Genomic DNA, 111223 nt, shown 5'->3' on the forward strand with positions numbered 1-111223 from the left:
AGCAATGCAAACTACGCCTGATTCGACAGCCACGAAGCGGATCGCAATTGTCACCGTGGGTAGCCGCGGGCTCGGCTGCAGCACGGTGCTCAATCTCGCCACGTCCGGAGGGTGACTCGATTTTCACCGACCACACGCGCGCGCGGATGAAGCCGCTTAGGTTGTCGATCTAATCAGGTAGGCCGGGGAGCGAGGCACTGGCCTTCAGGACTCCCGCCGCGCCACCGTTATCGCGCCAGCGGCAGCCCGGCACGGCCATCGCCCGTGGTCCAGCGGTCCCCGAAAACGAAAAAGTCCGCCCGCAGGCGCCCAACTGTTCACGTACTCGATACACGTTCGCCAGCACACATCGCTGTCCGGATTCGAGGAACAAAATGTTGTGCCAGGACCTGTGCGTCTTTGCCGGAGACCCTTTTGCACACAACAACAAACCGAAGCCTGGAAGGTTTGCGAGGCACTGCGGCGCTCGTCGTGATGTTCTATCACCTGGCTCTTTTGTCCCAGTCCTCGGGAATCGTACGAAACGGGTACCTGGCCGTTGACCTCTTCTTCGTCCTCAGCGGCTATGTGATCTGCACAGCGTACGGCGACAGGCTTTCCGGTGTATCCAATGTCACCCGGTTCGTCCTGCGGCGTATCGGACGCCTCTGGCCGCCCTACATCGCATCGACGGTCCTCTTTCTCGCGTACACCAACGTCTACGCACTATTTCAGATCGCTCCGGAGGTAGCGGCGCCCGGAACGCCTAGCAGCACGTCCGTATCGCCATTCGACGTATTCGCAGTCGCCACGATGGCAAATGGCTTTAGCAATTCCGGTGCGGCACTGCGCAACCCAGTTAGCTGGAGCGCAGGGGACGAGTTCTACGTATACCTGCTGTTCGCGGTGATTTGCGCAACGATTCCATCTCCACGACGTATCTTCGCGTTCGGGATTATCGCCACCGTTAGCTACGCGAGCGCAATCTACTTGAGCATCGACGAGTTTCGCTGCCTGACACAAGGTCCGTGCCTCGACCTCTCGTTTGGATCCGGCTGGACCCGCTGCGGCGCAGGCTTCTTTGCAGGATGTCTAATTGCGGAATGCAGCAATACGCGGATCATAAGCGCGCTCCGGAGCAGAACGCTGCAGCTACCGGTTTGCGTCGTGGCCCTTGTCTTCTGCGATATTTCCGACTGGAAAAATGGCATCGCATTGGCGGCGCCAGTTATCTTTTCCCTTCTGGTTGCATCGCTGCTAAATGACGACGGCCCGGTCGCGAAAGTGCTTTCTTCAAAACCAGCTCAGTTTCTCGGCCGCATTTCGTATTCGCTTTATCTTGGCCATGGAGCGCTATTGCCTGTGTATCTAAAACTCATCGCCACCACCGCAAACGCGTATTTGCGCGCCGCGTATTTCGTCTTTTTTCTGCTGGGCTTTTTTGAAGTGGCACTGCTGTTGCATCGCCACATCGAGGTACCGTTCAGGAATCGCTTCTACGCGTGGGCCGACACGTTACCGACACTACGTCATTGGGAAAAAACGCGTCCGGCCGCCAACGATTGAGCCGCGGGTACTTGCGATCGAGCGACCGCCCCCAAGGATTCCGCCTGGGGACACAACCACGCGGACACTAATCAATCTCAGGCCGGACGTGCATCGATCCACGCCCGCGCCGCTTCGAAACCCGCCTCTGCGGCAGCGTGCTCAGTCGTCCACAGCCGGTCTATATGGACGAGTTGCCAGTCCAGCAGGACCGCATCGCCCTTCAGCACGCGAAAATGTGCCTTCACGCCAGTCAGCACCTGCTCGACCGCAACCTCGATGTCGCAGTCCTTGTAGTGCTCCTCGTAGTCGCCCATGTCGAGGCCCTTCGGCTCCATGATCCCGTCTCCGTCATAAGCAGACAATCCATCCTAGCACTCCCCCGCGCGCGACCGCCCCGCCGTGAACACGTGCACCGACTTCACCAGCGTCGTCATTTTTGGGCGCCCTTTCACTTTCATAACGAGTACGACGTCCGAACGCACACAGCTAAAGTCGCAGCCGCAATGCGCCGATATAATGGCGCACACCCTGAACGGCCCAACAGGCCGCATCGGGCGCCACTTCGCACTGTTTTACGCGCCACGTGCCGATGCTTCGCACTTTCGCTTGTTTCATATGCAAAAACTGATTCTGCCGTTCGTATCGGGCTTTCTGGCGTCGCTGTTCTTTCGCGAAGCGACGCTCGCGCTGCTGCATGCGGCACAGTTCATCGACGCATCGGGCTTTTCGACACAACCGTTCTTGCCCCTCGGCTTGCCTGAGTTTCTCGTGAACGCCATCTGGAGCGCCATCTGGGCCGTGCCGATGGCGTGGCTGCTGCGCGTGTCGCCTTCGCGGCCCGCGCCGTGGGTGCCGGCATTCGTATTCGGCGGCCTCGTGCTCACGGCCGGGATGGTATTCGTCGTCGATCCGCTGCGCGGCATCTGGCCGAGCGGCAACATGCTGCCGCGCCTCGCGATGGGGTTTGCTTCGAACGCCATGTGGGGATGGGGCGCACTCGTGTTCATGCGCGCACTGATGAGCGAAACCGTCGAGGACTGAACGAGGCGCGCCTTGCAGACAAGCGCGGCGCGGCTCACTCCATCAAATCGCGCAGCGGATGGTCCTCGACCGTCCATGGGCTCCTGAACATCTTCTCGACGTCGCTCGCCGTCACATCCTCTACGCGAGCGAAACGCCACGTCGGAAGATTGTCCTTGTCGATGATGCGCGCGCGTATCCCTTCCATCACATCGCCCTGCGTGAAACTCGATCGCGTGAGATCGAGATCGCGGCGCAACACGTCCGCCATCGAATCCTCGGCGCGCGACACGACCTCCAGCGACACCGCCATCGACAGCGGCGACCGCTCGCGCAGCACACCGACGATTTGTCCGGCCCACTCGGCCTCTGATGCGTCGGGGTTTTCGGCGTCACGCGTTGCGGCTTCGAGCGACGCCACGATAGCCGGTACGTCCGTATGCGAAAAATGTCTGTCGATCCACGCTCGTGCACTGGCAAGCGCACAGGCGTCCACGGTCTGCTGCGTGACCTCGGGAGTCGCGACCTCGCGCCGGATACGCGCGACGAGTTCCGTGCCCGACGCGAACGGCTCCGTTTCCAGCGCATCGATGAGCGCGGGCCAGGCGGAATCGTCGAGATAAACGTCCGCGAGACCCGCGTAAAGTGCGCCGGCGGCGTCGATCGTCTCGCCGCTCACTGCGAGATAGCGGCCGAGCGCGCCTGGCGTGCGCGCGAGAAACCAGCCCATGCCCACGTCCGGAAAGAGGCCAATGCGCGTCTCGGGCATCGCCACACGCGTTGACGCCCCCACCACGCGCAGACCGCCCGTGCGATACGCGCCCTGCGAAATGCCCATGCCGCCGCCCATCACCACACCGTTCATCAACGCGACATAGGGCTTCGGATAGGCAAATATCGCGTGATTGAGGCGGTATTCGGTGGAGAAAAACGTGTCGAGTGCAGCCTGATCGCCGGCGCGGAACGACTCGTAGAGAAAACGGATGTCGCCGCCAGCACAAAACGATCGCGCGTGACGCGAAAGCACGACCACCGCGAGCACGTCCGGATCGTCGCGCCAGCGCACGAGCGCGGCGAGCATCGCGCTGACCATGCCCGTGGTCAGCGCATTGAGCGCCTGCGGACGTTCAAGCTCGATAAAGCCGATGCGGTTCGCTACGCGGGCGACGACGTACTGCTCATCGTCGCTGGCAGATGGGGGGACGTGTGACATGGCGACACGAGAAATCGAAAGTGCGATGAAAACACTCCTCGTTAGCGAGGCCAGGCTTGTGAGGCTATCACGTCGTCGATGCCTTTGTTCGCTTCGCGACAGGCGTTCCAGCGTCCGTTGGCGCGCTGGATTGCGAACCCGTCCAGGCATCCAGTGCCGCATCCACGACCTGCCCAAGCGGAGAGCGCGGAAACCCGGGACAAGTGAGCGAAAGCGCCACAATGCCGTGCAGCGTCGCCCAGAACGCCTCGGCGCGCGCCACACCATCGGCGCCATACAACGCATCGAGGGCATCGGCAAATAACGCCACAACCTGCCCGCCCGGATCCGCGGCGCCGGGCACGTCGATAAACACCGCCCGATAAGTCTGCGGATGCGCCCTCCCGAATGCCACATACGTCTGGGCGAGTGCGCGAATACGTTCGCGCGGATCCGTGATCAGCACGAGCGGTTCGAGCTGCGCAAGCAGTTGCGCATGCCCCTCGTGACCGAGTGCGCGCGCGATCTCGTCGCGGTTTTCGAAGTACAGGTAGAGCGACGCCGGTGAGTAGCCAATCGCGTCTGCGATCTTGCGCATCGATAGCGCCGTAAAGCCATCGCGCGTCACGATGCGCTGTGCGGCATCGAGAATGCGAGCTCGCAGCGCCTGTCGCAATTCCGGTTGCTGGACGGCGTTTGAGGGGTCTTTTCGGTCAGGTATTCCCATTGGGGGCGATTGTCGTTGTCGCGGGCGCGTGGGTCGAAGCGTCCCGGGCGGCTTTACGAGCCGAGACGTCCCGGGGGAAAGTGCCCGCTCTTGAGCAGGACGGGTGTGCCGTTGCTGAGTTCGAGGTGCGCGCGGGCCACCTGCTCGATGTGCAGGCGCCCGGCATCGAAGGCCTTCATCGACGCATCGCGGCTCGCCGCGGGCGCGCCGAAATGATCTTCGAGCGCCTCGACCGAAATCGCGCATGGAACGCGCGCGCCATCGACGAGTGCGGCGAACACCACAGTCAGATTCGAATCGCGATAGAGCGGCGCGTCGGAAGAAAAGCGGATGTCCATCTCGAGCCTCATCGGCCATTCATCGGAAGAAAATCCGCGCCGGCGGCCGGCGGGAATGACCGACAATGTTACGCCTTGCCCAACTGCACCGTCGCGAACGTGCGTGCGGGTGCGCACACGGAAGTAGCCGAGTGCCGCGGGCCACCGCGACATCTTTATCTGGCCGCGCGCCGCTCGCGAACGACGACGCCTCAGTGCGCTTCCATCTTCGAGAATAGATTGAGCACGACGACACCCGCCACGATCAACCCGAGGCCCAGCACAGCGGGAAGATCCGGCACCTGACGATAGAGCGCCATCGCGACCAGTGTGATGAGCACGATGCCCACGCCGGACCAAACTGCATAGACGATGCCCACTGGAATGGTCGTCAGCGTGAGCGCGAGCCCATAGAACGCGAGCGCGTAGCCCGCGACGACAATCACAGAGGGCACGAGGCGCGTGAAACCGTTCGATGCCCGCAGTGCGGACGTCGCGATGACTTCGGCGATGATCGCAATGACGAGCCAGGTCCACGCGTTCAGCCGCATTGCGTCACGCCTTTCCGAGCGCAAGCTGCGCGTAGTCGACGCCGAGGTGTGCGCACAGCGCTTCGACGACGAGTTCGTGATCGGCGCGCTGAGGCAATCCCGACACCGTCACCGAGCCGATCACCCCTGCCCCCTCGACGGTAAGCGGAAACGATCCGCCGTGTGGCGCATAGTCGGCAACGGGCAGGCCGTGCTTGTCGGCGAGCGTGGTGCCCGCCTGCTGCATGCGCAGGCCGATCGAATACGAGCTGCGCCGGAAGTGCTCGACGACGCGCGACTTGCGACGCACCCAGTCGACGTTGTCGGGCGTCGTGCCTTCAAGCGCGCTGAAGAAGAGCGGTTGCCCGAACGTACGCACATCAATGGCGAGCACCAGCGAACGCGCGAGAGCGAGTTCGTGCAGATGAGAGCCGAGCGCCCACGCGCGGGCTGCGTCGAACCGGGGAAAGACGAGCACCTGTTCTTGCGCGGCGATCGTCTGAAGATCGTGAGCGATGTCCATGGAGACGAACCGTAGTGGTGACGGCACTGCTGCAACGCCGGGACGTAGCTGCCGGGATGTAAGCTGGCGCCGACTGGATTCACGATTCTAGCCTGGCCCCAGATCGTTTCGCTGCGGCAAGCGTCTCTCAATCGGCGTGCAATCGCGGTGTTCAATCGCGGCTTGCAATCGATTTGCAGCCGATCTGCAATCGGCTGGAAGGCGAAACGTGGATACATGTTGCAATGACGTTTCAATTGCCTTATAATCTTTTTTCTTCGACGGACGCGGGGTGGAGCAGTCTGGCAGCTCGTCGGGCTCATAACCCGAAGGTCGTAGGTTCAAATCCTACCCCCGCAACCAAGCCCAATAAGGCTTCCAGCCGTTTTGTGTCTTCATGGACGTCCCCGGCATTCTACCGTTAGGGCAAACTGAGGGCAAATCCGGCGAAAAATTGGCAAAATTTTTCGTCACTAAAGAACCCGCCTTGAGCGGGTTTTTTGTTGCCCTGCGACACGCCGCACCCCCACACTTTCCCCCTGCCTGTTTCCTTTTTACCGGCTCGCTTACGCGGCTGTATGGTCTGTTACCGGGCTTGTTTTCGTCCACAGAATCACTACGCTTACGGAGTGTTCGCGCGCAGCTTGCGGACCCCGTACTGTGCGCATTGCCCGGTAAACGATGGAAACGAAAACGACTTCGGACGCGCGGAATTCCCGCTCGCACAGATTCGTTTTATTGACCATCAGGAGGCATGGCAATGTCGTATGGTCTGGATTTTTCACTGGTCCGTTATATAACCGACGAGCGCGGCAAACCCACCGAAGCCATTCTGTCCATCCCGGTATTTTCGGCCCTGCGCGGATGGTGGGAGACGGGGCACCGTGCGCAGACTGCCCGCATTGAAGCCGGCACACGGCCCGGCGTGTATCGCAGTGCGCTGGCACAGATTGTTCCAGATAGCACAGCCGACGCAGCGCCCGACCCTGGGAGCCGGTATGACCGGAAATGGGAAGCGCTGATAGCCCGCATGCCGGACGAAAGCGAACCCGTCATCGACGCGCCGCCCGCGTCACCCCCCGCCATCATCCCCCCTGCTACGCAAGACACGCACCCCGCCGCCGAACCGGCCGCCCCTGTGGCGAAGGTCGAGGCGCGCGACTACTTTCCCCACGAGTTCATCGAAGCGCCGCCGTCCGCAGTCGCGGCATTGATCGGGCGCGGCGTTCCCGTGCTGCGCGCCTGGCGCAAGTATCGCGGCTGGACGTTGCGCGAGCTTGCCGAACTGAACGGCACAAGCGTATCGAACATCAAGAAGCATGAGCAAGGCACGCGCAAGCCGCTGAAAGAGACGCTCGCCATGTTCGCGCGCCTGTTCGATTGCACGGTCGAGCAACTCACGCCGAAGCCTGGCAACAACACGACGCCACCGGTTGCGATGAATGGGAATGCACCGCACAAGGTAATTGCGGCCATGCCCGCGCGTGTCATGCGACGCGAGCCGCGCGCGCCGGACGATACCGATTACCCGGACGCGGTAATGGCGCACATGCTGGCGGGTAAATCACCGCTTACGGCATGGCGGCTTTATCGTCGCCTTTCGGTTGCCGAACTGGCCGGGCAATACGGATGCGGGCGCGAAAACATGCGCACACTGGCGGGCGCGCGCGTCTTGCACCAGGGCACGATTACGAAACTGTGTGCGGTGCTGCGCTGCAAGCCGGAACAAATGCTAAGACCCGAAGGGCTAGACGTTGAGCTGGTCGCCCGTGCCCGTCCATCGCGCGCAAGTCAGGGATTTAAACCTGGAAATCGCGACGGCCGCGAGGCTCGCACGGCCTGATTCCGCGAACGGCAAACACGACGCGCACATGGCGCTTTTTTTGTATTGTGGGAGTTCCGTAAAGAAGCGTATTTGCATTTTACGTACCTGGATGGAAACCTTATAGCGGCTCGCAAACTGCATTGCTATAGTGCGCACGATGAAGCCGGGAGAAGGCACGATGGCACAGACAGGCGCTAGAAAGAAAGGCGGCACGACCGCGCAGACCCACGGCGCGGGCGCGGGAGTGCGACGTGATCGGCTCGCATCGCCGACGAAAAAAGTCAATCTCACATTCGATACGGACCTGATGCAACGTGTCGAAGCCCACGCGAAGCGTCTGGGAATTTCAAAGGCTGCGCTCTTATCAATCGCCGCGAGCATGTTCATGGATAACCTACTGGATAGGCGACGCGAATGAGCAAACGGTCTGATGTGTTCATTGACGCAAGACTGTATGAGCGTGTAAGAAAGTACGCGCAGCGGGAAGGCTTGACGCCCGAAGAAGTTTTTTGCGAGAGTGTCACGGCCTGTATGCGGCATATCGAGCGTGGCAAGGCACTTTCGCGGGATACAACGGCCGTGCGTGCTGTCTGCGAGGCGAACGGATGGACGGATTACCGCGTCTTTCCAAGCGGGCGCGACGCATGCGTGGCGCGTTGCGCTTTTGTGTCCGCGATAATTGCCGATCTGACGATCGACGGCTACGGGGAATTGTGGTGCTATCCGACCGTCGAGCATTCACGAGACGCACTCGCGGCATGGGACGGGGCCAGGGATAGCGAGCCGCCAGGCTGGCACACTCACCCGACAAGCGGGCGAAAACGGCCGAACGGAGACGCGACGCGCGAATACAAGGGACGATGAGCGCGTGCCGTGAATGCGGGGGCGAGCGACGAAAGACGCGCGCCCGCAAAACACCGGCAAGCGTCCCGCGACGCGCGGGGCGCAAGCGGTCGGCGCGGGCGTCCGGCCGGGCGAATCCCGATTGAGGCGGGTTCGCTCGCGGGCGTTCTTTGGCGTCTGAAACTCCACGGCGTCGCGTTGTGTATTGATACGCCCGGCGAGCGCCGCGCCTGTCACCGGGCCATCGCGCGGATTGCGGAAGTCGATCCGCTTCGACATTACGATGTTGTGACGGGCGATGGAAACGCGCACACATGCCCGCCTGAAGTTGTGTATTTCCTGCACGTCAGACGTACCGCGTGATTTTTGTTCATGCGTGCGGCCCTTCGTCCATGCCGGCGGCGATATCGCCATGCCGCGCCCATACGGCGAACGCAAAGGCGAAATTGAGCAGGACTTCAAACGGCAACGCGTAGCGATGGACAAGGATCGACACGCATACGGCCGAAGCCATGCTCGCAACAAGCGTGCGCGCAATCGCCATGCGCAAGGAAATATGCCGCCCTGCCTGCGCGTGTGGAAAGCCGACGAAATACGCAATCGACGCACAGGCCAATGCGTTTGCGACTTCCCACCATTCGCTAACGGGGTTCATGATCCTGGCCCGGCGTATCGTTGCCCGTAATCCGCTTGCGGGCTTCGTTGCCAATGCGGCTTGCGAGTGACGGAAAGAGCTTTTCAGCCTGGCGGAATGCCGCAATCAGTGCGCCCACGACAAGCGCGCTCGCGAGCGCACCGGCAAGCATGTTTGGCATGATCGGCACGCGTTCATGGACCCAGGGCGCGATGCCGTAACCCAGGACCGCGGAAATGACGGCATAGGCGTATTTATGCCAACGTCGCGATTCGGTCGTTTCGAGCAGATAGACGAACGCGCCGCACACGTTGCCGACCGCAATAGCGGCGTGTACTTCGTCGCCATTCCACAGGCCGACAAGCGCTTCCCACATGGCACGCCACCCTTGCACACGGCGCGGATCAGGCAAGACCAAGCGCGGTCTTTGCGGCAGCGTAGTATGTTTCGCGCTTCGCCTGTTGATCCATTGCCGGGCCGTTGATAATGCGCGTGGTTCTAGCGAAGTCACGCGCGTCGGCCGCTTCGTTGCAACCGTTCGCGCGCCAGAACCACCCGGCCGAGCGCGCGGCGAGCGTATCGTCGGACGCGAGCAAATCGGGATGCGCGACAAGATCAACGCCGAGCGCACGACCGCATGCACGGTAGTTGTCGAAAAACGTTATCTGTTTCAATCCACGGCCGCGATAGCGCCATCCGTCACCGCTTGAAGCGTCGCCGTTACCGTAACGCCCACCGTAGGCGAGATTCGCTATCTGTTGTTGCCGTGCGGGCGGCACGGTCTTTTCGTCCGGATGGCGGCCGAGCGTCGCGCGCATCGACGCGGGCACGCGCGAGAAAATCGCGAGCGCCGCGGGCGCGTAATTGAACGATTCGACAAGCTGCGTAAAGCCCCCTGATTCGTGGCGAACCTGCGCGATAAATGCGGCCTGTCTCGCGGGCGTATTGATGGTGAATTCGGACATTGCGGCCGACACGGGCGCGAACCATCGCGCGGCGAGCGTATCGGAAAGCGCGGCGGCGCGCTGGAAGGTTTCGCGGTCCATGATGGCTCCAGACGAAAAAAAGCCGCCCGATATTGGGCGGCCTGTTCAAGCGGAAAGCGGCACGGCTACGGCGTGCCCCAGTAGTGTTTCTGGCTCGCGTATAGCGCGGTTTGATCGGCCGCCGCGAGCAACGCGCCGAACTGGATGACTTCGCAGAATGTCGCCGCCGCCCCCGCCACTTCGGAGAGCACGCCCGCGAGCATTAATTGCGTACCGTCGCCGCCCGATCCGATCGAGCCGCTAGTCGTGGTCCCGTTTACAACAATGCTGCTGGAAGTCGCGTTGTAGTTTTCCGTGACGCTGTTGATTGCCCCCGCTGTAACGGTATTGCTTGACGTGAACCCCACGTTGTAGTCGTACATCTGATATTTGAGGTTCACCGCGTTAAGCGCAATCGCCGAATAATTCGTGCTACCCGTCATTACCGTAAAGGTGCTGGAAGTCGCCCCGGCCGGAATGCCCGTTACGCTTGCGCGGCTGAATGGTTGTTGACTGATGGTGAGCTTGCTTGCGTTCGCCAGGAGGTTCTGGAATGAGCTTGCGGTCGCACCTGAAAGCATGGCGGGCCGTGCCGATCCGCTCGCCGCGGTATTGAGCGCGCCATTCGTGACGATTTGCGGTTGCTCTGTGGCGACACTCCGCACGAGGTTCGATGCGCTTGACGCGTTCGCGGTCTGGTCGTACAGCGTCGTTACAAACCCGTTCGCCGTGCCGACGAATGCGAGCAATGATGCGATATCTAGGTCGCCCGTTGCCGTAAAGCCGATATCGGCTGTCGCGTTGTCACTGTCGCGCCTTACATTCACGCATGGCCCTGTGTATCCGCCGCGAAGGCATCGCAGACTCCACGCCGCCACTACCGGCGTAGTGAGACCGTCGAGCAGGCCGACACGCGAGACGATACCCGCGGCATAGTGCGCCGCGATCTGTTGCGCCGACAATGCATAGGCATACACCGCGACTTCGCCAATTACGCCATTCATTGCGCCAAGCGTCCAGCAAGTGGTTCCAATGAACAGGCCTGTGGTTGGCGTGGCATTCGCTGCAGCCGTCCATGTGCTTGCAAGCGCGGCACCATTTACATACATGCAGATGGTGCCCGCGTTGTACGTCAGCACAATGTGCGCGGCTGTACCGGGGATGGGCGCACTACCGGATGACGGGATTTTTTCGTTATAGTTTTGCGGCCAGAACTGCAACGCGTTGGTGAGGCCATCTACGGCGGGCGAACTGAAGGCCCCCCACTGGAAACCAGGTGAAGAGCTGGTCGCGTTAGGCGCGTTGTCCAGAAACGAAACGCCGTTGGTGTGGCCGGAGCCGGAAGGCTGTTTATACGATGCTACATTCACCCAGCATTCAACAGACCATGCCGAACCCGCACAAAACTGCGCCGCGGCGCTTACGTCAACATACGAATTCGACGCGCCGGTAAGCCCTGCATATGCGCCGGGCATGCCCGGCAGTAGCAGACCGGATGCGAGTTGCGCCCCGGCCTGGTATGTGCCGTTGCGGCCATTCCCCGAGATATCCGCCGCGACCGTACCGCTCGTCTCGTTGAGCGGCCAGTACGCATAGGGACCGTTCGCGAGCACAACGCTGCGGTAAGGGGATGGCGTCTGCCAGTAGCTGCACTGATCGGTCAACAGTGCGCCCTGATCGCTGGCGGAGAGCGCCTGGGCGAATACCATGGCTTCGCCATACAGCGCCTCGAAATTCCGGTAGCCGCCCCATCCGTAACCACCCACGGCCATCGCGCTTGAACCGAGCGCGCCTGATCCGACTGAGCCTTTTGTGGTCGCGGAGTTGAACGCGCAGGAACTGGCGGCTGCGTTGAACAGTTCGAGAATCGTCCCTGACGAGCCAGCCGTAATTCCGTTGATTGCCGCAAAGCCCGCATTGGCGTACATCGTCAACTGGCCAGCACCTGTGTCGTACAGCTCGACCGAAGTGGAATTGCTGTTCAGCAGGACTGGATTCGGATACGCGCCGATCGGTGCGATCGGGAATGACACGACCGACGACCGGGTAAGCGGTTGCGCAAAGGTAAGCGAGGCCACCGAGGCAGCCGTCGAAAGCACCTGCCCGTTGGTCGGCGATGCTCCCACGGTGCCACCATTGGTTGACACGGCAGGCCGCGCGGCCTGCGTCAGCAGGTTAACGACTGTACCTGCATTCACGATCTGCGGCTGAAAGGCAGTGGTCGTTTGCGTCAACGACGCTTTGTTGCCGGTCTGGTCATACCATGCCGTAACGTATCCGTTCGCGCTTCCCACGAACGCGCGCAGCGCGGCCACATTCAGATCGCCTGCGGCGGTAAAGCCGATATCCTGCGTCGTGTTGTCGGAGTCGCGCCGCACATTGATGCACGGTCCCGCATAGCCGCCACGAAGACGGCGCATGCTCCACGCACCCGCCGCAACGGTCGTGAGCTTGTCGAGGATGCCGACCCACGGCGGCGTCGTGACCATGAGCAGACGGCGGGCCAGGTAACTCATTGATTTTGTCCCGCCACGAAGCCGTAATACGTCGAGCCGCCGTCCTGCGTATAAATCACGAAAGTATCCAGCTTGCCCGCTGCGCCGCTCAGTGACGGCGCGATGCCTTGCGGCCAGTGGATACTGGACGGCCATATAACCGCCGAGCTTGCGGCGTTATGCACGACGAGCACGAATTCCGCGAGCGTGCCCGATGCGGGCGCGTTGGCGATCGTGAGCGCGCAATTCGTGCTTGCCGCAATCGGTAGATTAAAGAGGATTTCGGGCGCACCCTGTGAAAGCGGCGTGAGGTCGAGCGTGACGCTTGCGGCGGCCGTGAGGTTGAGAATGGTTGTCCCGGTTGCTCCCGCGTTGAGTGTGCCGTCCGCTTCGACCGTGAGGCCCGTCCCTGGCTTTACGCCGCCAATACTTTCTGTCGTGGCGGGCGCGTTGGCAACAATGATCGAGCCATAGGCATCCGTGAGCGCGATGCCGATATCGGCCTGCAACAGCTTGAGCAGGATTGCGCCGGACGTTGCGCCGCTCTGGTTGATGATGGAAACCTGTGCGCTTGTCGGCCCCTGCGCGTTTTGCGCCTGGACGGTCACGTTACCCGTCGAGTCCGGTTGCTGCGTACAGACCGTGCGCAGCGCAGCGGCAAGCGTGCCATTGGGCGCTATGGTCGTGCCCGCGCCCGCAATCACGCCGCCTGGTGTGCTGGTTGTCGCGGGCGGCAATGCATATTCGGCGGGAATGGCCGGCTTGTCGATCAGGTCGTTATAGTCGCCGCTTGTCGCGACGGTCGCGAGATTCGGCAAGCCCGCCAGGTCGTGATACTGGCCCGAAGTTGCGACAACGGCGAGTGCGGGCCGTCCGAGCAGATCGCCGTATTGGCCGGTCGTGGCAACCTTCGCGAGTTGCCCCATGATGTTTTGCGTAGTCTGCGCAAACTCGTTCGCGAGTACCGCCGCAAGCTGGTTGACCTGGGTGTAATCGGGCGTGCCCCCTAACGAAACAATGACGTTACGCAGTTCTTCGGAAATGGCGTAATACCACCATTCGCCCGGCACGGTGCCGTTGATGCCCGCCGCCGGATTGCCGTTAGCCGGATAGCCGCCCGCATTGCTCGCGGGCACGGCGGGGGCATCCGGCACCGCGCCTGATTGCCAGTAACGATCCATCATGCCACCCGCACGCAGAGCGAAAACGTGTCACTGCCGCTTGAGAATTCGCCACAGCCCATCCATGTTCCCGCCAGGGTCGGCCCGCCAGGACGCACAGAGGGATTCGTAATCATCTGTCCCGCGCCCAACGCGCTACCGATAATGATGAAGTTACCGATGCCGCCCAGCGTCAACGGCTGAAGGTTATTCGGCGTCCATGCATTGCTTACCGCGCTGTTGATTTCGTTTTGCAGGTTGGCAACGTTGGCCTGCAGTTCGGCCTCGAAAACAAAATGTCCTTCGTCGCTGCTATCAATCGTTGCCCGCAGCCCGCCGCCGTCCCAGCCGATATAAACCTTGTTGGTGACCTGGCCGATGCCGCCGCCCTGTTGTACGGGAGTAAAGCCGAGCGGAGCCTGCACGGCGGGCTTGTTGAGAATGGCCGCGACGCCCGATGATGCGTTCCAGTCTGAATTGACCTGTGCGGCGGGAATCGTTGGCTTGTTCGTCAGGTCGTTATAACTGCCCGTTGTCGCGACCTTCGCAAGCTGGCCCGTTGCATTGCTGATGGACTCGGAAACCGAAGCAAGAATCGCATTCGCAAGCTGGTCTACCTTCGTGAAATCCGGCACGCCGCCGAGCTTCACGATTGCATTGCGTATCTCTTCGGTTATCTGGTGATACCACCATTGCCCCGGCGTGGTCGGCGGCGTAACCGTGGCGGGGTTCCCGTCCGTGGGATACGTGCCTGATGTCCCTGAAGGCACGGGCGGCGCGGTTGCAAGCGCGTTGGTTTCCCAATAGCGGTCCATGAATGCCTCACATCACGAATACTGGAAAATGAGCACGGTATGCGCGGGGGCGTAGCGCCGTAACAGGCATTCGAGAACCTGTTCCGTTGGCGTCGTGCCGAGAAAAGAAAGTGCTTCCTGCACAGGGCCGTCTACCCTGTGCCATAGCACGCCAGGCGTACCGATGATTTCGACTTTCCATGCAAAGGGCCAGTCAAGCCCCGCAATCGGCGCGGTCACGGGACTGAGTACCGTATGGACCGCGTATTCTGTTATCTGGATGTCGTAGCCGAGCAGAAGCGCGAACGATTCGAAATAAGGAATGCTCTGGCCGCCCGTGCTGATGAGTTTTGCAACGACCTGTTGCCGGTTTTCCGTGTCATTGGCGAACGGCCCGAAACACGCATCGGGTAGCCCCAGGGTTTCGTCCCATTCCGGCAAAAGCTGGTCGGCCGTTGCGGGAAAGCCCGCCGCGATCAGCGTAAGCGCTTCGCTGTCGATACCTTCGGCCGTGACGGCGAGCGCATCGAGCACGGCCGCTTGCGTGCCTTCGTCTTCGCGCGTCCATACGCGCCCGCGCGGTAGCAGTTTGCGCAATACGTCCGCATAGTCGGTCGCGCTGTTGCGTGCGGGCACGATTACCGGCGCATCGGGATTCGTACCCATGCGCCTAGCTCCACGTCACCACGCCAAGCGCCGGTAATGCGCCCGAAGGCAGGGAAATATCCTGGGTCGGCGAGAGAACCAGAAAATCGTTGACGCCCGGCACCGACGAAACGGCGCTCCACAGGTGCGCGACGATCACTTCGCCGCCCGGCTCGCCGTCCGTGACGAGCTGCGCCGCGAGCGCCGCCGATACCGCGTCCTGGTATTGAACGGCGATACCCTGCACGCTGATATCGACGTGATACGGTACGGGCGAAACGACATAGACAAGCGCCGTGACCGGGCGCACGGGATAGATGGCATTCGCGACGGTCAACTGGTCGCCGCTTGCGGTCGGCCCGCGTGTTTCGTCCGTCGCGCATCCGTTCGTGCCTTGCGGAAACCCTTCATACGCCGAATTCGCGGCGTCCATCATGATCCAGACAACCACGGAGCCGACACCGTAGCCGTTGCCGACACACCATGCACGCGTGACACCGGGAACGGCGAGCGCCCACTCTACATAGTCGTTCTGGTCGCCGCCCTGTGGCGGGTTCTGGTAGACGTACAAAACCCGGCTGCGGTAATCGTCGTTACTTTCGATATCGGCCCCGCCGAGAAACGCCGTTGAGGCGTAGCCCGTCGAATCAATTCCGGCTATGGCATTCGATAGCGTAAATGTCGTGCCTTGCGCACAATCGCCATTTGCACCGGTCAGCCCTTGCGGATCAGGTACGGCCGAAGCCGGCACCGTGACGGAGCCGCCCGCGACCTTGCCCGCATCGGTCGTTATGTAGGCTACGCCGTCGCTACGCTGCACGGCCGCGCCGATGGCTATTAAGTTGCCGTTTGTGCCCGTGAAAACAATCGAGCCGGACGCCTGCGCACAAGGCTTGCGAGTCACGCCTTTAAGCGCGCCCCAGGCTTCGAGGTATTCATCCGTTGCGGTAAAAGGCGTGCATTGCAGCGCGATCCAGTCGAGATAGCCGTAAAGCATGCACGCGAGCGCGGCGTCGATATCCGCGATTACGCGCAGATTCGAAAAGCGTAGTAATGCGTCCGCGCCGGGAAGTTCCGCATTAAGCTGTTGCGCGCTCGCGTTGCGTAGCTGCGTGAGCGTTGGACGCGAGAAAGGCATGATGCGAAGGCGCGGAACTCAGGGAGGTCATGCGCCGCGAAGCGGCGTAACGGGTCAGCCGGTCCACACCTGGGGGAAATTCATCGCGACGCGCGAGCCGTCCGCGCGGTTTGCAGTCACGGTAAGGTCGAGGCGGTCAGGGTTGATCCATTGCGCCGTGATATCGAATGACGCGACTACGCCATCGTCAATCATCCATTGCAGCGCTTCGGCGGCGTAGTCCTGCGCGCGTTGCGGCACGTCGAGCGGGCCTTTTACGCGGCCAAGCAACCACAGGCGCGAACCGATCGGATAGCGCGCATCGTCCCCCCACCATCCGCGCCGGTCGCCATCCGGCGTGATATCGGACGGCAGCGCGACACGATCGGTAAAAAGCGATATCAGGACCGCGGTCTGGAGGTCGTTTCCCGCAAGCAATGCCGGGCCGTCCAGTTGCCAGTCGCCGAGCATGAGGCCGATATCCCATACGGTCGTGATATCGGGCATGGTGCGCGCTTACTGTTGCTGGTTTGGCGGGTTGGTCGTGAACGAATCGCCGTGACTGTCCGTGCCGTTATGTTCGTGTCCGTTGTACGTCGCGCGCATGGATTGCATGGACTTCGCGCCGCCCTGGTCGGATACGTTCTGCGCCGCTGTAATGCTCTGTCCGCTGGTTATGTTGCCGTCCACGTTCAGCGCGCCCGTGCAATGGACAACGGGCGAATCGACCGTGATTTCCGGCGTATTGGTGAGCTTTATCGGGAGGCCGCCGCCGCTTATCACGATGCCCGAAGCCGTCAGATAGACGGATTGCCCCTTGTTGTCGCTTATCGCCACTTCGCCGCTTGCCAGTCCGCGCATACGGTATTGCTGGTTGCCGCACGCAATTACCACGCCGTTAGTCCGGTTGCCCGCGAGAAACAGCGCTACGGCGTCCGATCCTTCGGGCGGGTTGGACTGGAAACCATATTCGGCCAGGCGCGGCGTGTTGTTGCGCGTTTCGGTCTGCGATAGCTGCATCTGCACGCTCTGCGATGCGCCGTTATCGTCAATGCGCGTGAGCCGCCCGCGCCCGAGCGTGCGCACGATGCCCCAGTAGAGCGATTGCATGTCAGACCTGGCCGAGCGCGGCGGCGGCGTCCTGTGGCAACGGCATGTAGAGAATCGGTTCAGGCTGGAAGGCTTGCGGCGGCATGAGCGTAAGTTCGCATGCCGAGCCGTTCATGTCGCGCCGGTAGGTCACTTCGCCGATGGTGAATTTTTGCCCGTCGATCAGTTTCAGTTGCGGCATGGAAAGCGCCGCGAGCGTGTTAGGCGCGTAGAGCGCGCCCGCTGAGTCGCGCCAGCTTGAAGCCGTCACCGCTACGACATTGCCGCGGCCAATGCGCCGGTTGCATTCCCACAGGGCATGGGCTTTCGATACCGTGTCCCCGGCGTCGCCCGTTTCAGCAATAAAGGCTTTCGGGCGGAAGCGCGGCACGGTCGTATCGTTGACGATATATTCGGTTAGCGACTGCATGCCGATATCGTTAAGAATGCCGGTTCCCACGGGATAGACGCGGTATTCGCTGAAACGCTGCGCCATATCGCGCACATAGGCCGCGCGTTCGCAGTTCACGCCGAGCGCAAAACCGCCCGCCGCTTCGAGCGTCGAGAGCGGCCCGATTACCAGGTCGCCGTCCGCGTCTTCATAGCACAGCAATTGTGCGACCTTGCACAGTTCGTCAATCTTGTTGTATGGCGTATCGCCCACATTCAGATTGACCTGTGGATGAATCATTCCCGGCGAAAACGCCTTGACGGAAACACCAAAAGGCTTGCACAGTTGCGCCGCAATAGCGGCCGTGCTGATGTTCACGAATTCGAACGAATCGAACCATGCGGAACAGTCCACGATATCCGCGCACTTGCCGCGGCCCGAAACAGAGAGTGCGTGATTGTGTGCGTCGATCTGTTCGCTAACGCGGTCCACATAGCCCGTTATTACGGCATCGCCACCGATCGCGAGCACGCACGCGTCGCCTTCCATGATGAGCACGTCAGACGTATGCGGATAACGTTCCGTCAGGCCGATTTCGAAGTCGGCCGGTATGCGCTCCATGCCGCGCGTCACGCGAATCGAGGTCCAGCCCGCGGTGGTCTGTCCGCCCACCGTGAGGGATACATCGTTGGACATATGAAAGGCTGGCCCGAGAGCAAATTCTAGTCCTGGCCCTTGGGTTATTTCGTTCGTTTACCTATCCTGATTGGCAGTAACCAACAGGGAGCCATCATGGCAACGAAGACGAGCAAGCCAGTTAAACACGCAGCAGGCGAAGCACTGCGTAATCCATCATCGGTCACAAAAAAGCAGGTACAGAAAATAGCCGCGTCGGTTGAAGCACACATCCAGCCGCGAGGCAAAAAGGCGAAAGGTAAATGACAGATAATCCATGCTCGCCGATAAAGGCGGGAGACTATCTAATCAAACCAAAGGCGCAACTTATGGCCGATGGCATATACGGCGCTGGAGTGACGATCCAGCGCGACAAGGCAAACGAGACGCTGGAACAGCGCTTCGACGCGCAACACTGTTTCCCTACGGAAGCCGAAGCATGCCAGGAAGCACGGCGATTTGGCTGGGCGTTGGTCAATGGTGATGTTGCGGGCCTGGAAATCTAGGACCGGCCCAAAGTCCATCAAATGACAGGCGCGCGGAACGCTGCGGGCGCGAAACAGGGATTCACCGGGTCGATCTGCTGGAGTAGCGCACCGTAACGCGTTACGTCCTGATAGAGCTTCTGTGCAATTACGATCACGGGAAGCGATGCGCCCATCGTGACTGTCTGCATGATCGCGAGCGATTCGCCGCGCGTGGTTAAATCCTGTATCACGGCGGTTTCGAGTGCGCCGAGCGCTTCGAAGGTCGCATCGTCGCCCGTGTCGGCCGCGATCACGATTTCCGCGTCGAGCGCGTCGCATACGGTTTGCCGCAAGGTCTGCGCATCGTTATAGGAGGTCAGCGCATAGCCTGGCGTACTGTCGGCAAGCGCGATCACGGCCGAGCGGCGAAGCATCGCCGTTACGCCCGCATTTGCGACGGTAAGCGTAGGCGTTGCGCGTGTCTGCGCGGTCGTTTCGGCCTGGAGTGTCGCGAGGGATTGCACGGCTTCATGCGGGTCCGGGTTCGCGGTCTGCACCGCCGATACAAGCGACTGTGCGGCGCTCGCCATGCCGTTGTAATCGGCAATCGACGCGGCCGACACAAGCGCGTTTCCGCTTTCTGTCACGGCTTCGCGCGCCTGAGCGCCCGCGCCGCTGAGTTGATCTATCGTGGTTGCCGGATTCTTTACGCCCGCCGTGAACTGGCCGACGAAGCGCCCGTAATCGCCTTGCAGCGTCGCGACCATCGACACAAGCGACGTTGCGCGCTGCGTAATGGTCTGCGCGTCCACGACAAACGCTTCGACTGTGCGTTCGATTTCGCCCACCAGCGGCGGTGTCGTCAGTAACGCCGTCATGCTGTTGACGAAATCCTGTGCGGCGGCAGCATACGCGGCGATAACCGATAAGCCCGTCTGCGCCTGGGTCGCAATGGTGAGCGTCGGAAACTGTTCCGTGCCCGCCTGGATAAACGAAAAGCGCAGTTCAAACGAACGGCCGTGCTCGCTGGATTCTTCGCACTCGAATTCGAGCAGGGACGCGGTAACGCGGCCGAGCGATGGGTGTACGAGTTCGCCGTCGCCCTTGTCTTCGGTTTCGCACGCGGCAATCATCGCCGCGCGCTGCGCGATCACGTCACCGCCCCCATAGGCGGCATCCTGCAACAGAAAGCCCGTCAGCGTAATGCGCCGACCCGCGCGCCCCAGGTCTTCGACCCACACATCGTCCCGATACGGGTACTCATGCATCGCGACGCGGCGGCCCGCCCTGAGCGTCGCGCCACGCACCGCGAACGGCACACCGCGCCAGCTTGCCGTCTGGAGTGCCGAGAAAAACGGCCGGTTAATCGCACCCATATTGCGCCCATGCTGCACTACAGTTACGCCGCCGCGGGCGGCGCAAGCGGCCGTGCAATATTCACGCCCGTAGGCGTTTCTGTGCGAACACTGGTGCGCCCGTCGCGTTCGACGTGAATCTGGTTACTCACGTTGACAACGGGCGGCGCGACGTTCGCCATAGGGGGCGGCGGTGCGTTCAATGGCGGCATGGGTTCGCCCGAATCCATCGCGCCCGCGGCGTCGCCGCCGTAGGCGCGCAAGGCCGCCATTACCTTTGGCCCGTATTGCTGCGTTTCGAGCGGCGCATTCGCCATGCCCTTGCGTTCGAGGTTGCCTTCGCCCCAGTTATAGGCCGCAAGCGCTGCGGACAGATTGCCGTGATAGCGCTGCATGAGGCCACTGAGTTTCTTTGCCGCCGCGCCTGCTTCCTGGCCGGGGTCCAGTGGATTGATGCCGTACTGTTTCGCCGTGGCGGGCATGAACTGGAACAGGCCCTTTGCGCCCGCGGGAGACACGGCCGAAGCGTTGCCTTTCGACTCCACCTGAGCGACGGCCGAAAGCAGACCGGGCGGCAAGCCGTACTGTTTTTCGAGGCCCGCGAAATCCAGGCTCTTCGCCCATTGCGTCACCGTCGCATTTTTTGCGGCGTCGCTGGGCTGGAAGTTTGCGCCGGTCCATTGCCCGCCCGAAGCGGCTTCGGCGGCGCGGATGCGCTTGAGGTTGTCCGCTTCACTCTGGCCGCCGAGTTCTTCGCTATGCAAGCCAAGGTACGCACCGACCGTAACCGGATTGATAAAGCGCAGCGCGCCGCCCACGACGCGCGCGAGCAGACCGCGCCCGATCGTTGCACCGGCCGCGCCCGCACCCGCCGTAGCAGTTGCCGCGGCGGCCGTTTCAGCGGCCCCCGCGCCCGCGGCGGCGGCGGTTCCTTCGGCCGCGCCCGCGGCCCCCGCGGCGGCCCCTTCGGTTGCTGTCGCGGTTGCCGTTGCCGCTTCGCCTGCCGCGGCGGTCATGGCTTCGGCCGCTGCGCCCGCCGCTGCACCCGCGCCGCGCCACATTCCAATCAAGCCCCAGATACGCCAGCCGAGCGCTACGATGCTTCCTGTGCTGGAAAGAATCGAAGTGATAAAGCCGCCCGCCATGTAGAGCGCGAATACTTCGACGACGGTCTGGAGTCCGCCGATATGGTCGATAACCTTGACGACCCATGAGGCAAGGTCAATCAGTTTGTCTATCGCATGGAAAAGCCCGTCCGCGAATTTGTCGAGATCCACCTTGCCTAATGCATTCGCGATGCGCTCAAACAGCGCGCCGACTTTCTGCGCGATGAGTTCGCGATTCTTCGCAATCCAGTTCGTTATCTTGTCGATAAACGGTTCGAGGATTGGCGCGAGCTTGTCGGCAATCGAGGCTTTCAGACCTTCAACCGCTTCGCCCATCTTCGAGAACGAAAGCGCGAAGCCTTGCGCGCGTTCCGCCATTTGAGGCGTGAATTCGCCGCGCAACTGCCGCGCTTCGGCTTCGTATTCCTGCATGCCCTGGCGGCCCCGGATCAGCATGGGCATAAGCTGTTCGACGCCAAGCGAGCGTGCGAGATTGCGCGCCGCAGCCGGGTCGCGCTTCTGTATGCGCTGCATCCGGTCGGCCAGGTCGTACATGGCGGCCTGGGTATCAATCGCGCCGCTCTTCGTGGCCTTTAGCCGGATGCCGAGCGCCTGGAGCGTCGCAAAAGCAGCCTGATTCCGGCCCCATCGCGCGTCCTGTAACGTGTCCTGGAGTGACTGAAAACCGGCCGTCATACTCTGCGCCGACACGCCCGCGAGATTCGCCGCGCCGCGCATCTGCGTTAGCTGGTTGGCCGTAATGCCGAGCATGCGGGACGTGCGCTCAGTTTCCGCGCCCATCCGTTCCCACTGCGTCACCATCTCCGTTAGCCCCGCGATCGTCCCGCCGCCCACGATCGCGAGTAGCGGTGCGCCCATCTTCAGGACGCTGCGCGCGGCCTTGTCCGCTTCCTTCGCCACGTTGCCGAGGTTCTTTGATACCTTCGTGAATCCCGTTGCGTCCGAGAGTCCCTTTGCACTCTTCGCAAGCGCCTTGTATGGCGCGGTCATTTTTTCTATTTTCCTGTTGATACGGTCCATCGTGGCCGTGGCCTTGTCCACGGCCGATATCGTGTAGGTAATGGTTTTCGCGGCCATGATTCACCCGTCGCGGTGCATGTTTCGCGCGATACGTCGCGCCTGTTCGTGCCACTGCGCTAACTCTGTCCAGGTCAGCGCGCCCGCGTCGCGCGGTCCCCAATGAAAAAACCACGTTACGTCCGCGATTACGTCGCGCAGATTCGGCGGGACTACTCGAAAAAAGCGGAAAGGTACTTGTTGCACGCGTTGAAGTCGCGCGCGCCCATCTTTCCCACGGTCGCGACTTCGATATGGCCGATGGTGGAAATAAGGTTTTTCATGGCACGCACTGCGCCGAATTTCTGCGCCTCTTCGGTGACTTTCGCGATTTCATCGACGGTCGGCTCGCGAAGAATGACTTCGCTGATACCGTCAACGGGCGCAAGCAGCTTGATGGTTTCGCCCATGATGTGTTCTCCGTTTATTGCTCGGTCACGGAGCCGCTGAACCCTTCGAATTTGACTTCGAAGGTTGCATCGGGCGTCTTGACTTCCTGCGCTTCGACGGTCCACATATTCCGGCCGATAACCGTTTTCGAATTCGCCAGTTCAAGCGTTACGGTTACGTTCGTCATGGCGTTAAAGTCAGCAACGGTCAGCGTCCCGGCATCGCGGAATGAACCGGATATGAACGGCGCGCGCGGCTTCTCGCCGTACCCGTGTACGCGGTCCTGGCCGATGAGCGATTCGCGCTCCACGTCGCCGGGCGAATAGGTCAGTTCGCCCGCAAGCATGTAGCTTTGTCCGTCAACGGAGATATACGCGATGCCCGCTAACCGGTTAGTGGTATCTGGCATGATTGCCCCCTTATGCGGTTAGCCGGAACTGCGCGAGCAACGCAAAGATTCGGAGCTGGTCGATCAGCACGCCCGGCCATAGCACGTCAACGCGGTTTGGATTCGTCGCGTTGCGCTCCACGACGAGCGCTTTTGCAAATACGTCGCTGTCCTGTACAAGCCCGTTGGATTCGTCTTCCTGATAGGCGGCGATGAGGTCGGCGCGGATCACATTGGGCGTCACGACATTGGCGCCGGCAGAAAAGCGCGTGCCATCGTCCGCGAGCTTGACGCGCCCGTATTTGCTGGTTACGACGATTGCCAGATGGCGCAAGACGGCCGCGAGCGTGAACAGCGTTTCGACTTCCAGATAGGAGTCGTCCGGTTGCCCGTAGGCGTTTTCCTGATAGGTCGTAATGAGGTTTTCAATGGCGACCGTGCCATCGTCACCGACCGTGAACGTTGCAATGCCGTCAAACAGCAACGAATTACGGTCAGAGAGCGGGAAGCGCGATTGCACGGGCGGCGCAAGCACACCCGGAAGCGGCAGCGTTTGCAATGGCGTTGCCGGGTCGGCGCGCAGACTGACGGCAGACGCGCCCGCGAGGCTCGCGGCCCATATCCACGCGGGCGTCGGCGAGTCATAGAAACCCATGATCGAGGCATGTTGATCGTTGCGCGCCGTGCCGAGCGAAACAAGCGCGCCGAGCGTGCCGCGCGCCGCTGCGAACGCGTGGCCGTACAGCATTTGTTGCCACGACCAACGACCGTTGATATCGTCCAGGAACGTCTTGATTGCATCGAGCGAGGTCGGGTCCGTGTACGGGCACACGATGAAGTCGAAGGCCATGTCGCCCAGGCCATCGAGCGCCGTTGCAAGGTCAGGCGCGACCGCGCCGCCCGCCATCGGCGTAATGGTGTACGTCATGCCTTGCGGCGTGACTTCGCCGCCCGGCGTTCCCAGGTAATTCACCCTCAGGTCAATTTCATTGCCGCCCGGTCCGGCGTTGATTGCGGTGAGCGTCACTTCGCCGCCGCTTGCTGTCGCCGTCACCGGCAGGCCCTGCGTCTGTCCGATGCTCGCGACAAGCGCCGCTGCGATATCGCTTTCGGCCTGCGTGGGCTGCACCGGCTGTGCGATGCGCACGCCCGCGATGTAGAGATAGAACGTTCCCGCGGCCGTGGGCGCTGCGGTAATGTCGAGCGTGCCCGTTGCCGCGGTCGAGCCGGTCGCATCATTCAGCGGCAAATACCAGACTTCCCCGAAGGCATCGGCCGCACGATAGGCCGCGAGCATGAGCGCAAGCATGGAACCCTGGCCGCCCGCGTTGATCGCATCGCCGTTGCCCTGGCTGATGGCCGGTATGCCGGGCGGCGCGCTTCCTTCGGCGGTTATCTGCGCGAGAATCAACGCGCGCTGTGTGGTTTGCGCCGTGTTCGCCTGGCTGTTATCGAGTTCGGCGTAAAAGAGCGGAACGCGGATATTGGCCGGGATCTGATGAAACGGGATCATGATTTATCCCCCGTGGTGCGTGCCGGATCGGCGGCGCGTTTGGTCGGCGTTGCCGCCGTCGCGGGCGGCGTTGTGCGCGCGGGCGTGTCCGGCATGGGCTGTGTGGACGCATACGCGGCCCGTGGCGCGGTCGTCGGCGTGGGGTCGAGGGTCACGTCGCCATCGCGCACGCGACGCCGCCAGAAAGGCGAATCAGGGACCGTGCGTGGGGCTTCGATGAGGTCGTGCAAAACCGGATCGCGCACGACTCGCCCCGTAACCGGGCGGATACGTAGCGTTTGCATGGCGGGAAGACGCGGACGGTTATTCGCTGTCCGGGTTCAGTGAGGGAAAGTCGAGCGTTCCTTCGTCGCGTCCGTCCGGGCCTTGCGTGCGTGGCGCGGGCGTGACGGGTGCCGGGAAAGGTGGATTGGCATAAGTGCCGGTTTTGTCGGCGGGCGCGATCGTGTCGGCGTGAATGCCGAGCGCGACGAGCGGCACGGCGACGGGCTGCAATGCGGGCGGCGTGTCCGTGAGCGGGTTAAACGCGATGAAATATTCGAGTTCCAGACTCATGCGCAGGTCGGCGATATGCACGCGCCCGGTTGCGTCGAGGTCCATGTCGGTTTCAATGCTGCGCACCTGCTGGATACCATCCAGCAACGCCTGGCACGTCAGCAAGGCGCATTCGATTTCGTCGCATAGCTGTTCGCATGCGGAGCGTGCCGCGGCGGCGCTCTGCGCTTCGACGCGTGCATTCACGGTTAGCGTGGCGGTCGCCGTGAATGCCGGCGGTTCCTGTCCTATGGATTCCTTGCGGTCGCTTGTGCAGTCAACGAGGATGCACGGATAGCACTGGACGGTCGGCCAGTCGCGCGGCGTGTAGACACGATCGCCCGCGATGGTCTGCGCGCGCGTGAGCACATCGGCGGCGATATCGCGCAGTTGTGCCCGGTACAGCATGGCGTGTCACGGCGTGGGCGCACCGATCCAGTTGAGCATGAGCTTCGCCGCGCCGTGCCCGTCGAGGCGCACTTCCTGGACCGCGTAGAGGTTGCCCGTGCGGTCCACCGTGAGCGTGTCGCCCTGTTGCGGCGGAGCGCTGGCAAACTGTGCGAGCCGCACGCTACAGACGGGGCGCTCGGTCGTGTACGCGAGCACGCCGCCTTGCGGGATCAGTTCGCGGTACGCTTCATCGAAGACGCCATCGACGGCAAGCGTGGAGCCGTCCGCAAAACCATAGGTCACGCTTTCGGCAAACTGTGCGAAGAGCGGCGCGAGGATATAGCCGTCGAAATCATCGGGGACGGCAAGGGACACGGTTAGCGCCGTTGCTTCACAGCCGGGCCGCTGCGTGTTTCAAAGGTCGGCCCCTGCGTGCGGGCCTTTTCCTCTTCGCTCGCGGTCTGTGCGTCACGGTCGCGCGCGATGAAACCCAGCGCACGAAGCCGCGCTACATCGGCCGAGGGTACGGCCGCGGATTCGCCCGCCCTGTAGGTGCGCGAACCAATGCGGATCGAGCGCCCGCGTGCAACGGTTACGGTCTGCGTGTTTCCCGGCGTGTTGCCGCTATCGGCCGTCGCTTGCGACGTGGGCGTGTCTTTCGTGGGAGTGTTCATGGCTTAACTCTCCTGCGGCGCGCAAACCGTCGCGCACAGTGCCGCATTCACGCGCGAGGGAATCACGATAGGCGCGGATTGCATCATGAGAAAACGCTGTGGCGGGTCTTCGGCAATCCACATCTTGGGCGCGTAAGGCAGCGCGGCATAGTTGAAGCGCGGATCGAGAATCATCCCGAATGCACGCGTACCCATCAAGTCCGACCCGGCCATGATGACGACACCATCGGGGATCATGGGCTGTTCCACATCGTTGTCGTCCACGTACCAGTCGTTATAGACCCACAGGGAATATTGCCCCCAGCGTCCCTTGTAGACTGCGCCTTTGGCAATCTGCGCGCCGGGGTCAATGGCGTTGCCAAAATCCGAGAGCTTCGGATAGTAGACGGCAGCTTTTACGCGTTCGTCCGCGATGAAGTATTCAAACGGCGTCGTGGTAAAGATGAGGTCCGTTACTTGTGCGCCGCTTTTCTTGAGGATCAGGCGTTGCCATACTTCAATGTCGTGCGTGGGCGTGCCGTTCGGGTTATCCCATGCAGACGAACCGGAAAGCGCGAGCGTCAATTCCGGGTCGCGGCCAAAATCGACAAGCGCGGCGGGGAACCCGTCGCCTTCGATGAGTACCGTTCCCGTCATGAGCGCCTGGGCCGCCATCCATTCCAGGCGGCGGTCGAGCAAGTCGATTTGATCGGTCATTTCGGCCGCAATGTTGGCCGCCGCGCGCTCTTCGCCGCGCAGTTCGCCGCCGATGCGTTCGCCGATCATGCGGCGAATCGGCTTGCGAAGGTCCGGCGCGCGCTTGTCCTTGAGATACGCGGGCCGGAATTTGTTGGTCTGGTAGCGGCGCTGTTCAACGAGCCGACCTTCGAGCAGCGGCGAGACAAACGGACTCATACGGCGTTTGCCTACGTCCACGTCGATACTCACTTCTTCCGTATCGCTTGTGACGATGTTTGGGAAAAAGCGGTCGAGCAAAAACTTTTGCGGGCGCAACAGATTGGGGACAACAAGAATCAGTGCGTTCGTGTCGTAGATGTTCATGATGCATACTCCCCGGCGCACGCAAAAGAAAAGCCCGCACCGGCTTTCACCGGGCGGGCTTCAATGCCGCACAAGGCGGCAGCGGCGGCGCAATGTCTACATAGGCTCAGGTTGGATCAGCAGCGGATACGCTGGGCTTGACGAAAATTGCCCACGAACGAAGCGCGAGCGTTGCAGCGGCAAGCGTCAACGTTGGATCGAGGATCAGCGCGCGCGCGTTGAATTCGCCGCTCAGATAGACGCCGCCCGTTACCGGCCCGGCCGTGCTGTCGATATCGTCGGCAAGAATGGCATTGGGCGAACCGTCGCCCGAATTCGCCATGTTGTATGTGCCATCCGTCTGCATGGCAAGTACGGTTCCGCGCTTGAGCGTCAGGCCCGCCGCAAACTGCGCTTGCCCTTCGGTAACGAGCTTGAAGTCGCCCGCGATGAGTTGATCGGGTAGATAGCATTCCGAAGACATGCCGGGCTGGAACGGGTTGTCTCCATAGGGGGTAACAGGCGTAGACATGGCAATGCCTCCTGGCAATCTGTGCGGCGGGTTGTGCGTGGCTTATGCCTGGCCGCGGGCGTGACGCGCGGCGGCGAGGATCAGGTCGGCGGCGGCCTGTGGCCCGTCGCGGTCCTGGACGCCGCCATCCGTGCCGATATCGGGCAAGGCCACGCCCGCCATGCGCGCGCGCAGCGTGGCAGCGTCTGCGCCCGCGCGTGCATCGCCCGATGCAATGGCGGTTAGCAGTGCGACCGCATCGGCGCTTGCCATGCCGGTATCAAAGGCCAGGTGCGCGGCCACATCGGGACGGCGGGCCGCGGCAGCACAGCGGAAAATCCGCGCGCAACGGGCACGCTCGGCAACGCGTGCGGCCTTACGGCTGTCGCTGTCTTCGTCCTTGTCGTCGTCACCTTCGGCGCGCGCTTCGTCGCCTTCGTCGTCATCCTGCGCGCGGGCCTTGCGGCCACGCTTGCCGCGGCGCGAGCGCTCGCTGTCCTTGTCTTCGTCTTCCTTGTCGTCGTCGTCGGCGCGGCCCTTCGGACAGTTCGCCTTGCCCGCCTTGCGGCCCTTGCGGCTGTCCTTATCGTCGCCCTTGTCGTCCTTGCGGTCTTCGTCGTCTTCGGCGCGTGCGCTGTCGTCGTCGTCATCGGATTGCGCGGCGGGTGCATGCGCGAGCGGTCCAAGCAAATGCGCGAAACGCGCGGCGGTAGTGTGAAAAGCGCCCATGATCGAATCTCCCTGGGTTACGTCAGGATGCGAGCGTGCGCAATAGCGCGGCGAAGGCTTCGTCGGGAGCCGCGACGGCATCGGCCAGGCCCGCGGCCACACCGCGCGCGCCCTGGTATGAGGCGGCCTGCATGGCGCGCACGGCAGCGGGCGATATGTCCCGGTTGCGCGCCACGGTCGCGATGAACAGATCCGCGGTCGTGTCGATATCGGCTTGCATGCGTTCGCGCGCTTCGTCCGAGAGTGGCAATTGCGGGTAGCCGTCCAGCTTGCGGTCGCCCGAAGTCACGAACGTCACCTTTAGCCCGGCATCGGTTAGCGCTTGCGACCAATCGACATGCATCCACACAACGCCGATAGAACCCGTGCCGCCCGTGCGCGGAACCGTGATACGGTCGGCCGCGCTCGCGATGGCATAGGCGGCGCTGTAGGCGTTTTCGCCGAGAATCGCCCACACGGGTTTCTCGCCGCGCGTGGCGTGGATCACGTCCGCGAGGTCGAATGCGCCCGCGACTTCGCCGCCCGGCGAATCAATGTCAAGTGCCACGGCACGCACGCGCGAATCGGCAAGCGCGGAAAGGTAGTTTTGCCGGATACCGTCATAGCCCGTCATGCCCGATTCCGGTTGCAGCGTGCCGAGCCGATGCACCAAGGTTCCCTGTACGGGAATCACCGCGACGCCCGCGAGTACGTCGTAACCGGATACCGGCGCGGCTACGTTGCGCGGCGCTTCGTCTTCGTCAGCAAAGGCACGCGCGGGCATGCGTTCGCCCGTGTCTATCTGCACAATCCCCAGGCGTTCCGCAAGCGCCGCGACGATGATTTCGGCCTTGGCGGGATGAATGGCGAGCGGCACATTAAAGAGGCGCTGCGCAAGATGCCCGAAGCGCGGGGGCGTCGCGTTCATGGTCCGTTGCTGCATGATTACTGCGGCTCAGGGCGTTGCGGCGTGCGCGCGGCAATGTTCGCGGGCGTCAGTCCCGCCCATTCGGGCAATGCCAGGCCGCGCGCGTTGAATGCATCGACTTCGCGTTTTCGCTGGTCGAGCATGTCTTCCCAGTCTTCGCCCGTGTTTTCAGCGCATTCGATTTCGAGTGTCGAGAGGCCCGCATCCATGCCAAGCACCGCCCCCTGTTTCTCTGCAACGGGATCAATCCAGCCACGGCCGGGACCGATCCACGTACAGCGCGCATACGCGCCGCGCGCGTCAATGAATGCCGGCGCGTTATCTGGCAGCGGTAAATCATCGACTTCGAGCGCTTCTTCGACAAACGCGGCGCGGATCGGATACGCAAAGCCGTTTGCGAAGTCGGCGCGGCGACGCGTGAGGGTCTTCCACGCTTCGAGCAGACCGGCGCGCGCCGATGAATAGTTCACGTCGCTCCAGTCCTGCGAAAGCTGTTGCGCACTGACGCCTAGGCACGCGGCGACATTGCGTAATGCGGCCCCTTCGAAGTCGCGAAAATTGGAGGTCGGCCGCACCGCGCTAACCGTGTTGATTTTCTCGCCGGTAAAGAGCGCCGGAATGCGCACGCCGCCAAGCATCAAGCGGCGTTCGTTGTGAAAGTCGCTGCGCAATTTCTGGTAGCCCTTGAGTTCCGCGCAATCGCCGAGGGCGTCTTCGACAAACTGCGGATCGAACGGGCTTTCGACATACGCCGAAAAAATCGCGTTGACGATGGCGCTTTCAAGTTCCGTCGCGTCGTACTTGATAAGCATCTTGAGGCGGTCGAGTACCGGCGTAAAAACGCCCGCGCCGCCGCGGTGCTGGTCTGCGCGGTCGTGTTCGAAGTCGTGGACGATCACGGGACGCCCCCATGTGGTTTCGCGCGGTACGCGCTTCCACTCCATCATTTTTGGCCCGGAAAACCAGTCCGATTGGTGCGCCTGTCGAATCCAGTACGCAATGGCCGCGCCGCGCGTGTCGAGTTCGACGCCGCCGCGCGTGAACTGTTGATCGAACATGAGGTAAGGATTCGAGAGCCGGTCAGGGTCGATCAGTTGCAAGGCGGTTGCGTACTGCGCACGGCCCGGCGCGACACGATCAGGGAGCCAGTGCAGCATGGCGAGCGCGTCGCCGTCGATCAGCTTGTGCCGGAACGCGAGGCGGAATATCTGCGATATCGTGAGGTTGCGCTGTATGTCGCAATAGCGGTTTACGTCATTGGCCCAGGCACGCCAACGCGCGTCCAGTGCGCGGCCGAATTCATCGGCCCAGCTCGAATCAAACGCGGGATTGCCGCTCAGGTACGCGAGCGCGCGAAAATCAGGCTTCGATATCGGGCGGAAATTGGCACCAATGGCATTGTCGAGAATGCGCGTTACGCCGCCGCTCGCCCATCCGTCATTGCGTACCAGGTCGCGCACGCGCGACACGATGCGGTCGCGGTACGGGTTTAGCTCGATATCGGGCGAACCTAACCACGGCATCCACGCGGCTAACTCCGGGTTAAGCGCGTCCGCTGCGTCATAAGGCGTCGTGCCCGCGAGCATCGCCAGTACGCGCGAACGTTCGGGGAATGGCCGCCCGTTGGCATCGAGTATCTGGACGGCGGACACGAGAAATTGCTATCGCAGCGCACTTAAATGCGTATGTTAGACTTTATTTCGGGTCAACCAATGTGTAAGGAAAGCGCTGTGGAAACACTAAAAGAAGACGACATTAATCGCCTGAAAGATTTGATGTGGGTGCTCACGGATATCAGGATTGACATTACGGCCGCCGTATATTTTTTCAATAGAATTGTTATAAATGGTGGACTTGATAAAAGAGACTTGGTGGGGCCAAATAGAGTCTGCTTTCATACAATCGTATTGCAAATGTGCCGGTTCCGTGAAGCGTGGGACCACTATGGAAAATCTACTCGAAAGTTTCTACCGAAAGAATTGTGCAAGGCGGCTAATTTAATCAAAATATGTGTTGAAGACAGAGGCTACTACCGCTATCGAAGCAGTTATCTTGCTCATGCCATCTCGGATAAAACGAAACGCCCCGTTTTGTACAAAGATGCGGTTCCAGCGCTAAAGAAAATCGTCGGCTACGTAGACGGCGATGATTTGCGCGAAAAAATGATTGCGTATTGCAATTGGATTTGTAGTGACGATGACGATTGTGTTAGTCAAACGATTGGTGCTTGCATATCTGAAATCTTAAAGCTAACAGGCCCTGTAGAGCATCGCAGCAAGCACGTCTAGCGATACCAGAAACGCACGGGCGCGCGGCCCCGGCAAATGATGCCTAGCTGTTGCTGTAATTGCCGGATGAACGCCGCGAGCATGGCGGGATTCGCCGCGGTATAGGTCACGCTGCGCGTCCCGTCGCCCTGGGTATAGCTGAATGAAACACCTTGCCCGCCCGTCATAAGCCGCACATAGGCCGCCTGGGCTGCGTCAAGCGCGGCCTGTAGCTGCGCTGTCGTCATGCCCGCGAACAGGCTTTTCGACGGGTCGAAACAGCACGGCCGGAACATGGGCGTATAGGGCGTGTACATGATTCAGGCCAGTTGCGATATCAGCGAATGCGCGCCGCCCGATGAACGCGGGCCATCCGACCCGGCGTCGCCATACGCCGCGGCGGCACGATCGGTAAAGACATTCAGACGCAAGCCAAAATGCAGCAGACCGCACAGCGCGGCATACGCATAGACACGACAATCGAGCGCTTCATTCGCGCGGCCTGCTGGCAGTTCCCACACATAGAACTTGTGGCCCGCCACTTCTTTCACGATGATTCGCTCTGCGGTCAATTGCGCGTAATAGTTGCGGTCGCGGTCGGCGGGAAAGTGCATGAAGCCGGGGCCGGGTTGATCTAGCGCGAGCCGGTCGCGTATCGAATCCTTGGCGGCATTGACGCCGAGAATCACGGGGCGGTAACTCGCCTTGGTGCGACGTGTCGGCTTCTTCGTCGGCCATACCGGCGAGCGTTGCCCCGTGCGCGCGCTTTCGCCCTTGATCGCCCACACACGGCGGCCGATACGCTCTTTGGCAAAGGCATAGACGCTTTGCGTGGCGTGCCCGCCCGAATCAATGCACGCAGCCATGATCGAGAACGGGCGGCCATCATCGCGCCGCCAGGTCTGCATGAGCGCGGCATCGACTTCGTGCCACAGATCCGGCGCGGATGGATCGCCTTCGATCACGTCATAGGCGATAGACCATGATTCCTCGTCCTTTCCCCATCCGACAACTTCCATTTCCACGCGGTCACTCTGTACGTCAATTCCGGCCGTCAGCACGCCGACACCGGCCGGCACTTCGCCGGGCCAATGTTCCGCACGCGCCGCGAGCACTTCGAGCTTGACTTCCTTCCCCGCGCGCACGCGGTAGGGTTGCCCGGCCTGTGTGTTCCACCAGACCTGTTTAAGCGTTTCGTCCGTGTGCGCCGCGAGCCACTTCACTGCGATTTCGGCGGGCCGGTCTTTCGCCCACGGCGAATAGAGCTTCGAGGCCGTGAATCCAGCGTGCCGGTTATCGACCGGCCACGCGCCGCATTTCGGGCACTTCACGCGATAGACCGCGTACAGGTCCGACGCCCACCAGGTCCAGACAGCATCGAGGGCGGCTTCATGCCCGGCGCACGGATCGAGCGCGCGCCATGCGTTCGCATACTCTTCGAGCGGTTCGTGATGCACGCCGCAACACGTATAAGGCGCGGTCTGATGCCATCGCGCGGTCGCGAGCGCGCGCAAGCGTTGCGCTTCGCTCCACTGTGCGCCGCACGCTTCGCAATAGATGCGCGCGGTCTTCGGTAAATGCCGCGTTTCGTCTTCGGCATCGCGCGCCCATTTCACATGGCTGAAAAACTCCAGGAACTGGCGATGCCCGCAATGTGGACACGCGACGGACGCGCGGCGTTGATCGGATTCCGCGTAGGCGCTCGCGATGCGGCTTTGCCCTTCGATGGTCGGCGAGCACGCACGGATGGAAAGCCAGTTGGCAAAAGTTGCCGTGCGCTCTTCGGCGAGCGCGATCGGTTCGCCTTCGCGCGTCAACGGGTATTTGTCGATTTCATCCGAAAGCACGACGCGCACCGGCCGCCGCGCCAGGTTGTCCGGCGAACCCGCGCCCGCGAGCGCGAGAAAGCCCCCAGGAAACGACTTGAACAGCAACGTCTCTTCGGCATTGCGCATGCGCCGCGTGCCGATCAGGTCACGCAATACGGGCGTGACGCGCACCATCGTTGCGATACGCTCTTTCGAGAACTGGAGTGCGGCGTCTTCCTTCGGCTGCAACAGCAGGATCGGGCACGGGTCCAGGTGCGCGAAGTAGCCCGTTACGTTTTCGAGCAACGCCGTTTTCAAAAGCTGCGTGCAAAACATGGCCGATATCACATGCACGCCCGGTTCCGTCACGGCAAGCATGGCCCCGCGCGCAACTTCGACCGTGGACGTATGCCACTTTCCGGCCGTACTCCCGGCTTCACGCGCGAGATAGCGGAACCGGTCGGCCCATGCGGCAACGGACAGGCGCAGCGGCGGCGTGAGTCCACGACGCGCGGCCCGGCGTAGCGCCTCAGCCTTCGGGGCTTGTCCGGGTTCCATATGTCCGTCTGTAGCGGCGTGCTATAGTCTCGCGCCGCCTGGATATCCCGGCGCGCGCAGCGCAAACTGGCAGCCGGAAAGACGGCCGGAAAAGCCGATCTTGTGATCGGCTTTTTTGTTTTCACTTGCGAGAGACCATGAAAGAACAAGCCCCGCGTCAACTCAACCCGATCGACCGCGCCGAGGCAATGGAACAGCTCATCGCGCTAACCGAATTCATTCTTGGTGACGGACGCAAGGCGTTCGCCACACTGAGCGCGCACACGCGCAACGAGCTGGAAGACCTGTATTCGAGACTGGCGGCAGACGTTAAGGCGACGATCTAGCGCGTCAGGCGTCTGAGCGCCTGAAATCGGTTTGCGGTTCACCAAGGCCATCCAGGTGCGATTGCACATGGGCGGCAAGCACGACGCCCAGGCGCTCCACGTCTTCGAAGTCGAGGTCGGCCGCAATCAGCGGCGCGACGCGTGCGGGCCAGTTGAGCCACGCATCGCGCACGCCCCGGAACAGTTCGAAGACGGTTTCTTCGGCGGCGGCGAGGTCGATGACAGCGCCCGCCTTGATGGAGTATTCAAGCTGGCGCAACAGCGCCAGATAGTTTTCCTTGATCCGCAAGGCGTCCGAATATGAAGCGCCGTTTAGCACGCGCTCAGTAACGGCCGCCGCCTGTTGCTCAAACAGGCGTAACGCATCGTCTACGCTCGCCGCGGTGCTCGCCGTGCTTGTCGCATCGTTGTCCTGGGACACTTGCGGGGCGCGTTGCCGTGTGCGCCGGTTCGCGCGTCGCCATGTCGATGTGAGTTGCGCAGCGTCGAGCTTGCCGCCGTTGTCCCGCGTGAGCGTGCCGCGTTCGATCGCGCGGCGTACCTGCTTCACGTCGCAACCGGCGCGGCGCGCAAATTCCATTGCGCTGATTCGCTCGCCCATGCCGTGTCCCAGGACAATTTTTTGAGGTCGTAGCTACCCGAAATCCGGGGTTCTTCGCGTTCCGCGCAACAATTCCCGCACGGAAGTACCTTTTGCGCCAGGGGCGTGTTGACCCTTGCAAAAATCAGGGAGTTCCTTTACCGCGAGGGGCATTTCCTGCGCGTCTCAGTCATTTGCGCTTCGATTCCGCCCACTTGATTTCGTGGTCGAGAATCGCCGGAAATTTGCTATCGACCAGGTGCGCCAATTGCTTTTTTACGGCTTCGTTGCCGACCGCATCGGGAATTGCAGGGCCGAACAGTTCGCGAATCGGTAAGCCGCTCCAATAGGTTTTGCCGTTCTTCGTGACGCGTTTGTGTGCTTTGCCAACGCGCATGAAAACGCCTGTATGCCCGCTTTCCATTGTCGCGACGAATGCATGCTTGATCGTCTTGCGGCCGTTCTTCACGCGCACCGATGCGCCCGCCCTGGTCTGTTTCGCGCTGTACTCAGCTAACGGGATCGGCCGCCCGGTTGCCTTGAGCGTCGCAACCGGCTGTTTGGGATTCGCGCGTCGCAGCGCAAGCGCCTTGCGGATGGTCGAAGCCTTGAGGTTGTAGCCCACGGCGCGCACTTCGCGCACGGCAGCAGTACGGGCCTGTAGGGCGGTCTTGTTCACGGCCCGCGCCATCGCGCGCGCCACGTCGCGCGAAGACGGCAGAAGCGGAGCGCCGCCGCCTTGCCCGCCGACGCGGATTAACAGGCCGCCCATGATCGATTCAATGCGTTTTGGGTAAAGTGACTGGAGCTTGACACTAGTTAACGTTACGATATTGCCCGCCGGAATTTGCTTGCTGTAGATTCGGGAACGCCGCCAGATGCAACGGTGGTACAGGCTGTGGTGGCCTGTGTAGCAAAACTTCGCAAACCCGCGTACCGGCTTAGGTCGGTACGCGTCATGCCTTTGCGCGTCTGTCTTTCAATGGGCGGGCCGTGGCAGGGAGACTCACGTCTCGGTCGTTGGTTTGCGAAGCCGCTACGTGGGACACCACCTTCCTGTCACTGTGCCCGTCCACCCTCACGCGTGGGCCGGGCCGTTTCCATACCCGAAACGGACGGATTCATGGCAGACACTTCTACCCGCACGCCCGGCATTACTTGCCCGCACGATCGCATCGCCATACTTGAAGACCTTGTAGAGTTTCATTCGCAACGGAGCATCGAAAGCGCACACCTGTTGCTTCGCATCGCCGCCGACCTGGATAACGAAGGTCTTGAAACGCTTTCCATCAAAGAGCTACGCGCAATCATCGGCCTTGCAGGTAGAAATCTGAAACAGGCCGCGCACGAACTGGCACGCGGCAATCTGAATACTGAAAGCACCCTGGAGGCGCTAAAGCGCTGGCCGTTCATGGTCCAGCAATCCCGGATGCTCTCATGAGCGCAGCTTTCCTCACTTCGCTTGCGGTCGGGTTCGTTGTGGGCGTGTTTGCCGTGCTGTTCGTGCGCGGCGCAAGCCATTAGGCCGCCATGAGCCGCACCATGCGCCGCAAGCCCCGCACGGCCGCGCAACTTGTACCGTTGCGAGAATCTTTCATCAGACAACTCTCCGTTCAGCAGCATTGCGCCGTAGCGGCGTTCCGCGACGGCAACGGCTCAATCAAGCAAATACCTATCCTTACCCGCCTTGTCTATCTGCCTTTTTTGATGGCCCGCGCCGAGCATGGACGCAAGGCCGACGCTACACCGTACCGCGCCGCCGAAACCATGCTCCAGCGTTGCTACCTGCGCGGCCAGGCCGGCCAGGGATGGCGGCTTGAAGCCGACGAGGCGACGCATTTTGCGGGCTTGCTGGTGCGTTTCGATGCACAGCTAGCCGCGTGCCGGTCGCACGTCTACGACGAAGCCGTAGCAGCCATGATGCGCGCCGAACACGACAGGCGCTCACCGCTTGCAGACAGTGACGCGCCGCCCGCCGATTCCGCATTCTTCGTGTCGCTTGTAGCACGCGCGCAAAGCGCCTCAGGCATGAATCAGGCAGCTTGAGCGCGGGGTTCGTCGGCGACGATGCCCGCTTCGCGTAACAGCGCGTCAATGCGCGTGGTTGCATGGTCGAAGCGGCCCGGCGTTTGTCGCGTGCCGGTCAAGTCGGCTTCGATGATGGAAACATGCGTCGCGACCGTGTGACGGTCCACGCCGCAACGCTGCGCAAGGCTAACCGTTGTCTCTTTCGTGCGCGTGAGTGCGTTCGCCACGACGGCGCGGTGCAACCGTTCATTGACGGCATGGCCCGATAGCAGCGTGGAGACATGCGCGAGCGCAACGCGCATTGCGTCGGCCCATTCGGGATTGGGATAACTGCCGGAACAGCAGCGCGCGCCGCACGAACATTTGAGCGCTTGGGGCGCGTAGGCCACGACGAGCAGCGCGCGCGGCAGTGGCGCGAGCCGGTCAAGCTGGCGGCGGATGCGTGCGGCCTGTGCGGTCGCATCCGTGCCGGTCAGCGTGGCGGGCGATGGCACGCCCTGATGGAGCACGCCGAGCGAAGACATGCCGCTCCGTTCGACGGCATGGCGCAACGCATCGCGCAGCGCGGCAGCAGGACTCGAATAGACGGTTCGCACGGGGAGCGGAGAAAACGGGGGGCAGAAATGCAAAAACCCGCTGGCGCGGGTTTCGGGGAGCCGGGACAGATTTTGAGCATCCCGATTGAGGCCCATATTAGCCAGTTTCTGGTGAAAGTCAAAGATTGATAAATCGAGCCAATACGCATTGTTCTGTGACTATTTTTCAGACTTATGCGATTGCCTTTTTTAAGCAGTTAGAGAACGATCAAAAGATTTGGGGCGCGCTTTGTTGGCCCTTTCGCTGTAGTCATGCAAACCCGTGCCGATGGCGCGTTCATTCTAAGGAGCATTGCAAATGTCGGAACAGCAACAACGTAAGGGCGAGATGTACGCATTCGCAACCATTGGTGCGCGTACTGAGCGCGGCGGCTATGTGACCCGTGCAAGTTCTGATCTGGCCATCTGCGGGCTTGGAGTCGCACTTGTGGGAGATATCGTCACCTACCGGGATGGAAGCGAGGCGGCCATTATCGATGGCGCAGGGATACTGTTTGTCGATGATGGGAAATGTGGGGCGCTGGTCGGCAGTCATCTGAGCAACGGCGACAAAATTGTATTTTCCCCATGGGATGATGGGAAAGACGGCGTTTTTGTTGAAGACGGCCAGCGCCCCGCAGGGTTATTCGATCCGTCCTATGTTCCGCCGCTCGTCGAGCCTGGCTACCGGTTCGCAGTGTACGGCTCCACAACGGCACGCGGTGGCGTCCTGTGCGAACCAAACGGCGAATGGAGTGTTGACGGCAAGGCTACAAAAATTGGGCTGATTGGCGACCTCGTGCAGTATTCGGATGGCTCGACTGCACGAATCGCGAGCGGCCTTGTTCTTACCAATAATCCCGCTTACACCTCGTTCGCGTTCGTAGGTAGCGAACTGGACAATGGTGACACGATTACGGATAGTCCGCGTCGTCGAGCCGACGTGTCGCCCGAAACCTTTAGCATTGTCCGCCGTCAGACGAAAGCACTTGAAGGGGGTGCAGCATGATGCGCCGTGTCGCCGTTGTCGGCGACGAATTGACTAGCAAAGGTCACATTCTTCCTTATGAGCAGGCGCACGGTTGCTCGTTTCACGGGCATAAGGCGGCGCTTATTGGCGGCGAGGCTTACTGCGAAAAATGCAAGAGCATCGGCTGGATCGCCAAGGCGGGCGGTCCCTATCGTCCCAAATACGGAACAACGCGTGAAATCGCACTGGATGGCGATATCGTCCTTTGTCGGTGCCCGGTTCCGCCCCACATCATCGCAACGCTTTCCGGCGAGTCACGGAGTACGGATGAGAACCATGGGCTTTCAGCTCGTTCCTATCAGTCGGCTGATAACAATAGTGGTGAATTTCACGATGAAAAATTCCAATTATTGGATGGGAAGTCCGGTCAACCGCTTGGGCACGTAGAGTATGCAATTGTTCGCCAAACGGGAGCAATTGAACAGGGTGTTACTGATGCGGGCGGCTACACGCATCTTCTCTCCAGTACCCTGGAATCTGAAATGATCGACATCTATATGTAATTAATATGACAAAAACAATAACCTCCAGAACTGGAAAAGTGCTGAAACATGCGAAAACGCATGCAACCACACCTAAAAGCAATAGCAAACCTAAACACGTCTATTCTGCGGATTATCAAAAGACGCGATTACAGGAAGACGAAGCTTATCTGTCAAATTCCAACGTAAAAGCCTTTATTGATGCAATTGGAGACGCTGAAGGTGGAGATTATAATTTAAAATATGGAGGGATAAAGGGAAAGGCTCATGACAAATGGGCATTTACCGATTTTTCAACCCACCCGGGTGTGGGGTATGATGGCAAGACGACGGCGGCTGGAAGATATCAAATAAATAAAGAAACGTGGAGCGAAATAGGGGCAAAAGTTGGTCTGATTGATTTTAGTCCACACACTCAGGATATCCTTGCGGTGGAAATTCTTCGTACCATTGGAGTAATTGACACGATTCAATCGGGTGATATTAGCTCTGCGCTGTCTACCGCGTCCGGAAGGTGGGCTGCTCTCCCGCAGGGAAAAGGATTGGCTGGGCGATACAAGCAACCCTATGTAACTTATGAAAAATTCTCTTCGTCGTATCAAGGCTACGGTGGCAAAGTTAACTAGAATTTCAGGTGTCGCCATTCTCTTGCTAACGGCTACAATTGCAGTGCATGCAGAAAATTTGAAAATTGGAATGAATTTTCTGCAAGCGAGGAAATTGCTAATTCGCAATGGGTGGCATCCTGAAAAATCTCATCCTCCATATGGTGAGCGCTTGGGGGTGGAGAATCTTTTGATTAAAGAAGGGGTCACGGAAGTTGAAAATTGTGCAATGGATAGCGCTTTGTGCATTTTTCACTACAAGAAAAAAAATCGCTGCCTCGAAATTATCACTAAGGGGGAGATAGTGAAGTCAATGGAGATAAGCAGTTTTTCTCATTCGTGCCAACCCTAAATCTCACCGATATTCACTTACTTTACAAATGCTCTGTGAGTCGTTCCGCTTCGGCGGGGTTTTTCATTCGAACGTAGAGCGCCTAGCTATGGCGGGCGTTGAGTAGCATATCGTTTTGGGAAGCCAAGTGACTAGACGGATCAGCTTATCCTTTTGCTTCTTCCTGCTAGGCTTTGCAAGCCTTTGGATTGTGGCGGCTATCGACGCACAAATGTGCAACCATTTTCCTGCGTTGTGCCGTTCTAAACCGGGCGTTTGCACAGAGATAGACCATTGTGGCCTGTCCACGGTTAAGACTATTGGCCTGTTCGCGGTCATACTAGGTCCATCTGTTGTGTTTGCTGCTAGTGCGGCGTTCGCAAGCAAGCAAAAGAGAGGGCTAACGTTCTGGATTGTCTTGGCTGTTGCACTTGCGCTCGTACATTTGATCATTATGGAAGCTATGCGGTTTTTCTAAACGCGCGCTATTATGCAACGATCTATGCCCCGCTTCGGCGGGGCTTTTCATTCGAGCGTCAAGCGCGCCTGTTCCGGCGCATCGTTGGCGGGCGCGAACAGTACGCCCTAGCGGTGCGCTTGGGTATGTTGGTGAATCGTACATTTTGGATAGAACCTTGGGGCCGTAAGGAATCGAAAACTATGCTAAAACGCTTGCACGAATTATTCGGCGCTAAATCGGGGAAACCTTCCTCGTCGGCGGTTAAAGCACTGGAAGAATTTTTTGGTGAATCTTTTGAGGCGTTGCAAGCGACGTTTAGCAAGCCGATTGACCCTGATGTGTTGAAGAATTTACCAACGTATCCGAAGACGGTGTCGCAGGTAGAGAGCGGCCTGAATGCGGTTGTAATTCAATACCACACTTCGATTAACGCTTATGCGCGCTGTCTTGGTACCATTTCAGAAGGGTATGAGAAAGTAGCAGTTTTGCACTATCAGAAAAACAACCTCCACTCATTCGTCACATACAAAGATGAGTTAGGCGGCCGGAACATCTACATTCTCACTAACTCCTTGGAAGTTGCTTATAGATTGGCCGCGTTTAATTATGGACCATTGCCGCCATGGGAATTGTGGGCACACCTTGGTCCATTTCATTCATACCGACAAGGCCCGGAGGAATTCTGGTTTATCTATATGTGGGAGCCGTTTTGGTCGCGATTCACCGTAGAAGAGCAGGACCAATATTTCGCCGCGCATCGCGAAAAGAATAAGGAATATATATCTGATTCCGATTGGGAGGATTGGAAGTTGCGAATCACTTTCGGCGATAAGCGACGCGGCTATTAACCCAGCTCGCGCTTAGTTGCTTCGGCCTGTCGGAAGTGATTAGCCCCGCTTCGGCGGGGCTTTTCATTCGAGCGTCAAGCGCACCTGTTCCGGCGCATCGTTGGCGGGCGCGAACAGTACGCCCTGGCGGTGCGCATCATTGATACGCTCGCAAGCGTTATCGAAATGCACGGGGTCCAGTTCGATGCCGACGAAGCGCCGCCCGGTTTGCAGGCACGCTACGCCCGCTGTACCACTTCCCATGAACGGATCAACCACGACGCCACCGACCGGCACGACGCGCAGTAATGCGTGCAGCAGTTCGACCGGCTTCTGCGTGACGTGGACACGATCACGCGGCGCGGGGCACTCGTAGAAGCCCGGCAGAGCCATACCTGCAGGGTTCGCTGGCATCGCGCCCGCCGTACCCCATATCACGTACTCACACTGCGCCGTAAAGCGGCCTAGTTGCGGGCGTGCATCGGGCTTGCACCATGGCACGATGCCGCGCCATACCCATCCGCCCGCCTGCATGTAATCGGTGGACGCGGGCAGTTGCCGCCAGTCGGTGAAAAACATGCCAACCGCGCCGGGTCTGCACGCATGCAGCGCTGCCGCTGACCAGAGCGCGGCCCAATAACAGAATGCGCGCTGGTCGCGGTTATCGCCGCTGAAATCGGGCAGATTGCGGCCTGCTGAACTGCTGCTAACGTACTTGCTGCGCGTGTCGAGTACGCGGTCGGAGCGGAACTGTCCGCCCGATGAGTAAGGCGTATCGGTAAGAACTGAGTCGAAGCCGGAGCCCTCCAGATGCGGGAGTATGGCGAGCGCATCTCCACGATATAGGGTAGCCGGGCCGATGGTGACGGGCGTGTTCATGATTGCGCGCTAGAACGCCAGTGTTAGCTGTTTGTCTTCGAGATGTTCTCTCGTCTGGGAAATCTCATGCAACGCCGCGTCAAACGATAACTCTGCAAATGTCTTAGTCGTTTTCCCGTTGCGCGCGCGCCGCTCGCCAAGTTCATTCCAGCGTATGTGAATCGTCTGCCGCGAACGACTTGGCGGCAAGTAAGCGATCTTTTTAACGTCAAGCGCAACGAGTGCCAGCATGTCAAATTCATTTTCCCCATACGTGCGCCGTCCGTGCTTTCCGGCCCGGCGCACATTCCATTGATATGCAAACGGGCGGTGTGCATTCTGCGCGATTACTTTGGGTGCGCGCGTTGCCTTGACCTGAATTCTCACAAGCTGTCCGTGGATTTCCGCCGCCACGTCATAGGCGCAAATCTGGTCAGTAAGAAACGCCTTGTAACCGCTGAGCAACAAATCAGCACAAACGAGGTGTTCGGCAGCGTGGCCTGCAGCGAGGTCGGTAACAGGGCCGCTCACCGCTGCAATGCATGGTGTTTCAGGTAGATCGAGGCCGGATAGCTGCGGCAGCACCGCGAGCGCGTCCGCGTTATAGAGCGTCGCCGGGCCGATGACAACGGGCGCGCTTCCCATCGCGTCAGTCTCCACAGAAGCAGTCAACGAGTCGCGTTTCGTCGCCGTCTTCGAACGAAAGCGGAATCTGGCGGGCGTAGAAAAGCGCTTCGCGTTTCAGGTCGCGATATGGTGGCCGGTCGTTACGGAACGTCGCGCCATGTTCCGCGCTTTCCTGTTCGATCCACCAATCGGCCCGCCACGGTTCCGCCACAAGCGCGCGCACGATTTTGTGACGCGCTTTCAGAAAGCAGCAATCGCAATTGCCGAAGTCGCCTTGCGGGTCGAGCTGGAGATCGAAAGGCTGTGCGCGCCAGAATGAAAGCACGCCCGCTTTCGTGACGTTCGCACGCGCGAGCGGCAGCACGGGCACGCCGTTAGAGTTGTCCCGCGCCGGGTCCATCATGCGCGCCACGCGTCGCGGTTCGTCGGCGCGTATTCCCATTACGCTGTCCCACTCTTCAAAGCCCTTGTCGTGCATATAGGCGCTACTGGCACGCATCTTCAGATTGATCGTGCAAAGGCGCGCTGCCGGATTAGGGAGCATGTTTGTTGCGCGCGTGAGTGCCGCGAACGGCTCGCCATGCCGTGCGGCCGTTTCGAACGTGACAAGCTGGTAAGTGCAAAAGCGTTGCGCGCGGCCTTCGACAAAGCCCGTCCATTCGATCCACGCTACGGGCACGCGCCAGCGTTGCGCGCATTCATCCACGAACGCGAGCGTTTCTTCGCGTTCCTTGCCCGTGTTCTGGAACACGACGAAGCAATCGGCGGGCAAGCCGTCATTTGCGCACAGGATTTCATGGAGCATGTATGCGCTGGTACGGCCGCCACTGAAACAGACCTGTGCCGGGCCGTGAATAACGTAAGGCGCGAGTGCGGCAGGCATGGCGCGTTACTCTGTGCCGAATACCTGTGCGAAGACGAGCGCGAGGTCTTCGCCCCTGACCGGCCGCCGCCCGTACCACGTTTCCGCCCGTCGCGCGCAATCATCCGCACGCGAGCGCCACGCGCCGCCGCGGCGGATCGCTTCGGCGTGAACGAGTTCGCCGAGCGTGACACCGCGCGGCACGACGCCCGCATGGGCTTTCGTTCGATCGTTCATGGTGTTTCCCGTTCATGGTCCGCGCCGGGCACGAAGCCCGGATCGGGGCGCAGCGCATCGAGCAGCGCGCCACGCGCGGTAATCGCGATGATTCGCAGCGCTTCGGCGCGGTCGTGCGAATGCGCGTGCGTTTCGGCGGTCGCGCGTATCGTGTCGAGCGCCTGATGTGCCCGTGCCAGGTTGTACAGTGCGGCGGCGCGTGCGTCCTCAGCTTCGCGGATGCGCTGTTCGCGATGGCGCGCGTTCATTGCGTGCCCCCGGCCGCGAGCTGGAGCGCGCGCATGTCGCGCGCGTCTTCGTTCGCGGCTTCGCCGTCTTCGTCACGATTTCGCAGTACGGCCCATGCCTGCGCCACGACGCGCGGCACCTGGCCGTTACCAAGGGCGCGGATGCGGCTTACGCGGTGCGGTATCTTCATTTGCGTCAGGCGCGGCACGAATCCGGGCGCGTGGGCGTCCCGCGTGGCCGGGTCGATGCCGAACCACGGATCAGGCACGCGGGCGGCGCGTGGCGCATTCTGACGCGTCCACGCGTCGAAATGCGCGGCATCGAGCGGCGCAAGGTCCGACCATCCCACGGGCCAGCCCATCAGCCATTCGACCCAGGCCGGATTGAGCGGGCCATCGACAACGGCGTTAAGCGGCTTCGTGTTGCGCACATGCTGCGAAGGGCCGCCGTTGTTTTCGGCGTCCTGGCATGTCGGCGTCGGCCACGTCCGCACGGCCGCGGGCAATCCGTTTCGCGGATTTGTCACGTCGAAATCGCCGCGCTTCTCTGCGTCATTCGCGCGGGGCGTCGGAAAGCGCACCGCAAGATTGAGCGGCATGTAGCCCCACGCATAGGGGCCGCTTCGGCTTCTGCTGTCGTCACAGGTTGGCGTCGGCCACAGATGCAATGCGAGCGCTTCAATCAGGTTGCCGCCGTCGCGCGCTTTCGCGGGCGTCACGACGCCGCCTTTGTTGCCGAGCGTTGCGGTCGGCGTCGGCCAGTGCTTCACGCGCGCGGAGAGCTTATCCGCACTTCGCTTGTTGCAGCCCTCGAAGGTTCGCGCAAACGCATCGTCGGAAACCGGCGTCGGCCATAGCGCCGCATGTCTCACCTGGTCGGCCAGATTGATTTGATGCCCGGCGTCCGCGCGTGTCAAGGCCCGGTCGGCGTCCGCATAGTCGCCACCACCCTTAGTCCTCGAACATGGCGTGCGCCAGTATCCATATTCGCTCGCGTAGGTGCGGCGCACCGCAACCGGCAGCGGATAGCACGCCCCAGCGTGCATCCATCCCCATCGCGGCCAGGTCGGCAAGCACGCGTCCGAGTCCCCGAACAGTGAGCATTGGGCTGTTCTCCACGAGCACGAAACGCGGTCGAATCTCGCGAACGATGCGCGCCATTTCCCGCCACAGGCCCGATTGCTCGCCGTCGATTCCGGCACCGCCCCCGGCGATGCTAACGTCCTGGCACGGAAAGCCGCCTGATACCACGTCAACAAGGCCGCGCCATGCGCATCCGTCAAACTGGCGCACGTCATCAAATATCGGGAACGGTTCGAGCGTCCCGTCGTTCTGTCGTGCGAGTAAAACAGATCGGGCGTAGGCGTCGAGTTCAACGGCACAGACGATTCGATGCCCGGCGAGGATTGCGCCGAGCACGCCGCCGCCGGCACCGGCAAACAGGACAAGTTCGCGCATGGTTCGCCCCCCTGGCGCGCGAAGGCTTCGAGCATGGCGCGCGAAAAATACCACGTCATACGGCCCCCGGCGTCGTTTCAAAGGCAAGCGCCGCCTGTTCCGGCGTCAGCGGCTCCACCACGATTTCGGCGCGCGGATACAGACGGTCAAACGCTTTCGTGATGTGCTTTTCGTACACCTGGCGATCGTTGGCATAGATGCCACGGCGCACGCATTCCCGCACATCGCGCCCGTTGCGATGCACCGTGACATAGCGCGATTGCAGTACGTCGAGAATCACGCTTTCATCGAGGTCCGGGCGTTCGCTCGCGTAGAAAATCCGCATCGTCACGCGCACCGGGCCGAGCAGTTCGACGCGCGCGACGGCCGGAATCTGCAAAAGCGCGGTGCGTTCGTATTGCCGCGCCTTGTCCGACTTGATGAACATCGGACGCGAGCGCGGCCGGTCCTCTTCGTCGCGCCAACGCTTCGTGACGAGTTCTCGCGAATTGCTCTTGCTCGCCGGTTCCCCGCGGATCACGAAGCGGATTTCGCCGCCTTCGTATTCGCGCGCGTGCAACAGTGCGGGCGTCGGCGCGTTCACTTCCAGCCCCGCAACGCGTCGGCGCGCGCTTCGGCTTCCCATTGGTCCGTGAGCGCATCCAGGAACGCGGAAAGCGCTTGCGGTCGGCCACTGTCGAAACAGGGATCGTCACCGGCCAGCCAGTTCAGATACTTTGCGACGCCTTGCACGCGCCCGCGCCGTTCGCGGTGCATCGAGCAGATCACGGCGGCCGGATCATGCTGCAAACGCTGTTGCGCAAGGCGTTCTGCATGCCGGTATATCTGGCCGTGCAGGTCGTGCGCGAAGTCCTGCGCACGCAATGCGTGCCAGTCGCACCACATGAGACCTTCGCCGCGCAGAATCGCGCGTAGCACGAACTGTTCACCGCGCGAGCGCGCGCCTTCGTTAAACTGGATCATGGATTGCCTCTCTTTCGATAACAGGTTCGTCGTCTTCGCCCGGCTCGCGGGACGGTAGCTTTTCGCCACGCGTGCGCAACGCCGCTTCAAAGACGGCGCGATACTTCGCGCGCAGTTCCGCCGTGCCTTGCGCGTAGAACGCGCGACCCGCAGGCGAAACCATCGCATCGATCGAAACGCGCCGCGTTTCATACGTCAGCGGTGCGCCGTTGCGTCCACAGCCGCGTAGCATCATGTCGAAAGCCCATTGCGGCGACGGCTTGCGATGCCGGATCGCGTCGATCGCTTCGTGAATACGCTGCAGGTTCGCTTCCACGACTTCGGGCGAGGCGCGCGTCAGCGCGTCGAGCTTCGGCGCGGCAGTCGCTACGCGCTGCGCGCGCGACTCGCGGCACAGTTCAAGGAATTCCGGCAGCATCGGCGGATGCGTCACGCCGTCGAGCGCTTCGAGGCCCGCGCGCAGCGCTTCGGGCGAAAGACCGCGCAGGCGCTGCGACCATGCGCGCTTGAGGTCGTCGCTGTCCACATCGCGCCACATCGCCAGAAAACGCGAACCGTAGAGCGTCAGCATGTGGCGGAACAGCCATTCGCCGCGCGTTTCAGTGCCGTCTGTCGGGCACATGGTGCACATCCTCCGGGGCCAGGTCGATCACATCGGGCGGCGGCTCCCACGGGTCGCGCCCGGTCAGCGTTGTCACCATCGCGCGGTTACGCGCTTCGCGCACGTCGCGTGGCGAAAGGGCAAACGGCGGAGGCCCGTGTGTATCGCGGCTCAAGTTTTCGAGCCAATGCGCCTCAAAGCCGCCCCAGCCTTTTTCGCAACAGATGCGCAGTACGTCCGGCAGTGGCAAGCCGGTTTTTTCGACTTCGCGCAGTACCCCCGCCATGGCGGTGCGCGTCGCCGTAAGATGCTTCCCTTTGCGCACTGCGAGCCAATCGGCCGCGAGGTCATCGGCTACCCCAAGCGAACGCAGATACGTGCCCGCGTCGAAGCGCGGCGCGCTTACTGCGCGCGGAACGCGAGCAGTGCTTTTGTTTTTGACTTTGGTTTTAATGTTTCTGGTTTTATCCTTTTCCTCTTCCATCAGGGAGCGCTCCATGACTACTCCATGAGTACTCTGTGAGTTTTCACCGTTCTCGGCGGCAGGCGAATTTCCGTCATTGCCTGTGCTCGCGGGCTTTTCGGCCGTATCTGGCGGTTTTGGATACGCCGCGCGTGACGGGCGGCTTATGACCTGATGGGCGCGAAATCCGACGATATGCAGATACCGTCTGCAACTCACTGAGTACTCAATGAGCAATCCGTGAGTAATGAGCGCGCACACAAGCGGCTCCACGTCGATGTCGTCGGCAGGAAAAATCTGCAACTTCAGCCTTTCTGCGTCGCGTGGCAGGTTGCCGTTGTCATCGGCGAAATTCCATGTGCCGATGAACAGCAAACGCGCGGGAATCGGGACATGCACGATTTGCGGGCTTGTCCAGAATGCCGGTTTGATGCTGCGAATGCGAGGCATGTTCACACCCTTCCTCATTTCACATATAAGCGAAGAACGTTCTTTGTGAAGCACGCGCGCGCTTGCGGTTCTTCAACATCAACGGAGGTCAATTCTTTGATCGCACGCGTGAACGCATCCAGCGCTTGGTCCCATTCTTCCGCTGCCAACTTCGCCGCTTCCGTGCAGAGACATTGGCGAAATGCTCGTTCCAGCTTGTCGAAATGATCTTTGGTCATACCGACGCATCGTGCTTCGAAGTAAAGAAGTTCGCCAATTGTCGGCCCCCCGTCGTGGATCGCTTCGTGGCACGACTCGCAGAGCGTGACGAGCAACCACGGCGGATAGGCCCAGGGCGGCACGCCGCGGAGATAGCGCACATGGTGGACATTCAGCGTCGATTCGTTATCGCCGCATTCGACGCATGCGAAGCCGTCGCGCTCCATGATTTCCAGGCGCTTGCGTTGCCAGCGCGGGTCTTTGTACTGCCGGGCGTAGTCATCATTCATCGTCGCTCCTTATGTAGCGCGTGAACGCGTCAACCGTTGCGGCTCGCCCTGGCGGCAAGCCGACAAACAGGTGTGTTCAGACTTACAGCGGCGTAAGCGCTTTTCACGTTTTTTCGCCCCTTATGCAGAGCGTGAAAACGCGCGCAAAACCGGCCGCACGACCGGCAGAGATCGCGGTGCGCAAGTCACCGTGACGCGCAGCGTGAGGCACGCGAGCGTCGAGCCGCGCGCCCGCAATGGCGGATAGCCGCGCCATGCTGTGCGCCCGTCGCCGGGCCTTGAACCTTCGCGCGTGCTTTTCATGATCGCCACCGCAAGCCGCTTTAATTGCCGGCTTTAAACCTTATACCGTCGCGTGACTAATGCAAGTCACCGGATCGCGCTAAAAGTCCAGTGCAGTCCAGTGCGGTCCAGTGCAGTCCAATTCAAAAAATATTTTTTCAGGTCCAATACAAGCCAGGGATTTACCCTTGATTTCGGGTTTGCGTTTGCGGAAAGTGCGCGGAATTGTTTGTCACGAAATCCAGGACAAAAAATTCGCGCACGCTCGCTGCCTGAATCGCGCTTCTGTCATGCCATAGCGCGATTTTTGCGTGCTCAAAACACCGAATTGTTTGTCCTGGAATCGGTGACAAACAATTCGATGTTGCAGTGCGTTTTGTCATGGAGCTAATTATTTTTGGCCGTTGAAAATTGCGCAACGCAGCTTATTCTTCGTCTTCGTTGAGGCCGGAAATTCGCTAAAAAATCCCGATCCGCCTTTACCGATGATCTAGCCGTCTATTTAAAGTCGGCATTGCGCGGCAATCCTGAAACCGGATGCCGCGAGGGGTTTAAAGATGCATATAAGCCGCCGCTATCCACACCGCACGCCCGGCGCGACTTCCTATGAAGAGGAAACAGCCGCGACCGCCTTGTATGAGGCATTGCGCCACCTGGCCGAATTCTGCGCAACGCACGATCCGGCGCGCGTCGCGGCGGCCTTCGATCCGCAAGAGCGCGTGGCGCTGCACCGGTTTATCAGCACGTCCGGCGCGTGGTTGCGCGACTTTGCCGCGCGTCTGCCGGCATAACAGGGAGGCGATATGCGGATCACGATCGAGGCAACCGACGATGTTGAGGAACTGACACGCGCGCGCGTGCTGATTGAGGCGATGATCGCCGGGCGTGGCGCGAGCGTCGAGGCAAGCGCGCCGATCCAGACGCTTGCGCTTTCGCTGCGTGCGCATAACTCGCTTGCGGCCGGGAACGTTTTCACGATTGGCGAGCTTTGCCGATGCACGCGTAACGAACTGTTGCGCATGCCGAATCTTGGGCGCAAGTCCCTGAGCGAGATTACCGAAGCGCTTTCGGCGCGCGGTCTGAGGCTCGCCGACGAAGCCGGGGGCGATGATGAATGACGCGCGCGAAGCATGGCTCGCCGAGCGGCGCACGGGCGTAGGTGGTAGCGATGCGCCAATTGCGTGCGGTCTGCATCCGTATGTGTCGGCGCGCGAACTGTATTACGACAAGACGGGCGAAGCCGTCTTCGAGCGCGAAGACACGGAACGCATGTTGATGGGCCGCGCGCTGGAAGACACTATCGCCGACGTGTTCGCGGAACGCTACGGCGTGCGCCTGCGTCGGCATGCGATGCGACGGCATCCCCGTTACCCGTGGATGATCGGCAATCCAGACCGCCTCATAGAAGGCGCGCGCATTGGTCTGGAAATCAAGAACGTGGATGCGCTCGCGTATCGCTTCGGCGATTGGGGCGAACCGGATACGGACGAAATACCGGAGCCGTACCTGTTGCAATGCCTGCATTACGCCATCCTGTTCGATTACCCGCAATGGCATCTCGCGGCCCTGGTCGGCGGCAACACGTTAAAGCGCTACATCGTGCGGCGTGAGCCTGAACTGGAAGCGCTGTTGATCGATGGCGAACATGAATTCTGGCAATGCGTCGAGCGTCGCGAGCCGCCCGACATTGACTTCGAGCGGCCCGGCGCACTGGCGCTTGTCAAGCGCCTTTATCCGGGCACGAACGGCGAAACGGTCACGTTACCGGACGATATCGACCACTGGCAGTTCGTCTACCGGCAATCGGACGAACTGGCGAAGCGCTACGCCGCGAGCGCTGAAAAGGCCAAGGCACACATTCTTGACGTGATGGGCGAAGCGTCCATCGCCCGCGTACCAGGCGGCGGCGAATGGCGGCGCAAACGCGTCAATAACCCCGGCTCAGTCACGCAGCCATACAGCTATATCGACTTCCGCTTTTCGGAGAAAGGGGGCAGGCAATGAACGATGTACAGGTCGCAAACCCGTTTGGCAGCAACGATGCGCCACATACCGGCGCGGTTGTCGCGGTCGAGCAATCCAAGGCCATTGCCGAAGTCCAGGCCGCGTTGCTGATTGCGCGTTCGCATCCACGCGACCCGCGCCGCGCGATGGACCGGATTATCAAAGACTGCATGCGCGCATCGCTGGCCGAAGAGGCGACTTACAAATACCCACGCGGCGAAAAGGAAATCATCGGCGCGTCGATCCGGCTTGCGGAAACGATCGCGAAGCGATGGGGAAACATGGAGGCAGGAATAAAGGAACTGAGCCGCGCCAATGGTGTATCGGAGTGCATGGCGTATGCGTGGGACTACGAGACGAACTATCGCGACGTGCGCACGTTCACCGTGCGTCACTGGCGCGATACGCGCGAAGGCGGCTATGCCCTGAAAGACGAACGGGATATTTACGAAATGGTCGCCAACGTGGGCGCGCGGCGCAAGCGTGCATGCATTCTCGCCCTGATTGACGGCGATGTGGTAGACGCGGCGATGGAACAGTGCCGCGTCACAAAGGAAGCGAACGTCGAAATCAACGACGAGCGCATCGAAAAATTGCTGTCGAGCTTCGAAGAGTACGGCGTGACCAAGGAAATGATAGAGCGGCGCATCGAACGGCATATCGACCAGGTTACGCCCGCCATGTGGTTATCGCTGCGCGAGATTTACAACGCGCTCAAAGATGGCATGAGCGCGCCCGCCGAATGGTTCGATATGCCCGCGGACGATCCGGCCGCCAACGTCGCCGCCCGCGCGGGCAAATCGCGGACAGCGGCCGTCAAGTCGCGCATGCAGGCGAAGCGGCGGCGCGGCCAGGACAAGCCCGCGGGCGATGCGCCCACGGATCAGGATACGCCGCCCGATGGCGGCCCCGATCGGGGAGAAAGCGCCGAAGGCGGCGAAGCTGCGCCGACCTATGCAGATATCGCGGATGCAATGCATAAGGCCGCGACGCTGGACGCGCTGAATGTTGCGGCGGATCTCGCCCGCCGTCTTGGCGATGAAACGCAGCGCAACGAGCTTGAAGCGCTCTTCAAGTCGCGCGCTGCGGAACTGGACAAAGGAGGTTCCAGCAATGGGTTATCTGAATGAGTCTTTCGGGCGCGTCGAGCGCGTCATGTCGATCATGCAAATGTGCGACGAACAGCAGGACTGGTTGCGCACGGGCTTTTACCTGGGCGCGAAAATATTTTTCGAGGCGGCGTGCAAGTCGTCCGAAATGGACGACGCGCCGGGGCGTGCATTGCTTGATGGTTGCCGCGCTGATATTGACGCCTACGACGCCAGGATCATGCAAAAGGCGCTGTCGATTCTGGAGAAGACGCAATGATCGAATTTGCACGGCAACCGGTTAAGGTCGCGCATATCAATGTGCGCCCCGAGCACCACGGCGACGAAGAGGTTATCGCCGTCGATCTAAAACTCGCCTTCGAACTGCCGAGTGTGTCACTGGACGGCCTTAGCCCGTCCCTGCGCACTTCGCTGTTCAAGACGCCCGACAATCCGACCGCCTGGGATGATATGGGCCTGGCGCTTCCTACGTCTGTGCGTAATCCGCGCCTTGGCGTGCTGAAGTGGTCGCAGACCTGGCGCGAAATGCACCTGGCCTTGCACGCGGGCGAAACGCCAGGCGACGATATCCGCTTCGATGGCGTCACCTTCTGCAAGGTCACAATGCGCCCGCGCGAAGGCGGCACCGTGGCCTATACCGCGTGCGCCCAGGTGCATCCGCGCACGGACGGCGAGACGGCAAAGCTGGTCACGCTTTTGAAGCTGAAACACGAAATACCCGGCACGCTGGACGCGAGCAAGGAAACAGACGAAAGCGCAGCGGGAAAGTAACCCACGATTGCGGCACGACACCGGGCCGCGCGTGGCGTGCGTGCGTCCGGTTGCGCCTCTGGAGAAAGCATGAGTCCTGGTTTCCGCGCCGACCTGTTCCCGCCCGCTATCACGCCGCCCGCCAAAACGACCGCGAGAGGCGAGCCGCCAATGACGGTTGACGAATTCTGCGCACGCTACGCCCTGAGCCGGTCGCACTATTACGACCTGAAAAAACGGGGACTCACGCCCGACGAATTGCGCGTGGGCCGCAAGGCACTGATAACGGCCGCCAGTGCGCGCGCATGGGAGCGGCGGATCGCCCAAGAGCAAAAAGCCGCACGGACACGGATGAACGCGCAAGACGAATAGAGTCCGGGCGGGGTTAAAATTGGACCTCCAAACGAGGAGATCCTTTCATGACGGACCAGAGCCGGTCGCAACACGTTCTGGAGCTTGCACGCGAGCTTCTTGACGATATCGAGTTAGGACGTGCAGAAGGTGAGCGCCTGATTTTGAAGGCGTCTCGCCTAGCGCGCTGGGTTGGGAGCGACGAAGTTCGCGCTTGGTTAAAGCTGGAGATGGGAGGTTATTACAATAATGATCCAGTTTCGCTCAAGTATATGGGTCTCACCGGACGCTGGATAGACCGCGAGAAGAAAACTGGATATTGGGGGCCGCTTGCGCAGCAGGAAGCATTGATTGCTGCACAAAGAGCAAAGCTTGCAACGCTACGGACACCAGATATCAGCGGCGATTACGCCAATCTCGCCATCATGAACGTAATGAAGGAGATGACCGCCTGTACTGCATTAATACAGACGATTAGCGGCATAAAAAGCCGAGTATTGGGCTTGCTCCACAACTTTGTCAGCGAAATCTACTACGCGAAGGAATTCGATAACCTGACGGAGACAATTTTCGAAAGATATCAACGCGACGTTGATACGCTCCTCGTTCAGCACTGCGGCGATGTCCTCGAAAAAATCCCTTCCGTTATGGATCGACTTTCTGCCGGTGATAACGAGGCCGTTTCGCAAGCGCTTTCGACTTGTCGGCGAATTATCGAATCGTTTGCTGATTCGATCCTCCCACCGAGTGACGAGACAGCAGAAGTTAACGGAAACACTCTAAAACTTGACGCGTCAAAGCACCAGAATCGAATCAATGTGTATGTCAATATGAGAACCGATAGCCAATCCCGGAAGCAGAAAATTAGGCAGAATTTATCAAATCTTTTTGATCGCGTTTCATCCGGTGTCCACAAGGATGTCAGCGCAGAAGAAGCGCGTTCTCTTTTCCTTAATACATATCTCTTCTTAGGTGAAATTCTGCATTTGGGAAAGACAACCGGTTGAATATAAGGGTTGTGGCGTGGACAACTATATGAAGCCCGCCAGATGGCGGGCTTTCTCTTAGATGCACAGGTGTTATGCTGCCAGGAGCGGCGCGGGCGCAATCTGTAGAATGTTCGGCCCCGAGAGTTGCAGCGCGGCCACTGCGCGCAATTTGCTTTCCGGCGCAAGGTGCGCGTAACGCTGCGTCATTTCCAGCGTGGCATGGCCCAGGAGTTCACGCACCACGTTAAGGTCAACGCCCGATTGCACGAGCCACGACGCGAACGTATGGCGCATGTCGTGCCACCGGAAGTCTTCGATACGCGCCGCTTTCAGGACGGATGCGAACGACTTTTTCATGTCCTGGATTGGCTCGCCCGTTTCGCCCGCGAAGACGTACTCGCTATCAGGGTGCGCCAGGGGCTTCCACGTTACCAGTACGTCATGGAGCGCGGCATTGATCGGAATATGCCTTTGCTTGCCGGACTTCGCGTGTTCGTCGCGCACCGTAATGAAGTGGTGCGCGAAGTCCACGTCCGACCATCGAAGGTTGAATAGTTCGCCCTTGCGTAACCCGGTCATGATGGAAACGAGCACGGCCGGGCGCAAGGCGTCCACGAATTCCGCGTTGCGTAGACACGGCAATTGCGGCATGCGACGGCGGCGGCGGTGGTCGTTGGTGCGGTCGCGCGCGTCGCGCATTTCGTTTTCCCGCGCGACCAGGGCGGCATAGAACCGGCGCGCTTCGTCCGGTAATGCCCCCGCAAATCCATCGTCGGGAGAAGTAGAATTTTCTCGTTAAGAGGGAGTTCTGCAGATGAAGAAGTCGAGATTCACGGACAGCCAGATACTGGAGGCGCTCAAGCGCGCGGAGGCCGGACTGGCGGTGCCGGAGCTGTGCCGGGAGCTGGGCATCAGTTCGGCGACGTTTTATAAATGGCGCTCGAAGTACGGCGGCATGGACGCGTCGATGATGTCGCGCATGAAGGAACTGGAGGCGGAGAATGCCCGGCTTCGCAAGATGTACATCGAGGAGAAGCTCAAGGCTGAGATTGCCTCGGAGGCACTGCAAAAAAAGTTCTGAAGCCATCTCGTCGGCGCGAGATGGCAAAGCGGGTTGTGCAACAGCGGCGCGTGTCAATTCGTGTGGCGTGCGCGGCGTTTGGCATCAGCGAGTCGTGCTACCGGTACGAGGCGAAGTTGAACACGGAGAACGAAGAGATTGCCAACTGGCTGCTGCGTATCACGGGTTGCCATCGCAACTGGGGTTTTCTGCTGTGCTACTTCTACCTGCGTAACGTGAAGGGATTCGGCTGGAACCATAAGCGCATTTACCGGATTTACCGCGAGCTGGAGCTGAACCTGCGCATCAAGCCGAAAAAGCGGCTGGTGCGGGAAACGCCGCAGCCGCTATCGGTACCGGAGGCCATCAATGAAGTGTGGTCGATGGACTTCATGCATGACCAGCTGGTTGACGGGCGCAGTATCCGGACGCTGAACGTGATTGATGATTTCAACCGCGAGGCGCTGGGCATCGAGGTGGATTTCTCGTTGCCATCCGAGCGGGTGATTCGCACGCTGAAGCAGCATATGGAATGGCGAGGCAAGCCGAAGGTCATCCGGTGCGACAACGGCCCGGAATATCTGAGCGCGGCCATCGTGACGTGGACGCAGAAGCAAGGCATCCGGTTGGAATACATCGAGCCGGGCAAGCCGCAGCAGAATGCGTATATCGAACGGTTCAACCGGACTGCTCGGTACGAATGGTTGTCGCAGTATCTGTGGGAAGACCTGGAGCAGGTTCGCGAAGCGGCGGCCGACTGGATGTGGATTTACAATCACGAGCGCCCGAATATGGCATTGGGCGGTTTTACCCCGAAGCAGCGGCTGGCCATGGCCGCTTAGTTTCTACTTCTGCCCACCGTGGAAAACGGGGGCATTACCGTCCGGCGTCAGGTATCGGACGATGCCCGAGGGTTCCGGCAGCATGCGGATTTTCTTCATCGGATGCGCCGCGAGGATTTCGCAGTCTACGGCATAGGTGAGCAGACCTTGCAGGGCGGTAAGTTTCTTGTTCGTGGTTGCGCGCGCCAGTCCCTTGTTCAGTTGCGCCGAGCGCCACGCTTCGAGCAGGGCGGCCGTGATATGGTCGAGCGGCAAGTCGAGCATATCGGGGAACGATTGTTCGATCAGGCGCGCGTTAGCGTCGCCGTGCGCCGCCGTCTTGCAGTAGGTGCGCAATTGGGCCTTGTAGCGGTCCCTGAGAAAGTCCCCCAGGGTCGGAACCGTGCCCGCCGCCTTCGTCAGTTCTGTGCGCTTCGCCTTGCGCACCGCGGCGGCCGTGAGGGAGTCGCCCTTGCGGTCGAGGATTTCGGCTTCGCGGCGGGCGGCGTCGCGCGCTTCGCCGGGATTCATGGCGGGCCACCGGCCGACCGTAAGCCGTCCCATTGTGCCGTCCGGCTTTGTCCACCGGTAGGTGTAGGAGGCAAGCCCCGCGGGCGTCACCTTGACGCGAAAGCCCCGCATTTCCGTATCGGCAAATTCCTGGTATGCGCCGGTTGCGCGAATGTCACGCATGAAGGCGCGGTCGATCGTGAAACGCTGATGTTTTGTACCCATTTAGCTGTCCGGTAGAGGTTGGCAGCAGCACGGCCGTTAGGGCAAATCTAGGGCAATTCTTGCCCTGGACTGCACTGGACCGCACTGGACTCCACTGGACACAAAAAAGTCGCAAACCCTTGAAAAATATAGGTGTTTGGACTGCACTGGACCGCACTGGACTGACAGAATCGGACTCATAACCCGAAGGTCGTAGGTTCAAATCCTACCCCCGCAACCAGGCAAATCAAGGGCTTACAGCGCATTGGCGTGTAAGCCCCTTTGCTTTTCCGGCTCCGTGTAACCTGGGTGTAACCGGTGTACCGGCACGCCGGTTACAGGTCAATCCAACGCGGGTCAGACGTTCTCCCCATCGAACAAGCCGAATTGGCCGTTGGCTCGTTTCTTTTCAAAGCGCTTCTTTCGTCCCTGAGGCGTCTCTCGAATCTCGCCACTTCCTTCAATTTTGTCGAGCACGGTGGTAACGCGGTAGCCCGTTACCTTGGCATTGCCAAACTCGTCGAGCTTGCGCTCACTTTCCAGCACACACCGGATTGAGTCTCCATGCTGAAAACTGACCTGACTATGCAAGACCTCGTCCTTGTATGTCTTGTCATCCATGATGAACGAAATCACCTGGTCGTTCCATCGGCCTTTCCACTGTATGTTCCCGTGAGTTATGACGGGCGCCACGATTTCTATGACGGCGTCTGTGACGTCAGGCGCCAGCTTGTCGCTCTGCAGCACGAAACTCGAAAAATCCGCCCGGTGAACTATTTGCTCATCTAACGCCGGCCCGTCCTCTGGGAACCACCGGAAGCCAGCCGCCGTTACCGCGCTGTAGGAGATAAGTTGCCTGTAAAAATTTGAACGTCGCCGGTTGACTTTCGGGTCCGTTTGCAGGCTCAAGTGTTTAAAATTGTCACCTCCGTATGGATTCGGCGACAGCAATTGTTCGGGTTGAACCAGTGGAGGCACGTAGACTAACGACGCAGGGGATTTTTTGGCCGTTGCGTCGGGCAGCGAGGGACGGCTGGTCTTTGGAGTGTTCGCACTCAATTCGCGCTGAAGTTTTTTGACCTCCAGTTCAGATCGAAGGTTTTCTATTTTTGAGTGTTCAATGGCGAGTCGGTTGATCTCCAACTGCTGCCTCTCTAACTCCGGGTTGGGTTTGGGCGCGGCCGACCAGATGTGTACTGATATGTCCAGAATCGCACAAAAAATGGCTGTAAATGCTGGTACTGACAGAGCCCGGTTGTCCTTGTGAACCAGGACTCTCCAGATGTCACGGAATCCACCGTCTGCTGAAACGCTGGCCTCAAATTGAAGCTCCGCCCCCAAACGTTGCGCGACATACGAGACCGTGGCCAAAAATTCCGCTTCGCATCGGTTTCTGATGAACGCATCCATGGAGTGTGCGCCATCCTTCAAGTAGTAATGCGCCTCAAGGCGCGCGGCATTCTCCACTTCGACTTCTCCTTATCCGAAGCGCGACGGTGCCAAACCGTTCGCGCCGATAGCCGCGCCCGGATCAGCCCCCGGCCAGCTTGCCCGTCGCCTCGTACCGCCCGCGTTTCCAGCCATTCCTGGCCCTGGTCTGGTTGAGAATCGCGCACTGCGGACACCAGCTCCCCTTTATCACGCTGGCAGGAACGGCCTCCCACTCGTGACCCTTTGCGCAGCGCCAGCGCAGTTTCGTCTCGTTGTTGACATAGCGTTCGGACAGGCACTCGCCCGTGCGCAATGGCCTGCATGTCCCCAATCTTCAGCCGCATCTTTTCGAAGGCGCACTGCGGGCACCACGGGCCGCTGGTTCGAAGGCCCGCAGGCGCGGCCTCCCATACGTGACCTTCGGCGCACTGCCAGCGCAGCTTTGTCGCTGTGTTGCGATATTCCGTAGACAGGCACTGTCCACCACGCGCCTGCGCCATCGCGTGCATGTCCGCGATGGACAGACGCACGCCCTGCCTGCCTTTCTGAATCGTCACGCCCAGGCCATCCCCCATCAGGCCGAACAACCCGCGCCGGGACTCGCCTTGACGTGATTCCTGCCACACGGGCACAGCACCTGGTCATCGTCGAGCACGCTCGCGCGACCGTCCTCGCTCATGTTCGTTCCTGTACCCTCTATCGGATACTCGCCAAGACAGTTGCCGCACGTCGCCATTTCCCGGTCGAGCGCAATGCGCCGCTCGCCGTCGAACAACGTGGATGCCTTCGCGATCACGTGTCCGCCCGTCGTCGTTGGATCACCGTTACACACTGCTGCCTTGCTCATGCGATGTCCCTCGTCAGTTGGTTTTCACCGGGACAATCAAAGGCGTGCGGGGAAGCGGGGGCGCGTCCCGATAATCAAAACGGGCTTCCCATTGCCGCGTTCCGTCGCTGTCGGCATGAGGCGCACCCGGCACATTGGTCTGCAAGTCCTGGGGATCAGGATTACGCAAAACACGAAGTACACTGTTGACGACCAGGTACGGCTCAGACCAGTCCTCTTCCGGCGCACCCAGCCAAGGGAAATCTCCTGCCCGGATGAGCAGGCACTTCCCGATCCGTTCGATGTTGATATCCGGCCGCGCGAGTTCGGCCCGCACCTTTTCCTCACCACCGAGACGGTCCACAAACAGGTCGCCAATCAGCGTGTACCAGTTCACGCCCTTGATGAAACCATAGCTTCTCACTTTCGCACCGGGACGAAGATCGTCATAGATGGCGGTATCCCGTCCCTCCGAATTCTCCTCGTACGACATCGTTTGATACGCATCGCCCTGCGTGAACGCGTAGCTGTCAATTTCCAGCCCCCTGAACCGCTGCGCCATCGCCCATTCCTGCGACAGGTAGGAATGGAAGTCGTACGGCAGGATGGGCGACAGGCCACCATAGCCGCCGCATACAGGAAGCTTTTCGCAGACGAACCGCAGGAAGGCTTCGTATTGCTTGACGCCCTCCGGCATGCTGACGAAATCCATCGGCATCCAGAATTTCAGGTAGGACATTTCCCGGTCGGTTCCCTTCTTGTGAATGAGACCGGAATAAGGGCTTTGGTAGTCGTCGGCCAATGCGCTGCTGGTCAGCGTCTCGATCTGATAAGCCGCTGCGGCGTCCGGGTCGGCCTGACTGGACAGTACCGCCTCTACGGCTTCGTAGGGTGGCGTCTCGACAATGGCGCGACGGATCGACACGATCCCGGCAGGTGTCCTGCGGCCAAAGTTGCCCGTTCCCTCCGGCCCCCGGCCACCCTTGAGGTATTCGCCAAACAGTTCCGCGAAGCGGTCGAAGCAGGCCAGAATGCCCTGGCGGACTTCCAGCGTCGAACCACCCCGGAAAAGCACCGTGCCGATCACACCAGGCAGCACCACAAGCCGCCCCTTCCTGTCATGCAGGCACAGTTCCTCACGATAGCGCTTCAGGGCTTCTTCCGGGGTAAGTATCAGTGTTGACGCTTGTGAACTCATCATCGTTTGAAGGAACTTAAACTCAACACACGTGGACAGCATCCTATCCACGACGCAGATACCAGATGACCTCGCCCAGGTTGTTGAATTTTGGCCCCGGCATCGGCTCTCCTTTACGCATCTGCACCTTGTTCTTGACAATCGGGCTGAACCACTCACCATCAGCCGGACAGGCTTCACCCGGCGTGGCCCGCAAAACCGTCACGCGCGGTGGCTCGACCGCCGGTTGCTGAACCGGTTCAACGGCGGGTTGTGCCGCGTACTCATCTATCGTCTCATCGACCTTGTGAAACCCGAGCTGATCCGGATAGGGTGGCCAGATACCCGGTGCATCGAAACGTTGCGACCACAGTTCTGCGGTGCGCTCGTTAAAACGGATTTCTCCTGTCATCGAACCTGTATGGAAAGCACGTAATGGAGTAACCCGCATCGGCCTGAGCGTATCGCTGACGGCCTTGTACAGTGGCGGGATGCCGTCAGGCACCGGCCCCAGCGTCGGCTGGTCGCCCGCCTGCACAATCCACGTTCGCCCTGCTTTCCATATCCGGATACCGGGCGTCGCCTCCAGCGTTTTCCATTGTTCCTGCGTCACCGTCGAAGGAAAGGCGTCGTCAAACATCGTCAGCCAGTTCGTACCCTTCAGATGCCGTTGCAGATCATCGGTCAGAGCGAATCCACTTGCTGCGGCGTCCAGCCCAAAATATCGCTGCAATAAATCGAACTCACCCGTTTGCGCTTCCCCCTTGGTAAGCGGCAGCAATGACGCCAGACCTGCAATGCCATTCCATGGATTCAACTGCTCGCAGCAGAACCGGATGAAATCAGTAAAAAGCCGCGGATTGCCTTGCGGTCCGTAGACCGCTTCGACCGGCATCGCGAAATTCAGCCATGTGAGCCGGTTGCGTGTCCGGACCTGCCACTCACGCGCCGTCAAAACCACTAGATAACAGTCGCTGGCTTCCTCCCACGACGAGCCTCCGGAAATCCTCCAGGACAGCAAGTCGTCAGGGTCCATCGTCGCGATATAGCTCCGCAGGGAAGCAATATTGTTATCAGGTACGACTTCCCGATTTTCGGATTCAGCATCCTCCATGGGCATAACCCATTTGAGGCGTGGGCCGAATAACTCCTGAAACCGCTCGAAGCACCGGACAATGGCTTCGCGAACCGGCTGGGTCTCACCACCCCAGAAATAAAACGTCCCCGACAGCCCTACACACACCATCACATCCATCCCGTCTTCCGATGTGTACGTAAGGTCGTTGCGGTATTTTTCGTATTGCGTCCAGGTATCCATATCCGTGTCTCTCGGTCGGTGTATATCAAGCCCCTAGGGCGGAAAGAACGATTATCAGAAGGATCAGCAGTCCGCTCGCTGTCGTGCCAGTGGCGACCTGATTCTGGTTGAACGAGGAAGTGCCTCTCTCCAACTCATCTGCCATGGGCCTGACACTGTACGACGGTGCGGGATTCTGCCAGGACGGTTCCAGCATACGCCTGACCTCCGCCGTCCTGTCCGGCGCAACCGCCTTGCTCGGCAGTCTCGCACCCTGCGGGACCTTCTCGGGTTCTCCGCACGGCTTGCACGCACAGATCGACGGCGATAGCTCCTTGACACGATCATAGCCACCCGCGATTGCCGCGTAGTCTCTCTCTTGGTCCTCTAGCTGAAATGAATTTTTCTTGCGCCACCGGTCTCCCGCGAACTTGATTTCCACCACGAACGCGATGTTGGGCTGGCTCAGGTCGAAGTTGTGCATGTCCTTTACGATGATGACATCCGGAATACGTAGCAGTCCCCTCTGCGCACGCCCCGTCAGTTTCGCCAAAGCGATTGCTGCGTCCAGCGCGGACGTATCGGAACCCGCCGGAAACATGAGCGGCTGATTCTTCACTAGCGAGGCCATGATCGGCGAAGGGGGCGAATTGATCATGTTGTAGCCAACTTCACCCTTGTATTTCCATACCTGCTCTTTGTAGTGGTCTAATGAATCCGGACACTGATTTAGGCGAGAATGGTCGCCATGAAGAGGTGTCTGATGAGCAAGCAACGACGTACGTTTTCCCCGGAGTTCAAACAGCAAGCCGCCTGTCTGGTGCTCGACCAGGGCTATAGCCATATGGAGGCAAGCCGCTCGGTCGGTGTCGGCGAGACGGTGCTGCGTCGCTGGGTGCAGCAACTTCAGATGGAACGCCAGGGCGTCACGCCGCAGGGCAAGGCAATCACGCCGGATCAACAGCGTATTCAGGAACTCGAGGCGCGTATCGAACGCCTCGAGCGTGAGAAGGCCATTTTAAAAAAGGCTACCGCGCTCTTGATGTCGGAAGGCATCGAACGTACGAAGTAATTGATCAGATTGGCGCAAGCGAATCGGTCGAACTGATCTGCGCGGTATTCGACGTATCGCGATCCTGCCTGTATGCGTACCGGGAGCGCGCCCAGCGCGTTGACGCCGAGCGCATGGCACTGCGTAGCCGGGTACACGAGCTGTTCGTCGAGAGTCGAAGCTCTGCCGGCAGCCGCAGCATCATGGGCATGATGCGCGAAGAAGGTACGGTGATTGGCCGCTTCAAGGTCAGCCGCCTGATGGAAGAACTCGGGCTTATCTGCAAGCAGCCGGGTCGCCATGCCTACAAGCAGGCCACGGTCGAGCGGATCGATATCCCGAATCATCTCAATCGTGAATTCGAGGTTGGTACGCCGAATCAGATCTGGTGTGGTGACATCACCTATGTCTGGGCGCAGGGCCGTTGGCATTATCTGGCCGTAGTGCTCGACCTGTTCACGCGTCGGGTTGTTGGCTGGGCGTTCTCGACACGCCCGGATGCCGATCTGGTCGTGCAGGCGTTGGAGATGGCCTATGAGCAGCGTGGTCGTCCGCAAGGCTTGCTGTTCCACTCGGATCAAGGCGGCCAGTATGCAAGCCGGAAATTCCGTCAGCGCCTGTGGCGCTATCGGATTCAGCAGAGCATGAGCCGTCGTGGAAATTGCTGGGACAACTCCCCGATGGAAAGGCTGTTCCGCAGCTTCAAGACGGAATGGCTGCCGTCAGTGGGGTACACGTCGACGCAGGAAGCACACCGGGATATCAGCCACTACCTGATGCACCGTTACAACTGGATACGGCCGCATCAGTTCAATGACGGACTGGCGCCGGCTGTTGCGGAAGAAAAACTTAACGCAGTGTCCGGGATTAGTTGACCACTACATTCATCATGAGCAACACTACCGAAGACAACTGCGTCAACTTGTTTAGGGATCGCTTTCATGTCCTTCGTTGCACCCATCATCATCAGCCATTCTTTCTCGCTGTCAGACAGTTGAAGTGGCGGCTTCGTGGCATCGAGAAAATTGACTCGGGCGTAGAACGGGCCTGCCTTATGATAACGATCACCCTCTGGTGGGGGATTTATTGAGTATGTCAACGTAATCGGGTTCATTTGCCTGCCAGGCGCTACACTCGGTCGCACCAATGAACCCGCCTTCGTGCGGGTTTTTTGTTGTCCAGCGAAATCCGCCCCGAGCAGACGTTCATATTTTTGGAGGCTTTTCCATGAAGAAACACGCACTCGTACAGTTGGCGTTCGTCTCTGCCGCTATCAGCCTGACCAGCATCGCACACGCGGCTGATGTCAATGTCGGCATTAATGTGGGTACCCCCGGCGCTGTTGTGGTTGCGCCGCCGCCCGCGGTCGTCGTCACGCCGGGATGGCACGGCGACCGCTATTGGGACGGTCATCGCTACTGGAATCGGGACGAGTGGGAAAAGCACCATCACCACGATAAGGGTTGGCACTGCCCGCCCGGACACGCCAAAAAAGGCGAGTGCTAATCGGGCTTCCCGTCCAGTTACGCGCACAGCATGAACAAACCCGGCCCGGCGCCGGGTTTTTGTATTCTGGGCGGCTGACAGCCTCGCGGCTCGTCGCCTGTGCCCTCGCGTCAGCGAGCCCACGATCTGCGTGACACGCCATAGCCAGAGCCCGTCACACGCAGAAGAAGCGCGACAGCTTCTTGTCTTCGAGTTCGTCGCTCCCGAAGGGCGCACTCAGTCGCCGGCAAACGCGTCGCAACAATCCTGGCGTCGTTACTCAGGAGCCGCGTCGTGGGCAAGATCGATGAACTGCTAAGCGATTTGCACGCGTCGAGTCTCGGTTACCAACTTTCGGCATCCTGATTAGTTCATCACCACATCGCCTGAAGACCTGGTGCGCAACACCGGTCACGTCCCGCCGATTTCGATTCGCGTGTATTCGATCTTTACGTGCCCCATCTCCCGTATTGCCGCTTCCCACCAAGCGCTGCTGCGAAAACATCGTTTTCGCAAGGCACGTCGCACGACTTAGCCTTCATCGCCACGCCCCGCATCGACCAACGAGCAACAGTAATCCTGCACGCGACTCGCGTGTAAGAAAATGTAATTGAAAGCAAATAGACATCGCTCCGCCGTAATACCCCTGCAAATTTCATGTGGTTTCGCACGATGTTCCTCAACAAACAAACGAGGTGAACAATGAAAAACGCAAGGAGGTGGTCGGCAGGTCTGGCGGCGCTCGGTGCAGGCGCACTCGCCTTGACTGGTGTACTCGCAACGGCGCAGGCGAGCGAGACGCATGGGATCAAACACGTCTTGCTGATCAGCTTTGACGGCTTGCATGAACAGGACGTCGCACGCTGCATCGCGGGCAATACCTGCACGAATCTCGCACTTCTCGCTAAATCTGGCGTCACGTATACGAACGCATATACGCCGGGTCTTTCGGATTCTTTCCCCGGCCTCTCCGCGCTCGTGACGGGCGGCTCGCCGAAAACCGCCGGCCTTTTCTACGACGTTTCGTATGACCGAACGCTTTACGCGCCCAGCGACACAGGTTGCGTCGGCAAGCAGGGCTGGAACGTCGTGTTCGACGAGACCACGGGCATCGACGGCGAAAACGGCGGCGCACTCGTGCATCTGGATGGCGGCGGCGCGTTCAATCCTCAGGCCATTCCGCATGCACGCGTGGGTGGCAAATGCGTTCCCGTCTATCCGCACAACTACGTGAAGACGAACACGATCTTCGAAGTCGTCAAGGAGCACGTATCCAATTCGCGCACCGCATGGGCAGACAAACACGCGTGGGGCTACGACTGGCTGAATGGCCCGTCCGGCCACGGCGTGGATGATCTGGCGCGCACCGAGATCAATTCGATCGACCCCGCCACGAACACCTATTACCTCGACACGTACACGCACACCCAGAAATTTGATGATTACCACGTGCAGGCACTCATCAACGAGATCGATGGCAAGGACTCCACGGGCACGCGCAACGAGCCGGTGCCGACCGTGTTCGGCGCGAACTTCCAGACGCTGAGCGTGGCGCAAAAGGCCACAGTAGCCACGGGCGGCGGCTATCTCGACGCCGACTTCACGCCGGGCCCGCAAGTGGCTGGCGCGATCGCCTACATCGACAATTCGCTCGGCAAAATCGTTGCGGCGCTCCAGGCGAAGAATCTCTACAATTCGACGCTCATCATCGTGACTGCCAAGCACGGCCAGTCGCCGACCGATCACACGAAGCTCGTGAAGAACGGCGACACGCTCACGAAACTGCTTGAAGCAAACAACTATCTCGATCCGAACGGCAACTTCGGCCAGTTCAACACGGCAAGCGGCAATCTGAACGATGGCTCGGGTCTCGTCGGCACGGGCATGGTGCAGACCGACGACGTGGGCCTCATCTGGCTGCGCGATCAATCGCAGCGCGACGCCGTGATCGCGACGCTCAAGCAGAACCTCTCGTGCAACGCGCCCGGCATCTGCGCGGATGGCCCGCAAGCGTACATCCTCTCGGGTAACGCACTGGCATCGCGCTTCGGGGATCCGGCGCAAGGCCGCACGCCGGACATCATCGTGCAGCCGAATCCGGGCGTGATCTACACGTCGAGCAAAGCGAAGGACGAGGAGCACGGCGGCAACGCTCCCGACGACAGCCATCTCGGCCTCGTCGTTTCGTTCCCCGGACTGCACCATGCCGGTCACCGTGTCGATGAGCGCGTCCAGACCACGCAGGTCGCGCCCACCATCCTCAAGGCACTCGATCTCGATCCGCGCCTGCTGCATTCCGTTGCGGTTGAAGGCACGGACACGCTGCCTGGCCTTGGTCTGAGAGGCGGCGAGTAACACGCGTGATCCCGCGGCCGGCGCTTCCCGCGAAGCGCCGGCCCGCGAGCAAGCTCACGCCTCACACCTGAACGCGGACCCGTCCAGGAATCAACCGGCTCAGACAGCCAGGGGTTACAACGCACTGGCCTGTAGCCCTTTTTGCCATTGTTGGCGCTTCTGACTCCAGACCGTTTGCAGTACCTGCCAGGATAGCTGCCGGTCCCCGCGCCGCCCGCCGCCCTCCCGGCTCCCCCCGCCGCGGTGATACACTCGCATCACCCTTCCCCCCATCGTGCTCATGAAATTCTGCTCGACTTGCGGTCAGACGGTCAGCCTGCTCGTACCCCCCGGCGACAATCGCGAACGGTTTGTCTGTTCGGCCTGCGGTACCGTGCACTACGAGAATCCGCGCAACGTGGTCGGCACCGTCCCCGTCTGGGAAGACAAGGTGCTACTCTGCCGCCGCGCGATCGAACCGCGTTATGGCTACTGGACGCTGCCCGCCGGATTCATGGAAATGGGCGAGACAACGTCCGAAGCGGCCGTACGCGAGACGCTCGAAGAAGCCGGCGCGCGGGTCGAAATACAGAATCTTTTTTCGCTCCTGAACGTGCCGCGCGTGCATCAGGTTCATCTGTTCTATCTCGCGCGCCTGCTCGACACCAATATCGCCGCGGGAGAAGAGAGCCTCGAGGTCCGGCTCTTCGAAGAACACGAGATCCCGTGGGACGACCTCGCGTTTCCGACGATCGTGCAGACACTCCGGTTCTTCTTCGCCGATCGTGAATCGGGCAGCTACGGGCTGCATACCGGCGATGTGCTTCGCTCGCTGCGCGAGCCCTGACCCAAGTCCTCCGATGGTTCCCTGGCTCGGGCCCGAAGACCCGTTCCCCAGCGTGGAGCGCTCGCTCGGCATGAACAGCGGCGCACCTGGCCTGCTCGCGGCAAGTGCCGACCTGCTGCCATCGCGCCTCGTCGATGCCTACCGTCACGGCATCTTCCCCTGGTATTCGGACGGTCAACCCGTGCTCTGGTGGAGCCCCGATCCACGCATGATCCTGCGCCCCGATGAGTTCAAGGTATCGCCGTCGCTGAAAAAGACGCTCCGGCGCGTGCTGCGCGACGATGCATGGGAAATCCGCATCGACGACGATTTTGCCGCCGTGATGCGCGCGTGCGCGAACGCGCCACGCCGCGGCCAGCGCGGCACCTGGATCACCACCGAAGTGATCGACGCCTATTTGACGCTGCACCGCATCGGCGACGCGCACAGCATCGAGGCCTGGTGCGACGGCGAGCGCGTGGGCGGGCTCTACGGGGTCTCGCTCGGCACGATGTTTTTCGGCGAATCGATGTTCGCCTCCGTGACCGACGCCTCCAAGATCGCGCTCGCCGCACTCGTCGCGCATCTGCGCAAGCACGGCGTCGCGCTGATCGACTGCCAGCAGAATACGGCACACCTCGCCTCGCTTGGCGGGCACGAGATCGCGCGCAAAGCCTTCATCGCCCACGTGCGCGCGACGGTCGACGCACCGCGCATTCCGTGGCGCTTCGACAAACGCGTCCTCGCCGATCTGGTGGGAAGCGGCGGCGCAGTCCCGGCTGCCTGACCACACCACCGCGCTGCCGCTTCGCGGTGAGGTGTTGCGCCCGCGGCGCAGTGCCGTGCAATTCAATGGATTCCGGTTCGGAGCCGATGTTAGACTGAAGATAGAACACGTCGTCGGAGCGCCTTGTGCGAGCAACCCCGCACGAAACGGCGCACACAGGCCACACGCGCCATTCCAGCGACGACCCGAACTGCCATGAGAGCTGCCAACGTGACGCATCCTAACGAGCTGCCGCTTTCACCCCTTTCGGCGCTGCAGTTCTATGCAACGGCGCCCTATCCCTGCAGTTATCTGGCGGGGCGTATCGCGCGCTCGCAGGTTGCGACGCCAAGCCACCTGATCAACTCGGACGTCTACACGGATCTCGTGAAGGCAGGTTTCCGGCGCTCGGGCGTCTTCACGTACCGACCGTATTGCGACGGGTGCCGCGCCTGCGTTCCAGTGCGTGTGCCGGTCGAGCGCTTCACGCCGAACCGCACGCAGCGCCGGGTCTGGCGCCATCATGGCGCCCTCGTGGCGACGGTCGCGCCGCTGCACTACGACGAAGCTCACTACGCGCTGTATATGCGGTACCAGTCGGCGCGCCACGCGGGCGGCGGCATGGACCGCGACAGCCGCGACCAGTACGAGCAATTCCTTCTGCAAAGCAGGATCAATTCGCGCCTCGTGGAATTCCGCGAGCCCGATGCCCAGAACCCCGAAAGCCCCGGCGTGCTGCGCATGGTGAGCATGATCGATATCCTCGGTGACGGACTTTCGTCGGTCTACACGTTCTTCGAGCCCGACGAGCCGCACACGAGCTACGGCACCTACAACATCCTGTGGCAGATCGAGCAGGCGCGCAGTCTGCAACTGCCCTACGTGTACCTCGGCTACTGGATCCGCGAGAGCCCCAAAATGGCCTACAAAGCGCACTTCAGGCCGCTCGAAGGTTTGCTCGACGGGGTCTGGTCCATGCTCGATCCCGATTTGGCGCACGAGGCGCGCTAGAACGCGCCGCACCTCGCGCGCGCCGACCGGCGCGCGCAATGCCGTTAAAATAGCGGGTTCTCATTTTTCGGCGTCCGCGCCCTCTGCCCGTGTTCAGCTCCCTCTATCCGTTCCTGCGCAACCAGCTCTTCCGCCTGGACGCCGAAGACGCCCACCACCTGACGCTGCGCGCCATCGGCGCGGCCGGCCGCACCGGCATGGCCGGGCTGCTCGCGCCGCGCGTCCCCGATGCGCCGCGCACCGTGATGGGCCTCACCTTCCGCAATCCGGTCGGCCTCGCGGCCGGGCTCGACAAGGAAGGCGCGGCGATCGACGGGTTCGCGGCGATCGGTTTCGGCTTTATCGAGGTGGGCACCGTGACGCCCCGCCCGCAGCCGGGCAATCCGCGTCCGCGCATTTTCCGGCTGCCGCAGGCGGGCGGGATCATCAACCGCATGGGTTTCAACAATCACGGCGTCGAGCAGTTCGTGAAGAACGTGCAGGCCGCACGCTATCGCGGCATCCTCGGCCTGAACATCGGCAAGAACGCCGATACGCCCATCGAGCGCGCCGCCGACGACTATCTCTTCTGCCTCGAACGCGTCTATCCGTTCGCGAGCTACGTGACGATCAACATCTCGTCGCCGAACACGAAAAACCTGCGCCAGTTGCAGGGCGCAGGCGAACTCGATGCGCTGCTCGCCGCGCTCAAGGACAAGCAGCAGCGTCTCGCCGACCTGCATGGCAAGCTCGTGCCGCTCGCGCTAAAGATCGCGCCGGACCTCGACGATGAGCAGATCAAGGAGATCGCCGATACGCTCCTGCGTCACAAGATCGAAGGCGTGATCGCGACGAACACCACGCTCTCGCGCAGCGCCGTGCAGGGCCTGCCGCACGCGGACGAGACAGGCGGCCTTTCGGGGCGCCCCGTGTTCGATGCGTCGAATGCCGTGATCCGCAAGCTGCGCGCCGAACTCGGCACCGACGTGCCCATCATCGGCGTGGGCGGCATTTTCTCGGGGGATGACGCGCGCGCGAAGATCGACGCGGGCGCCTCGCTCGTGCAGCTGTACACCGGCTTTATCTACCGCGGGCCGTCGCTCGTCGGCGAATGCGTGCGCGCTCTGGCCTCGGGCCGCGCCTGACGATATAGTTGCAGCCAGCGTGCAGCGCTGGCTGCGGTGCGCAGCGCCAGCAACATCGCCTTGGTAACATCGCCCTGAAACCGCAGCAAAACAAGAGGAAAACGATGAAGCTCGCCCTGCTGAAGAAAGTCCTTGTGGCCGCGCTGATCGGCGCGTCGTTCGTCTCGGCCAGCGCACAGGCCGACGACCTGCTCGACCAGGTGAAAGCGCGCGGCACGCTGCGTATCGGCCTCGAAGGCACGTTCCCGCCGTTCAACTCGAAGGCGCCGGACGGCCAGCTCGTCGGCTACGACGTGGACATCGCCAAGGCCGTGGCCGCGAAGCTCGGCGTGAAGCCCGAGTTCATCACGACCGAATGGAGCGGCATCATCGCGGGCCTGCAGGCCGGCAAGTTCGACGTGATCGTCAATCAGGTGGGCGTCACCGACCAGCGCAAGGCCGTGCTCGACTTCTCGCCGGCCTATACGTACTCGGCCGCGCAACTCATCCAGCGCAAGGACGACACGCGCGCGTTCAAGTCGCTCGATGACCTCAAGGGCAAGAAGCTCGGCGTCGGACTCGGCACCAACTACATGGACATGGCGAAGGCCGTGCCGGGCATCGACGTGAAGACGTATCCGGGCGCCCCCGAATATCTGCGCGATCTCGCGGCCGGCCGGCTCGATGCCGCGCTCAACGACCGCCTGATGCTCGCGTACCTGATGAAAAATTCGCAGTTGCCGCTGCGCACGGGCGCGATCGTCGGCAATGGCAACCCGTCGGCGATCCCCTTCAAGAAGGGCAATCCGAAGTTTGCGAAGGCCATCGACGACGCGATGACCCAGCTCGAAGCCGACGGCACGTTCACAACGATCTCGGATAAGTGGTTCGGCATCGACGTGAGCAAGCCGGTTACGCAATGAACGTCACCGTGACCTGACGCCGGACGCGGGGCGGCATCGCACGATGCCGCCCCTTGTTTTTGGCGCACCCGCACGGTCTTCCTCAATCTCTTTCCGTCCACCCATGCCCATCACTACGCTCATCATCCAGTCGCTGCCGGTGCTCGCGCAGGGCGCAGTGCTGACGGTCAAGTTCGCCGTCCTCTCGATGATCTTCGGCCTCGCCGGCGGCGTCGTACTCGCGCTGATGGGCATCAGCACGAACCCCGCGCTGCCGCGCATCGCGCGCGTCTATGTGAGCCTCATGCGCGGCACGCCGCTTCTTGTGCAGATTTTCGTCGTCTACTACGGACTGCCGAGCATCGGCATCTCGCTCGAACCGACGCCCGCCGGTGTGATCGCGCTCTCCGCGAATGTGGCTGCGTATCTCTCCGAGAGCATGCGCGGCGCGATTCTCGGCATTCATCGCGGCCAGTGGCTCGCGGCATACAGCCTCGGCTTGTCGAGGCGCCAGACGCTGCGCTACGTGATCGCGCCGCAGGCGCTGCGCATCGCCGTGCCGAGCCTCTCGAACAGCCTCATCAGCCTCATCAAGGACACCTCGCTCGTCTCGGTGATCACCGTGACCGAGTTGCTGCGCAGCGCGCAGGAAATCATCGCGTCGACGTATCAGCCGCTGCCGCTTTATCTCGCGGCGGCCGCCGTCTACTGGCTGCTGTGTCAGGTGCTGGAATGGCTTCAGCACTGGTACGAGAAGCGCCTCGCGCTACCTGCGCGGCACTGAGGGTCAATGTCCGCGCGAGAGCCGCGTGTAACGGTCTCGCGCGCGCGAAACGCGCCGCGACAGCGGGCGCGATTCTCTCGCGGCACGTCACAATGACGACGCTACCGCGCAACCCGCCCACCGGCCTCGCTCAACGCTGAACGGCAGGCTCCGGCGAAAGCGCCCGGTGAAGTTCATCGGCCGTATATTCGATCATCGCCGCAGCAGCCGCTTCGGCTTCCTTCGCCTCGCGCCGCTCGATCGCATCGACCACACGTCCGTGCGCCCGCACGATGTTGTGCCATCCATCTTCCCGCTCGTTGAGGATCGGGTTCACGAGCGACAGCGCGCCGCGAATGATCGCCGCCATCTGCTGATAAAACTGATTGCCGCTCGCGGCAAGAATGCGAGTGTGCAGCAGCGTATCGGCCGCCTGGCAGCCTGAGTCGCCGGGACTCGTCTGGCTCAGCGCCTCGAACGCGTCGCGAATGCCCGCGATCTCCGCCGCACTCGCGCGCGTCGCCGCAAGGCCGCATGCAGCCGGTTCGATCAGAGCGCGAAACTCGATCACGTCGCGCAAAAACGTCTTGTCCGGTTTCGCGCGAAAACGCCAGCTCACAACGTCTTCGTCGATCATGCGCCAGTCTCGCATCGGCCGTATGCGCGTGCCGATCTTCGGCCGCACGTCGAGCATGTGCCGCGCGAGCAGCATGGAAAGCGCCTCGCGCATCACGGTACGGCTCACGTCGAATTCCTTGGACAGTATGTCCTGCGGCGGCAGGACAGCGCCATAGCGGTCGTCGACGATGCCTGCAATCAGGCCGTCCATGACCTTGCTGACCAGCGAGCGTTCCTTGTTCACCAGTTCCATGAGACTCCCCCGATTCGGCGGTATCGCCCCTGTTTGCGGGTTACTGCGGGCCCTTGTGCGTCATCGAACTACCGGTACGTTGAATCCTGATTGCATACTTCACCAGCCAGGATATCTCCTGACGAGACTATCGCCTGAAAAACGCCCTGCCCGTGGCGTTTTTTTCGCCACCCCACGCCAAGTCCCGAGCCGCTTGCGTCACGCGCTGCGCGGGCGGGTTGAATGCATGGAGTGCATATTTACTCGGCGCCGCTTCCGTTCGGCAGCGCAAATTCGATGCCACGGGGTCGATCACCGTCGCACGCCGTTCGCGCTTTGCGTGTCGGTACGTCCGTACTGATCGTCGAAACGAACGATGTCGTCTTCGCCTAGGTAGCCGCCCGACTGCACCTCGATAATCTCCAGCGCAGTCTTGCCGGGATTCTCCAGACGATGCTTCACGCCCAATGGAATATAGGTGGATTCGTTCTCGGAAAGCAAAAAGACTTCTTCGCCGCGTGTAACGCGCGCGGTTCCGCTCACGACGGTCCAGTGCTCCGCGCGATGGTGATGCATCTGCAGGGAGAGCCGTCCGCCCGGCTTCACGACGATACGCTTCACCTGAAAACGTTCGCCACGGTCGATCGAATCGTACCAGCCCCACGGACGCTCGACGCGCCGGTGGTGCTGCGCCTCCTCGCCATGCTGATCGTTCAGTTTCCCGACAATCGCTTTGACGTCCTGCACACGATTCTTCGCGGCGACGAGCACGGCATCGGCCGTTTCAACCACGACGACGCCATGCACGCCGACGCACGCAACCAGTCGTCCATCCGAATGCACAAAGGTATCGGTCACGTCCTCGAGCAGCACGCGTCCGCGCGCGACATTGCCGTTCGGATCCTTGTCCGACACCTGCCAGACCGCATCCCACGCGCCGACGTCCGACCAGCCCGCCACGAGAGGCACAACGACGCCCGCGACGCGTGCGTCGACGCCAATCGATTCCATGACCGCGTAGTCGATCGAGTCGGACGGACAGGCGGCCAGCGCGGCCGCGTCGAGATGGAGACTGCCGTCCGCATCGACCGTGGCCCGTTCGAACGCGGCCGCACATTGCGCTGCAATAGCGGGGCGACGGTGCTCGATCGCCGCGAGCCACACCGAGGCGCGCACGACGAAGATCCCGCTATTCCACCAGTAGTCACCCGAGGCGACGTAGCGGGCCGCGAGTTCGGCATCGGGCTTTTCGACGAAGCGTTCGATTGGCCGGGCGCCATTCGCATCTAGCAAGCGGCCCACGCCGATATAGCCATAACCGGTTTCCGCGCGCTGTGGCGGCACGCCGAGCGTCACGATCGCCCCGCGCGCCGCATACGTGACGGCATGTTCGAGCGCACGACCAAAAGCACTGCGATCGGCGACGAGATGGTCGGCCGGCATGACGACGAGCACGGGGTCGTGATCCGCGTCGCCGACGCCCTGAAAAAGGCCTTCATGGCGCGCGGCAAGCGCAGCTACTGTCAATGTGGGTGCCGTATTGCGCGCGACCGGTTCCAGAACGATACGCGCGGTCACACCGCTGCGGCCGAGCCGGTCGACGGTCAACAGACGCAGTTCCTCGCTGCTCACGACGAGCGGCGCGGCCTTCCGCACGGGAGCCGCTGCGTCTTGCTGCGTGAACGCGAATTCGAGCCGGCGCACGGTGGTCTCGAGGAGCGACTCTCCGTCGAGCAAATCGATTAACTGCTTCGGACAATGTTCACGCGACAGCGGCCACAGACGCGTGCCCGAGCCACCCGCCAGCACCACGGGTTGCACGACAAGCGTGTTCTCGACTTTCTGTTCCGCGGCGATCAAGCCGGCAGGTTGCACGAGGTGATTCATGTGCACTGCTCCCCGTCGATGTGTATATGCACGGTGCGCACCTCCGTCGCCAGTCAGGACATGGCCGGACGCGCTACCTGGGCATTCATTGGAACAAAGGTCGAGGTTTGGCTCTGTTCGCATGCACACACTGATCGTGCGCTGTTTCGCAGACGCATCGTTCGTCCACGTAACGTCTGGCGGCACGACGCGAGCCATGTTTCAGCGCCGAACTGTGCGGCGCACACACGTCACGCGCCGCAGCAGCATTGAATCAAGGCCGACGAATACCTTCTGTGCGGGCCGGCACGCTCACGACACGAGGGAGAGACATGTTTCAGCTTGGAGTCATATTCGTGCACGGGCGTCCGACCCAAAAATATCCGCACTGAATCAATGACTTGAATCGACAAAATATCGTATGACCTCAACGCCCGAGGCCGAATTCATTGTGCAGAACTGAAACAAAAATGCCCCATCCGCCCGTCCGGTAACGCACACACCGTCGGCAAAGCACGAGCCGTGGACGTTTGCGGCAGTCTGGCACACCCCCTGCTATAGACCATTCGCCACACGAGGCAAACGCCAGGCATCGAAATGGCGGAAGCCCACGAGACTATGGGGCTGGCACGACGAACGGATAGCCGAACGGGAAGCGGCAGATAACGACAGATTCGCCGGCCGGAACGAGATAACAACGAGGCAGCGCTTGCCGCCTCAGACGAGGACCAATCATGTTAACCCTTCAATCCGATCTGCACGGAAATCATCTGCTGGGCGCATTACCGTCGCACGAATGGCAAGCACTCGCTCCGCATCTCGAACTCGTTCACCTGCGCACCGAACAACTACTTTGCGACTCCGGCCAGCGCATTCACCACGTCTATTTTCCGACCACTGCGATCATTTCGATGCTGTCGACGATGGAAGACGGCAGCTCCGTCGAAATCGCGGCAGTCGGGCGCGAAGGCATGACGGGCGTGCCCGTCCTGACCGGCGGCGAAACCATGCCGAACCGTGTGCAGGTGCAGTGCGCGGGTTTCGCGTATCGCATGAGCGCGCAAAGCCTCAGGCAGCAGTTCGCACGCTCGGACTTCCTGCGCCGCCTCATGTTGCTCTACATGCACGCGCTGCTCACGCAGGTTGCACAGACGGCTGCCTGCAACCGTCACCACTCGCTTAGCAAGCAGTTGTGCCGGTGGCTCCTTATCGAAGTGGATCGCGTGGCGTCGAACGACCTCACGGTCACGCAGCAACTGATCGCCGATATGCTCGGCGTGCGTCGCGAAGGCATCACGGAAGCCGCGGGCAAGCTGCACGATGAAGGGCTGATCCATCACAGCCGCGGTCACATCCGCGTGCTGGACCGCGAGGGCCTCGAATCGCGCGCCTGCGAGTGCTATGGCCTCGTGCGGCGTGAGTTCGATCGGCTGCTGCCCCGCCTGCGTCAGGCGGAAACGGTGGAGTGAGGCGCCGCGCGGGGCGACTCGCGCGCACGTCTTCTTACGGCTGGTTGTGCGCATCAGGCGCGAGTCCGGCGGACCGGAACGCCGCTCGAAAACGCTTATCGCGCCCAGCCACCAGAGTTGCGCGAAACGTCGTGTACCAGCGCTGCGCCGATACGTTTCGTTTCGCGCACGACACGTCCCGATGGCAACAACGTATCGTGTAAGCAGGATTACTGAATATCTATCCGCGATTGACGGGCCGGAAATCAATGCCGGCCATCAAGGCCATTGACCGGCCCTGCAACGAGCGGCGCACGCGCCGCTCGTGCAAGCGTTAGCGCTTCGGATAGTCGATACGTTCGACGCCCGTTTCTGTGCCCAGCAAGCACAGGTCGGCGCCGCGCGCCGCGAAAAGACCCACGGTCACGACGCCCGGCCATGCATTGACGAGCGCCTCGAACCCGCACGGGTCGCTGATTTTCAAGCCCTTCACGTCGAGGATCTCGTTGCCGTTGTCGGTGAGGTACGGCGAGCCATCCTTCTGCACGCGCAGCACGGGCACACCGCCCAGCGCGCTCACGCGCCGGCCGATCGCCGTGCGCGCCATCGGCACCACTTCGATCGGTAGCGGGAACTGGCCGAGCACGTCGACGCGCTTGCTTGCATCGGCAATACAAACGAACACGTCCGCCACGGACGCGACGATTTTCTCGCGCGTGAGCGCCCCGCCACCGCCCTTGATCATCGCGCCTTGAGCGTCGATCTCGTCGGCACCGTCAACGTAGACGGTCAGCGACTCGATGTCGTTGAGATCGTAAACGCGGAAACCGTGCGACTGAAGCCGCGCGGTGGTCGCCACCGAGCTGGACACCGCGCCCAGATAGCGGTCCTTGCTCGCCGCGAGCGCATCGATAAAGCAGTTCGCGGTAGAACCAGTACCGACGCCGATCACGGCGCCCTGCGGTACGTTCGCGTTCACATAGTCGGCGGCGGCCTGGCCGACCAGTTGCTTGAGTTCGTCTTGAGTCATGGAAAAACTGCCCGAGGAAGGGAAAAAGGCGGAAAACCGATAGTTTACCGGAGTTGCGCGAGGCAGCCGGCGCAGCGTCCCCTGCCGCGCCGCGAGTTCAACGCGTCAGATCGGTGTCGCCGGGCTGTGCGGGCATGTACTTGTCGAGCAGCGCCTGCGCGATGGCGTCGGTTTCCGCGTCAGGCGTGCCCGAATAGTCGCGCGGACGGAAATGCATCTGGAACGCCGCGATGACGCGGCGCGTGCGCTCGTCGAGCACGCCGTCGGTTGCCACTTCGTAGCCATAACGCGCGAGCTTGAGTTGCAGACCGCGCACATCGGCGGGGCCGTCGGGCGCGCGGCCCGCGAGATCGGCCTTGACCGTGGCGTCGTCCGGCCAGGCGCCTACGCCGGCATCGTAAAGCTGCTTCCATGGAAAAAGCGGGCCCGGATCGATCTTGCGCTGAGGCGCGATATCGCTGTGGCCAACCACGCGCGTCGGCAAGATGCCGTATCGCACGACAATGTCCTTCGCGAGCCGGGTGATCACATCGACCTGGGCGGGCGGCCATGGCTGCCACACGCGGCCTTGCGGCGTGTCGCGTGGCCCCAGATTGACATTCTCGATGCCGATCGACGCAGCGTTCAGCTCGGTCGCACCTTGCCACTCGCTCGCGCCCGCATGCCACGCGCGCTGCGATTCCGGCACCAGTTGCCAAACCACCGGCTTGCCGTTTTCGACTGGCGGATTGTCGGACACGAGATAGTGCGAACTGACCGCTTCGGTCGTGAGCACCTTGAGCGATTCGGCTTCGTCGATCTCGGTGTAGTGCATCACGAGAAAGCGGATACGCGAGTCGGCGCTCTGCGCGTGATGGCTCGTGTCGGCGACATACGTGCCTCGATCGACCTTCGTGCTGCTGGCGCAAGCCGTCAGTGCGAGCGCCAGCGCAAGCGTCGCAGCGCGCGAGGCAAAGCGATGAAACGACATGTCCGAACGTTTATTTCGCGGCAGTCCGCTGGCGAACAGCCTCGAAAAGGCACACACCCGATGCAACGGACACGTTCAGGCTTTCCACCGTCCCCGCCATCGGAATGTGCATGACTTCGTCGCACGTTTCGCGCGTGAGACGGCGCATGCCCTCGCCTTCGGCGCCCATCACGACCGCCACCGGGCCGTCGAGCTTCGTCTGATAGACGCTGGCGCTCGCATCGTCCGACGTGCCGACCACCCACACCCCCGCTTCCTTCAGCTCGCGCAACGCGCGCGCGAGATTCGTCACGGTGATGTACGGCACGGTATCGGCGGCGCCGCTCGCGACTTTCGCCGCGGTCGCGTTGAGACCCACGGCGCGGTCGCGCGGAGCGATTACCGCGTGCGCGCCGGCAGCGTCGGCGACGCGAAGACACGCACCGAGGTTATGCGGATCGGTCACGCCGTCGAGCACTAGCAACAGCGGCGAGCCGTTGATGCCGTCGAGCAGCTCCGCCAGGTTCTGCGCGAGCGGCATGTCGTGGACACGCGCGACGACACCCTGATGGCGCTCCGTGTGCGCGAGACCCCAAAGCCGCGTTTCGTCGGCTGCGATCAGGCGCGCGCCGGCGTCCTTCGCGGCTTGCAGGAAGTCCTGCATGCGGCGATCGCGCCGAGTCGGATCGTAGTAGACATCCTCGACCGTCGACGCGTCGTGCCGCAAACGTGCGGTCACCGCATGAAAACCGTAAAGAACCTTAAGACGTGACATGACTGAGACAACCTCTGATGAACAGTTCGCGATGCTTCACGCGCATCGCGAACGAATGTAATTCGCCCGGCCGCCACACGCGGACCGGGCGGCGCGGCGACACCCTCTCTGGGCGGTCGCCGCGCTGGCGGCACGCTCAGCGCTTCTTGCGCGAAACCGCCTTCTTCGATGCCGACTTGGACGCGGCACGCTTCTTCGCCGTCTTCGCCGCGCTGTGCGCAGCACGCGCTTCCTTCACGGCGGCGCTCGGTGCAGGCGCGGCCTTCTTGCGGCGCGGTTGCTCGCCCGGGGGCAGTGCGCGCACGCGCGGACCGCCGTCGGCAGCACCCTTGTCGAGCGACGCCAGACGATTGACACCAGGCTTCACGGGCGTATCGCGCACAAGCCGGAAATCGATCTTGCGTGCATCGAGATCGACACGGCCAACCTGCACGCGCACGCGGTCCGAAAGGCGGTAGCGGATGCCGGTACGCTCACCGCGCAGTTCGTTCTTGATCTCGTCGTACTGGAAGTAGTCGGCGCCCAGTTCCGTCACATGCACGAGACCTTCGATGAAGAGTGCGTCGAGCTGCACGAAAATGCCGAATGACGTCACGCCGCTCACCATGCCGCCGTACTCCTCGCCGAGCTTGTCGCGCATGAAGTAGCACTTGAGCCAGGCTTCGACATCGCGCGACGCTTCATCGGCGCGGCGCTCGTTGGCCGAGCAATGCAGACCGAGTTCTTCCCAGATGGCCGTGTTGTTCCCACGCGCGCGCTTGCCGCGCTTTTCCTCGTCCTCGGCCTGCAAAGCGCGGGCGCGCGGCGAGAGCGCCGTGTTCAGCACCACGCCCTCGGGCGCGTGCGGCTGATACTTCTTGCCCTGCAGGATCGCGTAAATCGCACGGTGCGTGAGCAGGTCCGGATAACGGCGGATCGGGCTCGTGAAGTGCGCGTAGGCCTCATACGCGAGACCGAAGTGACCGATGTTGTCCGGGCTGTAGACGGCCTGCTGCATCGAACGCAGCAGCATCGTCTGAAGCATCTGGGCGTCGGGCCGGTCGCGAATGTGCGCCATTAGCGCGGCGTAATCGCTCGCGTGCGGCGTGTCACCGCCGCCCAGCGTGAGGCCCATCCCGCGCAAGAAAGTGCGCAGGTTCTCGAGCTTCTCCGCAGTCGGGCCCGCGTGCACGCGATACAGGCCAGGGTGCTTATTGCGCTTCAGGAAATCCGCTGCACACACGTTGGCCGCGAGCATGCACTCTTCGATCAGCTTGTGCGCATCGTTGCGCTGGCGCGGCACGATCTGCTCGATCTTGCCCTGCGCGTTGCACACGATATACGTCTCGGTCGTGTCGAAGTCGATGGCGCCGCGCTTCTGGCGCGCAGCGAAAAGCGCCTTGTACACGCCGTAGAGGTTCTGCAACTGCGGAAGGAGCGACTGCCGGCGCATCGCCTCCGGTCCCTTCGTATTCTTGAGCACCGCCGCGACTTCGGTATACGTCAAGCGCGCTGCAGAGTGCATCACACCCGGGTAGAACTGATACGCCTTGATCTCGCCGCGCGTGGTGATCACCATGTCGCACACGAGCACACAGCGGTCGACGTGCGGGTTGAGCGAACACAGCCCGTTCGAGAGCTTCTCGGGCAGCATCGGAATCACGCGGCGCGGGAAATAGACCGAGGTGCTGCGCTCGATTGCATCGATGTCGAGACCGCTGCCGGGCAGCACGTAGTGCGAGACATCGGCGATCGCGACGATCAGGCGGAAGCCGTCGCCACGGCCGACCTGCATCGGCTCGCAATAAACGGCATCGTCGAAGTCGCGTGCGTCCTCGCCGTCGATCGTCACGAGCGGCACGTCGCGCAGATCCACTCGATAGCGGATGTCGGCGGGACGCACGGCGTCGGGCAGCTTCGCGGCTTCGGCAAGCGCCACGTCGCTGAATTCATGCGGCACACCGTACTTGCGCACGGCGATCTCGATCTCCATGCCGGGATCGTCGATGTCGCCGAGCACCTCGACCACGCGACCGAGCGGCTGCGAATGGCGGCTCGGGAAGTCGGTCAGTTCGACCACCACGACCTGCCCCACCTTCGCCTTCTTCGTGTTTTGCGTGACCAGAATGTCGTGGCCGATGCGCTTGTCCTCGGGCGCGACGATCATCGCGCCACTTTCGTTCAGGAGGCGCCCGATCACCCGACGGTTCGCGCGGTCCGTGACCTCGACGATATGCCCCTCGGGACGCCCGCGCCGGTCGTAGCCGACGATGCGCGCGAGCACGCGGTCGTTATGCATGACCTTCTGCATTTCGCCTTGCGGCAGGAACAGGTCGTCCTGACCGTCGTCGCGCACGAGGAAGCCATAGCCGTCGCGATGGCCCTGCACGCGGCCCGCAACGAAGCTGGAGGGATGGGCGAGCTGATAATGACCGCGCGCGTCGAGACGGATCTGAGCGTCGCGCTCCATGGCGGCGAGCCGCCTGAAGAACCCTTCGCGCTCCTGGCGCTTGATGGCGAGTGCCTCGGCGATATCGTTCGCGGTACAGGGCGAATCGCTGGTCCGCAGCACGCCGAGGATCTCTTCGCGGCTGGGAATCGGGTACGGATATTTGCTCAAGGGCTTGTCGATGGTTGTTCTCGTTGCGTCGATGTCGAATCTGCCGCGTCGCCAGGTGTTGCCCGGACGGCGCCCCGTTCTTCGAGTACCACAGCATCAGCTCAGCAGCCGGTGAGGTCCGGTGGACCGCTCACATCGCGATGTCGCGTACCGGCGGCCTGCTGCGAGGCATTCTAACACCCGCTTTGCGCGCGACAGACGCCACTGCGAGCGCTCGCGCCCGGTTTGCGCCCCGCTTGCGCCTCGTTCACGCCCCTGCCGGAGCGGCAATCGGCTCTTCGCGAGGCAGCGCGTGCGAGCGATTCGGTCGGCTTCACGAAACACTTGACAAGACTCTCAGGCACGTTATAATCGCTTTCTTTGCTGCACGACACAGTTGGTCAGCAATCGACACCTTGCCCAGGTGGCGGAATTGGTAGACGCACCAGGTTCAGGTCCTGGCGGTGGCAACACTGTGGAGGTTCGAGTCCTCTCTTGGGCACCAAAAACTCTTTCCAGCAATTCATGTCGGGAAGTAGTTCATCAGCAAGACCCCGCATAGCGATTTACGCCTGCGGGGTTTTTTGTTTTTGCGCTCCCTCTTTTGCGTGTCCCCGACCGACACCGCGCTGCACGCACCGCACGTAGCATGAATCGGAACGCAACTCGCACCCACTCACGATTCATCAGCTGCACGCTAAACACACGGCGCTTCGCTTCATCTAATTCGCTTTTCGACTGCCCCGCGCAATTCGCTCCGACTCTGGAGAAAATTCTTAAAACATCCGTTGACAGGTTTCATGAGCCCGCTATAATCTCGGTCTAGCTTGAAGACGTGCCCAGGTGGCGGAATTGGTAGACGCACCAGGTTCAGGTCCTGGCGGTGGCAACACTGTGGAGGTTCGAGTCCTCTCCTGGGCACCACGCTCTTCAAGACAGAATCGATCAAAAAAGCCCGCAAATTGCGGGCTTTTTGTTTTCGGCTGCGATTTTCAGCGGTTTGCGACAGCGGCTTTCACCGCCGTCTTCAACCGCGAGGCGCAGTCTCACGCCGCTTCAAGGTGCCTCAACAGCGCATCAACGCTGCCCTTCGCGTCGCCGAACAGCATCCGCGTGTTGTCCTTGTAGAACAGCGGATTGTCGACACCCGCGTAACCCGTTGCCATGCTGCGCTTGGACACGACCACGGTGCGCGCCTTCCACACTTCGAGCACTGGCATGCCCGCGATCGGGCTCGCTGCGTCCTCCTGCGCGCCCGGATTCACGATGTCGTTCGCGCCGATCACCAGCACGACATCGGTGCTCGTGAAATCCTCGTTGATCTCGTCCATCTCGAGCACGATGTCGTACGGAACCTTGGCTTCGGCCAGCAACACGTTCATGTGTCCCGGCAGACGGCCCGCCACCGGATGGATCGCAAAGCGCACGCGCACACCGGCAGCCCGCAAACGTCGCGTGATCTCGCTGATCGTGCCCTGCGCCTGCGCGACCGCCATACCAAAACCCGGCACGATGACCACTTCGCTAGCATCACGCAGCAGCGAACCCACTTCGTCCACGGACGTCGCCACAACCTCGCCCTGCGGCGCCGAACTTGCCGCCGACGCGGTTGCACCGAAGCCGCCGAGAATCACCGAGACGAAGCTGCGGTTCATCGCCCGGCACATGATGTAGCTGAGAATTGCGCCGCTCGAACCAACAAGCGCCCCGGTCGTAACGAGCAAATCGTTGTCGAGCATGAAACCCGTCGCCGCAGCGGCCCAGCCGGAATAGCTGTTGAGCATCGACACCACCACGGGCATGTCGGCCCCGCCGATCGCCATGACGAGATGCACGCCAAGCGCCGCCGCAAGCACGCACATGATGAGCAGGGCGTAAAGGCCATCGGTACCTGCGGGCACGCTCAAGAAGCGATAGCCCAGCGCAACGCAAGCGGCGAGCACGACGAGGTTCAGCCAATGGCGTGCGGGCAGAACGAGCGGCTTGCCGCTCACCGTCCCCTGCAATTTCAGGAACGCGACAATCGACCCGCTGAAGGTCACCGTGCCGATGAACGCACCGATATAGATTTCGGTGTTGTGTATCGTGCGCTCGACGCCGCTCAATGCCGTGTCAGCAGAGAGATAGTTTGCAATGGCAATCAATGTCGCGGCCAGACCGACGAAGCTGTGGAGCACCGCGACCAGCTGCGGCATCTGCGTCATCTCCACGCGCTTCGCAAGCACGGCGCCGAACCCGCCACCGACTACCGCTGCGATGAGCGCGATCTGCAACCCCGCTCCGCCCGTGACGAGCAGCGTGGCGAGCACCGCGATCAGCATGCCTGTCATGCCATAGAGATTGCCGCGACGCGCGCTCGTGGGATGCCCGAGGCCCCGCAGGCTCAGGATGAAGAGCGTCGCTGCACCGAGCCACGCCATATTTCCGATTCCGTTCAGCATGACGTCTCCTCAGGTTCGCTGGAACATTTTCAACATGCGCTGGGTCACGAGAAATCCGCCCGCGATGTTGATCGTTGCCACTACGAGCGCAATGCCCGAGAGCACGCTCACGATCGTGCCGGTGCCACCTGGATGCAGCAGCGCACCGATCACGATGATTCCGCTGATTGCGTTCGTCACGCTCATGAGCGGCGTATGCAATGCAGGCGTCACGTTCCAGACCACCTGATAGCCGACGAAAACCGCCAGCACGAACACCGTGAAGTGCGCGACGAACGCCCCCGGCGCGACAGCGCCGAGCGCAAGCAGCAGCAACGCGGCGACCATCAACGCGACAAGCGACCAGACGCCATGCCGGCGTGCGGCAGAGGCATCGGCTGCATCCGGCGTCGCGCTCGCCACGCCTTTCGCTATCGGCGACGCGGGTGCCGGCGCGGGTGAAGGCGCCACGACAGGCGACGGCCAACACACAGTGCCGCGCTGCATGACTGTCGTACCGCGCTGCACGACGTCGTCCATGTCGAGTTGCAGTTCGCCGGTCTTCCCGGGCGTGATGTCGGTGAGCAGATGGCGCACATTGGTCGCGTAAAGCTGGCTCGACTGGTTTGCCATGCGGCTCGGAAGATCCGTATAGCCGATCACCGTCACTCCGTTCACGCTCACCACTTCGCCCGGTTGCGTCAGCTCGCAGTTACCGCCCTGCTCCGCCGCCATGTCGACGATCACGCTTCCCGCCCGCATACACGCCACGGTCTGCGCATTGATGAGCAGCGGCGCGGTCTTGCCCGGAATGAGCGCGGTCGTGATGATGATGTCGACCTCGCGAGCCTGCGCTTCGAAGAGCGCCATTTCCGCTTCGATAAACTTCGCGCTCATCTGCTTCGCGTAACCGCCCGTGCCCCCGCCTTCCTCGTCGATGTCGATGCCGAGGAACTCCGCGCCCATGCTCTCGACTTGCTGCGCCACTTCGGGCCGCGTATCGAACGCACGCACGATCGCGCCAAGGCCGCGCGCGGCGCCAATCGCCGCCAGTCCGGCGACACCAGCACCGATTACCAGTACTTTTGCAGGCGGCATCTTTCCCGCCGCCGTAATCTGTCCGGTGAAGACACGCCCGAAATGCTGCGCCGCCTCGATCACGGCGCGATAACCGGCCATGTTCGCCATCGAGCTCAATGCGTCGAGCTTCTGCGCGCGAGAGATGCGCGGCACGCAGTCCATCGCGAGCACGTTCGCACTGCGCGTGGCGAGTACGTCGAGCAACGCGGCGTTTTGCGCGGGCCAGACGAAACTAATGAGGGTCGCGCCGGGCTTGAGCTGGCCCGCTTCGTCAACCGATGGCGGTCGCACCTTGGTCACGACGTCGGCGCTCGCCCAGAGCGTGGCCGCATCGGCGACGATCTGCGCGCCCGCGTGCGTGTACGCCTCGTCGCTAAACGATGCCAGCGCTCCCGCGCCAGCCTCGACGTTGACGGCATAGCCGAGTTTGATTAGCTCTGCGATGCTTTGAGGCGTCGCGGCGACGCGACGCTCACCCGGATGTGTTTCGCGCGGAACTGCAATGGTCATCACCATGGCGCACCTGTCCACGGTTCAATTGCGATGACGAGGGCACGACAGATCGGCGGCGCGCCGAGGTCCCTGGCGCACCGAATGCGTTGCCATGACTTCATGAAACGTCTCCTGCTCGATGTTGGAATTCTGTGTGTGCCGCGGGTTGTCGACGCGTGTCGCGTCGTTCCCCGGTCCGGCTCAAGGCTGCGGGTTCCCCGATCTGAGGAATTCAAGCGCCGCCTCGCGTGCGCCCGCAATGGCGGCCGCTTCGCTCGCGAATACGGTCCCGTCGATCATCCAGTGCATGGGGAATGCGGCTTGTGGTTCTTCCCGTGGCTCGTCGCCGCCTGCATGAATGGCAGCGAAGGCAGCCCAGCCGCCGTTATGAATTAGCTGGCGCGCCGAGAGTTCGACCACGTAGTGACCGAGTCTTTCGGTCTGCATCGAAGGCTCCTTTGCGCGTTCAAACTTGTTGTGCCTGCGCTTCCAGTTCGGCAATGCGCTTTTTCAAAGCGCGCTCTTCCTGGAAACGCGCCGTCTCGTCGCGGATCACAGCGACGATCCCCGTCAATTCGCCCTGTGGCGAGCGCAGGAGCGCGACGGTGAATGCGATCGAGAGTGCGCGGCCTTCCTTGTCGACGGCCGGTACGCGCAGCACGTCATTGCCGTAGCGCGTCTGCGCAGTCATCATCGTTTTCTGATAGCCGTCCCAGTGACGGCCACGCAGACGCTCCGGGATGATGAGATCGAGCGTCTTGCCCATTGCTTCGGATTCCGTATAGCCAAACATGCGGGTCGCCGCAGGATTCCAGCACGTGATATCGCCGGCGGCGTCCGAGATGATGACAGCGTCGCCGATGGCGTTGACGAGTTGCGCGTAGTCGATGGCGGATTGCATGGCGATAGGTTGACGGATTGGCGGCGAAGCACCGTGAATATGCAGGTGCGCTGCTCGCATCGAGCTTGCAGCACACCATCGTCTCTGCCTGATTACTGTGTACGCGCACCGGCACAGCGCGAGCCGTGCCGGCTGACGACATTAAACCGCGCGCCCTTCGTGCAGCGCCGCGATCTGCTGCGGCGTGTAGCCAAGACCAGCGAGCACTTCGTCGGTGTGCTCGCCAAGCAGCGGCGAAGCAGTCACTTCCGGCTTCAGGTCCGAGAACTTGATCGGGCTGCCGATCGTGAAGTAGCTGCCGCGCACCTTGTGCGGAACTTCGACGATCGAACCGCTCTTGCGCAACGATTCGTCGTGCAGCAGTTCCTTCATCGACAGCACCGGCGCGCACGGGATGTCGTACTTACGGAAGACGTTGACCGCTTCAAACTTGGTCTTGTCCTTGATGAAGTCCTCAATCGTGGCGAAGATCTCGTCGATGTGCGGCTGGCGCGCGCGCGGCGTGGTGTAATTCGGATCGGTCTTCCACTCCGGCTTTCCGAGCGCGTCGCAGATCGGTTCCCACGCATGGCCCTGGACCGTGAAGTAAATGTACGCATTCGGGTCGGTCTCCCAGCCCTTGCACTTCAGGATCCAGCCCGGCTGGCCGCCGCCACCGGCGTTGCCACCGCGAGGCACCGCACCGTCCTTGAAATAATCCATCTGGTGCGGGTACTGCGGATACTCTTCGAGGTAACCGACGCGATCGAGGCGCTGCTGGTCACGCATCTTGACGCGGCACAGGTTGAGCACGGCGTCCTGCATCGACACGGCAACCTTCTGCCCCTTGCCGGTCTTGAGGCGGCCGAGATAGGCCGTCAGGATACCGATCGCGAGGTGCATGCCGGTATTGGTGTCGCCAAGCGCCGCGGCCGAGATCGTCGGCGGAGAATTTTCGCCTTGCCACCAGCCGGTGGTCGAAGCGGCGCCGCCGGCACACTGCGCGACGTTTTCGTAGACCTTGAGGTCTTCGTAGTGGTGGCCTTCGGAGAAGCCCTTGACCGAGGCGAGGATCATGCCCGGGTTGAGTTCCTGGATGCGCTCCCACGTGAAGCCCATGCGGTCGAGCGCGCCCGGGCCGAAGTTTTCCACCATCACGTCCGATTCGCGAATCAGCTTTTCAAGCACTTCCTTGCCTTCGGGCTTCTTCGTGTCGAGCGTGAGCGACCGCTTGTTGCTGTTGAGCATCGTGAAGTACAGCGCATCGGCGTCGGGCATGTCGCGCAACTGGCTGCGCGTGACATCGCCCGCACCCGGACGCTCCACCTTGATCACGTCTGCGCCGAACCATGCGAGCATCTGCGTGCATGCAGGACCTGCCTGCACGTGCGTGAAGTCGATGATCTTGATGCCCTCGAGGGGTTTGTTCATTGCCTATCTCCTGTTTCCTGATCGGTTGGATTTATTTCTTCATTGCCGCGCTTTGCGGATTCAGATTCGTGAGACGGCCACTCTCCGTGCCAGCCGATTCGTCGATAACAGCGTTGATCACCGTGGGCTTGCCCGATGCGATCGCTTCAAGCAGCGCAGCCGTGAGTTCCTCGGGGGTGGTTGCGTTGCGGCCGACGCCGCCAAACGCCTCCATCATCTTGTCGTAGCGCGCGTTCTTGACGAACACGGTGGGCGCCACGTCAGTGCCGCCGCCCTGGTTGACGTCGGTGCCGCGATAAACGCCGTTGTTGTTGAACACGATCGTGCAAACGGGCAGGTTGTAACGGCAGATGGTTTCGAGTTCCATGCCGCTGAATCCGAACGCGCTATCGCCTTCGATAGCGACGACCTGGGTCCCGCTCGTCACTGCAGCACCAACCGCGAAGCCCATGCCGATGCCCATGATTCCCCACGTACCCGAATCGAAGCGCTTGCGCGGCTGGTACATGTCGATGATGCTGCGGGCGTAGTCCAGCGTATTCGCGCCTTCGTTCACGACATTGATATCCGGGCGCGTTTTCAGGACATCGCGAATCGCGCGCAAGGCGCTGTGGAAGTTCATCGGCGACGGATTCTTCTCCAGCGTCGCCGCCATCTTCGCGAGGTTCTTGTTCTTGCGATCAGCGATGGCGTCGATCCACTCGGCGGCAGGCTGCGGGAAGTTGTCGCCGACGCCTTCGAGCAGCGCCTCGACACACGAGCCGATATCGCCGATCACCGGTGCTTCGATTGCAACGTTGCTGTCGATCTCGGTCGGCGCGATGTCGATCTGGACGAACTGCTTCGGTCCGCGTTCCGCGCCCCACGTCTTGCCTTTGCCGTGCGAGAGCAGCCAGTTCAACCGCGCGCCGACCAGCATGACGACGTCCGCCTCGGCGAGCACGAACGAACGCGCAGCCGACGCCGACTGCTCATGCGTGTCGGGCAACAGGCCCTTGGCCATGGACATCGGCAGATAGGGAATGCCGGTCTTCTCGACGAGTGCGCGGATCTGCGCGTCGGCCTGCGCATAGGCTGCACCCTTGCCGAGCAGGATCAGCGGACGTTTCGCGCCCTTGAGCACGTCGAGCGCGCGCTTGACCGAATCGGGCGCCGGGATCTGGCGCGGCGCCGCGTCGACCACCTTGATGAGCGACTGCTTGGCCTTCACGGCGTCGATCGTCTGCGCGAGCAGCTTTGCCGGCAGATCCAGATAGACGCCGCCAGGACGGCCGGACACGGCAGCGCGAATGGCGCGCGCCACGCCGACGCCGATGTCCTCGGCGTGCAGCACGCGATACGCGGCCTTCGCATAGGGCTTCGCCGCGTTGAGCTGATCCATCTCTTCGTAATCGCCCTGCTGCAGGTCGACGATCTCACGCTCGCTCGACCCGCTGATGAGGATCATCGGGAAGCAATTCGTCGTGGCGTTCGCGAGCGCGGTGAGGCCGTTCAGGAATCCGGGCGCCGAAACCGTGAGACAGACGCCGGGCTTCTTCGTCATGTAGCCCGCGACGGCTGCCGCGTTACCCGCGTTCTGCTCATGGCGGAAGCCGATGAAGCGCATGCCTTCGGCTTGCGCGAGCCGGGCGAGGTCGGTAATGGGAATGCCGACCAGTCCGAAAATCGTGTCGATATCGTTCAGTTTCAGCGCGTCGATGACGAGATGAAAGCCGTCGGTCGTTTGCTGTGCTTCCGGCGCAGGGCTGTTCTGCGCTTCGTTGATGCCTGCTTCTGCCATGACGTCTCCTCTTTGGCGGGGCGTTGTGCTGCTCGTGATATACAATATTCCACACACAATATTAGTCAAGACGTTTTTTCCCCGATCCTGCATGTGCGGCACCGCAACAAAGATCGCGACTCCGATGCGGCGGCACACGGGTACGTCCCGGCTGATTCCAGCTTCACCAACTCATTACGCAGTCCGAATCGATATGCGGCCTGCTCCGCTCCGCGATTCAGACAAAAGACTTATGGATGGACGCGTCTAGTCGAGAAAATCACAATTCGCCTCGACGAACAGGGCGAGGTCAATCGAGTGCTGCCGCACCAATTGCTCGACGCGCTCGGTGTCGCGTTGCTCTAGCGCCTCGATGATCCGCATGTGATCCACGATCGAACGCGACGCGCGATCGCTCTGCGCGATCGTCATGCGCCGGATTGCGCGAACGTGCATGAATATGTTCTTGATGGTGTCGACAATAATCGGCGACTTCGACAGTTCCACCAGTGACTGATGGAACATGATGTTCGCCTCCGAGTATTCCTCTATATGGTCGGAAGGCGTCGTATCGTTGAAGTCGGAGAACATGTGCCGCAGGCGCGCAATGTCGTCGTTGGACGCGCGCTGCGTTGCGAGCCTCGCGGCCATACTTTCGAGCGCCGCCCACATATAGATCATCTCGACGACTTCCTGACGCGTCTTGCGCAGGATATAGACGCCACGCCGCGGCACCGTGCGCAGAAAGCCTTCCTGCTCGAGCAGCGTCATGGCTTCACGCACGGGGGTGCGACTTACGCCGAGTTTTTCCGTCAACTCTTTTTCATCGAGACGGATTTCGTCACGCGAACGGTAGATATCGGTCTCGGCGATAGCCTGCTTCAGCCTCGCATAAGCCTGATCGCGCAGCGACGCCGCAGCGTTGATCGGTTCGAGCGTCAAGGTAAGCGGGGCGGCCCCGGTAACCACTTGCTTATCGGCGGACATCGGTCGTTTGTCTCCAACGTTCTGATTTGCCGGCTCTACTGGGTAAATTTCATATTTCCAATACAATATATCAGACACAAAGATGCAGCTACGCGGGGTTTACGCGCATCTCACCAGAGACGCTAGCTGCCTTTCCGCATCAATAAGTCATGATTTATACAAATCACAAAAAACTTTAACTATCGTTTATCTATCGGCGGCCCTACGCTTCGTTCACGTCATTCGACATTGAGGAGACTGCCATGAGCCAGGCACACGCCACCGATCGAGACCCGCACCTTCACGCGCATCTCAGCGCGTTCAACTCGGCCTTCGCGGAATTGGGCCTGCGGTTTCGCTGGGACGCACAGACGCTCTACTCGCTCGCGTCGATTGACGGTGAGCGCGCTCGCATCGCTGCCTATATTGAGGCGCATCATCCGCACCTGCTGAACGCCTACAGCATCGACTTCCTGTCCGAAGCGATTCTTGCGCTCAAGAACGCGCAGGTGCCCGGAGAATGGTTCGGGGGGCACGTCGTGCAACAGGAACAGCCGAAGGAGCGCTCCTCCCTGCCCTCCGGCTGGGCACCGGACTGGCGCGATCCGGGTCTCGGGCTGCCGGCACTGGCCGGCGCCTGATGCGTAGGCGGGCTCCGAAGCGAAGCCTGCCGATACTGCATCCGACTACCTGGTATCTCGCCGCGGCCGCAGCGTAACCGCGGCTTCGGTCGGCAATTCATCGCGCACCAGCTGCGGTGAACCACCTGATCGTGAGCGCTCGCCGCGAATCAGGCGCGTGCGAGCGCCTCGTCTTCCTGCAGCTTGCGCCACAGGATCTTGCCGCTACCCGCCTTTGGAAGCGCATCGACAAACTGCACGATGCGCGGCACCTTATAAGCTGCCATGTGGTCGTGCGCCCACGCGATGATGTCGTCCTCTTTCACGCTGCCAAGCTGCATCGGATCGAGCACGACATAAGCCTTCACGGTCTCGCCGCGCCGTTCGTCCTTCGTGCCGATGACGCACACTTCCTTGATCGCCGGATGGCGATACATCAGCGCTTCGACTTCCGCCGGCCACACCTTGTAGCCCGATGCGTTGATCATGCGCTTGAGGCGGTCTGTCATGAAGTAGTAGCCTTCCTCGTCGCGTCGAACGAGGTCGCCCGTGCGGAGGAAACGCTTTCCGTCGCGTTCGATGAACGCCTCGCGCGTCGCCTCCGGATTGCGCCAGTAGCCCTGCATCACCTGCGGTCCGTGCATGATCAGTTCGCCCGGTTCGCCTTCCGGCACTTCTTCGAGGGTATCGGGATCGATCACGCGCGCGTCCACATCGAACACCGGAATGCCAAGGCACTGCGGCTTCGCGCGCTGCGCCGGATTGATGTGTGTGGCCGCCATCGTCTCGGACATGCCGTACCCCTCGACATATTCGAGCCCCGTGAGATCGCGCAGTTTCTTCACGACGGCGTCGGGCATCATCGCACCGCCGCCGCGCATCCACGCGAGACTCGACAGATCGTATTCGCCGATGCGCGGATTCGAAATGAAATCGACCACCATCGTCGCGATCGCCTGCCAGCCGGTGATGCGGTAGTGTTCGATTGCGCGTGCCGCGGCGTCACGATCCCAGCGCGGCAGAATGACGATGCTCGAACCGGCGTAGAGCGGACTGTTCATGCCGCCCTGCATGCCGGTGACATGAAAAAACGGCAACGCGGAAAGCAGTACGGCATCCTGATTAGTGCCGAACCAGTTGCAGCCGCCCACCGCCGTGGTCATTACGCTGCGGTGCGTATGCATGCATCCCTTGGGCTTGCCCGTCGTGCCCGACGTATAGGGCATCACGCACAGGTCGTCCGCGCCAGCGGTCAGCGGACCAGGCGCGCAGCGGGCGTCCAGCATGTCGGCCCAGTGAATGACGCCCGGACCGGCGACCTCGCGCGGCGCCGTCACGAACTGAGGCGGTGGCGACGACGGCTCGCACTTGAGGTAATCGCCATAAGTGGCGACCAGCAGATGACGCAGCCCAGCCCCAGCACCCTCGCTAACTAGCGGCGCAATGCGCGAATACAGATCCTGAGCAACAAACGCAGTTGTTGCGCCGCTGTCTTCGACGTAATGCGACAGTTCGTCGGAAAGGTTCATCGGATTCACGGGCACGACCACGGCATTCGCGCGCAGGATGCCGTAATACGCGATCACCCATTGCGGGCTGTTCTGCATGTAGAGCAGCACGCGATCGCCAGCCTTCACCCCGCAGTGCAGTTGCAGATAGCCCGCGACGCGTTCGGCCTCGTCCTTGAACTGCGCGAACGTGACGGGCGTGTCGTAGAAATAGATAAAGGGCTTGTCGGGAAAGCGGGCCGCGGAAACTTCGACGTTGTAGAACAGATTCGTGGCCGGAATCGTGAGATGTGGCGAGAGATGCCGAGGCCAGTGCGGCGACGGCAGCCGCGCCCGGGTTTGTGTCTTAGCCTGCGAAGCGGATTGTGCTGACGTGGACATGGAGTGTTCCGTCCCGGTGAACGCGCGCCGCAGCCGCGGCGCGCCAGTCGTGCAATCAGTGCATGCGTCATGATCGACGCAACGCACCCTGGCCGCGATGTTACGTCAAACGATGCTCGCCCCGCCATCGACGGCCAGCCGCAGCCCAAGGCCGCGCGAGCCACCCGTGACGAGCGTCACCTGATCGTCCAATTCGAACATGTCCCTGACTTGCATGCGTTGTTCTCCCTGACCTTCTCGCCCGCGCGCGGCGCGGATGTGGTTCGATAGATTTCTCGCGATGGCGTCCGATTCTAGCGACGCCCTCCCATGACGTAAACAAAAATAAGCACGATCGTTCGCCAACCACGGCCGGTACTGCCGATCACTAGCGATCATGGTTTGCCGGTCCTTGCAAAGTTGCGATCACAGCTCCCATACCTCCAGGAAACGCGATGCGGTCGCATGAAGCGGCAAGGTTCAGTTTGCGAACATGCTGACCCAGCGCGCGTTAATTTATGCCTTCTTTTAAATTACATATCAATTGCTCTCAAAACCTTATTCCTTTCATAAGGAAAGAAATCGCTTAGGGATTAGCCCGAGGTTCCCCCCAACAATCATGCAAATGTTTAATCCCGGGCGTACACTCGGCGCAGCCCCGTAGCGCGGGACAAACGGGGTGTACGCGATAAGGCCGCAAAAGACGGCGTTGTATTGGAATATCAGGAGAACAACATATGAGCTGGACGCGGGAACAGAAAAACGTAACGATCGCTGCCTATCTGGGCTGGACGCTTGATGCGTTCGATTTCTTTCTAACGGTTTTCGTTCTGAAAGATATTGCCGCCGAATTCGGCACGAAGATTCCGCAAGTTGCATTCGCGATTACGCTCACGCTGGCCATGCGCCCGCTCGGCGCATTGATCTTCGGCCGCCTCGCCGACAAGTACGGCCGCCGCCCCACGCTGATGGTCAACATCGCGTGTTACTCGGTGCTCGAAGCACTGACTGGCTTTTCGCCGAACCTCATGACCTTCCTCGTCCTGCGTGCGCTCTTCGGCATCGCGATGGGCGGCGAATGGGGCGTAGGCTCCGCGCTCACGATGGAAACCATCCCGCCGAAGTCGCGGGGCGCGGTTTCGGGCCTCCTGCAGGCCGGCTATCCGAGCGGCTTTCTGCTCGCCTCGATCGTGTTCGGCCAGCTGTTCGAGCACGTAGGCTGGCGCGGCATGTTCTTCATCGGCGTGGCGCCTGCGCTGCTCGTCCTCTATATCCGCTCCAGCGTGCCGGAATCGCCCGCATGGAAGGAGATGGAAAAGCGCCCACGTCCGAGTCTGCTCACGACGCTCAAGCACAATCTCGGGCTTTCGATCTACGCGATCGTGCTGATGACCTGCTTCAACTTCTTCTCGCACGGCACGCAGGATCTGTATCCGACGTTCCTGCGCGAGCAGCACCACTTCGATCCGCATACGGTCCAGTGGATCACCATCGTGCTGAATCTCGGCGCGATCGTGGGTGGTCTCTTCTTCGGTTCGTTGTCCGAGCGGATCGGCCGCCGCAAGGCAATCACGATCGCCGCGCTCATCGCGCTGCCGGTGCTGCCGCTGTGGGCCTTCTCGACTGGTCCGGTTCTGCTCGCGGCCGGCGCGTTCCTCATGCAGATTTCCGTGCAGGGCGCCTGGGGCGTGATCCCGGTGCACCTGAACGAGATCTCGCCCGATGAAGTTCGCGCAACGTTCCCGGGCCTCGTCTACCAGCTCGGCAACCTGTTCGCGGCAATCAACGCGACGATGCAGGCATCGTTCGCCGCTTCGCACGACGACAACTACGGCCTCGCGATGGCCGTCGTGGCCGGTACCGTGGCAGTCATCATCGCGGTGATGATCCAGTTCAGCCGCGAGCGCCGCGGCGTCGACATGACGCAGTCGGCCAAGGAAGTGTCGAGCGTCGCCTGACCGCCCCCGCATAGAGCGGCGCCGCGCCGCTCTATGGCGACACGAGGCCGCGCCGGACTTAGGTCCGCGCGGCCTTTGCTTTTGAGCGCGACGTACGCAAGGCTTTCGCGCCTCGCCGCGGCATGGCACGATTCGGACTGACGATTGGCAATTCGTCGGGGGAAAACCCGCTGCCCTTCACGCGATACTCCGTGCATGATGAGCGCGCCTCATACTCAAAATAATCCGCCAGGGAGAGACCTGATGACCGACACGCCCCGCCCCCCCTCGACTGTCTATGCCACCGTGCCCGCGGCGCCAGACACCGATGGTGTCTGGTACGCGTCGTACCCCGCGCATGTTCCCCGCGAAGTCGACGTGCATCAATACGCCTCGCTCGCACAGTTTTTCGACGACTGCACTGCGCGCTTTGGCGAGCGTGTCGCTTACGTGAGCGCCGGCTCGCCGATGACCTACGCCGCGCTCGCGCGAAAAGCGACCGCGTTCGCATCGTGGCTGCAGGGTGCGGGCGTGAAGCCGGGCGATCGCGTCGCGATCATGCTGCCCAACACGCTCCAGTATCCCATCGTGCTGTTCGGTGCCCTCAAGGCGGGCGCCATCGTGGTCAACGTGAATCCGCTCTACACCGCGCGCGAACTCGCCCATCAGTTGAAGGACAGCGGCGCGCAAACGATCGTCGTGTTCGAAAACTTTGCGAAGACGGTACAAACCGCACTGCCCGGCACGCAAGTGAAGAACATCGTCGTCACGGCGCTCGGCGATCTGCTCGGCGAAGGCCTGAATCTCAAGGGCCACTTCATCAATTTCATGGTGCGGCGCGTTGCGAAGCTCGTGCCGGCGTATAGCCTGCCGAACGCATTGAAGCTCGTCGACGTGCTCGCGCAAGGCGCGCGTCGGCCCGTCGCGCCCGTCAACGTCAAAGCCAACGATCTCGCGTTCCTGCAGTACACGGGCGGCACGACGGGCGTCGCGAAGGGTGCGATGCTCACGCACGGCAATCTCGTTGCCAATCTGCTGCAGGCGAAGGCGTGGACCGCGGGCCAGCTCGGCGCCGACCAGGAAACCGTCCTCACGCCGTTGCCGCTCTATCACATCTATTCGCTGACCGTGAACGCGATGATCTTCATGGCACTCGGCGGCCGCAACATCCTGATCGCGAATCCGCGTGACATCAAACGCGTGATGAAGACGATCCGCCACGAGAAGTTCAGCTGCATGTCGGCCGTGAACACGCTCTACAACGCGCTGCTCGATAACGAAGAGTTCCGCCAGCGCGACTTCTCCGGCCTCAAGCTCGCGATGGCGGGCGGCATGGCCACGCAACGCGCCGTCGCCGAGCGCTTCAAGGCCGTGACCGGCCAGCCGATCGTCGAGGGCTACGGCCTGACCGAATGCTCACCGATCGTGACAATGAATCCTGTCGATGTCGGTCAGCAGCACGATTTCGACGGGACGATCGGCCTGCCCGCGCCCTCGACGCTGGTGCGCTTTCGCAAGGACGACGGCACGTGGGCGAACATCGGCGAGACCGGCGAACTCTGCGTGAAAGGTCCGCAGGTCATGCAGGGCTACTGGAACCGCCCCGACGAAACCGCCAAGGTCCTCGACGCCGACGGCTGGCTCGCAACCGGCGACATCGGCGTGATGGACGCGCAAGGCTATGTGCGGCTCATCGACCGCAAGAAGGATATGATCCTCGTGTCGGGCTTCAACGTGTATCCGAATGAGATCGAGGACGTCATTGCCACGCATCCGGGCGTGAGTGAAGTGGCAGCAATCGGCGTGCCCGATCCGGTGCAGGGCGAGCGCATCAAAGTCTTCGTCGTGCGCCGCGACCCGACGCTCACCGAGGACGCGCTCATCCACTACTGCCGCGAGCAGCTCACGGGCTACAAGGTGCCGCGTCTCGTCGAGTTCCGCGATGCGCTGCCGCAATCGAACATCGGCAAGATCCTGCGCCGCGAGTTGCGCAACGAAGAAATCGGGAAGAAAACGCCGGCCTGAAACGTTCATACCGTGTTGATGCCGGGCTGAAGTAATGCAGGTGCCGCTTTGCGGCACCTGCCGGCAAGGACTGATGAATTCGTGGAGCGTGCGCCGATGAGGTTCCGCACAACGCCACCAGCCTGTCTCCTGACCCTCTGCGCCGCGCTCGCCCTGGTTTGCGCAAGCGCGCAGTCACTCCCTGCGGCGGACGCCGACGACGCGCCCAACACAGCGCAAGCCGACGAATCCACTGCGGACGTCGCACACCTGCCGCTCGACGAGCAGGTTCGCTGGCTTCAGCGCACCGCGCAGAACGGTGCACTTGCGAAGCTCGACGACGCGCAGCTCGTCACCCTCTTCTCGTCGCTCGATCCGCGTACGTTGCCGCGCTACGTCGCGGCGGGCCCTCACGGCTTCCCGTCGTGCGAATTCGTGATGCTGCGCCGCGAGCGCATCCACGGTCGCTGGCCAGCCGACCCCGATCACATGCTCGTGCGGATCGCACACGATCCGCTGCGCATCTACGCAAAATGGCTGCCCGACGGCGCCCACGCGGGCCAGGAGGTGCTCTACGACGCCACGCGACGCGGTGACGAGATGTACGGCCATCCCGGCGGGATTTTCCGCATGGTGTCGATGTGGGCGCGACTCGATGGATCATTCGCGCATGCGCAGTCGCGCCATCGGCTGACCGACCTCGGCACCGAATATATCGCGCACCGATTTGTCGACGAAAACATGCGCCTCGAAGAAGCCGGGCTCGTGCGGCCAGCGCAGATCGACGTGAAAACGGTGGATGGCGTGCGCGTCGTCGCGTTCACCTGGGAGGCGCCGCGCGGCGTGAACGGGTTCTACGCGAGCAAGGAAACGCTCGGGCTCGACCTGCGCCATCCGTGGTTCCGCACGGCGCAGTCGTACGACAGCGAAGGCCGGCTCTTCGAAGAAGTCGTGTTCGAGCAGATGGAGCCGAAGTCCTTCGACGCCCTCACGTTCGACTCGAAGAACCCGGACTACCGCTTCTAGCTTGCGCGTCGAGCGCGAGCACGACGGCACCGCGTGACGCCGCAAAACGCGTCAGCACGAATTGATCGGAGGGCCGCAGCGCGGCGATCATCGGCGTGCGCGGCCCGGCGCGCCGTGCGAGCGTGGCGTGCCAGAGCGTACCGATGTCGTCGGTGGCAGGCCACGCTGCGATGCCAGCGCGTGCCGCGTAGCCCGCGAGCGCCCGGCCAGATGGCAGCGCCGGATCGAAAACCGCGACGTGCGCGCTCGCATGAATCGCAACCGCTCGCGCAAACGAAACGTTACACGCTGCGCCGAGCAGCGTGCCTCCGGTCTCGCACAGGAATGTCCGCCGATCCATCGCGTCCTCCCGCTCAGGTGTAGCCGCGCTCGTGCCGCCACGCCGCCGGCCACACGCCCTGCTTGCCCGGCGACAGCACGCCCTGGGGATCGAGTGCGTCCTTGAGCGTCTCTGCGAGACGCAGCAATGCGCCATCGTTGAAGCTGTATTGTGCTGCCGCGAAGTCCATGTAAAGCAGATGCGACCGGTAAACGCCATAACCCGCCGCACGCGCGTCGCTCATCAGTGCGCGCAGCAAGTCGCCCGCGCGCTCAGCGTCCTCGCGTCTTTCGCGTGCAAAGATCACCGCGAAAATATGATGAAGATACCGGCCCGCCGCCGTGAAACCGCCGTAATAATCGAAGCCATATTCGGCCGCGCGCGTCTTCACGAGCATGTACTGGCGCATGGCGTCGCGGCCATCGGCGGGACACAGCGGCGAAAAGTCGACATGTGCGCCCGGACCGCCAAGCCAGTCGAGCATGCGAAAGGCGCTCATCGTGGGGATGCCCGCCAGATTGCGGTCGGCACCGCCTTGGGGTTCGTCGTCTGGCTTGTCGCTCGTGAAATAGCGCGTGGTCGTGACGCGCGCACCCGGCACCGCCGCGAACGCGCGCTCGAGCACGCGCCGCTGGGCGTCGATCACTTCCGGCGCGCCGTAGAGCCCGAAGTGCAGATTCCAGCGTCCGATCCCGAGATCGCGCTGCATCGCCGACACGACATGCTCGGGCATCGGCCCTGCGCCGTCGAACCAGCGCGTACGAGGCGCGATGCTGGCCGCGCGCCGGATCGCGCCTTCGATCGCCGCATGATTGCGGATCGTGCCGTCCAGCTGCAGCGCGCGCAGCGTATCGACGAGCGCGGCTAGATCGGCTTCGTTCGGCACCTGCACCTCGCCGAGCAGATACGCCTGCGGCGCGGGCATCAACCAGACGCCCATTTTCGTGACGACGCCGTAGTTCGACTGCGTGAAGAGCGCGTCAAAAGCGGGACCGTAGCCGGGCCGGTACAGCTGCCATGCCGTGCCGGTATCGATCGCACCCATGCCGGTGCGCACGAGGTCACCGTTCGCGAGCACGATCTCCATGCCGCATTGCGTCGAAGCATGATCACCGTAAGGTGTGGTGCCGAAACCGCGTTCGAGCGTATTGCCGATCACGCTGCCCCATCCGGCCGCGGGCGGATCGACCCACAGCCGGTATCCGCCATCGCGCAGATGCGCGTACAGGTCGAAGTAGCTGACGCCCGGTTCGACGAGCGCGTAAGCGAGCCGGTCGTCGACGTCGAGAATCCGGTTCATTCGCTGAAGGTCCAGCACGACCGATCCCGACAGACGCGGCGCGGCGCCGCCGTAAGCGAAGTTGCGCCCCGTCGAGACCGTCCAGAGCGGCACGCGCATCTCGTTCGCGACGCGCAAGATCGCGCGGATTTCGTCGACGTTCGCTGGCAGCAGCGCGGCAGACGGCGCGAACGCGCGCGGATTGGCCGCCGGCATAAACGGATCGAGATACAGTTCGAGCCCCGCGCCGCCGCGACACACATTGGGCGCGCCGACGATCGCTTCGAACGCCGCCAGCGCGCGCTCGAAGTGCGACTCGCTCATGCCCGGCGGCAAAACGCGCGCGGCATCGCCCATCGTGCCACCCGTCACCATTGCGACGGCTTGCCGCCCAGCGCGCCGCAGACTTCGTATGCGATGTCGCGCAAGTGGCCCTCTGTGGGCGGGCCGGATAGCGCATAGCCCATGCGGTCGGTGGTCCAGTAGAACGTGCGGCGATTGCCGTCGCTCAGGAGATGCACCCTGGTGGTGTCCTTGCCCGACGAGCCGACGTACAGCGTCAGACGCTCGCCCCCGTCGTTCTCGTACATGAACTGCGCTGCGGGCCCCGAGGCCCCTGGCAGCAGCCGTCCTCCGACGAGCGAATATCCGTATTCCTGCAGCGACGGAACCGAAAGTGGCTTGCCAAGCCGCTTCGACAACCACGCGACGAGATGCGCCTCATCGGCCGCACCCACTTCGACCGGATGGCGCTGCTCCGGTGTGTAGACCGCGTAGGCGACGTCCGCGCGGCGTGCGAAGGTGTCGGGCTCGCCGGCCGCAAACACGCTGCCTGCACCCGAGTCACCCGAACCGCCGCGCGGCACAAACGTGGCCGCCGCGAGCGCGACGCCAGCGCCCGCCACACACCACGCGGCCGCCATGCCGAAGCGCAACCACCACGGATCGCGACGCCGGAGCACGAGATACGGCGATGGCGCCGGGTCCTCGCCGCTCGCACGGCAGAGCGCCTGCAACGCCGACTTCTGCGCGCTATACGCGAAAACACGGTTTGCGGCGAGAGGATCGCTCGCGAGCCTTGCGTGCATCACGGTTTCGTCAGCGGGCGGCAGCTCGCCGTCCATGAACGCCGAAAGCGTGACGAGATCGGCGTCAGTCAGGTCGGCAGGCGGCACGCCGCCTGCGCCGTCAGCCGCCGCGTGCCCGGCACGATCGCGATTCTTTTCGATATCGTCGTGATTCATCGCGTTGTCCCCACCACCCTCAGCGATGCGGTACGCCGTCCAGGATCCTGGCCGAGCAGCACCCGCAGATGTTCGCGCGCACGAGAAAGGCGCGACATCACAGTGCCGGACGGCACACCCAGCACCGCCGACGCTTCTTGATAACTCAGTTCCTCGACGCACACGAGCAGCAACACCTCGCGCTGTGCGGCGGGAAGCAGGTAAAGGGCGCGCTGCAGATCGCGCAACTCCAGTCCGTCGACCTCACCGCGCGGCGCCTCGAGTGTGCGCCACGGCGCGCTTTCGTCGTCGACCGTGATCTCACGACGCCCGCGCAACTGGTCGATGTAAAGGTGGCGCAGGATCGTCAACAACCACGCGCGCAGATTGCTGTCGGGCCGAAACGAATTCCAGCGCGACAGCGCGCGTTCCGCGGCGTCCTGTACGAGGTCGTCGGCCCAGGCGGCGTCGCCGGTCAGCGAGCGCGCGTAGCGCCGCAGTGGCGCGAGCTGCGCCACGACTTGCGCTTCGAACTCCCGCGTCGGAGGGCGGAACACGCCGTCCGCCCGTCAGTAACCGCCACCACCCGAGCTGCCGCCCGAACCACCGGCCGACGAACTGCTGCCCGAATTCATGTCACCGCACGCGGCCACTCCCGTCAGGGAGACAGCAGCCAGAGCCAACAACACCAGAAATTTGCGAACCAACTTCATCGTCACCTCCTGTGCAGGATGAGGATGCGCCCCGCCGAGTTGCCACGAATGCCTTGCAACGCGCGCGCCCATGCGTTGCAAGTGCCGACAACGGTATAAACGTGTCGAGGGGGTTTGTTATTCCCGGTGTGCGTGGCGTTCTTGCTCTCATGTACATCATGCGGTTTCGCGTATCAGCGGTGCGATCGGGTCCATAGCGCGTGTGCGGCGGCGCACGGAAAGAATGGGGTACGACCATCGAGAATTGCATGTGCCCCAAGATGAAGGCTGTGCGCCGGAAACGCACCCGAATCGGTCGAGCACAAGCCGCCGCTTTGCACTACGCTGTTAGGGCATGTGCCGCGAATGCGGCGTACTGACACAGATTAAGCGTGGTAGCCCGTACTTCCGGACGCCTGAGACGCCGGACGCACGAGGCGAACCAACTCGGTATAGTGCAGCGATGGCCAATATGCAGACACGCGCGTCTCGCCGACACAGGGTAGAATCCCTCGCGAGCAAACGTTTCCAACTGAATGCGGCATCGAGCCGCCAGGTCTAATTTCGTCCATGCCTTCCGCAGAATCACATCCGCAAAACGACTTCATGAATGCCGCGCGCAAGGAACGCAAGCGCGTGGAAATCTATCTGGTCAACGGTATCCGCCTGACCGGATGCATTGAGTCGTTCGATCAGTACCTCGTGATGCTGCGCACGCCTGTCGGCCTGCAAGGTATCTACAAGCGTGCTATCTCCACGATCCAGCTCGACACCGGCACGCGGCCGGGTCCGCGGCCGGCACGTCCGGCGCACGCTGGCGAGCACACGACCCGCGGGGCCCATGGGATCCACGGCGGTCACGGACCGCGCGAGTCCCGCGAGCCGAGAGAACCGCGAGAACCGAGAGAGCCGCGTGAATCGTGGCCCGCGCCCGCGCAGCCGAGCGATCGTCCCTCGTCGCAGGATGGCCCGGTGGTCGTCACGCGCCGCCGCCGGCTCTACGGCGCCGTCAATAACGGTGGCAATAACGGCAGCGACGGTTCCGGCAACACCTGAGCAGTTCCCGCACTGCCCGCGCGCTTGTGCTGCGCCCGGTAACACGTTCACGACCAGGACGCGGCGACGTCATGCGCGCCGCGCTGGCCCGAGTGCGCACAGTTGCCTCACACGGTTCCTCTTTCCAGATGGAACCGTGGCGTCGCTGCAGCCCGCAGTCAGCCAGTGCTCACGTTTGCCCGTTGCGATATGCTGGGATACATGTTCCCCGCAACGGAGTACATCATGAGCGCGTCGAAAACTCCCCCCACGCATCGGCCCGTTGACCCGCTCGACGAGGCGCTCGAGGAAACCTTCCCCGCCAGCGATCCAATCGCGGTCGATCCCCCGCCTCAAAAGCGCGCGCAGGCCGCCCACGGAAAGAGAAAAGGACGGGAAGCTGGTCATCACAGCGGCAAGCATTGAGCCATAAACGCTTCGCCGCTGCCCTGGAGCCGGGTGGGTTCGGCGGCATGGCCTGACGACCTGCTCCTGAAACGTGCGCTCACGACTGGTTTGCTGTTCGCAACGGTGACGTGGGAAACCTGGCACGACAAAGCACGGTTCACACACGGCGGCCAGGTGTGCGCAGCGGTGCGATGAACGAAACGGCGACAAATGATGGAAAGCGCCGGGACGTGGCGGCACGTACCCCTGAAGCAGGGGAAAAGGGACAGCCCCGCCAAGGGCTGCGGTTATTCGACGCAACCGCAAAAAAACAACACAACGCTTCGCGGCAAAGCGCCTGAATAAGGCGAAGCGAGGCCAGGCGGCGCGTCGGCGACGCCCGCCAGCCTTGTCACTTCGACAGTTTCACGCCGCTGCACGCTGCAGCGGCGGCACGATGCTTACTGCGTCGGCAAGCCGCCTTCGACCTGACGCTGCAGTTCCCGCACCTGACGCTGGACGTCGCGCAACTGACCCTGCGCCGCCGTCTTCTGGGCCTGCAGTGCATTCGCCTGGTCGCGCGTCTGCTTCTGCTGGTCCATCACGAGCGCCTGCTGCTGACGCGCAATCGTGAGGTCGGCCTGGAGCCGGTTAGCGTGGTCCTGGGTCAAAGCGATCATGCGCTGCGTAAACGCCTTCTGCGCCTCCAGGCGGATCCGGCGGATCTCCACGTCGGCAAGCTGTTGGCTCTTCGCCGCGAAATCGCGGTAGATGGCTTCGGCACGTGTTTCGTCACTCGTCTTGATGACGCGCCAGAACATCTTGTTCTGGAACAGCGTGACGTAGTACGTCATTTCCTTGCCATGAAACAGCAGGCTTGCACCGTACGAGCCGTTGTAGGTCGTGCGTAGCTCATTGAGTTCCGAACCGCGGAGCATCTGCTGAAGCTCGGCCACATTGCCCGCCGCGCTTTGCTGAGCTTCGTCCGGCGTCAGCACTGTCGCCTGGCTCGGGGCTGCCGTCGATGCCGCATCAGCCGGCTGGGCAGCCACAGTCACCGAAGCCGCGTTCGCCGCGTCGGCACCTTGTGTTTCTTGCTGGGTGGTCGGCCCAGCGGATTGCGGTATCGGCTGCGCACAGCCCGCCTGAGTACCCCCGAACAGCACCATTACCGCCAGCGCTGCCTGTCGAACTCTCCGGTTGTAGTCCATTTAGTTCCTGCTTTGAACAGTTCTAGTTTTGGCAAAACCATCTAATTATTACTCACTTTCTGGTGTTTCGGGATCTCCATTTCAAATTTGATGCTTGCGTATCCTTTCGCACAACACTTCGTGGTCAATGCCAGGAAACGGACGCGCGTTTTCCCTCAGACGGCGGCACTGATACGGTGCGTCGAGTGGGCGACTACGCCGGAACTAGTTCGCGCAGGCGGCAGCGAGGTTGGCACGTCCTTGACGTCCATCGCGACACGCTCACGCTGATACGCACCGCCCGATTGTGCAACTCACGAACATTGCCAGGGGAAGCGCATGGCCGCGATCGATATGGCGACCTGCTGAAATGGGGAGTGGGAACGCGGCGACACCGTCCCGCGATTGCGACTGTGACGAACGGCCACAGGTACCTGGCGCCCATAACTGGCGTGCAACAGCCCCGGTCAGGCGCCCTGTACCGGGACATTCACTGTACGCGGCACCTTCGCCTCGCCATTGGCGACGGCATCGATCTCGTTGGGTAGCGCGTGCGTGGACCTGGCTTGCGTGCCAGGCACGACACCATCACGGTCGGCACCCGATGCGCGCATAACTTAAGGACGATAATCGAGACGATATTGCGCAACTCGGCGCATGTGAAGTCGAGCGGCAGGACGCGCGAAGGGCCGGAGGGACTTCCGACAAGGAGTGGTTCGCATCGCGTGCTGGAAAGCTGCGTCGCCGGTGTTAAGACTGCGGGAGAACGCGACGCACCCTAACAAACAGACGGTGCTGCCAACCGAAGTGAGTGTCTCGATTCCGTCAATAATCAGGACGCCGACATACATCGCTGTGTCGCGTTCGACACCTGTGCGTCGGCTGCATGCGGCCAACGACTTTCAGCCATACGCGAACATACAGTGGGGCCGGATGCACAAGGCAAGCATCAGCGGGACGAGAACGCGCCCGGATGCACTGGTCCAGCGCACACGCGACTGCCGCCCGCCCATGCCAGATGCCCCAAACCCGACGCGCACTGCGCAACTAGAGTCCCCCCTCTCCAACGACCGGAATGCTTTCGCGTATGCTCCCCAAACCGCGTGCGCATGTGGCTCGACACGCGCGGTCTGCATAATCACGAACGACAACACACAGTGGAGGACGACAAATGAACCGGATCACCGGACGCACCGCTGCATTCGCTGCGCGTGCGGCAACCCAACTGGCGCTCGCGAGCGCCCTGCTCGGCGGCGCGATCGCCGCGCACGCACAAACCACTACGCCTGTCGGCGTGTGGCACACCATCGACGATCAAACGGGCAAGCCGAAGGCAGTCGTCCAGATCAGCGATGACGGCAATGGCCAGCTAAGCGGCAAGGTCGTCAACGGACTCGACCCCAACGCCAAGCCGGACCGAAAGTGCACTGCATGCACGGATGAGCGCAAGGACCAGCCGATTATCGGCATGACGATCATCGATGGGATGCAGAAAACCGGCGACGGTTGGGACAACGGACACATCCTGGACCCGGAAAACGGCAAGGTGTATCGCTGCAAGATGCACCTCGAGGACGGTGGCAAAAAGCTCGTCGTGCGCGGCTATCTGGGCATTTCGCTGCTCGGACGCTCACAGACGTGGACGCGCGAGCAATAAAAGGACTGCCAGCGCAAATGAGGCGAAGCGGGTACGCAAAACATCTACGGCAACCCGCCTGCGCCGCGCACGCGCCGGCATGCTGACCAAAATCCGATCAGGCGCGCACTCAGGCAGAGTGGCGGAACAGCGTGCGCGGGTACGCGAACGGCTGTGGCACGGCAGGCGGAACGCTGCCGTACAGCGGAGTCGTTGGCTGCGACACAGACGGACGCTCGTTGCGCGCGTCCTTTTCCTCGCCGCTCAGATGCTTGCGCATGCGCGTTTCGATTGAATCGCACAGCGCGACACCTTCTTCGCCGAACAGTTCGACCATGACGCGCTTGAGTACACCGTCGTCATACCACGCCTTGAACCGGCGATGGCAGGTTTGGTACGACGGGTAACGGCGCGGCATGGCTGACCAGGTGGCGCCGCTATACATCACCCACAAAACACCGTTGAGCACCGACCGGGTGTTGGCGAGCGGACGGCCACGCAATTCGGAACGGGGGCGCAATTCGGGAAGCAGTGGCAGGACGCGCTGCCATTCGTCCTCGGTAATATCGCGATGCGGGGTCATTGTCTTCTCCAATATCGAAACGTACGCAACAGACGATATCGGCTTGGCCACGCGGCGAATATCAGATGTGTCTGAATCCTGAAAAGTGACGTAAATATCTTTTTGAGATAAAACCCTGCGGACGCGTTCTTTCCTCAGGTGAGCGATGTATCGACAATACGTCGCGGCGCCTCGAGATATTCCTTCGACTGCATTTCGACGATCCGCGAAACCGTGCGCGTGAATTCATTCGCCATCGGACCTTCGACGTACAGTTCCTCCGGCCTCACTGCCGCCGACATCAGCAGCTTCACCTTGTGGTCGTAGAACACGTCGATGAGCCACGTGAAGCGGCGCGCTTCGGACTGCATGCGCGGCGTCATCTGCGGCACGTCTGACAGAATCACGGCGTGGAAGCGGCTTGCCAGTTCCAGATAGTCGTTCTGCGAGCGCGGTCCGCCGCACAGGGTCGCGAAATCGAACCAGACGACGCCACCGGCGCGACGCAATGCCTTCAGCTCGCGCTTTTCGATGTGGAGAAGCGGACTCTCGTCGGGCACGGCCGCCAGCTGGGAGAACGAATGACGCAGCGCGCGATTGGCCTCGGCCCCGAGCGGCGTGTGATAGACCTCGACCTGCGCGAGCGTACGTTGCCGGTAGTCGATGCCCGCGTCGACGTTCAGCACGTCGAGCTTGTCCTTGAGCAGCGCGATCGCGGGCAGCATGCGGTCACGGTGCAGGCCGTCCGGATAGAGCGTGTCGGGATCGTAGTTGGACGTCATCACGAACTGCACGCCGTTCATGAAAAGACGGTCGAGCAGTCGATACAGGATCATCGCGTCGGCGATGTCCGAGACGTGGAATTCGTCGAAGCAGATCAGGCGATAGCGCTTCGCAATGCGGCGTGCGAGTTCGTCAAGTGGATCGGCCTGGCCTTTGAGTTCTTCCAGTTCGCGATGCACCTCGCGCATGAACTCGTGAAAGTGCAGGCGCGTCTTGCGCTGCACGGGCACCACGGCGTAGAAGCTGTCCATCAGGAAGCTCTTGCCGCGGCCCACCCCGCCCCACATGTACACGCCGCGCGGCAGATCGGGGTGAATGATGAGCTTCTTGAACGCGTTCGAGCGGCGCGCCTTGTACGCGACCCACTCGTCAAAACACCGCTGCAGCCGGTCGATCGCGGCGCGCTGAGCCGCATCGGGTTTGTATCCCCGGGTCTGCAGTTCTTTCTCGTAGTATTCGGCGACGTTCATTCAATGAACCACAAATGAGTAAAGGCGGGAGGGATCGAACCCACCCGCCTCTTTGGCGTGATGCAAACCACAACGCGGCAGGACGCTGGCCGAAAACGGCTAAAACCGGCGCCCTGCCCGCGCGCGTTACATGTTGAGGGCGCGCTTGTCGGTGGCGAGCGCTGCCTCGCGCATGACTTCGGAAAGCGACGGGTGCGGATGGCAGATGCGGCCGATGTCTTCAGCAGCAGCCTTGAATTCCATCGCCACCACGGCTTCAGCGATCAGGTCCGATGCGTTCGCCGAGATAATGTGCACGCCGAGCAGCTCGTCGGTCTTCGCGTCGGCGATCATCTTCACAAAGCCGTCGGCCTTGTTGATGCCAAGCGCGCGGCCGTTCGCCATGAACGGGAACTGGCCCGTCTTGATGTCGCGGCCTTCGGCCTTCAGTTGCTGCTCCGTCTTGCCGACCCATGCAATTTCCGGCTCGGTGTAGATCACCCACGGAATGCAGTTGTAGTCGATGTGCGGCTTCTGGCCGTCGATGATTTCGGCAACCAGCACGCCTTCGTCTTCGGCCTTGTGCGCGAGCATCGGGCCGCGCACCACGTCGCCGATCGCGTACACGTTCGGCAGCGCCGTACGGCAGTGGTCGTCGATGTCGATGAAGCCACGCTCGTTCGCCTTCAGGCCGATTGCTTCGAGGCCGAGGTTATCGGTATTCGGCACGCGGCCGACCGACACGATCAGGCGGTCGGCTTCGAGCTTCTGCGCGTTGCCGTCCTTGTCCGTGTAGTTGATCGTGACGCTCTTGTCGGTCGTCGTGACTTCGCCGACCTTCACGCCAACGTGAATGTCGAGACCTTGCTTCTTGAACAGCTTGGCGGCTTCCTTCGCGAGCGCCTGGTCAGCGGCACCGAGGAATTCCGGCAGTGCTTCGAGGACCGTGACGTCTGCGCCGAGACGGCGCCACACCGAGCCAAGTTCCAGACCGATCACGCCCGCGCCGATGACGGCGAGCTTCTTCGGTACGGCGTCGAACGCGAGCGCGCCTTCGTTGTCGGCGACGATCTTGTTGTCGACCGGAATGCCCGGCAGATGACGCGCCTTCGAACCCGTCGCGATGATGACGTTCTTCGCCGAGACGACTTCGGTTTCGCCTTCGCCGCTCACTTCGATCTGCACGCCGGCGTCATTCTTGCCGACGAACTTGCCATGGCCCTTGAGCCACGTGATCTTGTTCTTGCGGAACAGGAACTCGATACCCTTCGTCATCTTTTCGACGATGGCGTCCTTGCGGCCCATCATCTTCGTAACGTCGATCTTGACGTCCGAGACGCTGATGCCGTGGTCTTCGAGGTGATGCTGGGCATTCTCGAACTGCTCCGACGAAGCAAGCAGCGCCTTCGACGGAATGCAGCCGACGTTCAGGCAGGTACCGCCGAGCTTCAACGTACCGGCCGGGTTCTTCCACTTTTCGATGCAGGCGACCGACTTGCCGAGCTGCGCGGCGCGGATCGCTGCGATATAGCCGCCGGGACCGGCACCGATCACGACGACGTCAAATTCTTTGGACATGGTTATCCTTTCGAGACTTGGGCGCGGCGCTCGGGCGGCGGCTTCCGCCGCCCGAGCGCGCCGCGCCCAGAGTGAGACTTGATGCTTCGGGACTAAATAGCCCGAGAAGTAACCCGAAAAACGGCCCGCTTACAGGTCGAGCAGCAGGCGAGCCGGATCTTCCAGCGCGTCCTTCATCGCGACCAGCGACAGGACGGCTTCGCGGCCGTCAATGATGCGGTGGTCGTACGACATCGCGAGGTAGTTCATCGGACGGATCACGATCTGGCCGTTCTCGACCACTGCACGTTCCTTCGTCGCGTGCACGCCGAGGATCGCCGACTGCGGCGGGTTGATGATCGGGGTCGAGAGCATCGAGCCGAACACACCGCCGTTCGAGATCGAGAACGTACCGCCGGTCATTTCTTCGATCGACAGCTTGCCGTCCTTCGCCTTCTGGCCGAATTCAGCAATCTTCTTCTCGATGTCCGCGAGGCTCATCTGATCCGCGTTGCGCAGGATCGGCACCACGAGACCGCGCGGCGAGCCGACAGCGATACCGATGTCGAAGTAGCCGTGATAGACGATGTCGTTACCGTCGATCGACGCGTTCACGAGCGGGAACTTCTTCAGCGCGTGGACAGCCGCCTTGACGAAGAACGACATGAAGCCGAGCTTCACGCCGTGTTCCTTCTCGAACTTGTCCTTGTACTTGTTGCGCAGGTCCATGACCGGCGCCATGTTCACTTCGTTGAACGTCGTGAGGATGGCGTTGGTTTGCTGCGACTCGAGCAGACGCTCGGCGATACGCGCACGCAGACGCGACATCGGCACGCGCTGTTCCGGACGGTCGTTGAGGAACGTGGCAGCCGATGCCGGTGCGCCGACTTGCGGCAGCGACGGCTTCGCGGCTGCTGGCTTCGCAGCCGGTGCAGCAGCGGGAGCGGCCTTCGGCGCGCCAGCGCCGAGCACGTCCTGCTTCGTGATGCGGCCATCGCGGCCCGTGCCGCCAACGTCCGAACCCGACAGGCCCTTCTCGGCCATCAGCTTCGATGCGGCGGGCGAGGCAACGGTGCTGCTTGCGGTTGACGTGGCACCAGCGGCAGCAGCAGCGGCTGCCGGAGCAGCAGCAGGTGCAGCGGCCGGAGCGGCAGCAGCAGCCGGCGCAGCGACGGCACCAGCCTTCGCTTCCGTGTCGATCTTCGCGATCACCTGATCGGCGACGACGGTGTCGCCGTCATTGGCGACGATCTCGGCCAGCACGCCGGCAGCCGGTGCGGGCACTTCGAGCACGACCTTGTCGGTCTCGAGTTCGATGAGGATTTCGTCCTGGGCAACAGCTTCGCCCGGCTTCTTCTTCCACTGCAGCATGGTGGCTTCCGAAACCGATTCCGAAAGCTGGGGGACCTTGACTTCAACAATAGCCATTTGAATTTCCTGAATACGTGTCTAGGACGAACCGGTTCGCGCACGTGATGAGTGCGGGAAAGCGCGTGTCAAACGATGCGCGCCTGGTACACGCTTTCCCGGTTCGAATTGCTCTATCTAGCGTGGCAACTTAGGCTTACTTCGCGACCTGCGCGCCCTTCAGGCGGCCGAACGCACCTTCGATCAGCGCCTTCTGCTGCTCGTAGTGCTTCGCGTAGTAGCCAACGGCCGGCGAGGCAGACGCAGGACGGCCGCTGTACGCGAGCTTCTGCCCTTCCTTCATGCCTTCCTTCAGGTGGTGCTCGATGTAGAACCACGGGCCTTGATTCTGCGGCTCGTCCTGCACCCAGACCACTTCGGTCGCGTTGTCGAACTTCTTCATTTCCGCTTCGAACTGCTTGTGCGCGAACGGATAGAGCTGCTCGATACGAATGATCGCGACGTCGTTCGCATTCGCTTCGCGGCGATGGGCGACCAGGTCGTAATACACGCGGCCCGAGCACGCCACGACGCGCTTGACCTTCTTCGGATCGATCGACTCGTCCGTTTCGCTGAGGACCGGCTGGAACGAGCCCTTCGCCAGTTCCGACAGATCCGACACGGCTTCCTTGTGGCGCAGCAGCGACTTCGGCGTGAAGACGATGAGCGGCTTGCGGAAGAGGCGGATCATCTGACGACGCAGCAGGTGGAAAATCTGCGCCGGCGTGGTCGGCTGGACGACCTGCATGTTGTGATCGGCGCACAGCTGCAGGAAACGTTCGATACGTGCCGACGAGTGCTCCGGACCCTGGCCTTCATAGCCGTGCGGCAGCAGCATCGTGAGACCCGATACACGGCCCCACTTCACTTCGCCCGACGAGATGAACTGGTCGATCACGACCTGCGCACCGTTGACGAAGTCGCCGAACTGGCCTTCCCACGCGACGAACGTGTTCGGCTCAGCGGTCGAGTAACCGTATTCGAAGCCCAGCA

123 protein-coding genes and 4 tRNA genes (1 of these 127 only partly in view) are annotated in these 111223 nt (G+C 61.7%); 45 read left to right on the forward strand and 82 right to left on the reverse strand.

Annotated features, from left to right (window positions below):
- Positions 1-264 precede the first annotated feature (264 nt).
- Positions 265-1545 (forward strand): acyltransferase family protein, encoded by a 1281-nt coding sequence (locus L0U80_RS08220; RefSeq protein WP_308444847.1) that lies wholly within the window; start codon positions 265-267, stop codon positions 1543-1545.
- Positions 1546-1622: 77 nt separating this feature from the next.
- Here the strand turns inward: L0U80_RS08220 and L0U80_RS08225 are convergent, their stop codons facing one another.
- Positions 1623-1862, reverse strand: coding sequence for a hypothetical protein (locus L0U80_RS08225; protein WP_233863457.1), 240 nt, complete (start codon positions 1860-1862; stop codon positions 1623-1625).
- A 280-nt stretch (positions 1863-2142) separates the two neighbouring features.
- Between L0U80_RS08225 and L0U80_RS08230 the strand changes: the two genes are divergently transcribed.
- Positions 2143-2568: a hypothetical protein gene (locus L0U80_RS08230; RefSeq protein ID WP_233863458.1), complete on the forward strand. Its 426-nt coding sequence runs from the start codon at positions 2143-2145 to the stop codon at positions 2566-2568.
- Positions 2569-2602: 34 nt separating this feature from the next.
- Here L0U80_RS08230 and L0U80_RS08235 read toward each other — a convergent pair whose 3' ends face one another.
- The 5 genes from L0U80_RS08235 to L0U80_RS08255 all read right to left on the reverse strand — a co-directional run bounded on the left by L0U80_RS08235 (position 2603) and on the right by L0U80_RS08255 (position 5836).
- Complete coding sequence (locus L0U80_RS08235; protein ID WP_233863459.1) at positions 2603-3760, reverse strand: enoyl-CoA hydratase/isomerase family protein; 1158 nt, start codon at positions 3758-3760, stop codon at positions 2603-2605.
- Between the two features lie 67 nt (positions 3761-3827).
- Positions 3828-4415, reverse strand: coding sequence for a TetR/AcrR family transcriptional regulator (locus L0U80_RS08240; protein ID WP_308444848.1), 588 nt, complete (start codon positions 4413-4415; stop codon positions 3828-3830).
- A 104-nt stretch (positions 4416-4519) separates the two neighbouring features.
- On the reverse strand, positions 4520-4957 hold the full coding sequence (locus L0U80_RS08245; RefSeq protein WP_233863460.1) for a DUF1488 family protein: 438 nt from the start codon (positions 4955-4957) through the stop codon (positions 4520-4522).
- A 38-nt stretch (positions 4958-4995) separates the two neighbouring features.
- Positions 4996-5328, reverse strand: a complete 333-nt coding sequence (locus tag L0U80_RS08250) for a DMT family transporter (protein ID WP_373322191.1) — start codon at positions 5326-5328, stop codon at positions 4996-4998.
- 10 nt (positions 5329-5338) lie between these two features.
- Positions 5339-5836 (reverse strand): heme-degrading domain-containing protein, encoded by a 498-nt coding sequence (locus tag L0U80_RS08255; protein WP_233863462.1) that lies wholly within the window; start codon positions 5834-5836, stop codon positions 5339-5341.
- A gap of 265 nt (positions 5837-6101) precedes the next feature.
- On the opposite strand from L0U80_RS08255, the gene L0U80_RS08260 reads away from it, so the two are divergent.
- From L0U80_RS08260 to L0U80_RS08270, 3 genes are all read left to right on the forward strand, one after another.
- A tRNA-Met gene (locus L0U80_RS08260) sits at positions 6102-6178 on the forward strand.
- A 397-nt stretch (positions 6179-6575) separates the two neighbouring features.
- Complete coding sequence (locus L0U80_RS08265) at positions 6576-7658, forward strand: helix-turn-helix domain-containing protein (protein WP_233863463.1); 1083 nt, start codon at positions 6576-6578, stop codon at positions 7656-7658.
- A gap of 160 nt (positions 7659-7818) precedes the next feature.
- The gene (locus L0U80_RS08270; protein ID WP_233863464.1) at positions 7819-8058 is read left to right on the forward strand and encodes a hypothetical protein; all 240 of its coding nucleotides are present in this window, start codon (positions 7819-7821) and stop codon (positions 8056-8058) included.
- A gap of 795 nt (positions 8059-8853) precedes the next feature.
- Here the strand turns inward: L0U80_RS08270 and L0U80_RS08275 are convergent.
- The 11 genes from L0U80_RS08275 to L0U80_RS08325 form a co-directional block, all read right to left on the reverse strand.
- Positions 8854-9138 (reverse strand): hypothetical protein, encoded by a 285-nt coding sequence (locus L0U80_RS08275; RefSeq protein WP_233863465.1) that lies wholly within the window; start codon positions 9136-9138, stop codon positions 8854-8856.
- Positions 9125-9493 (reverse strand): putative holin, encoded by a 369-nt coding sequence (locus L0U80_RS08280; RefSeq protein ID WP_233863466.1) that lies wholly within the window; start codon positions 9491-9493, stop codon positions 9125-9127. The genes L0U80_RS08275 and L0U80_RS08280 overlap by 14 nt, the downstream gene beginning before the upstream one ends.
- 28 nt (positions 9494-9521) lie before the next feature.
- Positions 9522-10163 carry a glycoside hydrolase family 19 protein gene (locus tag L0U80_RS08285; RefSeq protein ID WP_233863467.1) on the reverse strand — a complete coding sequence of 214 codons (642 nt, stop codon included), beginning with the start codon at positions 10161-10163 and terminating at the stop codon, positions 9522-9524.
- 65 nt (positions 10164-10228) lie between these two features.
- On the reverse strand, positions 10229-12658 hold the full coding sequence (locus tag L0U80_RS08290) for an arabinofuranosidase catalytic domain-containing protein (RefSeq protein ID WP_233863468.1): 2430 nt from the start codon (positions 12656-12658) through the stop codon (positions 10229-10231).
- Entirely contained in the window at positions 12655-13821 is a 1167-nt protein-coding gene (locus tag L0U80_RS08295) for a hypothetical protein (RefSeq protein WP_233863469.1), read from the reverse strand. The genes L0U80_RS08290 and L0U80_RS08295 overlap by 4 nt, the downstream gene beginning before the upstream one ends.
- Positions 13818-14612: a hypothetical protein gene (locus tag L0U80_RS08300; protein WP_233863470.1), complete on the reverse strand. Its 795-nt coding sequence runs from the start codon at positions 14610-14612 to the stop codon at positions 13818-13820. The genes L0U80_RS08295 and L0U80_RS08300 overlap by 4 nt, the downstream gene beginning before the upstream one ends.
- Positions 14613-14624: 12 nt before the next feature.
- Positions 14625-15257 (reverse strand): YmfQ family protein, encoded by a 633-nt coding sequence (locus L0U80_RS08305; RefSeq protein ID WP_233863471.1) that lies wholly within the window; start codon positions 15255-15257, stop codon positions 14625-14627.
- A gap of 4 nt (positions 15258-15261) precedes the next feature.
- Positions 15262-16374, reverse strand: coding sequence for a baseplate J/gp47 family protein (locus L0U80_RS08310; protein WP_233863472.1), 1113 nt, complete (start codon positions 16372-16374; stop codon positions 15262-15264).
- 54 nt (positions 16375-16428) lie between these two features.
- Positions 16429-16860 carry a phage GP46 family protein gene (locus L0U80_RS08315; RefSeq protein ID WP_233863473.1) on the reverse strand — a complete coding sequence of 144 codons (432 nt, stop codon included), beginning with the start codon at positions 16858-16860 and terminating at the stop codon, positions 16429-16431.
- 9 nt (positions 16861-16869) lie between these two features.
- Entirely contained in the window at positions 16870-17463 is a 594-nt protein-coding gene (locus tag L0U80_RS08320) for a phage baseplate assembly protein V (protein ID WP_233863474.1), read from the reverse strand.
- A gap of 1 nt (position 17464) precedes the next feature.
- Complete coding sequence (locus tag L0U80_RS08325) at positions 17465-18529, reverse strand: phage baseplate assembly protein (protein WP_233863475.1); 1065 nt, start codon at positions 18527-18529, stop codon at positions 17465-17467.
- Between the two features lie 96 nt (positions 18530-18625).
- On the opposite strand from L0U80_RS08325, the gene L0U80_RS08330 reads away from it, so the two are divergent.
- Together L0U80_RS08330 and L0U80_RS08335 are read left to right on the forward strand one after the other, a co-directional pair.
- Positions 18626-18775 (forward strand): hypothetical protein, encoded by a 150-nt coding sequence (locus tag L0U80_RS08330; RefSeq protein WP_233863476.1) that lies wholly within the window; start codon positions 18626-18628, stop codon positions 18773-18775.
- Positions 18772-19014: a hypothetical protein gene (locus tag L0U80_RS08335; protein ID WP_233863477.1), complete on the forward strand. Its 243-nt coding sequence runs from the start codon at positions 18772-18774 to the stop codon at positions 19012-19014. Before L0U80_RS08330 ends, L0U80_RS08335 begins: the two co-directional genes overlap by 4 nt.
- A 17-nt stretch (positions 19015-19031) precedes the next feature.
- Here the strand turns inward: L0U80_RS08335 and L0U80_RS08340 are convergent, their stop codons facing one another.
- The 15 genes from L0U80_RS08340 to L0U80_RS08410 form a co-directional block, all read right to left on the reverse strand.
- A complete protein-coding gene (locus L0U80_RS08340; RefSeq protein WP_233863478.1) occupies positions 19032-20351 on the reverse strand; it encodes a DNA circularization protein in 1320 nt (439 codons plus the stop codon).
- Positions 20352-20374: 23 nt separating this feature from the next.
- Positions 20375-22534: a lytic transglycosylase domain-containing protein gene (locus L0U80_RS08345; RefSeq protein WP_233863479.1), complete on the reverse strand. Its 2160-nt coding sequence runs from the start codon at positions 22532-22534 to the stop codon at positions 20375-20377.
- Positions 22535-22537: 3 nt separating this feature from the next.
- Positions 22538-22720 (reverse strand): GpE family phage tail protein, encoded by a 183-nt coding sequence (locus tag L0U80_RS08350; protein ID WP_233863480.1) that lies wholly within the window; start codon positions 22718-22720, stop codon positions 22538-22540.
- Complete coding sequence (locus L0U80_RS08355) at positions 22687-22923, reverse strand: phage tail assembly protein (protein ID WP_233863481.1); 237 nt, start codon at positions 22921-22923, stop codon at positions 22687-22689. Before L0U80_RS08355 ends, L0U80_RS08350 begins: the two co-directional genes overlap by 34 nt.
- A 14-nt stretch (positions 22924-22937) precedes the next feature.
- Positions 22938-23312: a phage tail tube protein gene (locus tag L0U80_RS08360; protein ID WP_233863482.1), complete on the reverse strand. Its 375-nt coding sequence runs from the start codon at positions 23310-23312 to the stop codon at positions 22938-22940.
- A 10-nt stretch (positions 23313-23322) separates the two neighbouring features.
- Entirely contained in the window at positions 23323-24804 is a 1482-nt protein-coding gene (locus tag L0U80_RS08365; RefSeq protein ID WP_233863483.1) for a phage tail sheath subtilisin-like domain-containing protein, read from the reverse strand.
- Complete coding sequence (locus tag L0U80_RS08370) at positions 24801-25088, reverse strand: DUF2635 domain-containing protein (RefSeq protein ID WP_233863484.1); 288 nt, start codon at positions 25086-25088, stop codon at positions 24801-24803. Before L0U80_RS08370 ends, L0U80_RS08365 begins: the two co-directional genes overlap by 4 nt.
- 19 nt (positions 25089-25107) lie before the next feature.
- Positions 25108-25746: a hypothetical protein gene (locus L0U80_RS08375; protein ID WP_233863485.1), complete on the reverse strand. Its 639-nt coding sequence runs from the start codon at positions 25744-25746 to the stop codon at positions 25108-25110.
- Between the two features lie 6 nt (positions 25747-25752).
- Positions 25753-26103 carry a head-tail joining protein gene (locus L0U80_RS08380; protein WP_233863486.1) on the reverse strand — a complete coding sequence of 117 codons (351 nt, stop codon included), beginning with the start codon at positions 26101-26103 and terminating at the stop codon, positions 25753-25755.
- 2 nt (positions 26104-26105) lie between these two features.
- Positions 26106-26402, reverse strand: a complete 297-nt coding sequence (locus L0U80_RS08385) for a hypothetical protein (protein WP_233863487.1) — start codon at positions 26400-26402, stop codon at positions 26106-26108.
- A gap of 3 nt (positions 26403-26405) precedes the next feature.
- Complete coding sequence (locus L0U80_RS08390) at positions 26406-27443, reverse strand: major capsid protein (RefSeq protein ID WP_233863488.1); 1038 nt, start codon at positions 27441-27443, stop codon at positions 26406-26408.
- Positions 27444-27549: 106 nt separating this feature from the next.
- Positions 27550-27954: a head decoration protein gene (locus L0U80_RS08395; RefSeq protein ID WP_233863489.1), complete on the reverse strand. Its 405-nt coding sequence runs from the start codon at positions 27952-27954 to the stop codon at positions 27550-27552.
- Between the two features lie 42 nt (positions 27955-27996).
- Positions 27997-28662 (reverse strand): hypothetical protein, encoded by a 666-nt coding sequence (locus L0U80_RS08400; RefSeq protein WP_233863490.1) that lies wholly within the window; start codon positions 28660-28662, stop codon positions 27997-27999.
- A 22-nt stretch (positions 28663-28684) separates the two neighbouring features.
- Positions 28685-29569 carry a S49 family peptidase gene (locus L0U80_RS08405; protein WP_233863491.1) on the reverse strand — a complete coding sequence of 295 codons (885 nt, stop codon included), beginning with the start codon at positions 29567-29569 and terminating at the stop codon, positions 28685-28687.
- A 17-nt stretch (positions 29570-29586) separates the two neighbouring features.
- Positions 29587-31221 carry a phage portal protein gene (locus L0U80_RS08410; protein WP_233863492.1) on the reverse strand — a complete coding sequence of 545 codons (1635 nt, stop codon included), beginning with the start codon at positions 31219-31221 and terminating at the stop codon, positions 29587-29589.
- Between the two features lie 78 nt (positions 31222-31299).
- On the opposite strand from L0U80_RS08410, the gene L0U80_RS08415 reads away from it, so the two are divergent.
- Positions 31300-31857, forward strand: coding sequence for a hypothetical protein (locus tag L0U80_RS08415; protein WP_233863493.1), 558 nt, complete (start codon positions 31300-31302; stop codon positions 31855-31857).
- Here L0U80_RS08415 and gpW read toward each other — a convergent pair.
- Together gpW and L0U80_RS08425 are read right to left on the reverse strand one after the other, a co-directional pair.
- A complete protein-coding gene (gene gpW / locus L0U80_RS08420) occupies positions 31854-32153 on the reverse strand; it encodes a gpW family head-tail joining protein (protein WP_233863494.1) in 300 nt (99 codons plus the stop codon). The two genes, L0U80_RS08415 and gpW, sit on opposite strands and share 4 nt — an antisense overlap.
- 3 nt (positions 32154-32156) lie before the next feature.
- On the reverse strand, positions 32157-34202 hold the full coding sequence (locus L0U80_RS08425) for a phage terminase large subunit family protein (RefSeq protein WP_233863495.1): 2046 nt from the start codon (positions 34200-34202) through the stop codon (positions 32157-32159).
- Between the two features lie 137 nt (positions 34203-34339).
- On the opposite strand from L0U80_RS08425, the gene L0U80_RS08430 reads away from it, so the two are divergent.
- Positions 34340-34528: a hypothetical protein gene (locus L0U80_RS08430; RefSeq protein ID WP_233863496.1), complete on the forward strand. Its 189-nt coding sequence runs from the start codon at positions 34340-34342 to the stop codon at positions 34526-34528.
- 4 nt (positions 34529-34532) lie between these two features.
- On the opposite strand, the gene L0U80_RS08435 is transcribed toward L0U80_RS08430, so the two are convergent.
- Complete coding sequence (locus tag L0U80_RS08435) at positions 34533-35129, reverse strand: hypothetical protein (protein WP_233863497.1); 597 nt, start codon at positions 35127-35129, stop codon at positions 34533-34535.
- Positions 35130-35298: 169 nt separating this feature from the next.
- Complete coding sequence (locus tag L0U80_RS08440; protein WP_233863498.1) at positions 35299-35880, reverse strand: phage tail protein; 582 nt, start codon at positions 35878-35880, stop codon at positions 35299-35301.
- A gap of 351 nt (positions 35881-36231) precedes the next feature.
- On the opposite strand from L0U80_RS08440, the gene L0U80_RS08445 reads away from it, so the two are divergent.
- Positions 36232-36549, forward strand: coding sequence for a hypothetical protein (locus L0U80_RS08445; protein ID WP_233863499.1), 318 nt, complete (start codon positions 36232-36234; stop codon positions 36547-36549).
- Positions 36550-36650: 101 nt separating this feature from the next.
- Positions 36651-37154 (forward strand): hypothetical protein, encoded by a 504-nt coding sequence (locus tag L0U80_RS08450; RefSeq protein WP_233863500.1) that lies wholly within the window; start codon positions 36651-36653, stop codon positions 37152-37154.
- Here the strand turns inward: L0U80_RS08450 and L0U80_RS08455 are convergent.
- The gene (locus L0U80_RS08455) at positions 37142-37732 is read right to left on the reverse strand and encodes a hypothetical protein (protein WP_233863501.1); all 591 of its coding nucleotides are present in this window, start codon (positions 37730-37732) and stop codon (positions 37142-37144) included. The genes L0U80_RS08450 and L0U80_RS08455 overlap by 13 nt on opposite strands.
- A 298-nt stretch (positions 37733-38030) precedes the next feature.
- Here L0U80_RS08455 and L0U80_RS08460 point away from each other — a divergent pair, with 298 nt between their 5' ends.
- From L0U80_RS08460 to L0U80_RS08480, 5 genes are all read left to right on the forward strand, one after another.
- Positions 38031-38720, forward strand: a complete 690-nt coding sequence (locus L0U80_RS08460) for a PAAR domain-containing protein (protein WP_233863502.1) — start codon at positions 38031-38033, stop codon at positions 38718-38720.
- On the forward strand, positions 38717-39244 hold the full coding sequence (locus L0U80_RS08465; protein WP_233863503.1) for a PAAR domain-containing protein: 528 nt from the start codon (positions 38717-38719) through the stop codon (positions 39242-39244). Before L0U80_RS08460 ends, L0U80_RS08465 begins: the two co-directional genes overlap by 4 nt.
- A gap of 5 nt (positions 39245-39249) precedes the next feature.
- Positions 39250-39849 carry a lysozyme family protein gene (locus L0U80_RS08470; protein ID WP_233863504.1) on the forward strand — a complete coding sequence of 200 codons (600 nt, stop codon included), beginning with the start codon at positions 39250-39252 and terminating at the stop codon, positions 39847-39849.
- Entirely contained in the window at positions 39833-40180 is a 348-nt protein-coding gene (locus tag L0U80_RS08475) for a hypothetical protein (protein WP_233863505.1), read from the forward strand. The genes L0U80_RS08470 and L0U80_RS08475 overlap by 17 nt, the downstream gene beginning before the upstream one ends.
- A 639-nt stretch (positions 40181-40819) precedes the next feature.
- Positions 40820-41467, forward strand: coding sequence for a hypothetical protein (locus tag L0U80_RS08480; RefSeq protein WP_233863506.1), 648 nt, complete (start codon positions 40820-40822; stop codon positions 41465-41467).
- A gap of 63 nt (positions 41468-41530) precedes the next feature.
- Here L0U80_RS08480 and L0U80_RS08485 read toward each other — a convergent pair whose 3' ends face one another.
- The 12 genes from L0U80_RS08485 to L0U80_RS08540 form a co-directional block, all read right to left on the reverse strand.
- Entirely contained in the window at positions 41531-42325 is a 795-nt protein-coding gene (locus L0U80_RS08485) for a DNA-methyltransferase (RefSeq protein ID WP_233863507.1), read from the reverse strand.
- Positions 42326-42334: 9 nt separating this feature from the next.
- Positions 42335-42949, reverse strand: a complete 615-nt coding sequence (locus L0U80_RS08490) for a group I intron-associated PD-(D/E)XK endonuclease (protein ID WP_233863508.1) — start codon at positions 42947-42949, stop codon at positions 42335-42337.
- Between the two features lie 4 nt (positions 42950-42953).
- Positions 42954-43736, reverse strand: coding sequence for an adenine nucleotide alpha hydrolase family protein (locus L0U80_RS08495; protein ID WP_233863509.1), 783 nt, complete (start codon positions 43734-43736; stop codon positions 42954-42956).
- A gap of 84 nt (positions 43737-43820) precedes the next feature.
- A complete protein-coding gene (locus L0U80_RS08500; RefSeq protein WP_233863510.1) occupies positions 43821-44030 on the reverse strand; it encodes a hypothetical protein in 210 nt (69 codons plus the stop codon).
- Positions 44027-44278 (reverse strand): hypothetical protein, encoded by a 252-nt coding sequence (locus L0U80_RS08505; RefSeq protein ID WP_233863511.1) that lies wholly within the window; start codon positions 44276-44278, stop codon positions 44027-44029. The genes L0U80_RS08500 and L0U80_RS08505 overlap by 4 nt, the downstream gene beginning before the upstream one ends.
- Complete coding sequence (locus tag L0U80_RS08510; protein ID WP_233863512.1) at positions 44275-45174, reverse strand: hypothetical protein; 900 nt, start codon at positions 45172-45174, stop codon at positions 44275-44277. Before L0U80_RS08510 ends, L0U80_RS08505 begins: the two co-directional genes overlap by 4 nt.
- A 34-nt stretch (positions 45175-45208) precedes the next feature.
- Entirely contained in the window at positions 45209-45715 is a 507-nt protein-coding gene (locus tag L0U80_RS08515) for a DNA cytosine methyltransferase (protein ID WP_233863513.1), read from the reverse strand.
- Positions 45716-45770: 55 nt separating this feature from the next.
- Complete coding sequence (locus L0U80_RS08520) at positions 45771-46298, reverse strand: hypothetical protein (RefSeq protein WP_233863514.1); 528 nt, start codon at positions 46296-46298, stop codon at positions 45771-45773.
- Complete coding sequence (locus L0U80_RS08525; protein ID WP_233863515.1) at positions 46295-46678, reverse strand: DnaB-like helicase N-terminal domain-containing protein; 384 nt, start codon at positions 46676-46678, stop codon at positions 46295-46297. The genes L0U80_RS08520 and L0U80_RS08525 overlap by 4 nt, the downstream gene beginning before the upstream one ends.
- Positions 46665-47300 (reverse strand): hypothetical protein, encoded by a 636-nt coding sequence (locus L0U80_RS08530; protein WP_233863516.1) that lies wholly within the window; start codon positions 47298-47300, stop codon positions 46665-46667. The genes L0U80_RS08525 and L0U80_RS08530 overlap by 14 nt, the downstream gene beginning before the upstream one ends.
- Positions 47278-48192, reverse strand: coding sequence for a hypothetical protein (locus L0U80_RS08535; RefSeq protein WP_233863517.1), 915 nt, complete (start codon positions 48190-48192; stop codon positions 47278-47280). Before L0U80_RS08535 ends, L0U80_RS08530 begins: the two co-directional genes overlap by 23 nt.
- A gap of 14 nt (positions 48193-48206) precedes the next feature.
- Positions 48207-48680 carry an HNH endonuclease gene (locus L0U80_RS08540; protein ID WP_233863518.1) on the reverse strand — a complete coding sequence of 158 codons (474 nt, stop codon included), beginning with the start codon at positions 48678-48680 and terminating at the stop codon, positions 48207-48209.
- An 839-nt stretch (positions 48681-49519) separates the two neighbouring features.
- Between L0U80_RS08540 and L0U80_RS08545 the strand changes: the two genes are divergently transcribed.
- The 8 genes from L0U80_RS08545 (at position 49520) to L0U80_RS08580 (ending at position 54183) form a co-directional block, all read left to right on the forward strand.
- Positions 49520-49753, forward strand: coding sequence for a hypothetical protein (locus L0U80_RS08545; protein WP_233863519.1), 234 nt, complete (start codon positions 49520-49522; stop codon positions 49751-49753).
- Positions 49754-49765: 12 nt separating this feature from the next.
- A complete protein-coding gene (locus L0U80_RS08550) occupies positions 49766-50080 on the forward strand; it encodes a DNA-directed RNA polymerase subunit alpha C-terminal domain-containing protein (RefSeq protein WP_233863520.1) in 315 nt (104 codons plus the stop codon).
- Positions 50070-50966: a YqaJ viral recombinase family nuclease gene (locus L0U80_RS08555; RefSeq protein WP_233863521.1), complete on the forward strand. Its 897-nt coding sequence runs from the start codon at positions 50070-50072 to the stop codon at positions 50964-50966. Before L0U80_RS08550 ends, L0U80_RS08555 begins: the two co-directional genes overlap by 11 nt.
- Positions 50963-52096 (forward strand): hypothetical protein, encoded by a 1134-nt coding sequence (locus L0U80_RS08560; RefSeq protein ID WP_233863522.1) that lies wholly within the window; start codon positions 50963-50965, stop codon positions 52094-52096. The genes L0U80_RS08555 and L0U80_RS08560 overlap by 4 nt, the downstream gene beginning before the upstream one ends.
- Positions 52080-52334 (forward strand): hypothetical protein, encoded by a 255-nt coding sequence (locus L0U80_RS08565; RefSeq protein WP_233863523.1) that lies wholly within the window; start codon positions 52080-52082, stop codon positions 52332-52334. The genes L0U80_RS08560 and L0U80_RS08565 overlap by 17 nt, the downstream gene beginning before the upstream one ends.
- Positions 52331-52846 (forward strand): hypothetical protein, encoded by a 516-nt coding sequence (locus L0U80_RS08570; RefSeq protein WP_233863524.1) that lies wholly within the window; start codon positions 52331-52333, stop codon positions 52844-52846. Before L0U80_RS08565 ends, L0U80_RS08570 begins: the two co-directional genes overlap by 4 nt.
- Before the next feature lie 150 nt (positions 52847-52996).
- Complete coding sequence (locus L0U80_RS08575) at positions 52997-53197, forward strand: hypothetical protein (RefSeq protein ID WP_233863525.1); 201 nt, start codon at positions 52997-52999, stop codon at positions 53195-53197.
- A gap of 47 nt (positions 53198-53244) precedes the next feature.
- Positions 53245-54183 carry an AbiTii domain-containing protein gene (locus L0U80_RS08580; protein WP_233863526.1) on the forward strand — a complete coding sequence of 313 codons (939 nt, stop codon included), beginning with the start codon at positions 53245-53247 and terminating at the stop codon, positions 54181-54183.
- A 72-nt stretch (positions 54184-54255) separates the two neighbouring features.
- Here L0U80_RS08580 and L0U80_RS08585 read toward each other — a convergent pair whose 3' ends face one another.
- On the reverse strand, positions 54256-54864 hold the full coding sequence (locus L0U80_RS08585; protein ID WP_233863527.1) for a tyrosine-type recombinase/integrase: 609 nt from the start codon (positions 54862-54864) through the stop codon (positions 54256-54258).
- A gap of 115 nt (positions 54865-54979) precedes the next feature.
- Between L0U80_RS08585 and L0U80_RS08590 the strand changes: the two genes are divergently transcribed.
- Positions 54980-56067, forward strand: a protein-coding gene (locus L0U80_RS08590) for an IS3 family transposase (RefSeq protein WP_233862864.1) whose coding sequence is annotated in 2 segments (ribosomal slippage) — positions 54980-55229 and positions 55229-56067 — 1089 coding nt in all. Because the reading frame shifts where the segments join, the coding sequence is not laid out codon by codon here.
- 3 nt (positions 56068-56070) lie between these two features.
- Here L0U80_RS08590 and L0U80_RS08595 read toward each other — a convergent pair.
- Positions 56071-56781, reverse strand: coding sequence for a site-specific integrase family protein (locus L0U80_RS08595; RefSeq protein WP_233863528.1), 711 nt, complete (start codon positions 56779-56781; stop codon positions 56071-56073).
- 152 nt (positions 56782-56933) lie between these two features.
- Here L0U80_RS08595 and L0U80_RS08600 point away from each other — a divergent pair.
- Positions 56934-57001, forward strand: a tRNA-Leu gene (locus L0U80_RS08600).
- 116 nt (positions 57002-57117) lie between these two features.
- On the opposite strand, the gene L0U80_RS08605 is transcribed toward L0U80_RS08600, so the two are convergent.
- The 6 genes from L0U80_RS08605 to L0U80_RS08625 all read right to left on the reverse strand — a co-directional run bounded on the left by L0U80_RS08605 (position 57118) and on the right by L0U80_RS08625 (position 62149).
- Entirely contained in the window at positions 57118-58227 is a 1110-nt protein-coding gene (locus tag L0U80_RS08605) for a hypothetical protein (RefSeq protein WP_233863529.1), read from the reverse strand.
- Between the two features lie 64 nt (positions 58228-58291).
- On the reverse strand, positions 58292-58522 hold the full coding sequence (locus L0U80_RS31800; protein ID WP_373322126.1) for a zinc-ribbon domain-containing protein: 231 nt from the start codon (positions 58520-58522) through the stop codon (positions 58292-58294).
- Positions 58523-58765: 243 nt separating this feature from the next.
- On the reverse strand, positions 58766-59038 hold the full coding sequence (locus tag L0U80_RS08610) for a PAAR domain-containing protein (protein WP_233863530.1): 273 nt from the start codon (positions 59036-59038) through the stop codon (positions 58766-58768).
- Between the two features lie 13 nt (positions 59039-59051).
- Entirely contained in the window at positions 59052-60257 is a 1206-nt protein-coding gene (locus L0U80_RS08615; RefSeq protein ID WP_233865788.1) for a type VI immunity family protein, read from the reverse strand.
- Position 60258: 1 nt separating this feature from the next.
- Entirely contained in the window at positions 60259-61512 is a 1254-nt protein-coding gene (locus L0U80_RS08620) for a type VI immunity family protein (RefSeq protein ID WP_233863531.1), read from the reverse strand.
- 25 nt (positions 61513-61537) lie between these two features.
- Positions 61538-62149, reverse strand: coding sequence for a VRR-NUC domain-containing protein (locus L0U80_RS08625; protein WP_233863532.1), 612 nt, complete (start codon positions 62147-62149; stop codon positions 61538-61540).
- A 105-nt stretch (positions 62150-62254) separates the two neighbouring features.
- Here L0U80_RS08625 and L0U80_RS08630 point away from each other — a divergent pair.
- The 9 genes from L0U80_RS08630 to L0U80_RS08670 all read left to right on the forward strand — a co-directional run bounded on the left by L0U80_RS08630 (position 62255) and on the right by L0U80_RS08670 (position 71753).
- Positions 62255-63417 (forward strand): IS3 family transposase gene (locus L0U80_RS08630; RefSeq protein ID WP_233862016.1). Its coding sequence is split into 2 segments (ribosomal slippage): positions 62255-62510 and positions 62510-63417, totalling 1164 coding nucleotides; the frame shifts between segments, so codons are not numbered across the junction.
- A 352-nt stretch (positions 63418-63769) separates the two neighbouring features.
- Complete coding sequence (locus L0U80_RS08635) at positions 63770-64048, forward strand: hypothetical protein (protein ID WP_233863533.1); 279 nt, start codon at positions 63770-63772, stop codon at positions 64046-64048.
- A gap of 681 nt (positions 64049-64729) precedes the next feature.
- On the forward strand, positions 64730-66382 hold the full coding sequence (locus L0U80_RS08640; protein WP_233863534.1) for an alkaline phosphatase family protein: 1653 nt from the start codon (positions 64730-64732) through the stop codon (positions 66380-66382).
- A 280-nt stretch (positions 66383-66662) separates the two neighbouring features.
- Positions 66663-67208 (forward strand): NUDIX hydrolase, encoded by a 546-nt coding sequence (locus tag L0U80_RS08645; RefSeq protein ID WP_233863535.1) that lies wholly within the window; start codon positions 66663-66665, stop codon positions 67206-67208.
- Positions 67209-67221: 13 nt separating this feature from the next.
- Positions 67222-67974 (forward strand): leucyl/phenylalanyl-tRNA--protein transferase, encoded by a 753-nt coding sequence (aat, locus tag L0U80_RS08650; protein WP_233863536.1) that lies wholly within the window; start codon positions 67222-67224, stop codon positions 67972-67974.
- Between the two features lie 210 nt (positions 67975-68184).
- A complete protein-coding gene (locus L0U80_RS08655) occupies positions 68185-68964 on the forward strand; it encodes an arginyltransferase (protein ID WP_233865790.1) in 780 nt (259 codons plus the stop codon).
- 89 nt (positions 68965-69053) lie between these two features.
- Positions 69054-70088, forward strand: a complete 1035-nt coding sequence (locus tag L0U80_RS08660) for a quinone-dependent dihydroorotate dehydrogenase (RefSeq protein WP_233863537.1) — start codon at positions 69054-69056, stop codon at positions 70086-70088.
- 104 nt (positions 70089-70192) lie between these two features.
- Entirely contained in the window at positions 70193-70990 is a 798-nt protein-coding gene (locus L0U80_RS08665) for a transporter substrate-binding domain-containing protein (protein WP_233863538.1), read from the forward strand.
- 103 nt (positions 70991-71093) lie between these two features.
- Entirely contained in the window at positions 71094-71753 is a 660-nt protein-coding gene (locus tag L0U80_RS08670) for an amino acid ABC transporter permease (RefSeq protein ID WP_233863539.1), read from the forward strand.
- A gap of 130 nt (positions 71754-71883) precedes the next feature.
- On the opposite strand, the gene L0U80_RS08675 is transcribed toward L0U80_RS08670, so the two are convergent.
- Positions 71884-72603 (reverse strand): FadR/GntR family transcriptional regulator, encoded by a 720-nt coding sequence (locus tag L0U80_RS08675; protein ID WP_233863540.1) that lies wholly within the window; start codon positions 72601-72603, stop codon positions 71884-71886.
- Positions 72604-72894: 291 nt separating this feature from the next.
- Entirely contained in the window at positions 72895-74469 is a 1575-nt protein-coding gene (locus L0U80_RS08680) for a mannose-1-phosphate guanylyltransferase/mannose-6-phosphate isomerase (protein WP_233863541.1), read from the reverse strand.
- 713 nt (positions 74470-75182) lie between these two features.
- Between L0U80_RS08680 and L0U80_RS08685 the strand changes: the two genes are divergently transcribed.
- Complete coding sequence (locus L0U80_RS08685; RefSeq protein ID WP_233863542.1) at positions 75183-75917, forward strand: Crp/Fnr family transcriptional regulator; 735 nt, start codon at positions 75183-75185, stop codon at positions 75915-75917.
- Positions 75918-76230: 313 nt separating this feature from the next.
- Here the strand turns inward: L0U80_RS08685 and rpiA are convergent, their stop codons facing one another.
- The 4 genes from rpiA to rnr form a co-directional block, all read right to left on the reverse strand.
- Positions 76231-76926: a ribose-5-phosphate isomerase RpiA gene (gene rpiA, locus L0U80_RS08690; RefSeq protein ID WP_233863543.1), complete on the reverse strand. Its 696-nt coding sequence runs from the start codon at positions 76924-76926 to the stop codon at positions 76231-76233.
- A 97-nt stretch (positions 76927-77023) separates the two neighbouring features.
- Positions 77024-77896 (reverse strand): N-acetylmuramoyl-L-alanine amidase, encoded by an 873-nt coding sequence (locus L0U80_RS08695; protein WP_233863544.1) that lies wholly within the window; start codon positions 77894-77896, stop codon positions 77024-77026.
- A gap of 10 nt (positions 77897-77906) precedes the next feature.
- Entirely contained in the window at positions 77907-78650 is a 744-nt protein-coding gene (gene rlmB, locus L0U80_RS08700) for a 23S rRNA (guanosine(2251)-2'-O)-methyltransferase RlmB (RefSeq protein WP_233863545.1), read from the reverse strand.
- Between the two features lie 136 nt (positions 78651-78786).
- On the reverse strand, positions 78787-81249 hold the full coding sequence (rnr, locus tag L0U80_RS08705) for a ribonuclease R (RefSeq protein ID WP_233863546.1): 2463 nt from the start codon (positions 81247-81249) through the stop codon (positions 78787-78789).
- Positions 81250-81646: 397 nt separating this feature from the next.
- On the opposite strand from rnr, the gene L0U80_RS08710 reads away from it, so the two are divergent.
- Positions 81647-81733: transfer RNA gene (locus L0U80_RS08710), tRNA-Leu, on the forward strand.
- 332 nt (positions 81734-82065) lie between these two features.
- Positions 82066-82152: transfer RNA gene (locus L0U80_RS08715), tRNA-Leu, on the forward strand.
- A gap of 122 nt (positions 82153-82274) precedes the next feature.
- Here L0U80_RS08715 and L0U80_RS08720 read toward each other — a convergent pair.
- The 7 genes from L0U80_RS08720 to L0U80_RS08750 form a co-directional block, all read right to left on the reverse strand.
- Complete coding sequence (locus L0U80_RS08720) at positions 82275-83669, reverse strand: NAD(P)(+) transhydrogenase (Re/Si-specific) subunit beta (protein ID WP_233863547.1); 1395 nt, start codon at positions 83667-83669, stop codon at positions 82275-82277.
- A 9-nt stretch (positions 83670-83678) separates the two neighbouring features.
- The gene (locus L0U80_RS08725) at positions 83679-85244 is read right to left on the reverse strand and encodes a Re/Si-specific NAD(P)(+) transhydrogenase subunit alpha (RefSeq protein ID WP_233863548.1); all 1566 of its coding nucleotides are present in this window, start codon (positions 85242-85244) and stop codon (positions 83679-83681) included.
- A gap of 177 nt (positions 85245-85421) precedes the next feature.
- On the reverse strand, positions 85422-85667 hold the full coding sequence (locus L0U80_RS08730; protein ID WP_233863549.1) for a hypothetical protein: 246 nt from the start codon (positions 85665-85667) through the stop codon (positions 85422-85424).
- Between the two features lie 19 nt (positions 85668-85686).
- Positions 85687-86121 carry a PAS domain-containing protein gene (locus L0U80_RS08735; protein WP_233863550.1) on the reverse strand — a complete coding sequence of 145 codons (435 nt, stop codon included), beginning with the start codon at positions 86119-86121 and terminating at the stop codon, positions 85687-85689.
- Positions 86122-86262: 141 nt separating this feature from the next.
- On the reverse strand, positions 86263-87531 hold the full coding sequence (frc, locus tag L0U80_RS08740; protein WP_233863551.1) for a formyl-CoA transferase: 1269 nt from the start codon (positions 87529-87531) through the stop codon (positions 86263-86265).
- Between the two features lie 31 nt (positions 87532-87562).
- On the reverse strand, positions 87563-89311 hold the full coding sequence (gene oxc, locus L0U80_RS08745) for an oxalyl-CoA decarboxylase (protein ID WP_233863552.1): 1749 nt from the start codon (positions 89309-89311) through the stop codon (positions 87563-87565).
- A 246-nt stretch (positions 89312-89557) separates the two neighbouring features.
- Positions 89558-90277, reverse strand: coding sequence for a GntR family transcriptional regulator (locus L0U80_RS08750; RefSeq protein ID WP_233863553.1), 720 nt, complete (start codon positions 90275-90277; stop codon positions 89558-89560).
- Between the two features lie 242 nt (positions 90278-90519).
- Here L0U80_RS08750 and L0U80_RS08755 point away from each other — a divergent pair, with 242 nt between their 5' ends.
- A complete protein-coding gene (locus tag L0U80_RS08755; RefSeq protein ID WP_233863554.1) occupies positions 90520-90897 on the forward strand; it encodes an HAD family hydrolase in 378 nt (125 codons plus the stop codon).
- A 149-nt stretch (positions 90898-91046) separates the two neighbouring features.
- Here L0U80_RS08755 and L0U80_RS08760 read toward each other — a convergent pair whose 3' ends face one another.
- Positions 91047-92765 (reverse strand): long-chain fatty acid--CoA ligase, encoded by a 1719-nt coding sequence (locus L0U80_RS08760; protein WP_233863555.1) that lies wholly within the window; start codon positions 92763-92765, stop codon positions 91047-91049.
- Between the two features lie 716 nt (positions 92766-93481).
- On the opposite strand from L0U80_RS08760, the gene L0U80_RS08765 reads away from it, so the two are divergent.
- The 3 genes from L0U80_RS08765 to L0U80_RS08775 all read left to right on the forward strand — a co-directional run bounded on the left by L0U80_RS08765 (position 93482) and on the right by L0U80_RS08775 (position 97711).
- Positions 93482-94702: an MFS transporter gene (locus tag L0U80_RS08765; RefSeq protein WP_233863556.1), complete on the forward strand. Its 1221-nt coding sequence runs from the start codon at positions 93482-93484 to the stop codon at positions 94700-94702.
- Positions 94703-94945: 243 nt separating this feature from the next.
- On the forward strand, positions 94946-96706 hold the full coding sequence (locus tag L0U80_RS08770; RefSeq protein WP_233863557.1) for an AMP-binding protein: 1761 nt from the start codon (positions 94946-94948) through the stop codon (positions 96704-96706).
- Between the two features lie 96 nt (positions 96707-96802).
- Positions 96803-97711 (forward strand): DUF1571 domain-containing protein, encoded by a 909-nt coding sequence (locus L0U80_RS08775; protein WP_233863558.1) that lies wholly within the window; start codon positions 96803-96805, stop codon positions 97709-97711.
- On the opposite strand, the gene L0U80_RS08780 is transcribed toward L0U80_RS08775, so the two are convergent.
- Genes L0U80_RS08780 through L0U80_RS08800 form a run of 5 tightly spaced genes read right to left on the reverse strand, consistent with a single transcriptional unit; the run spans position 97674 to position 101245 of the window.
- On the reverse strand, positions 97674-98051 hold the full coding sequence (locus tag L0U80_RS08780) for a hypothetical protein (protein WP_233863559.1): 378 nt from the start codon (positions 98049-98051) through the stop codon (positions 97674-97676). The two genes, L0U80_RS08775 and L0U80_RS08780, sit on opposite strands and share 38 nt — an antisense overlap.
- A 13-nt stretch (positions 98052-98064) precedes the next feature.
- On the reverse strand, positions 98065-99684 hold the full coding sequence (locus L0U80_RS08785) for an FAD-binding oxidoreductase (RefSeq protein ID WP_233863560.1): 1620 nt from the start codon (positions 99682-99684) through the stop codon (positions 98065-98067).
- Entirely contained in the window at positions 99678-100553 is an 876-nt protein-coding gene (locus tag L0U80_RS08790) for an anti-sigma factor family protein (protein ID WP_233863561.1), read from the reverse strand. The genes L0U80_RS08785 and L0U80_RS08790 overlap by 7 nt, the downstream gene beginning before the upstream one ends.
- Complete coding sequence (locus L0U80_RS08795; protein ID WP_373322127.1) at positions 100550-101050, reverse strand: sigma-70 family RNA polymerase sigma factor; 501 nt, start codon at positions 101048-101050, stop codon at positions 100550-100552. The genes L0U80_RS08790 and L0U80_RS08795 overlap by 4 nt, the downstream gene beginning before the upstream one ends.
- Before the next feature lie 51 nt (positions 101051-101101).
- Positions 101102-101245 (reverse strand): hypothetical protein, encoded by a 144-nt coding sequence (locus L0U80_RS08800; RefSeq protein ID WP_233863563.1) that lies wholly within the window; start codon positions 101243-101245, stop codon positions 101102-101104.
- Between the two features lie 549 nt (positions 101246-101794).
- On the opposite strand from L0U80_RS08800, the gene hfq reads away from it, so the two are divergent.
- Both hfq and L0U80_RS08810 read left to right on the forward strand, forming a co-directional pair.
- Positions 101795-102280, forward strand: a complete 486-nt coding sequence (gene hfq, locus L0U80_RS08805; RefSeq protein WP_233863564.1) for an RNA chaperone Hfq — start codon at positions 101795-101797, stop codon at positions 102278-102280.
- A gap of 225 nt (positions 102281-102505) precedes the next feature.
- Positions 102506-102685, forward strand: a complete 180-nt coding sequence (locus L0U80_RS08810; protein WP_233863565.1) for a hypothetical protein — start codon at positions 102506-102508, stop codon at positions 102683-102685.
- A 422-nt stretch (positions 102686-103107) separates the two neighbouring features.
- Here the strand turns inward: L0U80_RS08810 and L0U80_RS08815 are convergent, their stop codons facing one another.
- Complete coding sequence (locus L0U80_RS08815; protein WP_233863566.1) at positions 103108-103857, reverse strand: DUF2968 domain-containing protein; 750 nt, start codon at positions 103855-103857, stop codon at positions 103108-103110.
- Positions 103858-105007: 1150 nt separating this feature from the next.
- Here L0U80_RS08815 and L0U80_RS08820 point away from each other — a divergent pair.
- Entirely contained in the window at positions 105008-105493 is a 486-nt protein-coding gene (locus L0U80_RS08820) for a DUF2147 domain-containing protein (RefSeq protein ID WP_233863567.1), read from the forward strand.
- A 109-nt stretch (positions 105494-105602) separates the two neighbouring features.
- Here L0U80_RS08820 and L0U80_RS08825 read toward each other — a convergent pair whose 3' ends face one another.
- The 5 genes from L0U80_RS08825 to L0U80_RS08845 form a co-directional block, all read right to left on the reverse strand.
- Positions 105603-106055, reverse strand: coding sequence for a transposase (locus tag L0U80_RS08825; protein WP_233863568.1), 453 nt, complete (start codon positions 106053-106055; stop codon positions 105603-105605).
- Positions 106056-106189: 134 nt separating this feature from the next.
- Complete coding sequence (gene zapE / locus L0U80_RS08830; protein WP_233863569.1) at positions 106190-107287, reverse strand: cell division protein ZapE; 1098 nt, start codon at positions 107285-107287, stop codon at positions 106190-106192.
- 126 nt (positions 107288-107413) lie between these two features.
- Positions 107414-108844 (reverse strand): dihydrolipoyl dehydrogenase, encoded by a 1431-nt coding sequence (lpdA, locus tag L0U80_RS08835; RefSeq protein WP_233863570.1) that lies wholly within the window; start codon positions 108842-108844, stop codon positions 107414-107416.
- A 129-nt stretch (positions 108845-108973) separates the two neighbouring features.
- Positions 108974-110251 (reverse strand): 2-oxoglutarate dehydrogenase complex dihydrolipoyllysine-residue succinyltransferase, encoded by a 1278-nt coding sequence (gene odhB / locus L0U80_RS08840; protein WP_233863571.1) that lies wholly within the window; start codon positions 110249-110251, stop codon positions 108974-108976.
- A gap of 136 nt (positions 110252-110387) precedes the next feature.
- Positions 110388-111223, reverse strand: the 3' end of a protein-coding gene (locus L0U80_RS08845; RefSeq protein ID WP_233863572.1) for a 2-oxoglutarate dehydrogenase E1 component. 2029 nt of this gene lie beyond the right edge of the window; only the last 836 of its 2865 coding nucleotides appear in the window; the start codon falls outside the window, past its right edge; it ends in the stop codon at positions 110388-110390.

The sequence above is a fragment of the Paraburkholderia adhaesiva genome (assembly GCF_021390575.1).
Lineage (GTDB): Bacteria > Pseudomonadota > Gammaproteobacteria > Burkholderiales > Burkholderiaceae > Paraburkholderia > Paraburkholderia adhaesiva.

Coding starts and splice junctions, on each gene's coding strand:
- L0U80_RS08225 (WP_233863457.1), bottom strand. CDS start 1,862: ATGGAGCCGAAGGGCCTCGACATGGGCGACTACGAGGAGCACTACAAG.
- L0U80_RS08230 (WP_233863458.1), top strand. CDS start 2,143: ATGCAAAAACTGATTCTGCCGTTCGTATCGGGCTTTCTGGCGTCGCTG.
- L0U80_RS08235 (WP_233863459.1), bottom strand. CDS start 3,760: ATGTCACACGTCCCCCCATCTGCCAGCGACGATGAGCAGTACGTCGTC.
- L0U80_RS08245 (WP_233863460.1), bottom strand. CDS start 4,957: ATGTCGCGGTGGCCCGCGGCACTCGGCTACTTCCGTGTGCGCACCCGC.
- L0U80_RS08255 (WP_233863462.1), bottom strand. CDS start 5,836: ATGGACATCGCTCACGATCTTCAGACGATCGCCGCGCAAGAACAGGTG.
- L0U80_RS08265 (WP_233863463.1), top strand. CDS start 6,576: ATGTCGTATGGTCTGGATTTTTCACTGGTCCGTTATATAACCGACGAG.
- L0U80_RS08270 (WP_233863464.1), top strand. CDS start 7,819: ATGGCACAGACAGGCGCTAGAAAGAAAGGCGGCACGACCGCGCAGACC.
- L0U80_RS08275 (WP_233863465.1), bottom strand. CDS start 9,138: ATGAACCCCGTTAGCGAATGGTGGGAAGTCGCAAACGCATTGGCCTGT.
- L0U80_RS08280 (WP_233863466.1), bottom strand. CDS start 9,493: ATGTGGGAAGCGCTTGTCGGCCTGTGGAATGGCGACGAAGTACACGCC.
- L0U80_RS08285 (WP_233863467.1), bottom strand. CDS start 10,163: ATGGACCGCGAAACCTTCCAGCGCGCCGCCGCGCTTTCCGATACGCTC.
- L0U80_RS08290 (WP_233863468.1), bottom strand. CDS start 12,658: ATGAGTTACCTGGCCCGCCGTCTGCTCATGGTCACGACGCCGCCGTGG.
- L0U80_RS08295 (WP_233863469.1), bottom strand. CDS start 13,821: ATGATGGATCGTTACTGGCAATCAGGCGCGGTGCCGGATGCCCCCGCC.
- L0U80_RS08300 (WP_233863470.1), bottom strand. CDS start 14,612: ATGGACCGCTATTGGGAAACCAACGCGCTTGCAACCGCGCCGCCCGTG.
- L0U80_RS08305 (WP_233863471.1), bottom strand. CDS start 15,257: ATGGGTACGAATCCCGATGCGCCGGTAATCGTGCCCGCACGCAACAGC.
- L0U80_RS08310 (WP_233863472.1), bottom strand. CDS start 16,374: ATGCCTTTCTCGCGTCCAACGCTCACGCAGCTACGCAACGCGAGCGCG.
- L0U80_RS08315 (WP_233863473.1), bottom strand. CDS start 16,860: ATGCCCGATATCACGACCGTATGGGATATCGGCCTCATGCTCGGCGAC.
- L0U80_RS08320 (WP_233863474.1), bottom strand. CDS start 17,463: ATGCAATCGCTCTACTGGGGCATCGTGCGCACGCTCGGGCGCGGGCGG.
- L0U80_RS08325 (WP_233863475.1), bottom strand. CDS start 18,529: ATGTCCAACGATGTATCCCTCACGGTGGGCGGACAGACCACCGCGGGC.
- L0U80_RS08330 (WP_233863476.1), top strand. CDS start 18,626: ATGGCAACGAAGACGAGCAAGCCAGTTAAACACGCAGCAGGCGAAGCA.
- L0U80_RS08335 (WP_233863477.1), top strand. CDS start 18,772: ATGACAGATAATCCATGCTCGCCGATAAAGGCGGGAGACTATCTAATC.
- L0U80_RS08340 (WP_233863478.1), bottom strand. CDS start 20,351: ATGGGTGCGATTAACCGGCCGTTTTTCTCGGCACTCCAGACGGCAAGC.
- L0U80_RS08345 (WP_233863479.1), bottom strand. CDS start 22,534: ATGGCCGCGAAAACCATTACCTACACGATATCGGCCGTGGACAAGGCC.
- L0U80_RS08355 (WP_233863481.1), bottom strand. CDS start 22,923: ATGGGCGAAACCATCAAGCTGCTTGCGCCCGTTGACGGTATCAGCGAA.
- L0U80_RS08360 (WP_233863482.1), bottom strand. CDS start 23,312: ATGCCAGATACCACTAACCGGTTAGCGGGCATCGCGTATATCTCCGTT.
- L0U80_RS08365 (WP_233863483.1), bottom strand. CDS start 24,804: ATGATCCCGTTTCATCAGATCCCGGCCAATATCCGCGTTCCGCTCTTT.
- L0U80_RS08370 (WP_233863484.1), bottom strand. CDS start 25,088: ATGCAAACGCTACGTATCCGCCCGGTTACGGGGCGAGTCGTGCGCGAT.
- L0U80_RS08375 (WP_233863485.1), bottom strand. CDS start 25,746: ATGCTGTACCGGGCACAACTGCGCGATATCGCCGCCGATGTGCTCACG.
- L0U80_RS08385 (WP_233863487.1), bottom strand. CDS start 26,402: ATGAACACTCCCACGAAAGACACGCCCACGTCGCAAGCGACGGCCGAT.
- L0U80_RS08390 (WP_233863488.1), bottom strand. CDS start 27,443: ATGAACATCTACGACACGAACGCACTGATTCTTGTTGTCCCCAATCTG.
- L0U80_RS08395 (WP_233863489.1), bottom strand. CDS start 27,954: ATGTCTACGCCTGTTACCCCCTATGGAGACAACCCGTTCCAGCCCGGC.
- L0U80_RS08400 (WP_233863490.1), bottom strand. CDS start 28,662: ATGGGCGCTTTTCACACTACCGCCGCGCGTTTCGCGCATTTGCTTGGA.
- L0U80_RS08405 (WP_233863491.1), bottom strand. CDS start 29,569: ATGAACGCGACGCCCCCGCGCTTCGGGCATCTTGCGCAGCGCCTCTTT.
- gpW (WP_233863494.1), bottom strand. CDS start 32,153: ATGTACACGCCCTATACGCCCATGTTCCGGCCGTGCTGTTTCGACCCG.
- L0U80_RS08425 (WP_233863495.1), bottom strand. CDS start 34,202: ATGGAACCCGGACAAGCCCCGAAGGCTGAGGCGCTACGCCGGGCCGCG.
- L0U80_RS08430 (WP_233863496.1), top strand. CDS start 34,340: ATGAAAGAACAAGCCCCGCGTCAACTCAACCCGATCGACCGCGCCGAG.
- L0U80_RS08435 (WP_233863497.1), bottom strand. CDS start 35,129: ATGGGCGAGCGAATCAGCGCAATGGAATTTGCGCGCCGCGCCGGTTGC.
- L0U80_RS08440 (WP_233863498.1), bottom strand. CDS start 35,880: ATGGGCGGCCTGTTAATCCGCGTCGGCGGGCAAGGCGGCGGCGCTCCG.
- L0U80_RS08445 (WP_233863499.1), top strand. CDS start 36,232: ATGGCAGACACTTCTACCCGCACGCCCGGCATTACTTGCCCGCACGAT.
- L0U80_RS08450 (WP_233863500.1), top strand. CDS start 36,651: ATGCGCCGCAAGCCCCGCACGGCCGCGCAACTTGTACCGTTGCGAGAA.
- L0U80_RS08460 (WP_233863502.1), top strand. CDS start 38,031: ATGTCGGAACAGCAACAACGTAAGGGCGAGATGTACGCATTCGCAACC.
- L0U80_RS08465 (WP_233863503.1), top strand. CDS start 38,717: ATGATGCGCCGTGTCGCCGTTGTCGGCGACGAATTGACTAGCAAAGGT.
- L0U80_RS08470 (WP_233863504.1), top strand. CDS start 39,250: ATGACAAAAACAATAACCTCCAGAACTGGAAAAGTGCTGAAACATGCG.
- L0U80_RS08480 (WP_233863506.1), top strand. CDS start 40,820: ATGCTAAAACGCTTGCACGAATTATTCGGCGCTAAATCGGGGAAACCT.
- L0U80_RS08485 (WP_233863507.1), bottom strand. CDS start 42,325: ATGAACACGCCCGTCACCATCGGCCCGGCTACCCTATATCGTGGAGAT.
- L0U80_RS08490 (WP_233863508.1), bottom strand. CDS start 42,949: ATGGGAAGCGCGCCCGTTGTCATCGGCCCGGCGACGCTCTATAACGCG.
- L0U80_RS08495 (WP_233863509.1), bottom strand. CDS start 43,736: ATGCTCCATGAAATCCTGTGCGCAAATGACGGCTTGCCCGCCGATTGC.
- L0U80_RS08500 (WP_233863510.1), bottom strand. CDS start 44,030: ATGAACGATCGAACGAAAGCCCATGCGGGCGTCGTGCCGCGCGGTGTC.
- L0U80_RS08505 (WP_233863511.1), bottom strand. CDS start 44,278: ATGAACGCGCGCCATCGCGAACAGCGCATCCGCGAAGCTGAGGACGCA.
- L0U80_RS08515 (WP_233863513.1), bottom strand. CDS start 45,715: ATGCGCGAACTTGTCCTGTTTGCCGGTGCCGGCGGCGGCGTGCTCGGC.
- L0U80_RS08525 (WP_233863515.1), bottom strand. CDS start 46,678: ATGATCCAGTTTAACGAAGGCGCGCGCTCGCGCGGTGAACAGTTCGTG.
- L0U80_RS08530 (WP_233863516.1), bottom strand. CDS start 47,300: ATGTGCCCGACAGACGGCACTGAAACGCGCGGCGAATGGCTGTTCCGC.
- L0U80_RS08535 (WP_233863517.1), bottom strand. CDS start 48,192: ATGCCTCGCATTCGCAGCATCAAACCGGCATTCTGGACAAGCCCGCAA.
- L0U80_RS08540 (WP_233863518.1), bottom strand. CDS start 48,680: ATGAATGATGACTACGCCCGGCAGTACAAAGACCCGCGCTGGCAACGC.
- L0U80_RS08545 (WP_233863519.1), top strand. CDS start 49,520: ATGCATATAAGCCGCCGCTATCCACACCGCACGCCCGGCGCGACTTCC.
- L0U80_RS08550 (WP_233863520.1), top strand. CDS start 49,766: ATGCGGATCACGATCGAGGCAACCGACGATGTTGAGGAACTGACACGC.
- L0U80_RS08555 (WP_233863521.1), top strand. CDS start 50,070: ATGATGAATGACGCGCGCGAAGCATGGCTCGCCGAGCGGCGCACGGGC.
- L0U80_RS08560 (WP_233863522.1), top strand. CDS start 50,963: ATGAACGATGTACAGGTCGCAAACCCGTTTGGCAGCAACGATGCGCCA.
- L0U80_RS08565 (WP_233863523.1), top strand. CDS start 52,080: ATGGGTTATCTGAATGAGTCTTTCGGGCGCGTCGAGCGCGTCATGTCG.
- L0U80_RS08570 (WP_233863524.1), top strand. CDS start 52,331: ATGATCGAATTTGCACGGCAACCGGTTAAGGTCGCGCATATCAATGTG.
- L0U80_RS08575 (WP_233863525.1), top strand. CDS start 52,997: ATGACGGTTGACGAATTCTGCGCACGCTACGCCCTGAGCCGGTCGCAC.
- L0U80_RS08580 (WP_233863526.1), top strand. CDS start 53,245: ATGACGGACCAGAGCCGGTCGCAACACGTTCTGGAGCTTGCACGCGAG.
- L0U80_RS08585 (WP_233863527.1), bottom strand. CDS start 54,864: ATGCGCGACGCGCGCGACCGCACCAACGACCACCGCCGCCGCCGTCGC.
- L0U80_RS08595 (WP_233863528.1), bottom strand. CDS start 56,781: ATGGGTACAAAACATCAGCGTTTCACGATCGACCGCGCCTTCATGCGT.
- L0U80_RS08610 (WP_233863530.1), bottom strand. CDS start 59,038: ATGAGCAAGGCAGCAGTGTGTAACGGTGATCCAACGACGACGGGCGGA.
- L0U80_RS08615 (WP_233865788.1), bottom strand. CDS start 60,257: ATGCTGTCCACGTGTGTTGAGTTTAAGTTCCTTCAAACGATGATGAGT.
- L0U80_RS08620 (WP_233863531.1), bottom strand. CDS start 61,512: ATGGATACCTGGACGCAATACGAAAAATACCGCAACGACCTTACGTAC.
- L0U80_RS08625 (WP_233863532.1), bottom strand. CDS start 62,149: ATGATCAATTCGCCCCCTTCGCCGATCATGGCCTCGCTAGTGAAGAAT.
- L0U80_RS08635 (WP_233863533.1), top strand. CDS start 63,770: ATGAAGAAACACGCACTCGTACAGTTGGCGTTCGTCTCTGCCGCTATC.
- L0U80_RS08640 (WP_233863534.1), top strand. CDS start 64,730: ATGAAAAACGCAAGGAGGTGGTCGGCAGGTCTGGCGGCGCTCGGTGCA.
- L0U80_RS08645 (WP_233863535.1), top strand. CDS start 66,663: ATGAAATTCTGCTCGACTTGCGGTCAGACGGTCAGCCTGCTCGTACCC.
- aat (WP_233863536.1), top strand. CDS start 67,222: ATGGTTCCCTGGCTCGGGCCCGAAGACCCGTTCCCCAGCGTGGAGCGC.
- L0U80_RS08665 (WP_233863538.1), top strand. CDS start 70,193: ATGAAGCTCGCCCTGCTGAAGAAAGTCCTTGTGGCCGCGCTGATCGGC.
- L0U80_RS08670 (WP_233863539.1), top strand. CDS start 71,094: ATGCCCATCACTACGCTCATCATCCAGTCGCTGCCGGTGCTCGCGCAG.
- L0U80_RS08675 (WP_233863540.1), bottom strand. CDS start 72,603: ATGGAACTGGTGAACAAGGAACGCTCGCTGGTCAGCAAGGTCATGGAC.
- L0U80_RS08680 (WP_233863541.1), bottom strand. CDS start 74,469: ATGAATCACCTCGTGCAACCTGCCGGCTTGATCGCCGCGGAACAGAAA.
- L0U80_RS08685 (WP_233863542.1), top strand. CDS start 75,183: ATGTTAACCCTTCAATCCGATCTGCACGGAAATCATCTGCTGGGCGCA.
- rpiA (WP_233863543.1), bottom strand. CDS start 76,926: ATGACTCAAGACGAACTCAAGCAACTGGTCGGCCAGGCCGCCGCCGAC.
- L0U80_RS08695 (WP_233863544.1), bottom strand. CDS start 77,896: ATGTCGTTTCATCGCTTTGCCTCGCGCGCTGCGACGCTTGCGCTGGCG.
- rlmB (WP_233863545.1), bottom strand. CDS start 78,650: ATGTCACGTCTTAAGGTTCTTTACGGTTTTCATGCGGTGACCGCACGT.
- L0U80_RS08720 (WP_233863547.1), bottom strand. CDS start 83,669: ATGCTGAACGGAATCGGAAATATGGCGTGGCTCGGTGCAGCGACGCTC.
- L0U80_RS08725 (WP_233863548.1), bottom strand. CDS start 85,244: ATGGTGATGACCATTGCAGTTCCGCGCGAAACACATCCGGGTGAGCGT.
- L0U80_RS08730 (WP_233863549.1), bottom strand. CDS start 85,667: ATGCAGACCGAAAGACTCGGTCACTACGTGGTCGAACTCTCGGCGCGC.
- L0U80_RS08735 (WP_233863550.1), bottom strand. CDS start 86,121: ATGCAATCCGCCATCGACTACGCGCAACTCGTCAACGCCATCGGCGAC.
- frc (WP_233863551.1), bottom strand. CDS start 87,531: ATGAACAAACCCCTCGAGGGCATCAAGATCATCGACTTCACGCACGTG.
- oxc (WP_233863552.1), bottom strand. CDS start 89,311: ATGGCAGAAGCAGGCATCAACGAAGCGCAGAACAGCCCTGCGCCGGAA.
- L0U80_RS08750 (WP_233863553.1), bottom strand. CDS start 90,277: ATGTCCGCCGATAAGCAAGTGGTTACCGGGGCCGCCCCGCTTACCTTG.
- L0U80_RS08755 (WP_233863554.1), top strand. CDS start 90,520: ATGAGCCAGGCACACGCCACCGATCGAGACCCGCACCTTCACGCGCAT.
- L0U80_RS08760 (WP_233863555.1), bottom strand. CDS start 92,765: ATGTCCACGTCAGCACAATCCGCTTCGCAGGCTAAGACACAAACCCGG.
- L0U80_RS08765 (WP_233863556.1), top strand. CDS start 93,482: ATGAGCTGGACGCGGGAACAGAAAAACGTAACGATCGCTGCCTATCTG.
- L0U80_RS08770 (WP_233863557.1), top strand. CDS start 94,946: ATGACCGACACGCCCCGCCCCCCCTCGACTGTCTATGCCACCGTGCCC.
- L0U80_RS08775 (WP_233863558.1), top strand. CDS start 96,803: ATGAGGTTCCGCACAACGCCACCAGCCTGTCTCCTGACCCTCTGCGCC.
- L0U80_RS08780 (WP_233863559.1), bottom strand. CDS start 98,051: ATGGATCGGCGGACATTCCTGTGCGAGACCGGAGGCACGCTGCTCGGC.
- L0U80_RS08785 (WP_233863560.1), bottom strand. CDS start 99,684: ATGGTGACGGGTGGCACGATGGGCGATGCCGCGCGCGTTTTGCCGCCG.
- L0U80_RS08790 (WP_233863561.1), bottom strand. CDS start 100,553: ATGAATCACGACGATATCGAAAAGAATCGCGATCGTGCCGGGCACGCG.
- L0U80_RS08800 (WP_233863563.1), bottom strand. CDS start 101,245: ATGAAGTTGGTTCGCAAATTTCTGGTGTTGTTGGCTCTGGCTGCTGTC.
- hfq (WP_233863564.1), top strand. CDS start 101,795: ATGCCTTCCGCAGAATCACATCCGCAAAACGACTTCATGAATGCCGCG.
- L0U80_RS08810 (WP_233863565.1), top strand. CDS start 102,506: ATGAGCGCGTCGAAAACTCCCCCCACGCATCGGCCCGTTGACCCGCTC.
- L0U80_RS08815 (WP_233863566.1), bottom strand. CDS start 103,857: ATGGACTACAACCGGAGAGTTCGACAGGCAGCGCTGGCGGTAATGGTG.
- L0U80_RS08820 (WP_233863567.1), top strand. CDS start 105,008: ATGAACCGGATCACCGGACGCACCGCTGCATTCGCTGCGCGTGCGGCA.
- L0U80_RS08825 (WP_233863568.1), bottom strand. CDS start 106,055: ATGACCCCGCATCGCGATATTACCGAGGACGAATGGCAGCGCGTCCTG.
- zapE (WP_233863569.1), bottom strand. CDS start 107,287: ATGAACGTCGCCGAATACTACGAGAAAGAACTGCAGACCCGGGGATAC.
- lpdA (WP_233863570.1), bottom strand. CDS start 108,844: ATGTCCAAAGAATTTGACGTCGTCGTGATCGGTGCCGGTCCCGGCGGC.
- odhB (WP_233863571.1), bottom strand. CDS start 110,251: ATGGCTATTGTTGAAGTCAAGGTCCCCCAGCTTTCGGAATCGGTTTCG.